At 60.5% G+C, this 115,343-nt stretch carries 100 protein-coding genes (1 of these 100 running past the window's edge); 43 read left to right on the forward strand and 57 right to left on the reverse strand.

What is annotated here, in order from left to right:
* Positions 1 to 247: 247 nt before the first annotated feature.
* From F2P67_RS04875 to F2P67_RS04885, 3 genes are all read left to right on the forward strand, one after another.
* A complete protein-coding gene (locus F2P67_RS04875) occupies positions 248 to 3,523 on the forward strand; it encodes a transglutaminase family protein (protein WP_166218045.1) in 3,276 nt (1,091 codons plus the stop codon).
* 88 nt (positions 3,524 to 3,611) lie between these two features.
* Positions 3,612 to 6,098 carry a circularly permuted type 2 ATP-grasp protein gene (locus F2P67_RS04880; protein ID WP_166218048.1) on the forward strand — a complete coding sequence of 829 codons (2,487 nt, stop codon included), beginning with the start codon at positions 3,612 to 3,614 and terminating at the stop codon, positions 6,096 to 6,098.
* On the forward strand, positions 6,098 to 6,988 hold the full coding sequence (locus F2P67_RS04885) for a transglutaminase family protein (RefSeq protein WP_166218051.1): 891 nt from the start codon (positions 6,098 to 6,100) through the stop codon (positions 6,986 to 6,988). The genes F2P67_RS04880 and F2P67_RS04885 overlap by 1 nt, the downstream gene beginning before the upstream one ends.
* Before the next feature lie 116 nt (positions 6,989 to 7,104).
* On the opposite strand, the gene F2P67_RS04890 is transcribed toward F2P67_RS04885, so the two are convergent.
* Positions 7,105 to 7,293, reverse strand: coding sequence for a hypothetical protein (locus F2P67_RS04890; protein ID WP_166218054.1), 189 nt, complete (start codon positions 7,291 to 7,293; stop codon positions 7,105 to 7,107).
* 68 nt (positions 7,294 to 7,361) lie between these two features.
* Entirely contained in the window at positions 7,362 to 7,949 is a 588-nt protein-coding gene (locus F2P67_RS04895; protein ID WP_166218057.1) for a cytokinin riboside 5'-monophosphate phosphoribohydrolase, read from the reverse strand.
* A 340-nt stretch (positions 7,950 to 8,289) separates the two neighbouring features.
* On the opposite strand from F2P67_RS04895, the gene azu reads away from it, so the two are divergent.
* Positions 8,290 to 8,736 (forward strand): azurin, encoded by a 447-nt coding sequence (azu, locus tag F2P67_RS04900; protein ID WP_166218060.1) that lies wholly within the window; start codon positions 8,290 to 8,292, stop codon positions 8,734 to 8,736.
* Positions 8,737 to 8,802: 66 nt separating this feature from the next.
* Here the strand turns inward: azu and nadE are convergent, their stop codons facing one another.
* The 3 genes from nadE to F2P67_RS04915 all read right to left on the reverse strand — a co-directional run bounded on the left by nadE (position 8,803) and on the right by F2P67_RS04915 (position 11,990).
* Complete coding sequence (gene nadE / locus F2P67_RS04905; protein WP_166218063.1) at positions 8,803 to 9,630, reverse strand: ammonia-dependent NAD(+) synthetase; 828 nt, start codon at positions 9,628 to 9,630, stop codon at positions 8,803 to 8,805.
* A gap of 4 nt (positions 9,631 to 9,634) precedes the next feature.
* Positions 9,635 to 10,858, reverse strand: a complete 1,224-nt coding sequence (gene pncB, locus F2P67_RS04910; RefSeq protein WP_166218066.1) for a nicotinate phosphoribosyltransferase — start codon at positions 10,856 to 10,858, stop codon at positions 9,635 to 9,637.
* 232 nt (positions 10,859 to 11,090) lie between these two features.
* Positions 11,091 to 11,990, reverse strand: a complete 900-nt coding sequence (locus F2P67_RS04915; RefSeq protein ID WP_166218069.1) for a LysR family transcriptional regulator — start codon at positions 11,988 to 11,990, stop codon at positions 11,091 to 11,093.
* 163 nt (positions 11,991 to 12,153) lie between these two features.
* Here F2P67_RS04915 and amaB point away from each other — a divergent pair, with 163 nt between their 5' ends.
* From amaB to F2P67_RS04960, 9 genes are all read left to right on the forward strand, one after another.
* Complete coding sequence (gene amaB, locus F2P67_RS04920; RefSeq protein ID WP_166218072.1) at positions 12,154 to 13,644, forward strand: L-piperidine-6-carboxylate dehydrogenase; 1,491 nt, start codon at positions 12,154 to 12,156, stop codon at positions 13,642 to 13,644.
* A 158-nt stretch (positions 13,645 to 13,802) separates the two neighbouring features.
* Positions 13,803 to 15,086 carry an L-pipecolate oxidase gene (gene amaA, locus F2P67_RS04925; protein WP_166218074.1) on the forward strand — a complete coding sequence of 428 codons (1,284 nt, stop codon included), beginning with the start codon at positions 13,803 to 13,805 and terminating at the stop codon, positions 15,084 to 15,086.
* A 368-nt stretch (positions 15,087 to 15,454) separates the two neighbouring features.
* Positions 15,455 to 16,588, forward strand: a complete 1,134-nt coding sequence (locus tag F2P67_RS04930) for an ABC transporter substrate-binding protein (protein WP_166218077.1) — start codon at positions 15,455 to 15,457, stop codon at positions 16,586 to 16,588.
* A 242-nt stretch (positions 16,589 to 16,830) separates the two neighbouring features.
* Positions 16,831 to 17,745: an ABC transporter permease subunit gene (locus tag F2P67_RS04935; protein WP_166218079.1), complete on the forward strand. Its 915-nt coding sequence runs from the start codon at positions 16,831 to 16,833 to the stop codon at positions 17,743 to 17,745.
* Positions 17,746 to 17,748: 3 nt separating this feature from the next.
* Positions 17,749 to 19,050 (forward strand): high-affinity branched-chain amino acid ABC transporter permease LivM, encoded by a 1,302-nt coding sequence (gene livM, locus F2P67_RS04940; RefSeq protein ID WP_166218082.1) that lies wholly within the window; start codon positions 17,749 to 17,751, stop codon positions 19,048 to 19,050.
* Complete coding sequence (locus F2P67_RS04945; protein WP_166218085.1) at positions 19,047 to 19,919, forward strand: ABC transporter ATP-binding protein; 873 nt, start codon at positions 19,047 to 19,049, stop codon at positions 19,917 to 19,919. Before livM ends, F2P67_RS04945 begins: the two co-directional genes overlap by 4 nt.
* Entirely contained in the window at positions 19,916 to 20,632 is a 717-nt protein-coding gene (locus F2P67_RS04950; protein WP_095138140.1) for an ABC transporter ATP-binding protein, read from the forward strand. Before F2P67_RS04945 ends, F2P67_RS04950 begins: the two co-directional genes overlap by 4 nt.
* Positions 20,633 to 21,472: 840 nt before the next feature.
* Entirely contained in the window at positions 21,473 to 22,237 is a 765-nt protein-coding gene (locus F2P67_RS04955; RefSeq protein WP_166218088.1) for an SDR family oxidoreductase, read from the forward strand.
* A gap of 130 nt (positions 22,238 to 22,367) precedes the next feature.
* Positions 22,368 to 23,273: a cation diffusion facilitator family transporter gene (locus F2P67_RS04960; RefSeq protein WP_166218091.1), complete on the forward strand. Its 906-nt coding sequence runs from the start codon at positions 22,368 to 22,370 to the stop codon at positions 23,271 to 23,273.
* Between the two features lie 183 nt (positions 23,274 to 23,456).
* On the opposite strand, the gene F2P67_RS04965 is transcribed toward F2P67_RS04960, so the two are convergent.
* From F2P67_RS04965 to F2P67_RS04995, 7 genes are all read right to left on the reverse strand, one after another.
* Positions 23,457 to 24,590, reverse strand: coding sequence for an AGE family epimerase/isomerase (locus F2P67_RS04965; RefSeq protein ID WP_166218094.1), 1,134 nt, complete (start codon positions 24,588 to 24,590; stop codon positions 23,457 to 23,459).
* Positions 24,591 to 24,782: 192 nt separating this feature from the next.
* Positions 24,783 to 25,355 carry a HupE/UreJ family protein gene (locus tag F2P67_RS04970; RefSeq protein WP_166218097.1) on the reverse strand — a complete coding sequence of 191 codons (573 nt, stop codon included), beginning with the start codon at positions 25,353 to 25,355 and terminating at the stop codon, positions 24,783 to 24,785.
* Between the two features lie 27 nt (positions 25,356 to 25,382).
* Positions 25,383 to 25,997: an urease accessory protein UreG gene (gene ureG, locus F2P67_RS04975; RefSeq protein WP_166218100.1), complete on the reverse strand. Its 615-nt coding sequence runs from the start codon at positions 25,995 to 25,997 to the stop codon at positions 25,383 to 25,385.
* 11 nt (positions 25,998 to 26,008) lie between these two features.
* Positions 26,009 to 26,683, reverse strand: a complete 675-nt coding sequence (locus tag F2P67_RS04980) for an urease accessory UreF family protein (protein WP_166218103.1) — start codon at positions 26,681 to 26,683, stop codon at positions 26,009 to 26,011.
* A complete protein-coding gene (gene ureE, locus F2P67_RS04985; protein ID WP_166218106.1) occupies positions 26,680 to 27,180 on the reverse strand; it encodes an urease accessory protein UreE in 501 nt (166 codons plus the stop codon). The genes F2P67_RS04980 and ureE overlap by 4 nt, the downstream gene beginning before the upstream one ends.
* Positions 27,181 to 27,477: 297 nt before the next feature.
* On the reverse strand, positions 27,478 to 28,110 hold the full coding sequence (locus F2P67_RS04990) for a TetR family transcriptional regulator (RefSeq protein ID WP_025111817.1): 633 nt from the start codon (positions 28,108 to 28,110) through the stop codon (positions 27,478 to 27,480).
* Positions 28,111 to 28,279: 169 nt separating this feature from the next.
* Entirely contained in the window at positions 28,280 to 28,786 is a 507-nt protein-coding gene (locus tag F2P67_RS04995; RefSeq protein ID WP_166218109.1) for a hypothetical protein, read from the reverse strand.
* A 385-nt stretch (positions 28,787 to 29,171) separates the two neighbouring features.
* On the opposite strand from F2P67_RS04995, the gene F2P67_RS05000 reads away from it, so the two are divergent.
* Complete coding sequence (locus F2P67_RS05000) at positions 29,172 to 31,247, forward strand: AsmA family protein (RefSeq protein ID WP_166218112.1); 2,076 nt, start codon at positions 29,172 to 29,174, stop codon at positions 31,245 to 31,247.
* Positions 31,248 to 31,340: 93 nt separating this feature from the next.
* Here F2P67_RS05000 and F2P67_RS05005 read toward each other — a convergent pair whose 3' ends face one another.
* Together F2P67_RS05005 and F2P67_RS05010 are read right to left on the reverse strand one after the other, a co-directional pair.
* Positions 31,341 to 31,871, reverse strand: coding sequence for a ferritin-like domain-containing protein (locus tag F2P67_RS05005; protein WP_047600645.1), 531 nt, complete (start codon positions 31,869 to 31,871; stop codon positions 31,341 to 31,343).
* 91 nt (positions 31,872 to 31,962) lie between these two features.
* Positions 31,963 to 32,892: a LysR substrate-binding domain-containing protein gene (locus tag F2P67_RS05010; RefSeq protein ID WP_166218115.1), complete on the reverse strand. Its 930-nt coding sequence runs from the start codon at positions 32,890 to 32,892 to the stop codon at positions 31,963 to 31,965.
* A gap of 108 nt (positions 32,893 to 33,000) precedes the next feature.
* Between F2P67_RS05010 and F2P67_RS05015 the strand changes: the two genes are divergently transcribed.
* The 3 genes from F2P67_RS05015 (at position 33,001) to F2P67_RS05025 (ending at position 34,915) form a co-directional block, all read left to right on the forward strand.
* Positions 33,001 to 33,639, forward strand: a complete 639-nt coding sequence (locus F2P67_RS05015; protein WP_166218117.1) for an FMN-dependent NADH-azoreductase — start codon at positions 33,001 to 33,003, stop codon at positions 33,637 to 33,639.
* Positions 33,640 to 33,945, forward strand: a complete 306-nt coding sequence (locus F2P67_RS05020) for an SMR family transporter (protein WP_166218120.1) — start codon at positions 33,640 to 33,642, stop codon at positions 33,943 to 33,945. It begins immediately after the preceding gene.
* Between the two features lie 91 nt (positions 33,946 to 34,036).
* Positions 34,037 to 34,915, forward strand: coding sequence for an esterase/lipase family protein (locus F2P67_RS05025; protein WP_166218123.1), 879 nt, complete (start codon positions 34,037 to 34,039; stop codon positions 34,913 to 34,915).
* Positions 34,916 to 35,036: 121 nt separating this feature from the next.
* Here the strand turns inward: F2P67_RS05025 and F2P67_RS05030 are convergent, their stop codons facing one another.
* On the reverse strand, positions 35,037 to 35,924 hold the full coding sequence (locus F2P67_RS05030; RefSeq protein WP_166218126.1) for a DMT family transporter: 888 nt from the start codon (positions 35,922 to 35,924) through the stop codon (positions 35,037 to 35,039).
* Positions 35,925 to 36,020: 96 nt separating this feature from the next.
* Between F2P67_RS05030 and F2P67_RS05035 the strand changes: the two genes are divergently transcribed.
* The 4 genes from F2P67_RS05035 (at position 36,021) to F2P67_RS05050 (ending at position 43,124) form a co-directional block, all read left to right on the forward strand.
* Entirely contained in the window at positions 36,021 to 36,803 is a 783-nt protein-coding gene (locus tag F2P67_RS05035; protein ID WP_166218327.1) for an AraC family transcriptional regulator, read from the forward strand.
* Between the two features lie 238 nt (positions 36,804 to 37,041).
* Positions 37,042 to 41,430 carry a dermonecrotic toxin domain-containing protein gene (locus F2P67_RS05040; protein ID WP_246226465.1) on the forward strand — a complete coding sequence of 1,463 codons (4,389 nt, stop codon included), beginning with the start codon at positions 37,042 to 37,044 and terminating at the stop codon, positions 41,428 to 41,430.
* Positions 41,431 to 41,590: 160 nt separating this feature from the next.
* Entirely contained in the window at positions 41,591 to 41,896 is a 306-nt protein-coding gene (locus tag F2P67_RS05045; RefSeq protein WP_166218129.1) for a PsiF family protein, read from the forward strand.
* Between the two features lie 214 nt (positions 41,897 to 42,110).
* Positions 42,111 to 43,124, forward strand: coding sequence for an AI-2E family transporter (locus F2P67_RS05050; protein ID WP_166218132.1), 1,014 nt, complete (start codon positions 42,111 to 42,113; stop codon positions 43,122 to 43,124).
* A gap of 95 nt (positions 43,125 to 43,219) precedes the next feature.
* Here the strand turns inward: F2P67_RS05050 and F2P67_RS05055 are convergent, their stop codons facing one another.
* A complete protein-coding gene (locus tag F2P67_RS05055; RefSeq protein WP_166218135.1) occupies positions 43,220 to 44,494 on the reverse strand; it encodes an Hsp70 family protein in 1,275 nt (424 codons plus the stop codon).
* Positions 44,495 to 44,786: 292 nt separating this feature from the next.
* Here F2P67_RS05055 and F2P67_RS05060 point away from each other — a divergent pair, with 292 nt between their 5' ends.
* Positions 44,787 to 45,737, forward strand: coding sequence for a DnaJ C-terminal domain-containing protein (locus F2P67_RS05060; protein WP_166218138.1), 951 nt, complete (start codon positions 44,787 to 44,789; stop codon positions 45,735 to 45,737).
* Positions 45,738 to 45,760: 23 nt separating this feature from the next.
* Positions 45,761 to 46,066: a chaperone modulator CbpM gene (locus tag F2P67_RS05065; protein WP_166218141.1), complete on the forward strand. Its 306-nt coding sequence runs from the start codon at positions 45,761 to 45,763 to the stop codon at positions 46,064 to 46,066.
* A gap of 125 nt (positions 46,067 to 46,191) precedes the next feature.
* Here the strand turns inward: F2P67_RS05065 and F2P67_RS05070 are convergent, their stop codons facing one another.
* The 12 genes from F2P67_RS05070 to urtA form a co-directional block, all read right to left on the reverse strand.
* Positions 46,192 to 47,319, reverse strand: coding sequence for a sensor histidine kinase (locus F2P67_RS05070; RefSeq protein ID WP_166218143.1), 1,128 nt, complete (start codon positions 47,317 to 47,319; stop codon positions 46,192 to 46,194).
* Between the two features lie 157 nt (positions 47,320 to 47,476).
* Entirely contained in the window at positions 47,477 to 49,177 is a 1,701-nt protein-coding gene (gene ureC, locus F2P67_RS05075; protein ID WP_166218146.1) for an urease subunit alpha, read from the reverse strand.
* Between the two features lie 155 nt (positions 49,178 to 49,332).
* Complete coding sequence (locus F2P67_RS05080; protein ID WP_007915947.1) at positions 49,333 to 49,638, reverse strand: urease subunit beta; 306 nt, start codon at positions 49,636 to 49,638, stop codon at positions 49,333 to 49,335.
* Complete coding sequence (locus F2P67_RS05085) at positions 49,638 to 50,171, reverse strand: GNAT family N-acetyltransferase (protein WP_166218149.1); 534 nt, start codon at positions 50,169 to 50,171, stop codon at positions 49,638 to 49,640. Before F2P67_RS05085 ends, F2P67_RS05080 begins: the two co-directional genes overlap by 1 nt.
* A 5-nt stretch (positions 50,172 to 50,176) precedes the next feature.
* On the reverse strand, positions 50,177 to 50,710 hold the full coding sequence (locus F2P67_RS05090; RefSeq protein WP_166218152.1) for a GNAT family N-acetyltransferase: 534 nt from the start codon (positions 50,708 to 50,710) through the stop codon (positions 50,177 to 50,179).
* 9 nt (positions 50,711 to 50,719) lie between these two features.
* Positions 50,720 to 51,022 (reverse strand): urease subunit gamma, encoded by a 303-nt coding sequence (gene ureA / locus F2P67_RS05095; protein ID WP_042608931.1) that lies wholly within the window; start codon positions 51,020 to 51,022, stop codon positions 50,720 to 50,722.
* Positions 51,023 to 51,247: 225 nt separating this feature from the next.
* On the reverse strand, positions 51,248 to 52,087 hold the full coding sequence (locus F2P67_RS05100) for an urease accessory protein UreD (RefSeq protein WP_166218155.1): 840 nt from the start codon (positions 52,085 to 52,087) through the stop codon (positions 51,248 to 51,250).
* A 43-nt stretch (positions 52,088 to 52,130) separates the two neighbouring features.
* Entirely contained in the window at positions 52,131 to 52,829 is a 699-nt protein-coding gene (gene urtE / locus F2P67_RS05105) for an urea ABC transporter ATP-binding subunit UrtE (protein WP_166218158.1), read from the reverse strand.
* Between the two features lie 71 nt (positions 52,830 to 52,900).
* Entirely contained in the window at positions 52,901 to 53,770 is an 870-nt protein-coding gene (urtD, locus tag F2P67_RS05110) for an urea ABC transporter ATP-binding protein UrtD (RefSeq protein WP_166218161.1), read from the reverse strand.
* Entirely contained in the window at positions 53,767 to 54,846 is a 1,080-nt protein-coding gene (gene urtC, locus F2P67_RS05115) for an urea ABC transporter permease subunit UrtC (RefSeq protein WP_166218164.1), read from the reverse strand. The genes urtD and urtC overlap by 4 nt, the downstream gene beginning before the upstream one ends.
* The gene (urtB, locus tag F2P67_RS05120) at positions 54,846 to 56,348 is read right to left on the reverse strand and encodes an urea ABC transporter permease subunit UrtB (protein WP_166218167.1); all 1,503 of its coding nucleotides are present in this window, start codon (positions 56,346 to 56,348) and stop codon (positions 54,846 to 54,848) included. Before urtB ends, urtC begins: the two co-directional genes overlap by 1 nt.
* 143 nt (positions 56,349 to 56,491) lie before the next feature.
* Entirely contained in the window at positions 56,492 to 57,757 is a 1,266-nt protein-coding gene (gene urtA, locus F2P67_RS05125) for an urea ABC transporter substrate-binding protein (RefSeq protein WP_095047339.1), read from the reverse strand.
* Positions 57,758 to 58,080: 323 nt separating this feature from the next.
* Between urtA and F2P67_RS05130 the strand changes: the two genes are divergently transcribed.
* On the forward strand, positions 58,081 to 62,778 hold the full coding sequence (locus tag F2P67_RS05130; protein WP_166218170.1) for a DUF4329 domain-containing protein: 4,698 nt from the start codon (positions 58,081 to 58,083) through the stop codon (positions 62,776 to 62,778).
* 88 nt (positions 62,779 to 62,866) lie between these two features.
* Here the strand turns inward: F2P67_RS05130 and F2P67_RS05135 are convergent, their stop codons facing one another.
* From F2P67_RS05135 to cbiE, 11 genes are all read right to left on the reverse strand, one after another.
* Positions 62,867 to 64,990 (reverse strand): TonB-dependent receptor, encoded by a 2,124-nt coding sequence (locus F2P67_RS05135; protein WP_166218173.1) that lies wholly within the window; start codon positions 64,988 to 64,990, stop codon positions 62,867 to 62,869.
* 150 nt (positions 64,991 to 65,140) lie between these two features.
* Complete coding sequence (locus F2P67_RS05140) at positions 65,141 to 66,520, reverse strand: PepSY-associated TM helix domain-containing protein (protein WP_166218176.1); 1,380 nt, start codon at positions 66,518 to 66,520, stop codon at positions 65,141 to 65,143.
* 80 nt (positions 66,521 to 66,600) lie between these two features.
* A complete protein-coding gene (locus F2P67_RS05145) occupies positions 66,601 to 68,721 on the reverse strand; it encodes a TonB-dependent copper receptor (RefSeq protein ID WP_166218179.1) in 2,121 nt (706 codons plus the stop codon).
* Between the two features lie 84 nt (positions 68,722 to 68,805).
* Positions 68,806 to 69,252, reverse strand: a complete 447-nt coding sequence (locus F2P67_RS05150; RefSeq protein WP_166218182.1) for a DUF2946 domain-containing protein — start codon at positions 69,250 to 69,252, stop codon at positions 68,806 to 68,808.
* Between the two features lie 21 nt (positions 69,253 to 69,273).
* A complete protein-coding gene (locus F2P67_RS05155) occupies positions 69,274 to 69,753 on the reverse strand; it encodes a copper chaperone PCu(A)C (RefSeq protein WP_166218184.1) in 480 nt (159 codons plus the stop codon).
* A gap of 48 nt (positions 69,754 to 69,801) precedes the next feature.
* On the reverse strand, positions 69,802 to 70,200 hold the full coding sequence (locus F2P67_RS05160) for a DUF2946 domain-containing protein (RefSeq protein ID WP_166218187.1): 399 nt from the start codon (positions 70,198 to 70,200) through the stop codon (positions 69,802 to 69,804).
* A gap of 97 nt (positions 70,201 to 70,297) precedes the next feature.
* Entirely contained in the window at positions 70,298 to 70,588 is a 291-nt protein-coding gene (locus tag F2P67_RS05165) for an addiction module antidote protein (RefSeq protein WP_007914567.1), read from the reverse strand.
* Positions 70,589 to 70,591: 3 nt separating this feature from the next.
* Entirely contained in the window at positions 70,592 to 70,894 is a 303-nt protein-coding gene (locus F2P67_RS05170; protein ID WP_166218190.1) for a type II toxin-antitoxin system RelE/ParE family toxin, read from the reverse strand.
* A gap of 159 nt (positions 70,895 to 71,053) precedes the next feature.
* Complete coding sequence (locus tag F2P67_RS05175) at positions 71,054 to 71,782, reverse strand: cobalt-precorrin-6A reductase (RefSeq protein WP_166218193.1); 729 nt, start codon at positions 71,780 to 71,782, stop codon at positions 71,054 to 71,056.
* Positions 71,779 to 72,876, reverse strand: a complete 1,098-nt coding sequence (locus F2P67_RS05180) for a cobalt-precorrin-5B (C(1))-methyltransferase (protein WP_166218195.1) — start codon at positions 72,874 to 72,876, stop codon at positions 71,779 to 71,781. Before F2P67_RS05180 ends, F2P67_RS05175 begins: the two co-directional genes overlap by 4 nt.
* Positions 72,869 to 74,080 carry a precorrin-6y C5,15-methyltransferase (decarboxylating) subunit CbiE gene (gene cbiE / locus F2P67_RS05185; RefSeq protein ID WP_166218198.1) on the reverse strand — a complete coding sequence of 404 codons (1,212 nt, stop codon included), beginning with the start codon at positions 74,078 to 74,080 and terminating at the stop codon, positions 72,869 to 72,871. The genes F2P67_RS05180 and cbiE overlap by 8 nt, the downstream gene beginning before the upstream one ends.
* Before the next feature lie 131 nt (positions 74,081 to 74,211).
* On the opposite strand from cbiE, the gene cobG reads away from it, so the two are divergent.
* From cobG to F2P67_RS05220, 7 genes are all read left to right on the forward strand, one after another.
* On the forward strand, positions 74,212 to 75,510 hold the full coding sequence (gene cobG / locus F2P67_RS05190) for a precorrin-3B synthase (protein WP_166218201.1): 1,299 nt from the start codon (positions 74,212 to 74,214) through the stop codon (positions 75,508 to 75,510).
* Complete coding sequence (locus F2P67_RS05195) at positions 75,503 to 76,129, forward strand: precorrin-8X methylmutase (RefSeq protein WP_166218204.1); 627 nt, start codon at positions 75,503 to 75,505, stop codon at positions 76,127 to 76,129. The genes cobG and F2P67_RS05195 overlap by 8 nt, the downstream gene beginning before the upstream one ends.
* Positions 76,126 to 76,860 (forward strand): precorrin-2 C(20)-methyltransferase, encoded by a 735-nt coding sequence (locus F2P67_RS05200; RefSeq protein ID WP_425511014.1) that lies wholly within the window; start codon positions 76,126 to 76,128, stop codon positions 76,858 to 76,860. Before F2P67_RS05195 ends, F2P67_RS05200 begins: the two co-directional genes overlap by 4 nt.
* Positions 76,860 to 78,560 (forward strand): precorrin-3B C(17)-methyltransferase, encoded by a 1,701-nt coding sequence (gene cobJ / locus F2P67_RS05205; RefSeq protein ID WP_166218207.1) that lies wholly within the window; start codon positions 76,860 to 76,862, stop codon positions 78,558 to 78,560. The genes F2P67_RS05200 and cobJ overlap by 1 nt, the downstream gene beginning before the upstream one ends.
* Before the next feature lie 397 nt (positions 78,561 to 78,957).
* Positions 78,958 to 79,737: a hypothetical protein gene (locus F2P67_RS05210; RefSeq protein WP_166218210.1), complete on the forward strand. Its 780-nt coding sequence runs from the start codon at positions 78,958 to 78,960 to the stop codon at positions 79,735 to 79,737.
* Between the two features lie 121 nt (positions 79,738 to 79,858).
* Positions 79,859 to 80,668 carry a hypothetical protein gene (locus tag F2P67_RS05215; protein WP_166218213.1) on the forward strand — a complete coding sequence of 270 codons (810 nt, stop codon included), beginning with the start codon at positions 79,859 to 79,861 and terminating at the stop codon, positions 80,666 to 80,668.
* Between the two features lie 51 nt (positions 80,669 to 80,719).
* Complete coding sequence (locus F2P67_RS05220; RefSeq protein WP_166218216.1) at positions 80,720 to 81,403, forward strand: hypothetical protein; 684 nt, start codon at positions 80,720 to 80,722, stop codon at positions 81,401 to 81,403.
* 65 nt (positions 81,404 to 81,468) lie between these two features.
* Here F2P67_RS05220 and F2P67_RS05225 read toward each other — a convergent pair whose 3' ends face one another.
* The 15 genes from F2P67_RS05225 to F2P67_RS05295 all read right to left on the reverse strand — a co-directional run bounded on the left by F2P67_RS05225 (position 81,469) and on the right by F2P67_RS05295 (position 100,305).
* Positions 81,469 to 82,065, reverse strand: a complete 597-nt coding sequence (locus F2P67_RS05225) for a MarC family protein (RefSeq protein ID WP_025111770.1) — start codon at positions 82,063 to 82,065, stop codon at positions 81,469 to 81,471.
* A gap of 63 nt (positions 82,066 to 82,128) precedes the next feature.
* Positions 82,129 to 84,906, reverse strand: coding sequence for a response regulator (locus tag F2P67_RS05230; protein ID WP_166218219.1), 2,778 nt, complete (start codon positions 84,904 to 84,906; stop codon positions 82,129 to 82,131).
* Positions 84,907 to 85,005: 99 nt separating this feature from the next.
* Positions 85,006 to 86,301 carry a phosphoribosylamine--glycine ligase gene (gene purD, locus F2P67_RS05235; protein ID WP_166218222.1) on the reverse strand — a complete coding sequence of 432 codons (1,296 nt, stop codon included), beginning with the start codon at positions 86,299 to 86,301 and terminating at the stop codon, positions 85,006 to 85,008.
* Between the two features lie 149 nt (positions 86,302 to 86,450).
* Positions 86,451 to 88,058, reverse strand: a complete 1,608-nt coding sequence (purH, locus tag F2P67_RS05240; protein WP_166218225.1) for a bifunctional phosphoribosylaminoimidazolecarboxamide formyltransferase/IMP cyclohydrolase — start codon at positions 88,056 to 88,058, stop codon at positions 86,451 to 86,453.
* 83 nt (positions 88,059 to 88,141) lie between these two features.
* Positions 88,142 to 88,462 carry a DNA-binding transcriptional regulator Fis gene (gene fis / locus F2P67_RS05245; RefSeq protein ID WP_002555375.1) on the reverse strand — a complete coding sequence of 107 codons (321 nt, stop codon included), beginning with the start codon at positions 88,460 to 88,462 and terminating at the stop codon, positions 88,142 to 88,144.
* Complete coding sequence (gene dusB, locus F2P67_RS05250; protein WP_166218228.1) at positions 88,459 to 89,469, reverse strand: tRNA dihydrouridine synthase DusB; 1,011 nt, start codon at positions 89,467 to 89,469, stop codon at positions 88,459 to 88,461. The genes fis and dusB overlap by 4 nt, the downstream gene beginning before the upstream one ends.
* Positions 89,470 to 89,654: 185 nt before the next feature.
* A complete protein-coding gene (locus tag F2P67_RS05255; RefSeq protein WP_166218231.1) occupies positions 89,655 to 90,932 on the reverse strand; it encodes a DUF3426 domain-containing protein in 1,278 nt (425 codons plus the stop codon).
* A 30-nt stretch (positions 90,933 to 90,962) separates the two neighbouring features.
* The gene (prmA, locus tag F2P67_RS05260) at positions 90,963 to 91,841 is read right to left on the reverse strand and encodes a 50S ribosomal protein L11 methyltransferase (protein WP_085684952.1); all 879 of its coding nucleotides are present in this window, start codon (positions 91,839 to 91,841) and stop codon (positions 90,963 to 90,965) included.
* A 172-nt stretch (positions 91,842 to 92,013) separates the two neighbouring features.
* A complete protein-coding gene (gene accC / locus F2P67_RS05265) occupies positions 92,014 to 93,372 on the reverse strand; it encodes an acetyl-CoA carboxylase biotin carboxylase subunit (protein ID WP_166218233.1) in 1,359 nt (452 codons plus the stop codon).
* A gap of 17 nt (positions 93,373 to 93,389) precedes the next feature.
* Entirely contained in the window at positions 93,390 to 93,851 is a 462-nt protein-coding gene (accB, locus tag F2P67_RS05270) for an acetyl-CoA carboxylase biotin carboxyl carrier protein (RefSeq protein WP_064585782.1), read from the reverse strand.
* Between the two features lie 48 nt (positions 93,852 to 93,899).
* A complete protein-coding gene (aroQ, locus tag F2P67_RS05275; protein ID WP_093430249.1) occupies positions 93,900 to 94,352 on the reverse strand; it encodes a type II 3-dehydroquinate dehydratase in 453 nt (150 codons plus the stop codon).
* A 132-nt stretch (positions 94,353 to 94,484) separates the two neighbouring features.
* Positions 94,485 to 96,239 carry a protein-disulfide reductase DsbD gene (locus F2P67_RS05280; RefSeq protein WP_166218236.1) on the reverse strand — a complete coding sequence of 585 codons (1,755 nt, stop codon included), beginning with the start codon at positions 96,237 to 96,239 and terminating at the stop codon, positions 94,485 to 94,487.
* A gap of 71 nt (positions 96,240 to 96,310) precedes the next feature.
* Complete coding sequence (locus F2P67_RS05285; protein WP_166218239.1) at positions 96,311 to 98,257, reverse strand: methyl-accepting chemotaxis protein; 1,947 nt, start codon at positions 98,255 to 98,257, stop codon at positions 96,311 to 96,313.
* A 51-nt stretch (positions 98,258 to 98,308) separates the two neighbouring features.
* Entirely contained in the window at positions 98,309 to 99,979 is a 1,671-nt protein-coding gene (gene gcbA, locus F2P67_RS05290) for a diguanylate cyclase GcbA (RefSeq protein WP_166218242.1), read from the reverse strand.
* Between the two features lie 110 nt (positions 99,980 to 100,089).
* Positions 100,090 to 100,305: a hypothetical protein gene (locus F2P67_RS05295; protein WP_166218244.1), complete on the reverse strand. Its 216-nt coding sequence runs from the start codon at positions 100,303 to 100,305 to the stop codon at positions 100,090 to 100,092.
* 109 nt (positions 100,306 to 100,414) lie between these two features.
* Between F2P67_RS05295 and F2P67_RS05300 the strand changes: the two genes are divergently transcribed.
* The 7 genes from F2P67_RS05300 (at position 100,415) to F2P67_RS05330 (ending at position 107,995) form a co-directional block, all read left to right on the forward strand.
* Entirely contained in the window at positions 100,415 to 101,482 is a 1,068-nt protein-coding gene (locus F2P67_RS05300) for a DUF2333 family protein (protein WP_166218247.1), read from the forward strand.
* 3 nt (positions 101,483 to 101,485) lie between these two features.
* Entirely contained in the window at positions 101,486 to 102,043 is a 558-nt protein-coding gene (locus tag F2P67_RS05305; protein WP_166218250.1) for an NUDIX hydrolase, read from the forward strand.
* A gap of 188 nt (positions 102,044 to 102,231) precedes the next feature.
* On the forward strand, positions 102,232 to 102,603 hold the full coding sequence (locus F2P67_RS05310) for a translation initiation factor Sui1 (protein ID WP_166218253.1): 372 nt from the start codon (positions 102,232 to 102,234) through the stop codon (positions 102,601 to 102,603).
* Positions 102,604 to 102,822: 219 nt separating this feature from the next.
* Complete coding sequence (gene speA / locus F2P67_RS05315) at positions 102,823 to 104,736, forward strand: arginine decarboxylase (RefSeq protein ID WP_166218256.1); 1,914 nt, start codon at positions 102,823 to 102,825, stop codon at positions 104,734 to 104,736.
* A gap of 233 nt (positions 104,737 to 104,969) precedes the next feature.
* Positions 104,970 to 106,310 (forward strand): type VI secretion system Vgr family protein, encoded by a 1,341-nt coding sequence (locus F2P67_RS05320; protein WP_166218259.1) that lies wholly within the window; start codon positions 104,970 to 104,972, stop codon positions 106,308 to 106,310.
* Positions 106,307 to 107,101 carry a DUF4123 domain-containing protein gene (locus F2P67_RS05325; protein ID WP_166218262.1) on the forward strand — a complete coding sequence of 265 codons (795 nt, stop codon included), beginning with the start codon at positions 106,307 to 106,309 and terminating at the stop codon, positions 107,099 to 107,101. The genes F2P67_RS05320 and F2P67_RS05325 overlap by 4 nt, the downstream gene beginning before the upstream one ends.
* 18 nt (positions 107,102 to 107,119) lie before the next feature.
* Positions 107,120 to 107,995, forward strand: a complete 876-nt coding sequence (locus F2P67_RS05330; protein WP_166218265.1) for an alpha/beta hydrolase — start codon at positions 107,120 to 107,122, stop codon at positions 107,993 to 107,995.
* Here F2P67_RS05330 and F2P67_RS05335 read toward each other — a convergent pair.
* Positions 107,989 to 109,338, reverse strand: coding sequence for an MATE family efflux transporter (locus tag F2P67_RS05335; RefSeq protein ID WP_166218268.1), 1,350 nt, complete (start codon positions 109,336 to 109,338; stop codon positions 107,989 to 107,991). The two genes, F2P67_RS05330 and F2P67_RS05335, sit on opposite strands and share 7 nt — an antisense overlap.
* Positions 109,339 to 109,537: 199 nt before the next feature.
* Complete coding sequence (locus F2P67_RS05340) at positions 109,538 to 109,831, reverse strand: hypothetical protein (protein WP_166218271.1); 294 nt, start codon at positions 109,829 to 109,831, stop codon at positions 109,538 to 109,540.
* 178 nt (positions 109,832 to 110,009) lie between these two features.
* Here F2P67_RS05340 and F2P67_RS05345 point away from each other — a divergent pair, with 178 nt between their 5' ends.
* The 5 genes from F2P67_RS05345 (at position 110,010) to F2P67_RS05365 (ending at position 114,448) form a co-directional block, all read left to right on the forward strand.
* Positions 110,010 to 110,312: a MazG-like family protein gene (locus tag F2P67_RS05345; protein ID WP_053116915.1), complete on the forward strand. Its 303-nt coding sequence runs from the start codon at positions 110,010 to 110,012 to the stop codon at positions 110,310 to 110,312.
* Complete coding sequence (locus F2P67_RS05350; protein WP_166218274.1) at positions 110,312 to 111,061, forward strand: methyltransferase; 750 nt, start codon at positions 110,312 to 110,314, stop codon at positions 111,059 to 111,061. Before F2P67_RS05345 ends, F2P67_RS05350 begins: the two co-directional genes overlap by 1 nt.
* A 12-nt stretch (positions 111,062 to 111,073) precedes the next feature.
* Positions 111,074 to 111,685 carry a DUF4136 domain-containing protein gene (locus F2P67_RS05355; RefSeq protein ID WP_166218277.1) on the forward strand — a complete coding sequence of 204 codons (612 nt, stop codon included), beginning with the start codon at positions 111,074 to 111,076 and terminating at the stop codon, positions 111,683 to 111,685.
* 54 nt (positions 111,686 to 111,739) lie between these two features.
* On the forward strand, positions 111,740 to 112,297 hold the full coding sequence (locus F2P67_RS05360; RefSeq protein ID WP_166218280.1) for a DUF4136 domain-containing protein: 558 nt from the start codon (positions 111,740 to 111,742) through the stop codon (positions 112,295 to 112,297).
* Between the two features lie 150 nt (positions 112,298 to 112,447).
* Positions 112,448 to 114,448 (forward strand): pilus assembly protein TadG-related protein, encoded by a 2,001-nt coding sequence (locus F2P67_RS05365; protein WP_166218283.1) that lies wholly within the window; start codon positions 112,448 to 112,450, stop codon positions 114,446 to 114,448.
* Here F2P67_RS05365 and F2P67_RS05370 read toward each other — a convergent pair.
* Positions 114,445 to 115,343: the end of a PAS domain-containing sensor histidine kinase gene (locus F2P67_RS05370; RefSeq protein WP_166218286.1), read on the reverse strand. The gene runs 1,852 nt beyond the window's last position; 899 of the gene's 2,751 nt are visible here — the last part of the coding sequence; the start codon falls outside the window, past its right edge; its stop codon occupies positions 114,445 to 114,447. The genes F2P67_RS05365 and F2P67_RS05370 overlap by 4 nt on opposite strands.

A 115,343-nucleotide genomic window follows, 5' to 3' on the forward strand; every position in this document is an offset into this window, starting at 1 on the left:
AAACATAGAATCTCCCACAGGTGGCCGCATTCCAAGTGTGGGAGCTAGCTTGCTCGCGAAAGCGTCCGATCAAACACTGCATTCACCATTGCCCGCCACATTTAGGCGCAACTTCGCTCAACCATTTCCCCGCATCGCCCGATTTTGGTGCTGTACTGCCCTAAGCATTCCGGGAAAGCGCCCAAGCCTCTGCATGGCATAAGTCTTGCGCGCTTTCGCATACGCTTAGGCTCGCAGGAGGCACGCCGTGTCGATTCATGTCGCATTGCATCACGTCACGCATTACCGCTACGACCGCGCTGTCGAACTCGGCCCGCAGATCGTACGCCTGCGCCCGGCCGCCCACAGCCGTACGCGGATTCTGTCGTATGCGCTGAAGGTCTCGCCCGAGCAGCATTTCATCAACTGGCAGCAAGACCCGCAGGGCAACTACCTCGCGCGTCTGGTGTTTCCCGAGAAAACCGATGAGCTGCGGATCGAGGTCGACCTGCTGGCTGAGATGGCGGTGTTCAACCCGTTCGATTTCTTTCTCGAACCCTACGCCGAGAAAATTCCTTTCGCCTACGCGGCCGATGAGCGCAAGGAGCTGGCGCCGTACCTCGAAACCTTGCCGCTGACCCCGGCATTCAAGGCCTATCTCGACGCCATTGATCGTACGCCGCTGCCCGCCGTGGACTTTCTGGTGGCGCTTAACCAGCGTTTGAGCGAAGACATTCGCTATCTGATCCGCATGGAACCAGGCGTGCAAACCCCGGAACACACCCTCGAACACGCCTCCGGTTCGTGCCGCGATTCGGCGTGGCTGCTGGTGCAACTGCTGCGCAACCTCGGGCTGGCGGCGCGATTTGTCTCCGGTTACCTGATCCAGCTGACGGCGGACGTGAAAAGCCTCGACGGCCCGTCCGGCACCGAGGTGGACTTCACCGACCTGCATGCCTGGTGCGAGGTGTATCTGCCGGGCGCAGGCTGGATCGGCCTCGATGCCACTTCCGGACTGTTTGCCGGTGAAGGGCATATCCCGTTGGCCTGCAGCCCGGATCCGTCCTCGGCGGCGCCGATCAGCGGAATGGTCGAGCCCTGCGGCACGCAATTCAGTCACGAAATGTCGGTTGAAAGGATCTGGGAGGCGCCGCGCGTCACCAAGCCTTACACCGATGAGCAGTGGCAGGCGATTCAGGCGCTGGGGCGGCAGATCGATGCTGACCTGCTCGAAGGAGACGTGCGTCTGACCATGGGCGGCGAACCCACGTTCGTTTCCATCGATGACCCCGACGGCGCCGAATGGAACACGGCCGCCTTGGGGGCCGACAAGCGCCGGCTCTCCGCCGAACTGTTTCAGCGCATGCGCAAACATTACGCGGCAAAAGGTCTGGTGCATTTTGGCCAAGGCAAGTGGTATCCCGGCGAGCAACTGCCGCGCTGGTCGCTCAATTGCTATTGGCGTCGCGATGGCGTGCCGATCTGGCACAACGACGCGTTGATCGCCGATGAACAGCAGGATTACCGCGCCGATGGCGAACTGGCCGGACGCTTTCTGGCCAGCGTTGCCGAACGTCTGAAACTGCCGGCGCGGTTTGTTTTCCCGGCCTACGAGGACAACTTCTATTACCTCTGGCGCGAAGGCACCTTGCCGGGCAACGTCAGCGCCGAAGACTCGCGCCTGGAGGATGCACTGGAGCGATCGCGATTGCGCAAAGTCTTCAGTCAGGGACTCGAAAAAGTCATCGGTCAGATCTTGCCGCTGGCGCGCACCGCCAAGGGTGATCAGTGGCAGAGCGGGCGCTGGTACCTGCGCGACGAGCATTGCCGTCTGGTGCCCGGGGATTCGCCGCTGGGCTATCGCCTGCCGCTGGCTTCACAGCCTTGGGTCAAGGCTGCCGAGTATCCGTTTATTCATCCCACGGATCCGAATCAGGACTTCCCGGCGTTGCCGGATACCGCTCGGCTCAACAACCATGGCGAATCGGCTGCGGCGGATGAGCGTGCACCGAAGATCGACGAATCCGCCGACTGGCTGACCCGTACCGCCCTCTGCGCCGAGGCGCGCGAAGGGCGCCTTTATCTGTTTATGCCGCCACTGGAGCGGGTCGAGGATTATCTGGAGCTGGTCGCGGCCATCGAGGCCACTGCCGAGGAACTGCGCTGCCCGGTATTGCTGGAGGGCTACGAGCCGCCGAGCGATCCGCGTCTGAGCAATTTCCGTATTACCCCGGATCCGGGGGTGATCGAGGTCAACGTGCAGCCCTCGGCGACGTGGGACGAGTTGGTCGAGCGCACCGAATTCCTTTATGAAGAAGCGCGCCAGACCCGCCTGACCACCGAGAAATTCATGATCGATGGCCGCCACACGGGTACCGGCGGCGGTAACCACTTTGTCCTCGGTGGCGCGACGCCGGCGGACTCGCCGTTTCTGCGCCGCCCCGATCTGCTGCGCAGCCTGATCAGTTATTGGCATAACCATCCATCGCTGTCGTATCTGTTTTCCGGGCTGTTCATCGGTCCGACGTCCCAGGCGCCGAGGGTCGACGAGGCGCGCAATGACGCCTTGTATGAGCTGGAAATCGCTTTCGCGCAGATGCCGGAACCGGGCGAGGAGTGTGCGCCGTGGCTGGTGGATCGCTTGTTGCGCAACTTGCTGATTGATGTCACCGGCAACACTCACCGCGCCGAATTCTGCATCGACAAACTCTACTCGCCGGACGGCGCTACCGGGCGCCTCGGTCTGCTGGAACTGCGTGCGTTTGAGATGCCGCCCCATGCGCGGATGAGCCTGGCCCAGCAATTGTTGCTGCGTGCGCTGGTGGCACGCTTCTGGCGCGAACCGTACGCGCCGCCGAAACTGGCGCGCTGGGGCACTGAATTGCACGACCGTTTCATGCTGCCGCATTTTATCGAGCAGGACTTCGCCGACGTCATCGTTGAACTCAACAACGCGGGTTATCCACTGCGCGCCGAGTGGTTTGCCGCGCACCTGGAGTTTCGCTTTCCCAAGGTCGGCGATTACGCGGTCAACGGCATCGAGCTGGAGTTGCGTCAGGCGCTTGAGCCTTGGCACGTTCTGGGTGAGGAGGGCGCGCCGGGCGGTACCGTTCGATACGTCGATTCATCGCTGGAGCGTTTGCAGGTCAAACTCAAAGGCCTGCCACCGCAGCGCTATTTACTGACCTGCAACGGCATTGCCGTGCCATTGCACCCGACCGGGCGCGTTGGCGAGTTCGTCGCCGGCGTGCGCTATCGCGCGTGGCAACCGGCCAACTGTTTGCAGCCGACCATTCCGGTGCATGCGCCGCTGGTGTTCGACGTGCTCGACACCTGGATGGGTCGTTCGCTGGGCGGTTGTCAGTACCATGTCGCGCATCCGGGCGGGCGCAATTACGAGACGTTGCCGGTTAATGCCAACGAGGCCGAGAGCCGGCGCATGGCGCGATTCTTCCGCGTCGGACACACGCCGGGGAAACTTCCTATACCGAACGTAGAAATCAGTGACGAGCTACCGATGACAATCGATTTGCGACGCTTCTGATTCGCACACGACACGCGGATTTTTCGTATATCCGCGCGTCATGTGCCTGCGTTAGTCTGACCGTTCCCTGCTGTCTGCCGAGCTTTCCATGCCTGACCTGCTAGACCGCTACCCGCTGACGGCGGGCACTTATCACGAACTGCTCGACGATGGTGGTGCGGTGCGCCCGCACTGGCGGCGGCTGTTCGATCAGTTGCAGCGCAGCACCCCAACGCAACTGGTGCAGCGGCAGGCGTTGCTGGCGCGGCAGATTCAGGAAAACGGCGTCACCTACAACGTTTACGCTGACCCCAAGGGCGCCGATCGGCCGTGGGAACTCGATCTGTTGCCGCATGTGATTGCCGCTGATGAGTGGCAGCAATTGTCAGCCGGCATCGCCCAGCGGGCACGTCTGCTCAATGCGGTGCTGGCGGATCTTTACGGCCCGCAAAAGCTGATCAGCGAAGGTCTGCTGCCGGCGGAACTGGTGTTCGGACACAACAATTTTCTCTGGCCTTGTCAGGGCATTTCGCCCCCCGAGGATGCTTTCCTGCATTTGTACGCCGTGGATCTGGCGCGCACTCCAGATGGGCGCTGGTGGGTGACGGCAGATCGCACGCAAGCGCCGTCGGGCGCCGGGTATGCCCTGGAAAACCGCACCATCGTGTCCCGTGCTTTTCCTGAGTTGTACCGGGATTTGAAGGTGCAGCACCTGGCCGGTTTTTTCCGTGCGTTGCAGGAAACCCTCGTTCGGCAGGCCCCCGGCGACGATGAAGCACCGTTGGTGGTGCTGCTGACCCCGGGGCGCTTCAACGAAAGTTACTTCGAACATCTCTACCTGGCGCGTCAGTTGGGTTATCCGCTGGTGGAAGGTGGTGACCTCACGGTGCGCGATGCCACGGTGTACCTGAAAACCCTCAGCGGCCTGCGTCGGGTGCACGCGATCATGCGCCGGCTCGACGATGATTTTTGCGATCCACTGGAGTTGCGCACAGACTCGGCGCTGGGCGTGCCGGGGTTGCTTGAAGCCGTGCGACAAGGAAGGGTGCTGGTGGCCAACGCATTGGGCAGCGGTGTGCTGGAGTCGCCGGGATTGCTGGGCTTTTTGCCGAAGATCAATCAATACCTGTTCGGTGAAGATCTGCTTCTGCCGTCGATTGCGACGTGGTGGTGCGGGGAACCGCCGGTATTGGCACAGGCGCTGGAAAAACTGCCTGAACTGCTAATCAAACCGGCCTTTCCCTCACAAAGCTTTGCACCTGTTTTCGGACGTGATCTGAGTGAAAAACAGCGCCATTCGCTGGCTCAGCGCATGCAGGCCCGGCCTTATGCCTACGTGGCGCAAGAATTGGCTCAACTGTCCCAGGCGCCGATCTGGCAGGCCGAGGACGGTCAACTGCAGCCCCGCGCCATCGGCATGCGCATGTACGCAGTGGCCAGTCGCGAGGGCTATCGAGTGCTTCCCGGTGGCCTGACCCGAGTCGCCGCCGAGGCCGACGCCGAAGTGGTGTCGATGCAACGGGGTGGCGCGAGCAAGGACACCTGGGTGCTGGGTGATCGACCGCCGAGTGGCGAGCAATGGAAAACCCGGCGCAACATCGGCGTACATGATCTGGTGCGTCGCGACCCGTACTTGCCTTCGCGGGTGGTGGAAAACCTGTTCTGGTTTGGCCGTTACTGCGAACGCTGCGATGACAGTGCACGGTTGCTGCGGATCATGCTCGCGCGTTACGTCGACGGTGATGACCCGCAAGCCTTGCAGTCCGCGGTCGATCTGAGCGAGCGGCTGATGTTGCTGCCAGAAGAGGGCGAGTTACCGGAGCGCTTGCTGGCGGCGTTGCTTGGCGACGACTGGTCATTCAGCCTGCGCTCCAATCTGCAGCGCCTGCAGTGGGCTGCCTCGCAAGTGCGGGGCAAGCTGTCGCGGGAGAACTGGCAGGCGCTGGTGGAGTTGCAGCGCGAAGCGGCGGAACTGGACACTGACGAGCCGGATTTCGGCGAGCTGCTGGATTTCCTCAACCGCCTGGTGATGTCGCTGGCGGCGCTGTCGGGGTTTGCCCTCGATGACATGACCCGCGATGAAGGCTGGCGCTTCCTGATGATCGGTCGGCGGATCGAGCGTCTGCAGTTTCTCAGCAGCAGTCTGGCGGCGTTTCTGCGCGGTGCCGGGGCGTTCGATCAGGCCGGTCTGGAGTGGCTGTTGGAACTGGGTAACAGCAGCATCACCTACCGCTCACGTTATCTGGAGGTGGCGCAGCTGATTCCCGTACTGGACCTGTTGCTGCTCGATGAGCAGAACCCCCATGCGGTGCTGTTCCAGTTGAAACTGGTGACGCGTACCTTGAAACGTTTGAATGACGACTTCGGCGTGCCCCGGGAGACGGGATTGCCGCAGCTGGTCGAGCGACTGGCGCGATTTGATCTGGGCTGTCTGGAAAATCCACTGTTCGGCGAGACCAGTGTGCGGGCCGCACTCAATGGCTTGGCAGACCTGCTGCAGGAAATCGCCGATGCCAGCGGTCAGGTGTCGGATCGCCTGGCCCTGCGCCATTTCGCCCATGTCGACGATGTCAGCCAACGCACGGTGTCTGTCTGATGAGCGCTCGCTACCAGATCCTTCACGACACCTGTTATCACTACGACAGCCCGGTGTCGCTCGCACAACAACTGGCGCATCTCTGGCCGCGTGAATGCAGTTGGCAGCGCTGCACCGAACAGCAATTGCTGATCAGCCCGGAGCCGACGGCCCGGCGCGACGAACTGGATGTCTTCGGCAACCCGCTGACCCGGCTGGCGTTCGAGCGACCCCACGACGAATTGCAGGTTAATGCCCGCCTTACCGTTGAAGTGCTGGCACGACCGGTACCGGATTTCAGCCAGTCCCCGGCGTGGGAAATGACCCGCAATGCCCTGACCTACAGCAGCCAGCCGTTATCCGCCGAGATACTGGAGGCCTGCCGTTACCGCTTCCAGTCACCGTACGTGCATTTGAAGCAGAGCTTCGTCGATTTTTCGCAGAGCTGTTTCCCGCCGGGCACGCCTTTGTTGTCGGGCGTGCAGGCATTGATGCAGAAGATCTTCAGTGAGTTCACTTTTGATGCCGAGGCAACCCAGGTCGCGACGCCACTGGTTGAGGTACTTGAGCGGCGACGCGGGGTCTGTCAGGACTTCGCCCACCTGATGCTCGCCTGTGTGCGTTCGCGAGGGCTGGCGGTGCGATATGTCAGCGGTTATCTGCTGACTCAGCCACCACCCGGTCAGCCACGGCTGATAGGCGCCGATGCATCGCATGCCTGGGTGTCGGTGTTTTGCCCGGTGTCGGGTTGGGTAGATTTCGATCCAACCAACAACGTGCAACCGGCGCTGGAGCACATCACGCTGGCGTGGGGGCGGGATTTTTCCGATGTGTCGCCGTTGCGGGGGGTGATACTTGGCGGCGGTAGCCATGATCCGGAAGTGCGCGTTACGGTCATGCCACTGGATTAATGCGGATCAAACTGGGAATTGGGATGTCTGGGGAAGGGCTGTGAGGGCCGGCAGTGCAACCGCCAACCCCTTCACAAATCCGCTGGGTCTGATTCGATCATCAAACCCGGTGGGGCTCAGGCGTCAGGCGCCTGATCTTTCGGTGCTTCAGTTGCATCAACATCATCTTCCGTCGCCACTTCACCGTCGGGGTTCAGTGCCGCTTCATCAGCCATCTGTTTCTTGCGCTGAAGCTTTTCCTCTTTCTTCTGTTCCTTTGCCAGGTCTCGTTGACGTTTGGCGAAGGAGTAATTGGGTTTGGCCATGGGCGATCCTCTTGGGTCGAAGGTGAGGTTGAGCGGCGCGTATTCTGCCCTGTATCGGTGCCCGGCGGTTAACCGGGTTTTTGGTCGACCCACTTCGGGGTGACGGTCGGCTTCCATTGATCGAGGGCATCGAGCAGCGTTTGTGGCGATTCGCTCATTTGCAGCATGTCACGGTGTGGCGCGCGAACGAAGCCTTCGCCGACGATATGGTCGAGAAAAGCAGTAAGTTTGCTGTAGAAACCGTTCACTTCCAGCAGGCCCAATGGCTTGCCGTGGTAGCCGAGCTGGCCCCAGGTCCAGACTTCAAACAGTTCTTCCAGGGTGCCGAGCCCTCCGGGCAGGGCGATGAACGCGTCGCTGAGCTCGGCCATCCGCGCCTTGCGGGCGTGCATGCCGTCGACCACCTCCAGACGCGTCAGGCTTTTGTGGCCAATTTCCTTGTCCATCAGGCTCTGCGGAATGATGCCGATCACTTCACCGCCAGCAGCCAGCGCGGCGTCGGCGACAATCCCCATCAAACCGACAGCGCCACCGCCATAGACCAGGGTCAGCTTGCGCTCGGCGAGGGCCCGGCCAAGGGCGACGGCGGCTTCGGTATAAGCCGGAACAGTGCCAGCGTTGGCACCACAAAAAACACACACGGATTTCAGAGACATGCCTTTCTCCTGGGTCAATCCGTCACAGGGTAATGGCTGGCACGCCTCGATCCAAGGTCTAAACTTCGCGTTCCGGTGATTCAAAGGTACCGCTGGCGCCACAGGCGTAAGCGGCAAGCAAGCTGCACAACAGACCGTTAAAGAACATGACAGGCACTCCGTCTCAGTAGATGGGCCGATCATAGGGCTGGCCGGGGAATCTGGCCGTTAGATTGTTTCGATGAGTGTCATAGCCTGAAAGTTGTATACAATTTTTGACTCAAGTCATAGGAACTTGCGAAGATTTCAGGCAGTCTTTCCACCATTCGTGTTTTTGTTAACCCTGCCTTGGAGATTCACCATGTTTTCCAAAGTTGTTGCAGTATCCCTGCTGGCGCTGGCCAGCAGCCAATTGATGGCTGCCGAGTGCAAAACCACCGTTGACTCCACCGATCAGATGTCCTTCAACACCAAGGAAATCGTGATCGACAAGAGCTGCAAAACCTTCACCGTCGAGCTGACCCACTCCGGCAGCCTGCCGAAGAATGTGATGGGTCATAACCTGGTGGTCAGCAAAACCGCTGACATGCAGCCGATCGCCACTGACGGCCTGGCCGCCGGCATCGACAAGAACTACCTGAAAGACGGCGATGAGCGCGTTCTGGCTCACACCAAAATCATTGGCGCCGGCGAAAAAGACTCGCTGACCATCGATGTATCGAAACTGGCGGCGGGCACCGATTACGGCTTCTTCTGCTCGTTCCCGGGCCACATCTCGATGATGAAAGGCACCATTACGGTCAAGTAAGCGGTCGCCACAAAGAAAAGCCCGCTGAGGATCACTCCTCAGCGGGCTTTTTCATTCACGCATTGATCACGGCGCGAACGGCATCACACGTTTGTGATGGGTCTTGTTGTAGGTCGCGACGATGATGTCGAACGCTTCCTGACGCACCGCCTCGCCGTGCAGGAAGGCGTCGATTTCGGCATACGTCACGCCATGCGACGCCTCGTCCGGTTTACCCGGCGACAAGTCTTCAAGATCGGCAGTGGGGATCTTCTCGACCAGCGACTCCGGCGCACCAAAGCTGCGGGCAATCGCGCGAACCTGGTTTTTCACCAAACCGCTGAGCGGCGCCAGGTCGCAGGCGCCGTCGCCGAACTTGGTGAAGAAGCCCATCACCGCTTCCGCTGCGTGGTCGGTGCCGATCACCAGCCCGTGCGCCGCGCCGGCGATGGTGTACTGGGCGACCATGCGCATCCGTGCCTTGGTGTTGCCGAGAACGAAATCCACCGACACGGCGTGCTTGCCTTCGAACGCTGCCACTTCACTGGCCAGCGACTTCACGGCCGGGCCGATGTTGACGGTGTGGCGCTCGTCCGGGGCGATGAAATCCACCGAAGCCTGAGCGTCGTGTTCGTCGAACTGGGTCTCGTACGGCAGGCGCACGGCGATGAATTTGTAGCTGTTGTCGCCGGTCTGGTCGCGCAACTCGCGCATGGCGCGTTGGGCCAGCAGGCCAGCGGTCAGCGAATCTACGCCGCCGCTGATGCCCAGCACCAGCGTCTTCAGCCCGGAATTGACCAGGCAATCCTGAATGAAGGTAATGCGCCGGGCGACTTCGGCCTGCAGAGCCTCGTAGTCGGCGAACGGCGGTTGCACCTTGAGCTGCTGCGCAATCTCACGCTGTACGGCTTGCATGAATTCACTCCTTGCTAGATAGACTGGAATCGGCAGGAACCTGGAAAACGTGTCGCAAATAGGCGACGAAATTCGGGTCTTTGCAGTGGGTCTTGCCTGGCTCGTCGGAGATCTTCGCCACCGGTTGGCCGTTGCAGGCGGTCATTTTAAGCACGATGCTCATCGGTTCAACACCGGGAATGTCGCAAGTGAGGTTGGTGCCGATGCCGAAGCTGACGTTGATCCGCCCGTGCAGCGCGCGGAAGATTTCCAGCGACCTGGGCAAGGTCAGACTGTCGGAGAACACCAGCGTCTTGCTCATCGGGTCGATGCCGAGCTTGTGGTAATGGGCGATGCATTTTTCGCCCCACGCCACAGGATCACCGGAGTCGTGGCGCAAGCCGTCGAAAAGCTTGGCGAAAAACAGGTCGAAATCGCCGAGGAAGGCATCGGTGGTGATGCAGTCAGTGAGGGCGATGCCGAGCAAACCACGGTACTCGCGCACCCAGCAATCGAGCGCGGCGATCTGGCTGTCGATCAGGCGCGGGCCGAGTTGCTGGTGGGCCATGATCCATTCGTGGGCCATGGTGCCCAATGGTTTCATGTCCAGCTCGCGGGACAGGTGCACGTTACTGGTGCCGACAAAGCGGCCCGGGAAGTCGTGCTTGAGCACGTTGACCACTTCTTCCTGCACACGGTACGAGAAGCGACGGCGGGTACCAAAATCGGCGACCTGCAATTGCGACAGCTCATCGGCCGAAGCGTTGGCGGTCAACCAGTCGAACTTGCGATAGAGCTGTTCGCGCGCCTGTTCCAGCACGGTTTCGCGGTAGCGATAACGGTTGCGCACTTCGCTGACAATCGCCAGCAGTGGCACTTCGTAGAGAATCACGTGCAGCCACGGCCCACGCAGGCGGATGAACAATTCGCCGTTTTCGATGCCGGTGTGCAGGTAGCGCAGGTTGAAGCGGAACAGACCGAGGAAGCGCAGGAAATCCGGTTTGAGGAAGCTGATGCGCTCCAGAAAACTCAGTTGATCAGCGCTCAGGCTGACCTCGGCAAGACGCTCGATCTGAAAGCGGATCTCGGCCAGATAGGGGCGCAGATCCTCGCTGTTACGGCAACGGAACTCCCATTCGACTTCGACGTTGGGGTAGTTGTGCAGCACCGCCTGCATCATTGTCAGTTTGTAGAAGTCGGTGTCGAGCAGGTTCTGCACGATGCGATCGGCAAACACACTCTCGCTCATAACGGGGTCTCCAGGTACGCCGCGCCGTTGCGCGGTCTCAATCAATGGCGCTAGTGGCGCATATCAACGGTGCGGATTGCCAGCAAAATTTGGCAAGTGAAAGACATTGTGGCGAGGGGATTCATCCCCGTTGGGTCGCGGAGCGGCCCCAAATCTCAAGAACGTCGACTGCTGCGCAGCCGAACGGGGCGGTGCGACGTTCGCTGAATCCCCTCGCCACAGCGGTCAGGTGTCAGCCTGGATTGTCGATCTGTTCGAGCATCCACTTCACAAAATCCCGCACCTTGGGCACTTCCGCCGCGTGTTCCGGGTACGCCAGGTAATAGGCGTCACTGCTCGGCATTGCATGCTGCCAGGGAATGACCAGTTTGCCGTCGGCCAATTCCTCTTCCACCAGGAACCGTGGCAACAGCGCCACACCGCAGCCGACCTGCGCGGCGCGTATGCACATATAAAAGGTTTCGAACCGCGGCCCGTGGTAGCTGTGTTCAGTCTGGTAACCCTGACTGTCGAACCAGTCGTGCCAGGCTTGCGGGCGCGAGGCATTTTGCAGCAGAACCAGATCGGTCAGTTGCGTCGGATCAGTGAAGGGTTTGTCCGGCAGGCTGCCCGGCGCGCAGACCGGCACCAGCTCTTCGCCGAACAGCTTCAGGCATTCGGTGCCGGGCCGTGAGCCTTGGCCAAAATAGAATGCCAGATCGCTGCGCCCCTGCAGCAAGTCATCCGCCTCTTGCTCGTTGCACAAGTCCAGATGAATCGAAGGATGGCGCAAGCGCCAGCCTTTCAGACGCGGCACTAACCAGCGGGCGCCGAAGGTCGAGGGCGTGGAGACGCGCAGGACTTCGGTTTCACCGCCGTAGGAACGCAGGTAATGCGTCGACATTTCCACCTGCGTGAGGATTTTTCGTACCTCGACCAGATACAAATCCCCGGCCGGGGTCATCTGCAAACGCCGACGCACGCGGCGGAACAACAAGTGCTGCAACAATTCCTCAAGCTGCGCGACCTGTTTGCTCACGGCACTCTGGGTCAGGTTCAGTTCCTCGGCGGCCCGGGTGAAGCTCAGGTGCCGGGTCACGGCCTCGAAGCATTGCAGGGCGGTGATCGAGGGCAAGTGGCGTTTGTTCAGCATGGCCGATCCTTTTCTTGTCTTTCTATGCTCAGCATGAATAAACGGAATGATATCTCGCGTAAAGGTCGTTTGTTGACTCGCCGTACTGACGCTACAACTAAAGGCCTGCCCGGTCGTGCAACAGCGGCCGCACACATTCAGTTTTTTGCTTGAGGAGTGACCCATGGTTGCCGCATTGCTTGATCGTCTTGGTGTGAACCCGGCCCTGTACCAGAACGGCAAAGTGCCGGTGCATTCGCCCATCGACGGCAGCCGTATCGCCGCCGTGAACTGGGAAGGCCCGGCCGAAGTCGAGCAGCACATCAGTCGCGCAGATCATGCGTTCGAACAATGGCGCAAGGTGCCGGCACCGCGTCGCGGCGAACTGGTGCGTCAGTTCGGTGAGGTGTTGCGCGAATACAAGAACGATCTCGGTGAGCTGGTTTCCTGGGAAGCGGGCAAGATCACTCAGGAAGGCCTGGGCGAAGTGCAGGAGATGATCGACATCTGCGATTTCGCCGTCGGCCTGTCCCGTCAGTTGTACGGTTTGACCATCGCCTCCGAGCGCCCGGGCCACCACATGCGTGAAACCTGGCACCCGCTGGGCGTGGTCGGCGTGATCAGTGCGTTCAACTTCCCGGTCGCAGTGTGGGCGTGGAACACCACGCTGGCCCTGGTCTGTGGCAACCCGGTGGTGTGGAAACCGTCGGAGAAAACGCCGCTGACCGCCTTGGCCTGTCAGGCGCTGTTTGATCGCGTGGTGAAGAACTTCAGCGATGCGCCAGCCAACCTGTGCCAAGTGATCATAGGTGGCCGCGATGCCGGTGAAGCGCTGGTCGATGACCCGCGTGTTGCACTGATCAGCGCCACCGGCAGCACCCGCATGGGCCGCGAAGTGGCGCCAAAAGTCGCTGCACGTTTCGCCCGCAGCATTCTCGAACTGGGCGGCAACAACGCGATGATCCTCGGCCCGAGCGCCGATCTGGACATGGCCGTGCGCGCCATTCTGTTCAGCGCCGTCGGCACCGCCGGTCAGCGTTGCACCACGCTGCGTCGCCTGATTGCCCATGAATCGGTGAAAGAAGAAATCGTCACCCGCCTTAAAGCCGCGTACTCCAAAGTCCGTATCGGTCACCCGCTGGAAGGCAACCTGATCGGCCCGCTGATCGACAAGCACAGCTTCGAAAACATGCAGGACGCGCTGGAACAAGCGCTGAGCGAGGGCGGCCGAGTGTTCGGCGGCAAGCGCCAACTGGAAGATCAATTCCCCAACGCCTACTACGTGGCGCCGGCCATTGTTGAAATGCCGGAGCAGAGCGATGTGGTCTGCAGCGAGACCTTCGCGCCGATTCTCTACGTGGTCGGTTACAGCGACTTCCAGGAAGCGCTGCGTTTGAACAATGCGGTGCCACAAGGTTTGTCGTCGTGCATTTTCACCACCGATGTGCGTGAAGCCGAGCAGTTCATGTCGGCAGTCGGCAGCGACTGCGGTATCGCCAACGTCAACATCGGCCCGAGCGGCGCGGAGATTGGCGGCGCATTTGGCGGTGAGAAGGAAACGGGCGGTGGACGTGAGTCGGGCTCCGATGCCTGGCGCGCGTACATGCGCCGTCAGACCAACACTGTGAACTACTCGCTGGAGCTGCCGCTGGCCCAGGGCATCACGTTCGACTGATACCTTCGGTCAAGTGGAGATCCCCTTGTGGGAGCGGGCTTGCTCGCGAATGCGTCAGGTCAGCTGATATAGATGTTGGCTGAAACACCGCTTTCGCGATCAAGCCCACTCCCACAGGATCAGCAGTGTGTTTGGCAGGTTTCTGTTGGAGTCTGGCAATGCCGTTACGCGAAGAATGTCTGTGGGAAAAGCTCACGCCACAAAGGCCGGATAACACCGCGCTCAGGGGCGAAGTCAAAGTCGATGTCTGCGTGATCGGCGCCGGGTTTACCGGGTTGTCGGCGGCGCTGCATCTGTTGGAAAAGGGCAAGAGCGTCTGCGTGCTCGAAGCCCATCGCGCCGGGCATGGCGGCTCAGGGCGCAATGTCGGGCTGGTCAACGCCGGGATGTGGATTCCACCGGACGAGATCGAGGCCGGGTTCGGCGAGGCGGTCGGCAGTCAGCTTAACCGCATGCTTGGCGCGGCACCGGCGCTGGTGTTCAGTCTTGTGGATAAGTACAACATCGATTGCCAGTTGCGCCGCGAAGGCACCCTGCACATGGCGCACAATGCCAAGGGCGAGGCGGATCTGCGCAGTCGCGAGCAGCAATGGAAACGCCGTGGCGCGCCGGTCGAACTGTTGACCGGCAAAGCCTGTGAGCAGGCGACCGGCACGCAGAAAATTGCCGCCGCGTTGCTCGACCGCCGCGCCGGCACGCTGAACCCGATGGCTTATGTCACGGGGCTGGCCAATGCGGTGAAGCATCTCGGCGGGCAGATGTTTGATCATTCGCCAGTCACTCGTCTTGAGCGCGTCGGCAAAGCTTGGTCGGTGCAGACCGAGCAGGGTTCGGTATTGGCCGAACAAGTGGTGATCGCTTCCAATGCCTACACCGAAGGCGACTGGACCGAACTCAAACGCAATTTCTTCCCCGGTTACTACTACCAGGTCGCTTCGGTGCCGCTCACCGAAGACGCTGCCCATGAAATCCTGCCGGGCGGGCAGGGCTCGTGGGATACCCGCCAGGTGCTGAGCAGCATCCGCCGCGACAAGGACGGGCGACTGTTGCTGGGCAGCCTCGGCAACGGCAATCAGAAACCCACGTGGTTTCTCAAGGCCTGGGCCGACCGTGTGCAGCAGCATTACTTCCCCAATCTGAAACCCGTGGAGTGGGAATGCACCTGGACCGGGCGCATCGCGTTCACCCCCGATCACTTGATGCGTCTGTTCGAGCCGGCGCCCGGACTGGTGGCAGTCACCGGTTACAACGGCCGCGGCGTGACCACCGGCACCGTGGTTGGCAAGGCCTTCGCCGATTACCTGTGTAACGGAAATCCTCAGGCGTTGCCGATTCCCTTCGCACCGATGCAGCCCCTCGCGGGCGTCGGTTTGCGCAGTTGTCTGTACGAGGCCGGGTTCTCGCTGTATCACGCGGGCCAGTGCCTGCGCATCGTGATTTGAGTGTGGAAATTTGTTGCATAACACGGCGCTTTCCGGCGCAGCGACTAGCCTGTAATGGTGCGGGTTGTAGCAGTCCCGCACCAGCAGTGTGCAGTTCGGTGACGCGGGCTGTTACAGGCTGGTTGCACGTCGTTTGGTGCCGCGGTTGCAATGATGGCGCAAGCGGGTTGCGCCTGAAAAAATATCTGGTTTTACCTTCCGCGGTTTAGACGGTTGCACGCCCAATGAAAATGGGAACGAAACAGTCGAAATAACAAGAAAGCAGCGACTTTTTGAAGAATAAAAAACCGATGGCACGGCCCTTGCTCTGAGCATTCAGTGAAGTGAAGTCGCAGTGCCAACTAAAAAAAACCTTGGAGCACCACCTCATGTCCCAGACGTTTTACAAGAAAGGCTTTCTGGCCCTCGCAGTGGCTACTGCGTTGGGTGTTTCTGCGTTTGCTCAGGCTGATATCAAAATCGGCGTAGCGGGTCCAATGACTGGCGCCAACGCGGCATTTGGCGAGCAGTACATGAAGGGTGCACAGGCAGCGGCGGACGCGGTCAACGCGGCGGGCGGCGTCAACGGGGAGAAAATCGTTCTGGTCAAAGGCGATGACGCCTGCGAGCCGAAACAGGCTGTAACGGTCGCCAAGGACCTTACCAACCAGAAAGTCGCCGGCGTGGTCGGTCACTTCTGCTCTTCCTCGACCATTCCTGCGTCGGAAATCTACGACGAAGCCGGGATCATCGCGATCACCCCGGGTTCCACCAACCCGCAAGTGACCGAGCGCGGTTTGAGCGCCATGTTCCGGATGTGCGGGCGTGACGACCAGCAAGGCATCGTGGCCGGCGACTACATCGTCGACGTGCTCAAGGGCAAGAAAGTGGCCGTGCTGCACGACAAGGACACCTACGGTCAGGGCCTGGCCGATGCGACCAAGGCTCAGCTGGAAAAACGCGGCGTGAAGCCGGTGCTGTACGAAGGCCTGACCCGTGGCGAGAAAGACTTCAGCGCCGTGGTCACCAAGATCCGTGCGGCCGGTGCCGACGTGGTCTACTTCGGCGGCCTGCACCCGGAAGCCGGTCCACTGGTCAAGCAACTGCGTACCGAAGGCCTGAAAGACGTGAAGTTCATGTCTGACGACGGCATCGTCACCGACGAACTGGTGACCACCGCTGGCGGCCCGCAATACGTCGACGGCGTGCTGATGACCTTCGGCGCCGACCCGCGCCTGCTGCCTGAAAGCAAGACTGTAGTGGATGCCTTCCGCAAGGCCGGCACCGAGCCTGAAGGCTACACCCTGTACGCCTACGCTTCGGTTCAGGCACTGGCCGCCGGCTTCAACGGCGCCAAGTCCAACAAGGGCGAAGACGCTGCCAAATGGCTGAAAGCCAACCCGGTCAAGACCGTGATGGGCGAGAAGACCTGGGATTCCAAGGGCGACCTGAAAGTGTCCGACTACGTGGTCTACCAGTGGGACGCGACCGGCAAATATCACCAGCTGGAAAAACAGAAGTAAGGGCTGACGCGATCGGCTGATCCCTGCAGTTCCTTTGTAGGAGTGAGCCTGCTCGCGATAGCGGTGCAACATTCAACGAATAGGTTGTCTGTGATTCCGTCATCGCGAGCAGGCTCACTCCTACAGGGGGCGGTGTTGATCAGGCTGATCGTGGCTGACATTGCTCCGACGTAAATCTGTATTTTTCCTAGAAGAACCGCGCGCCTCAGGGTGTGCAGGTTCTCACTGCGTGAGATTGCGTTATGGATGGTATTTTCCTGCAGCAACTGGTCAACGGCCTGACCCTCGGGTCGGTCTATGGCCTGATCGCCATCGGCTACACAATGGTCTACGGCATCATCGGCATGATCAACTTCGCCCACGGCGAGGTTTACATGATTTCTGCTTACCTGGCGGCAATCAGTCTGGCTCTGCTGGCTTACTTCGGTATTGAATCCTTCCCTCTGCTGATGCTTGGCACACTGATCTTCACCATCGTGGTCACGGCGGTGTATGGCTGGGTCATCGAGCGAGTCGCTTACAAACCCTTGCGCAACTCCACTCGATTGGCACCGCTGATCAGTGCGATCGGTATTTCCCTGATCCTGCAAAACTACGCACAGATCGCCCAGGGCGCCAAGCAACAGGGCGTTCCCACCCTGCTGACCGGTGCCTGGCGTGTCGACGTCGGCACAGGTTTCGTGCAACTGACCTACACCAAAATCTTCATTCTGGTAGCGGCTTTTGTCGGCATGGGCCTGCTGACCTATGTCATCAAGTACACCAAGCTCGGCCGCATGTGCCGCGCCACTCAACAAGACCGCAAAATGGCTTCGATTCTGGGGATCAACACCGACCGGGTGATTTCCTACGTGTTCATCATCGGTGCAGCAATGGCGGCGCTGGCCGGCGTACTGATCACCATGAACTACGGCACGTTCGACTTCTATGCAGGCTTCGTCATCGGCATCAAGGCATTCACTGCCGCCGTGCTGGGCGGGATCGGTTCGCTGCCGGGCGCGATGCTGGGCGGGATCATTCTCGGCATCTCCGAGTCGCTGTTCTCCGGTCTGGTCAACTCCGACTACAAAGACGTGTTCAGCTTCTCGCTGCTCGTACTTGTTCTGGTCTTCCGGCCGCAGGGCCTGTTGGGCCGTCCTCTTGTGTCGAAGGTGTAAGCAATGTCTTCAACCACTCAAAAAAGCATCGATATCAAAAAAAGCCTGGTTGAGGCGATTCTCGCGGGTCTGATTGCCCTGATCGTGTTCGGCCCGATTGTCGGCGTCGTGCTCGACGGTTATGGCTTCAACCTGGAGCCGACTCGCGTGGCGTGGCTGATCGGCATCGTCATGCTCGGTCGTTTTGCCCTCAGCCTGTTCCTGCAAACACCCAAAGGCCTGAAGATTCTCGACGGATTCGAGAGCACCGGTTCCGGTGTGCATGTGTTGCCCGCCGACCACAAGTCCTCGCTGCGCTGGATCATTCCGCTGCTGATCGTGCTGGCCGTGGCCGTGCCGTTCTTCTCCAACTCTTACTTGCTGGGCGTGGTCATTCTCGGTTTGATCTACGTGCTGCTGGGGTTGGGATTGAACATCGTGGTCGGTCTGGCCGGCCTGCTCGACCTCGGTTACGTAGCGTTTTATGCCATCGGCGCTTACGGTCTGGCGCTCGGTTACCAGTACCTCGGCCTGGGTTTCTGGACTGTGCTGCCACTGGCGGCAATCACTGCGGGCCTGGCCGGTTGCATCCTCGGTTTCCCGGTGTTGCGTCTGCACGGCGACTATCTGGCCATCGTGACCCTGGGCTTCGGTGAAATCATTCGCCTGATCCTCAACAACTGGCTGTCGCTGACCGGCGGCCCGAACGGTATGCCGGCACCGCTGCCGACGTTCTTCGGTCTGGAGTTCGGCAAGCGGGCGAAGGATGGCGGGGTACCGTTTCACGAGTTCTTCGGCATCGCCTATAACCCGGACGTGAAGTACTACTTCATCTACGCGGTGTTGTTCCTCGTGGTGCTGGCCGTGCTGTACATCAAGCATCGGCTGGTGAAGATGCCGGTCGGCCGCGCCTGGGAAGCTTTGCGTGAAGATGAAATCGCCTGCCGCTCGATGGGCCTCAACCACGTGCTGGTCAAGCTCTCGGCGTTCACCATCGGTGCGTCGACGGCCGGTCTGGCAGGGGTGTTCTTCGCCACCTACCAAGGCTTCGTCAACCCGACCTCATTCACCTTCTTCGAATCGGCGCTGATCCTCGCCATCGTCGTGCTCGGTGGCATGGGCTCGACCATCGGCGTGGTGATCGCCGCGTTCGTGCTGACCGTCGCCCCGGAACTGCTGCGCGGCTTCGCTGAATACCGCGTGCTGCTGTTCGGCATTCTGATGGTGTTGATGATGATCTGGCGACCTCGCGGGCTGATCCGCATCAGCCGTACCGGGGTCACTCCACGCAAAGGTGCCATTCACTATGAGAGGACTGCGCCATGAGTGAAGTCGTACTCTCTGTTGAAAAACTGATGATGCACTTCGGTGGCATCAAGGCGCTGAGCGATGTCAGTCTGAAGGTCAAACGCAATTCGATCTTCGCGCTGATCGGCCCCAACGGCGCCGGCAAGACCACGGTGTTCAACTGCCTGACCGGGTTCTACAAGGCCTCCGGGGGCAAGATCGAACTCAACGTGCGCGGTAAACAGACCAACGTCATCCAGTTGCTGGGTGAGTCGTTCAAACCGACCGACTTCGTCTCGCCGAAAAGCTTCCTCAGCCGTCTGTATTACAAGATGTTCGGCGGTACTCACTTGGTGAATCGTGCAGGCCTGGCGCGCACGTTCCAGAACATTCGCCTGTTCAAGGAAATGTCGGTGCTGGAAAACCTGCTGGTGGCCCAGCACATGTGGGTCAACCGCAACATGCTGGCCGGCATCCTCAACACCAAAGGCTATCGCAAGGCCGAAAGCGATGCGCTGGACTGCGCGTTCTACTGGCTGGAAGTGGTGGATCTGGTGGACTGCGCCAACCGTCTCGCCGGTGAACTCTCGTACGGCCAGCAACGCCGGCTGGAGATCGCCCGGGCCATGTGCACGCGGCCGCAGATCATCTGCCTCGACGAACCGGCCGCCGGCCTCAACCCTCAGGAAACCGAAGCGCTGAGCGCGATGATCCGGCTGCTGCGCGACGAGCACGATCTGACCGTGGTGCTGATCGAACACGACATGGGCATGGTAATGAGCATTTCCGATCACATCGTGGTGCTTGACCACGGCATCGTCATTGCCGAAGGGGGACCTGAAGCGATCCGTAATGACCCGAAAGTGATTGCCGCCTACCTGGGCGCCGACGAAGAGGAGCTGGTATGAGCCAACCGATCCTCGAACTCAAAGACCTGGACGTGTTCTACGGGCCGATCCAGGCGCTCAAAGGTGTGTCACTGCAGATCAATGAAGGGGAAACCGTCAGCCTGATCGGCTCCAACGGCGCAGGCAAGTCGACACTGTTGATGTCGATCTTCGGCCAGCCACGGGCGGCGGGCGGGCAGATTCTCTATCAAGGGGTCGACATTACCCACAAGTCCTCGCACTACATCGCCTCGAACGGCATCGCGCAGTCACCGGAAGGGCGGCGGGTATTCCCTGACATGACCGTCGAGGAAAACCTGCTGATGGGCACGATTCCGATTGGCGACAAGTACGCCAAGGAAGACATGCAGCGCATGTTCGAGCTTTTCCCAAGGCTCGAAGAGCGGCGTACCCAGCGGGCGATGACCATGTCTGGCGGCGAGCAGCAAATGCTCGCCATCGCCCGCGCGCTGATGAGTCGGCCCAAGCTGTTGCTGCTGGATGAGCCGAGCTTGGGCTTGGCGCCGATCGTGGTGAAACAGATCTTCGCCACCCTGCGGGAGCTGGCGAAAACCGGCATGACCATCTTCCTCGTCGAGCAGAACGCCAACCATGCGTTGAAGCTGTCCGACCGGGCGTATGTGATGGTCAACGGCGAGATCCGCCTGACCGGCACCGGCAAGGAGTTGCTGGTGAACGAAGAGGTGCGCAACGCGTATCTGGGCGGGCACTGAGAGTTCCACAGATACACACAGCCCCGGCGACACAAGTCCCGGGGCTTTTTTATATCTCCAGACCCTACAAATTCCCTGTAAGAGCGAGCTTGCTCGAGAAAGCGGTCTATCAGTCGCCGTAGATGTTACGTGACACTCCGCTTTCGGAAGCAAGCCCCCTCCCACCCTTTTTTCTGCGCAGATCCTGCAATTGTGGAAAACAAATTCCGCTACCTGCCAAAGCGCGACATATAGACGCTGCAAATGGCTGTTTTTCCACAGTTTTGACTTGTCCCCGTTTGCTGTGGAGCTGGCTGTGAATAACGTGGGAGTAGCTGGCTGCAGCCCTTTTGTGCCGTGGCTTACAGGGCTTTGATCGTTTTTTGAACAGGCGTTTTTGCCGGGGCTGAAGGCGTTGTTGTCAACCTTTTTATATGGGCTGCGCTGCGGGCAATTCCATGTGAGCAGGCCTGTGGATAAGTCTGTGATTAAACTCTGGAAAGACGCGGCCAGGTACCGTCGTTACTGGCCTCGCGCAATCATCGCGGTGACCGACCGATCGTGCAAAATGCCATGTCCCGCACATCTGCTACTTCAGGGTCAAGCAAAAAACTTTCTATTTACCCCGCAAAGCCTTGTGTGGCGCGGCTTTGCGCTTTTCGACTTGCCCCCGGAAACTGTGGAAGGTCCTGTGGATAACGTGCGCGCATGTGGCTACAGGCCACGCACCTCATAGCGTCGAGAGAATTGGTTGTTTTTTATACGGTTCACGGGTGTTGCCCGTGATTGCGAGGGCGGGCATGCTGGCGGCTGATTTTCTATTCCAAGGGCTGCCCCGGTGGCCGAAGCAAGGAGAACACGATGTCCAACACCCTGTTTATCACCGGCGCAACGTCCGGTTTTGGTGAAGCTTGCGCCCGTCGGTTTGCCGAGGCCGGCTGGAAACTGGTGCTGACCGGTCGTCGTGAAGAACGCCTCAATGCCCTGTGCGCCGAGCTGTCGAAGCAGACCGAAGTGCATGCCCTGGTGCTTGATGTGCGTGATCGCAAAGCCATGGAAGAGGCCATTGCCAACCTGCCGCCGTCGTTTGCCAAACTGCGTGGCCTGATCAACAACGCCGGTCTGGCATTGGGTGTTGATCCTGCGCCGAAGTGCGATCTGGATGACTGGGACACCATGGTCGACACCAACGTCAAAGGCCTGATGTACGCCACCCGCCTGCTGCTGCCGCGCCTGATCGCCCATGGCCGAGGCGCGGGCATCGTCAACCTTGGCTCTATCGCCGGCAACTACCCGTATCCGGGCAGCCACGTGTATGGCGCGACCAAGGCGTTCGTTAAACAGTTCTCGCTGAACCTGCGCTGCGACTTGCAGGGTACCGGCGTGCGCGTCAGCAACATCGAGCCGGGTTTGTGTGAAAGCGAGTTCTCGCTGGTGCGTTTTGCCGGTGATCAGGCGCGTTACGACGCCACCTACGCCGGTGCCGATCCGATTCAGCCGCAGGACATCGCCGAGACGATTTTCTGGGTCATGAATACCCCCGCGCACATCAACATCAACAGCCTGGAGCTGATGCCGGTGAGCCAGACCTGGGCCGGTTTTGCCATCGAGCGCAACAAGGCTTGATACGATTTTGCCCTCTTCGCCAGCCTGCTGGCGATGAGGGCAAAACGGCCAAAATCTGGCAGTAAGGTAGACTCACTCCTCAACAACCCCACCGCACCCCGCGGTTTTCAAGGTTTTTCGAGGAGTTCAAGTGAGTAACCGAGGTGAGCAGGCACTGCTCAAACAATCGACCCTCCTGATGTTCGCGGTGTCGATCGCCGGGATCGTCACCGGTTTTATTTCTGGTTCGCAATCCATCCTGTTCGATGGTTTTTTCTCGTTGATAGCAACGTTCATCAAAGTCCTGATGCTGATCACCGCCAGGCTGATTGCCAAGGAAAGCAATCACCGCTTCCAGTTCGGTTTCTGGCATCTGGAGCCCATGGTGTTGTTGATCGAAGGCAGTTTCCTGCTGTTGATCGCCATCTATGCGTTTCTCAACGGTGTGTTCGGCATCATTAACGGTGGCCGCGAGATCGAGTTGGGGCTGGTGATCGTCTATGCGGCGGTGTTTACCGTCGTCGAGTTCGCCTATTTCTTCTACGTGCGCCGACGCAATCGCAAGCTCAAGTCCAGCCTGATCCAATTCGACAACATCAGTTGGCTGGTGGACGCGATGTTGTCGGTCGGTCTGTTGATCAGTTTTCTCGCGGCGTTGCTGCTCAAGTCCCAGGGTTATGGAGAATGGGCGAAGTTTGTCGACCCGTTGATCCTGATCGTGCTGGCCCTGACCATGCTGCCGCCGGCCTTCAAAATCCTCGGCCCGGCGCTACGCGACGTGCTCGGTATTGCGCCGGACACGCTGGATGACCAGGTGCGACAAGTGATGGAGGCGGCGAAGGTCGAGCATGGTTTCGACGACTACGTGTCCTACGTGCAGAAGCATGGGCGGGCACGGTTTATCGAGATTCACGTGGTGTTGCCGGCGGATTACGCGCTGAGCAGCGTCGGGCAACTGGATACGCTGCGTGAGGAGATTTCGGCGAAGCTGGGCAAGCCGGATGCGGCGCGCTGGTTGACCATCAGCTTCACGGGCGACAAGAAGTGGATCGCTTGATGTAACCCGGATTTCTGCTCAGAACATGGCTTTGAGATGGGGATTTATTGTGGCGAGGGGATTTATCCCCGCAGGGGCGCGAAGCGACCCTGAAAAGAGTGGGGCCGCTGCGCAGCCCGACGGGGATAAATCCCCTCGCCACATGAGATCTCTTCACCAGAGAAGATCTCCTTTGCCATTAGATCAGCGCAGGTATTCGGTAAGACCGCTGTAGCACGTCGCCAAGTGATACGGCGTCGTCGATGGCATGTCCTTGCGGCTGACTTCACCCTGTTCATCACGGCATTCATGCCAGCCACCGGCATGCAGGAAGCGCTGCTGCAACGCCTGTAATTGGCGCAACACCACGGCTTCGCTGTCCGGGCGCAACGTCAGGGCGCGCAGGTATTCAGCCTGTGCCCAGATCCGTTGAGTCGAATCTTTAGGCCGACCCTGCGTCTCCAGATCGAGCATCGCCCGCACGGCGCCGCAGGTCTGCACCACGCCGTATTGCTCGGTGAAGGCAAACGCCCGATCCAGCGCTGCGTGCAGCTTCGAGCCGCGCAGCAGTGGCGACGCTTCGAGAAGGAAATACCATTCGAACTGGTGCCCCGGCTCGTACCAGTTATCCACAGCTCCCAGCGGCTTCTCCATCAACACGCCATGTTGCGGGTCGACGAAGTGCTTGTGCATGGCTGTGCATAACTCGATCAGCATCTTCTTGGTCGCGGCATCTTCGCGCACGGAAAGCGTGGCGAGAAACGCTTCGGCCAAGTGCATCAGCGGGTTTTGCAGCGGGCCGGTTTGCAGGGTGATCCAGTCGCGTTCAAGGCAGGCTTCGTACAAGCCATCGCCGGTGGCAAAACGGCGGCCGATGATTTCCAAAGCGGCGTTGAGCGTCGACTCCACCAGCGGCTCACGGGACTTGGCCCAGTAATGCGCGCAGGCGAACAGGATGAAGGCGTGGGTGTAGAGATCTTTACGTTGATCCAGCGGTTTGCCCTGTGCATCGATGCTGTAGAACCAGCCGCCGTGCTCGGCATCATGGAAGTGGCGTTGCAGGGAGCGGAACAGCGCCGCTGCGCGTTCCTCGGCGTTATCCACAACCCCGATCAGGCTGGAAAAAAGATACAGCTGCCGTGCGCAGGCCATCGCCCGATAGCGTTGCGGTGGCAGCGGCTGGTGTGCGGCGTCCAGCGCCTCGTAAGGCAGTGCCATCTCGGCATTCCAGCCCGGGCCTTGCCAGAGCGGCACGATCACGTTCAGAAAGTGCTGATGCACAGCGCTGAACAGGGTGGTCAATTCAGGCAGGGAGGTGGAGCGGGAAGCGTGGGGCATGGGCGGACGTCGTCACGGCTGGGGCGATAGCGCGACATGGTAGCAGAGAGCACTGCTCGAGAGAGACGGTGTCTGTCAGGCCGCCTTCGCGAGCAAGTCAGCTCCCACCATTCGAACCGTTTCTTACAGGAGAAACACGGTCAAAAGTGGGAGCGGGCTTGCTCGCGAAGAGGCCGGTTCAGGCAATAAAGATCAGCCTGCCAGTAACCATGCGCCAGTCACCGCCGAAGCGGCGCCGGCCAGTCGCACCAGTGGCGCAGCAGCCTGAGGCAGAACGCGAACCACCGCGTAACCCGCGGCATGCAGGGCCGCAGTCGCGCCGACGAAACCGGCGGCATACGCCCACGGGCTGGTCATGTCCGGCAATTCAAGTCCATGCGCCACTCCATGGAACAGCGCAAACACCGCCGTCGCCGCCACCGCCATCACCAGCGGCGGACGTACTGCCAACGCAACCGCCAGACCCAGCGCCAGTACCGACGCGGCAATCCCGCTTTCCAGCGCCGGCAGTTCCAGCCCTTCAAAACCGAGCATGCCGCCAATCAGCATGGTGCCGACAAACGTGCACGGCAGCGCCCAACGTGCCGCGCCTTGTTGCTGCGCCGCCCACAAGCCAACAGCCACCATCGCCAGCAAATGGTCGAGACCGCCGATCGGGTGGCTGATGCCGGCGATCAGGCCCGAGTCGCCATGCCCCGGGTGAGCAAAGGCCAATGCTGGGGTGAGCAGCAGCGCGACGGCGCCGAGAATACGTTTGAGTGTCATGAATAAGCTTCCTTGTTGAAAAATGAATCAGGCTGCAGTCAGCAAGCCCTGGCGTTCGATGAAGGCGATGATGTCTTCCAGGCCCTGAGCGGTTTTCTGGTTGCTGAAGACGAACGGCTTGCCGTTGCGCATGCGTTTTGTGTCGCTGTCCATCATCTCCAGCGAGGCGCCCACCAGCGGCGCGAGGTCGATCTTGTTGATCACCAGCAGGTCGGATTTGCAGATTCCGGGCCCGCCCTTGCGCGGCAGCTTGTCGCCGGCCGAAACATCGATCACATAGATAGTCAGGTCGGACAGCTCCGGGCTGAACGTCGCCGAGAGGTTGTCGCCGCCGGACTCCACCAGAATCAGATCAAGCCCCGGAAAGCGTCGGTTCAATTGATCGACCGCTTCAAGGTTGATCGAGGCGTCTTCGCGGATGGCCGTGTGCGGGCAGCCGCCGGTTTCCACGCCGATGATGCGTTCAGGTGCCAGGGCTTCGTTGCGCACGAGGAAATCGGCGTCTTCACGGGTGTAGATATCGTTGGTGACCACGGCAAGGTTGTAGCGCTCGCGCAGCGCCAGGCACAGGGCCAGGGTCAACGCGGTTTTGCCGGAACCGACCGGGCCGCCGATGCCGACGCGCAGAGGTTGTGTGTTCATGCTGGTTTCTCCTAAGAGCGGAAGAGGCGGCTGTACTGGCGCTCATGGGCCATGCACGCCAGGGACAGGCCGAACGCGGCGCTGCCGATGTGTTGGGGATTGATTCGGGTCGCGTCCTGCTGCGCCTGTTGCAGCAGTGGCAGCAGTTCGCTGGTCAGGCGCTGCGCGGCTTGCTGGCCCAGCGGCAAGGTTTTCATCAAGACCGCGAGCTGGTTTTCCAGCCAGCTCCACAGCCACGCGGCAAGGGCATCCTGCGGGCTGATCCCCCAGGCGCGTGCGGCCAGTGCCCAGCCCAACGCGAGGTGCGGTTCGCCGCACTGCACGAGAAAGTCCCGGGCCGGGGGATCGAGTTCAGGCAAGCCGTTGAGCAACTGCTGCAACGAATAGCCCATCTGCCGGCTCTCAAGATGCAACTCGCGGGTTTCGCGGCTGGCACGGTGGGTTTCGCAGATCTGCAGCAGCTCGCTCCAGTGTTCATCCGCAGCCGCTTGGCAATGGGCGAGCAGCAACGGTGCTTCGAAGCGCGCGAGGTTGAGCAGCAACTGATCGCTGATCCAGCGGCGGGCACTGTCCGGGTTGTTTACCCGGCCGTTCTCCACGGCCATTTCCAGACCTTGCGAATAGCTGTAGCCGCCAATCGGCAATTGCGGACTGGCCAGGCGCAGCAGCGCCCAGGCCGGGTTCACAGGCGGACGCCGAACTGATGCAGTTTCGGCGCGTAGTTGAAGTCTTCGTCGCCGTGTCGCGAATGGTGATGGCCGCCGCCGTAGGCGCCGTGCTCGGGCTGGAACGGTGCTTCGATGGCTTCGACCTGCGCACCCAGTTGCTCGAGCATGGCCTTGAGCACGTAATCGTCCAGCAAACGCAGCCAGCCATCGCCGACTTGCAGGGCGACGTGACGGTTACCGAGGTGGTAGGCGGCACGGGTCAGTTCAAAGGCATTGGCACAGGTGACGTGCAGCAATTGCTCGGGACGGGCGCAGATGCGGACGACGCGGCCGTCTTCGGCTTGCAGGCATTCACCGTCAGACAGTGGCGGCTGACCGCGCTCCAAAAACAACCCGACGTCTTCGCCCTCGGCACTGAAACAGCGCAAACGGCTTTTACTGCGGGCTTCGAAAGTCAGGTGCAACTCGGCGGCCCAGACGGGTTGAGGGTCGATTCTTCGATGAATCACCAGCATGGGGAAAGCTTCCAGCAGTGGACAATACTCAGGCTAGAGCAAGGGGCTTGCCAATCGGACGAGATGTAGGAAATCCCTGTCGGAGCGTAGTGGATGTTTCAAGATGTTGCAGGATTCTGAGAGGTTTTGGTGCGTGAAACTTTTTACATGCACCAATTTGTTGCGGCGAGGGTGAGTCAATTGTGGGAGGGGCTTGCTCCCGAATGCTGTGTGTCAGTCAGGCATGTTTTGAATGACGCACAGCATTCGGGAGCAAGCCCCCTCCCACAGGTTTTTCGGTGACTTGAAGAGAAGGTATCACTCGGTACTGCCCAGCCCTTGCCAGTGCTTGAGGCCGATAAAGATAAAGCGCAGTTGTTGAGTGATCTTCGCTTGTGGCGTCAGATGTTCCGGCAGTGCTTCAGCCGGAGGGTCGATGATGTCGGGCAGGGTGGCAAACACCGATTTGACGATCAGGTCGGCCATCACGCTCAGGCCTGCCGCGTCCAGATGCTGCAGCTTGGGCATTAGCGTCAGGTCTGCGGCGAGGTCGGCGCTGATGTTCTCGCGCAGACGCCCGATTGCCTGACGTACTGGGAGCGAGCCGCCATATTGTTCGCGCGCGAGAAACAGGAATTGCGAACGGTTGGCGCTGACCACATCGAGAAAGATCCGCACTGACGCATCGATAATACCGCCCATGACGAATTCGTTGTGGCGCACCAAGCGGATGGTTTCGCGGAAGGTTTGACCGACTTCGCTGACCAGCACCAGCCCCAGTTCGTCCATGTCGGCGAAATGCCGGTAGAAACCGGTGGGCACGATGCCGGCGGTTTTCGTCACTTCACGCAGGCTCAGGCTGCCGAATCCTCGGCCGCTTTCCATCAAGTGGCGGGCAGCGTCCATGAGGGCGTTGCGGGTCTGTTGTTTCTGTTCGGCGCGGGGCAGCATCGCAAGGGTGTGTTCTTAGGCAAGACAAGCGCCGCACTCTAGCAAATCGGCTTTGTCGGCGTCGAACGGCAGCGGGGATTAGGGGGAAATTGACTTGCAGGGTTTGCGTGGCTGGAAAAGTCAAAAGCCCAATCCGGTGATTGGGCTTTTTTTCCAGGCCGCCATGGGCTTAGCTCAATTTGCTGTTGCGTTCGATCACACGGTCACCACCACCTTCGGCGACAGCTTGACCCAATGGGGTTTTGTCGAAGCCATCTTCAGCCAAGGTTTGACCTTGTGGAGTGCGATCGGAACCGTCGGACGCCAGAGTCTGGCCTTGTGGAGTGCGATCAGAACCATCGGATGCAAGGGTTTGACCTTGTGGGGTGCGATCAGAACCGTCTTGCACCAGACCTTTCTCTTCCAGACGATCACGGCCACCTTCAGCTACGGTTTGACCTTGTGGCGTTTTGTCATAGCCATCTTGCACCAGACCTTTTTCTTCCAGGCGGTTGCGGCCGTTTTCAGCCAGGGTCTGGCCTTGTGGCGTGCGGTCGGAACCATCGGCGGCAACTGTCTGGCTGAACACCGAGTGGCTGGATTTCACTTGCGGGGTCGCTTGATCGGCAGCGGGCAGGGCAAAAGCAGTGCTGGCTAGCATCGATAGGGTAAGGCTGAGAAGTAATTGTCGTTTCATGATGGGTTGCTCCTTGGGAGGGCGATAAAGTGGGTACGAGGGCAATGCTACTCTCGATAAGTCGATATAAAAGTTCATAAACGCAATGGTAATAATCAACAGAATTGATTGTTCTGCCGGGAGGCTCTAGCTCGGGCGTTTCCGGGCGGCGGTTTTGCACCGTGGTGGGTATTTTCGACTCACTTGCGCCTCGCAAAAGTGCGGGTCGCGGTAACGCTGCTCGACCGATCGGTCAGATTTCGTTCGTCTATTTACGCTGGAATCAGTCTTTCAGTTAAACCTGCGAGGCGTTTGCCAGTCACAGACTTCATAGGGGCCGCTTTGGTCCGCCGTTTCAGCTGTGCGCCACGATGTCGGCGTGCGGTCGTGATCAGGAGCTTTGTGCATGACGCGCACTGGAAAAATCTTCAGCTGGACCTTCGCCACCCTCGTATTGCTGCTGGCGGTACTGGTGCTGATCATCGTGTTCTTCGACTGGAACCGGATCAAACCGCCGCTCAACGCCAAAGTCTCGGAAGAGCTGCACCGACCGTTCGCCATCAACGGCAACCTTGCGGTGATCTGGCAGCGCGAGCCGGACGAGGGCGGCTGGCGTGCCTGGGTGCCATGGCCGCACGTGGTCGCCGAGGATTTGAGCCTGGGCAATCCGGACTGGTCGAAGCAGCCGCAAATGGTCAGCCTCAAGCGCGTCGAACTGCGTATCTCGCCGCTGGCTCTGTTGGCGCAGCGCGTCGTCATTCCGCGTATCGACCTCACTGAACCCAACGCCGAGTTGCAGCGTCTGGCCGATGGCCGGGCCAACTGGACGTTCAAGTTCGATCCGAAAGACCCGAATGCCGAACCGTCGAACTGGGTCGTCGATATTGGCGCGATCAAGTTCGACAAGGGTCATGTCACCCTCGATGACCAGACTCTCAAAACCAGCCTGGATGTGTTGATCGATCCGCTGGGCAAACCGATTCCGTTCAGCGAAATCGTTGGCGATAAAGCGGCGAAAGCCGCGCAGGACAAGGGCGCTGCACCGCAGGATTATGCCTTTGCGGTGAAAGTAAAAGGTCAGTATCACGGTCAGAATCTTACCGGCCAGGGCAAACTCGGGGGGCTGCTGGCATTACAGGATTCGAGCAAGCCATTCCCGCTGCAGGCGCAGGCGAAGATTGGCGACACCAGCATCGAACTGGCGGGCACCCTGACTGATCCGCTCAACCTCGGCGCCCTCGATCTGCGCCTGAAACTGGCCGGCGCCAGCCTCGGCAATCTCTATCCGCTGACCGGCGTGACGCTGCCGGACACGCCACCGTATGCCACCGACGGCCATTTGATCGCCAAGCTGCATGACGCGGCGGGAGCAACGTTCACTTATGAGAAATTCAACGGCAAGATCGGCAACAGCGACATCCACGGTGATCTGACCTACGTCGCCAGTCAGCCACGGCCAAAGCTCAGCGGTGCGCTGCTGTCCAATCAACTGCTGTTCGCCGACCTCGCGCCGCTGATCGGCGCCGACTCCAACGACAAACAGAAGGCCCGTGGCGGCGAGAGCAAACAGCCAGCGGACAAGGTGTTGCCGGTCGAGGAATTCAAAACCGACCGCTGGCGCGCGATGGACGCCGATGTCGAGTTCACTGGCAAGCGCATCGTCCACAGCGAGAAGCTGCCGTTCACCGACCTCTATACCCACCTGAAACTCAATGACGGCGAGCTCAGCCTGGAGCCGCTGCGTTTTGGTGTCGCCGGGGGCAACCTCGATGCACAAATCCGCCTCAATGGCCGCACCGAACCGCTGGAGGGCCGCGCGAAACTGACTGCACGCAAATTCAAGCTCAAGGAACTGTTCCCGACCTTCGAACCGATGAAAACCAGTTTCGGCGAACTCAACGGCGACGCCGATATCACAGGTCGCGGCAACTCGGTGGCGAAGCTGCTGGGGGGCGCCAACGGCAATCTGAAGATGCTGATCAACGACGGGGCGATCAGCCGTGAACTGATGGAGCTGGCCGGGCTTAACGTCGGCAACTATGTGGTCGGCAAGATCTTTGGCGACAAGGAAGTGAAGATCAACTGTGCGGCCGCCGACTTCGATATCAAAACCGGGCTTGCGACGACGCGGCTGTTCGTCTTCGACACCGAGAACGCGATCATCTACATCGACGGCACGGCGAACATGGCGACCGAGCAACTGGACCTGACGGTGACGCCGGAATCCAAGGGCTGGCGCTTGATCTCCCTGCGTTCGCCGCTGTACGTGCGTGGCAAGTTCATCAAGCCCGATGCTGGCGTGAAAGCCGTGCCGTTACTGCTGCGTGGGGCGGGGATGGTGGCGTTGGGGGTGATCGCTGCGCCGGCGGCCGGGTTGCTGGCGCTGGTCGCGCCGAGTGGTGGCGAGCCCAATCAATGTGCGCCGTTGCTTGAGCAAATGAAGGCGGGCAAGGCGCCGGTTACCGTCAAGCCAACCAAGTAATTCTTCAGCGCTTATTAAAATGCCGTCGCGAGCAGGCTCACTCCTACAGGGGAACGTATTCCAAATGTAGGAGTGAGCCTGCTCGCGAAAGGATTACAGGTCTTTCAGAATATCGGCCATGTCATCGGCGTGCTCTTCTTCCTGCGCGAGGATATCTTCGAAGATGCGCCGCGTGGTCGGGTCTTTTTCACCAATGTACTGAATGATCTCGCGATAGCTGTCAATGGCGATCCGCTCGGCCACCAGATCTTCGTAAACCATTTCCTTCAAGGTGTTTCCGGCGACGTATTGCGCGTGGGACATTTTCGACAACAGATCCGGGTTGAATTCCGGCTCGCCACCCAATTGCACGATGCGCTCGGCCAGACGGTCAGCGTGCTGTGCTTCCTGGGTCGCGTGTTCGAGGAATTCGTCGGCGGCCACGTTGGCTTTCAGGCCGTTGGCCATGAAGTAGTGGCGTTTGTAGCGCAAGACGCAGACCAGTTCGGTGGCCAGCGATTCGTTGAGCAAGCGCAGCACCTCTTCACGGTTGGCGCTGTAGCTTTCGGTGACTGCGCCGTTTTCCACGTGTTGCCGTGCGCGCTCGCGCAGGGTTTGAACATCAGACAAATGCAGGTCGCTCATTTCATTCTCCTGGAGGCTAATCCGATTGGCGTCACGTTCTACGGACGTAATCGCCTACCCAGGTTGTGAGTCATGTGCCTTGCAAAAAGTTTTATGCGATTTGTGGCGGCCTTTGCGCCAGCCCTGACACGCGTGCCTCTTCGCGCAACCAGGCAAAAAACGCCCGCACCGGCGGATGCCGTTCCCGCCCCGGCACGCACAACGCGCTGTAACCGGCGCCATCGACTTGCACCTCACCCTTGTACGGCACCAGCAAACCGCTGGCGACGCTCTCCGACACCAGAATGTTGCTCGCCAGCACCAGACCCTGGCCGGCGATGGCGGCTTGCAAGGCGTAATGCTCTTCGTCGTATTCGCGCACGGCCGGTTGCTGCTTCAGCCAGTGTTCGCCGGACTTCGCGCACCAGGCTTCCCAGCCGTGGGCATACAACTTCGAGTTGTGCCAACGCACGCTGATCAACGCCGGCGTGCTTCGCGCAGCCAGCGCCACTTGCTCGGGCGAGCCGTAAACGCCGAACGATTCATCGAACAGGCACAGACCATACAGGTTCGGGTAATCGTCGAGGCTGTAACGCAGCACCAGATCAACGCTGGCGTCCTGATGCAGGTCGATCACTTCGCAATGGGTATCCAGACGCACATTGATGTTCGGATGCTGCGCGTAAAACCGCCCAAGGCGCGGCACCAGCCACAGTGCAGCGAAGGCCGCAGTGGTCGACAGTGTCAGAGTGCTGGCGTTGCGTTGCGGGCGCAGGGTGTCGACGCTTTGCGCCACTTCCAGCAGTGCGCCGTGCAGGCTGCGAAACAGCCGCTCGCCGCCTTCAGTCAGGCGCACCTGACGCGGCAAACGTTCGAACAGCGCCACGCCGAGCCAGTCTTCCAGCGAGCGGATCTGATGGGAAATCGCTGTTGGCGTCACCGACAGCTCTTCGGCCGCGGCCTTGAAACTCAGCAGGCGCGAGGCGGATTCGAAGGCGCGCAGGGCGGTCAGTGGCAACGACGCAAACATGGAGAGCTCCACAGATGAAATGGATTCATCCCGAATGATTTTTACTCAGTTGAGACAATAGAGAACGGGCAGCAATCTGGCGCCACTTTCCCAATCAAGTCTAGTCTCAAGGAGTTTCAGATGAACAAGATTCTTGCGATCCATGCCAGCCCACGGGGCGACCGCTCCCATTCACGGCGTCTGGCGGAAAGTTTTCTCAGCGCCTGGCAAGTGCGCCATCCGCAGGCGCAGGTCACTCGGCGTGAAGTGGGGCGGGCGCTGATTCCAGCGGTCAACGAGGCTTTTGTCGCGGCGGCGTTTTATCCAGAACCCGAAGCGCGGCCCCTGTCGATGCAAGCCGATCTGGCGCTCAGCGATCAATTGGTCGGCGAGTTGTTCGAGCATGACCTGCTGCTGATTTCCACGCCGATGTACAACTTCAGCGTGCCCAGCGGCCTCAAGGCCTGGGTCGATCAGATCGTGCGGCTGGGCCTGACGTTCGATCACACGCTGGACAACGGCGTTGCGCAGTACACGCCTCTGCTGCGGGGCAAGAAAGCCCTGATCGTCACCAGTCGCGGTGGCTTCGGCTTCGGCCCGGGTGGTGAGCTGGAGGCGTTGAATCACGCCGACCCATGGCTGCGTACGGCGCTGGGTTTCGTCGGCATCAACGACGTCACCGTGGTGGCCGCCGAAGGCGAGGAATCCGCCGAGCGCACCTTCGCAGTGTCGGTGGCCGAGGCCGAGCAGCGCTTGCTCGACCTGGCCCGGGAGTTCTAGGTGGCCTGGCTGTTCCTGCTGATCGCCGCCGTATTCGAGGTGACCTTCGCCATGGGCATGAAGTACGCCGAAGGCTTCACGCGGCTGTGGCCGTCGCTGATTACCGGGGTGGCAGCGGTGGGCGGAATCTGGTTCCTGACGCTGGCGATGCGTGAGTTGCCTGTGAGCATTGCTTACCCGATCTGGACGGCCATCGGTTCGCTGGGCACGGTGTTCCTCGGGTTTGCCTTGCTCGGCGAGAGTCTGACGCTGGTCAAACTGCTGTCAGTGGGGCTGATTGTGGCGGGGGTGGTCGGGCTGAAGTAGGCTGCTCTTCGAGTTGTCATCTTCAGCAAGGATGCTTGGCGGGCGTTTTGCACGTCTTGCAGCCACTCACTGACCACAAGGATGTCTCCCCATGTCGACGCGTTATCCACTGGTGCTGGTGCCGGGCATGCTCGGGTTTATCCGGCTGATCGTTTATCCGTACTGGTACGGGATCATCAAGGCGCTGCGCCGTGGCGGGGCGACGGTGATTGCCGTGCAGGTCTCGCCGCTCAACTCGACCGAAGTGCGGGGCGAGCAACTGCTTGAGCGAATCAACGAGATTGTGCGTGAAACCGGGGCGAGCAAGGTCAACCTGTTCGGCCACAGCCAAGGCTCATTGACCGCGCGCTATGCGGCGGCCAAACGTCCGGATCTGGTGGCGTCGGTGACCTCGGTGGCCGGCCCCAACCACGGCTCGGAACTGGCCGACTATCTGCAGAAACACTACCCGGCAGACAGCGCCCGAGGTCGTCTTCTCGAAGCGCTGCTGCGCTGTGTCGGCTGGTTGATGGCTTTGATGGAGACGGGTTATCACGGGCCGAAACTGCCGGTCGATATCCACGCCTCGCACCAGTCGCTGACCACTGAGGGCGTGGCGCTGTTCAATCAGCGTCATCCACAGGGCTTGCCGCCAACCTGGGGTGGGCACGGGCCGGAGGAGGTCAACGGCGTGCGTTATTACTCATGGTCGGGGACATTGCAGCCGGGCAAGACCGACCGTGGTGGCAACCTGTTTGACGGGACTAATCGCAGTTGTCGCCTGTTCGCGAAAACGTTCGTGCGCGAGCCGGGGCAGTGCGACGGCATGGTCGGGCGTTATAGCTCGCATCTGGGCACGGTGATTGGCGATGACTATCCGCTGGACCATTTCGACATTGTTAACCAGTCATTGGGGCTGGTCGGCAAGGGCGCAGATCCGGTGCGGCTGTTTGTCGAGCATGCGGCCCGACTAGAGGCAGCCGGGCTGTAAATGGCTTTTGTGGCGAGGGGATTTATCCCCGTTGGACTGCGCAGCAGCCCCACTCTTAACTTCAACAGCGGGGGACGCTTCGCGCGCCATCGGGGATAAATCCCCTCACCACAGGGCCAGATCAGGCGATGCTGATCCGACGGCCCAGCACCGTGGTCCAACGTTCGGAAAGAATCACCCCGCCCAAGGTCAGCAAGCCACCGACCAGGTGATACATCGCCAGTTGCTCTTTCAGCACGACCGCTGCAATCAGCGCGGTAATCAACGGTAGCAGATTGAAGAACAAGGTCGTGCGGCTTGGCCCCAGGCGCTGTACTGCCTGCATCCATGCCAGTGGCGCGAGCATCGAGGCCAGCAGGCACGCATACAGCACCAGCGGAATGTTCTGCAGGGTCAGACCGGTTTTCGGCGAGGCCGCGTACAGCGGAAACAACACGACAATCGCCACCAGCACCTGCAAGTACAGCAACACCAGCGGCGGCAGACGCAACTGCCATTTTTTCAGCAGCGTGCTGTAGATCGCGTAGGCCAGCGTGGCGATCAGCATCATCGCGTCACCCAGATTCACCCCGTGCTGCAGCAAGGCGCCGAGACTGCCGGACGACACCACCACCAGTACGCCGGCGAAGGACAGCACCGCGCCGAACAAGGCGCCAGCGGTCAGGCGCTGGCCGAGGCTGATGATCGCCATGGTCAGCGACATCAACGGCATCAACGACAGAATGATGCCCATGTTGGTGGCAGTGGTCATGGTTGCGGCGAAGTAGGCGAGGCTTTGATAGACCGCCATGCCGAGTACGCCGAGGACGAAGATCTTGCCCAGATTCGGGCGAATCTGCGGCCAGTGCGCAATCACCGCTTTGAACATGAACGGGGTGAACAGCAGGCCCGCGAACAGCCAGCGGTAGAAGCCGATTTCGGCGGGGAAGATCGCCCCGACCGCGAGTTTGTTGATGACGGTGTTGCCGGCCCAGATAAAGATCGCCAGCAGGGGAAACGCGTATTGCATGGGTTAAACCAGGAACGTTGATGAGGTGTGATTATCCCCTGTCCGGATGCAGGCCTATACTGCGAACCGGACAACCTGCCGCTGAAACCGGACAGCATGAACAGCAAACACATCGATCTGCTCGATTTCAGTGAACTGCCTTCGGCGGTGTACTTCCGCTATGCCGACTTCAACGCCCACGAATTCGCCGCGCCGCACCGTCATCCGTGGGGCACGCTGGAATACGCCGCCCATGGTGTGCTGCACATGAACGTCGATGGCAGCCGCTTCATGTCGCCGCCGCAGTACGCGGTGTGGGTGCCGCCCCAGATCGAGCACAGTTTCTACAGCCATCAGCCGGTCAACTACCGGGCGGTGTGCCTTAATCCCACGGTCTGCGCCGATCTGCCGGCCCGGGCGTGCACGCTGGCAATCAGCGACATCCTCAAGGCGATTCTCAGGGACTTCGCTGCCCGCGACGTGAAGATTCCCGAACTCGACGCCGATCAGCGTCTGGCGCAGGTGCTGGTCGATCAACTGCAACAGGCGCCGGTGCATGAGTGTTACTTGCCGTACGCGAGCAGCCCCGGTTTGCTGACGGTCCTGGAAACCTTGCAGGCCGAACCTGGCAACAACCAGCCGCTGGCACATTGGGCGCTGCAGGTGCATGTCAGCGAGCGCACGCTGGCCCGGCAGTTTGTCCGCGAGCTGGGGATGAGTTTCGGTGAGTGGCGCCAGCGCTTGCGTTACCTCGCGGCGATCGAGGCACTGGAAACATCGCGCAGTGTGCAGGAGATTGCCTTCGACCTCGGTTACAGCAGTGGATCGGCGTTTATTGCCATGTTTCAACGCCATGCCGGGAGCTCGCCCGAGCAATATCGGCGGGATAATCTGCGCTGATAAGTGCAAGTTTTAAACTGTTGCTATTATTTCTTTATGTATTGGCGAAAGTTCTTACGAATATTTGAGATATGTACTTCGTCGGTGAAAAGTCTGTCGCTGTAAGCTCGGGGTTCCACCTTTCTGTTGATCTGTATTTATGCAGATGTTTACGGGTTTGATTGTCCGTGCGCGTTATTGATAAATTCATTTATTGAAACAGGAGGGGTTACTCTAAATATTGTTCAGGAAGTTTCCGTTGAATCAGTTTTTAATGCTGGATAAATTCTCCGCAGCAGACTTGTTGCCCGGTAGGCATACTCAATTGATTGCCGGCAATCTGCCGTCATGGCTCGTCACCGCGACACCGCAGCGACTGCGCGAATTGAACCAACATCAACGCACGATTCCCGAGTGGGTGCGCAGACTGACGCCCGTCCAGCGGCACAGCCTGCGCAATTGCGTGGCTGAGAACTGGTCGGCGCAAAATGAAGTCGACGGCATGTTCAAGGGGCTGCAGGATGTCTATGCCTTCGCCGAACCCCTGCTGCTCGACGCGCTGGAAAAAAAATTCGGGATTGCAGTCGATGTCAGGGAAACGTTCATAAAACTGTATGCGCCGGCGAAAGTACCACTGTGGGGCACGCGTATCGATGATTCATTTGCAAGTACAACGTATTGTCTGCTGGATGTTGCACTGCATAATTTTTCCGAACATCAGGAAATATTGCCCGGTTCCGAATACATCACTCGTCCCGATGCGAATGGTCGATTTGAGATAAATGGCGAGCTGCGCAATAGAATGTCTGTTGGTCAGTTCAAACATCTTAGCCGTGAGTTGGACCTTGGGGCGAAGTACAGGGTATATCTGGAAAGTTATCTGAAAACAGACAATGCGCTTGCCAATGGCTTGTTGAAAAGCCGGGTCGTCGCCAGTCAAAAAAACGCGTGGAAAGTTGCTGCCATGATGGCGGTGCTGAAACAAGACATCAGTGCCGACGCCTATCTATTGGTACTGGCCATTCTCAAGGGATCGACCGGCCTGCATTTCGATGGCGGCCCGGTTCGTTATTACCATTTGAGTCTGCTGGACATCAAACTGACCGGGATTGTGCTGATCGCCCCCGATATTGACGCTGCGCAGGCGGTCAAACGCGTGATCGTCTATTCCCCGCAGGATCCGGAACATCCGATGAAGGAGTATCCGTCTGCGGCAGACTTTCTCGACGAACTGACCCGGCAACTGCGCGGTGCCCCCGATGAGCAAGCGAGGGTCAGTCGTTACCAGCAGTATTTTTCCCGTTTCGTGCCGCATCGCCAACGCGGCCATTTCTTTGCCGGACTGCAACGCCAGTTGTGGAAAATTGTCGGCAGCGATTCGCTGCGCCAGCCGCAATACGGCCCTCAAGACAAGCCGCGCCTGCGTTATTCAGCTGTTTCATTCGTCAGTGAACTGGAGCAGCGCTTCAACGGTGATGTGTGGGAGTACCTGTACATCGAGCAATTGAACAAGATCCTCAATGACGGTCGCGACATCGCGATTTCCACCGCCGATGCAGATCGTGAGGAACGCGAGAAATGGCTGGATAACCTGCAGCAGATGTTTCTCGACATTCTGAATGTTGCGTTGCTTGTGGCGACGCCTTTTGTGCCGTTGCTGGGCGAAGTCATGCTGATGTACACGGTTTATCAAATGACTTCGGAAGTCGTTGAGGGCGTGCTTGATCTCTCCGAAGGGCTGTATCTGGAGGCGACCGATCATTTGCTCGGTTTTGTGGAAAGTGTCGGGCAACTGCTGGCGTTCGGCGCTGGCGCGGCAATTGGCAGCGCGGCGCTCGGCCGGTTGTCCCCGCTTATTGAGCGGGCCACGCCAGTCACCCTGAGCAATGGCGAAAAACGTTTGTGGGCAGGGAATCTGCAGCCCTATCTGCAAAGCAATCTGAGGTTTGATCCGGCTGCAAAGGCCGATGCCAGCGGGTTGTACGCGCATGGCGACAAACGCGTACTGCGCCTGCCGCAGGGGGCGTTCGAGGTCAAAGACGACCCCCTTTCGGGAGATCGGCGCATCCTCCATCCTGAGCGCGAGGACGCTTATCGTCCGCAGTTGAAAGAGCATGGCGCCGGTCGATTCATGATCGAAGGCGAGCAACCGCACACCTGGGATGAGCAGACACTGATGCGGCGCATCGGATCTTCGTTCGAGGAACTGCACGGCTCCTTCGCGGATTTGCGTCAGCTGAGCCGAATCGAACTCGATACCGTGCGCAATATGCATGTCGAGGGTGAGCCGACGTTATCTCTGCTCAACGACTTCGCGACGCGGTTCGGGATCGACAGGGACATTGAAACATTTATCCGGCAAATCGGCAGCGACAACCCCCTGGACTATCGGCAGGCCGATCCGCTGATTCAGTTCGCGCTGCTGGATGGATTGTGGTCGGGGCCAAAGCTGGAACTGGTGGACGCACAGGGGCAAGTGATCGAACGGATCGGTAGCGGTGAGCGCGCACCCGTGCGGATCGATGCGAGTCGTCTTGGCGAGGATGACCTGGCGAGCCTCCTGTTGAGGCAACTCAATGATGCTCAGACCCGCGAGCTGTTGCAGGTGCCATTCGGCACGCCGCTGTCACGCCTTGACGTCAACGCCGGGGAGTTGCGCCGTCAGTTGGCACTGCGGGCGCAGCAAAGGAAAGCCACCCTGTTTGAAAATCGCTATCGCCAATTGAATAACGCACTGCACAACCAGCGTCCGCAGATCCGGATTGTCCAGGCAAAATTGCCCGAGCTGCCCGCCCAGGTTGCCGAGGAGCTGCTGACCGCCGCCACTCCTTCGGAGTTGCAGGAAGTTGCCCTTGGCAAGCTGCCAGCCCGGCTCGAAAATCTTGCGCGTCAGGCGCTGCTGGAAATCAGGGTTGCCCGTGCGTATGAGCCGTTTTATCTCAAGTCTGTGGACAACCCCGACAGCCGCCGGCTGGCCCTGCACTCGCTGGAAAACCTGCCAGGCTGGAATCCTGATGTGCGGATTGAAGTTTCTCTGTACGAGTTCAAGGGAACTACGGCGGACAGCATCGGCCAGGAAAATGCGGCGATCCGTCGAACGATTGTCGAGCTTGAGAACCTGGCGTTTCAGGCCTTCGACGACGTGGGCAACTCGCTGAACGCACCTGCGGATTTCTACTCGACGATTCTGCAGGCCTTGCCCGATGCTGAACGCAATGCGCTGGGCCTGCGGATCGGCGAAGGCGACAAGCTGCAGAACGCCTTGCGTGACAGGACATTGTCACATCATCGTCTGAAAAAGATTCTCTCCAGCCTCCCGCCGCTTGAGCGACGCGCCTACGACCCTTTGCTGGCGCGGCTGCGCGGAGGGGCGCGTACCGACCCGGGAGAAGCGCTGGCGCTTCAGGAAATTTATGAGTTCTACCCGGGATTGGTCGATGCGGCTTACCACCCTGATGATCCCATCGAACTCAAATACAACTTCCTCCGGGGATTGAGCCGGATCGAGATGTCTGATGGCGAGTATCTGCTTGCGCTCCGAGATGGCTTTCTCGCAGCCACCAGCGATACCGATGTCGAGGTGGCGCGAACGCATATCGTACGAAGCATCGAAGCGCTGCCGGAGCTGGAGGTGTTGATGTCGCCCGAGCAGTTTCAGGGCTTGTTCGAACGGATGTTCACTGAACAGGGGTTCGTGCCTTTGACGTCTTTGGAGCAAAATCTGGGGGCTTATGCGCGCAGTCTTGAGCAAACCGGGCGTGTCGACAGCTACCAGAAACTGCAACGCGACGTTCTGGCTGGCAAACCATTGCCTGACTACGCTCTGACGGATTTTTCCACGCGCTATCAGTTGGTCGATGGCGCAGTGGATCTCTCGCAAGCGCCGGTTCAGGTGAGCCCCGAAATCATGAATAACCTGAAGATGGCGCAGCGGGCGATTTATCGCGCAAAAGAACTGCTGCCGCTGTCTGGCAATCAACTGCCGAGCATCTGGGAGAAAGGTGGCTCGGCGATCGCCAAGATCAAGGGATTACGTGGCTTCGAACTGATCGAGGGCAGTTCCGCCGCCAGTTTCAAGGCCAACATGAGCATTGCCGAGCATGCCCGCAAGGCGATAGCGATTCGTGGCGGCAACTGCTCGGAAAACTCTAAGGTGACCTTTTCCCTGCTGGCCAGCCAGCCCCGAACGACCCGCATCCATATCGTCAAGGCTACGGAGTTCGATCACCAATACGTGCTGATCGGTGACGATCTGACCAAGCCTGAACAACTGGTCGTCGCAGACTCCTGGCCAGAGTTTCCGGCTGCGCATCTGGCTGATGCCGGTTACTTCTCGTTTGAAGTGCCTCCGGTGATAACGCTGGAGGCGGGGCCGGCCGTGGCCGATTACAGTTTTATCAATGACCTCGGGTCGGATCTCGCGCCACTACCCATCCCTGAACAGAGCAACACGTTCCGCCAGATCAAGTTGAATAAACTCTATGTTCAGGGCGCGTACGCACAGTGGTCGTCTCTAAAACTGGCGGGCCGGACTTACGCACTGGCCGGGGAGACGCCGGTGTCTTTCGAGCAGTTCCTGTTATCGACACTGGAAGCTCGTCATGGCGCATGGGAAGCGTATCTGGCGGCGTTTGCTGATGTCACATAACTGACCCAGGTGGTCGAGCAGTGTTGAACGGGAGCCTCGGCTTCCGTTTTTTTGTGGGCGATGAAAGGAAGGCTGCCGTGTCGGCAGGAAGCTGTAACAGCTTTTGTCTACACTTCTGCAGAGGCCGCCCCCATCGGTGCGGCGACAAGGAGAAAACTCCATGAAGATGTTGCGTGTGCCTTTGTTTATGATCGGTCTGCTCCTCTGTTCCCAGGGTTTCGCCGCCACGGCCCAACAAAACAAAATGACCACTTGCAATGCCGATGCGACCGCCAAGAGCCTCAAGGGCGATGAACGCAAGACTTTCATGAGCACCTGCCTCAAGGCAGCGCCGGCGGCCAACGATGGCAAGACCCTGACTCCGCAACAACAGAAAATGACCACCTGCAACGCCGATGCGAAAACCAAAGCACTGACCGGCGATGCGCGCAAGGCGTTCATGAGTGATTGCCTGAAGAAAAAATAATCAGCTGACTGTGTGTTGAGCTTGCCGGCCTCATCGCGGGCAAGCCCGCTCCCACAGGGATTTCGGCTGTTCGCTGAATTTGTGTTCGACACTTGACCTGTGGGAGCTGGCTTGCCCGCGATGAGGCCCGAAAGGTCGGCCCGCATATTCCTAGTGCTCACCCCGGATCGCTGGCAGACTGCCAATCCTTTTACGCCGTTCGTTTTGAGGCTGTATGCCAACGTTTTCTGAGCGTCATGTTGTGTTTTGGGTCAGTTGCATCATCATTTTCGGCGGTTTGCTGCTGGTGTTGCCGCTGCGCTTGTTGCCGAGCCTGCTGGCCGGTTTGCTGGTGTTCGAGCTGGTCAACATGCTCACCCCGCAACTGCAACGGCTGATCGAAGGCCGCCGTGCCCGTTGGCTGGCCGTGGCGTTGCTCGGTACGCTGGTGGTCAGCGTGCTGGCGCTGATCTTTGCCGGCGCCATCAGTTTTCTCCTGCACGAAGCGGAAAACCCCGGGGCTTCCCTCGACAAATTCATGGGCGTGGTCGATCGAGCGCGCGGTCAGTTGCCGCCGTTCATCGACGCCTATCTGCCGGCCAGCGCCGCCGAATTTCGCGTAGCGATTGGTGAGTGGGCGAGCAAGCACCTGGCCGACCTGCAGCTGGTCGGCAAGGACGCGGCGCACATGTTCGTGACGTTGCTGATCGGCATGGTGCTCGGCGCGATCATCGCCCTGCAGCGAGTGCCGGACGTGACCAAGCGCAAACCGCTGGCGGCCGCACTGTTCGACCGTCTGCATCTGCTGGTTCAAGCGTTTCGCAACATCGTGTTCGCGCAGATCAAAATCTCGCTGCTCAATACTTTCTTCACCGGGATCTTCCTTGCGGTGATCCTGCCGATGTTTGGCATCAAGCTGCCGCTGACCAAAACCCTGATCGTGCTGACCTTCCTGCTCGGCCTGCTGCCCGTGATCGGTAACCTGATGTCGAACACGCTGATCACCATCGTCGGTCTGTCGCTGTCGATCTGGGTGGCGCTGGCGGCGTTGGGCTACCTGATTTTTATCCACAAGCTCGAATACTTCCTCAACGCGCGCATTGTCGGCGGACAGATCAGTGCCAAGTCGTGGGAGTTGCTGCTGGCGATGCTGGTGTTCGAGGCCGCGTTCGGCCTGCCGGGGGTGGTGGCGGGGCCGATTTATTACGCGTATCTGAAGAGTGAGTTGAAGCTGGGCGGGATGGTTTGATCCAGGCTTTGTAGCGTCTGAGCCGGCGCTTTCGCGAGCAAGCCCGCTCCCACAGGATCACACCGAACCTGTGGGAGCGCACCGCCCATTCTGGATCAGTTCACCGAGCCATAACGCTTCATGGCTTCAATCGCCAGACCGCTGCCGATGCTGCCAAAGATGTTCCCTTCAACATGCCGTGCATTCGGCAGCATCGCCGACACGCTGTTGCGCAGCGCCGGAATGCCGCTGGAACCGCCGGTGAAGAACACCGTATCGACCTGACCGACCGACACGCTGGCATCGTTCAACAGTTGCGTGACGCTGCCGCGCACCCGCTCCAGCAAGGCATCGATGGCCGACTCGAACAGAGCCCGCGTCAGTTCCACGCTCAATCCGCTTTCGATCCGGTCCAGCGGCACATGGCGGCTGTCGGCGTGGGTCAGCTGGATCTTGGTTTCTTCCACTTCCATCGCCAGCCAGTGGCCGGCGCGCTGTTCGATCAGCTTGAACAGGCGATCGATGCCGCCTGTGTCTTCGATGTCGTAGCGCATGCTGCCCAGAGCCAGCGTGGATTTTTGCGAGTACACCGAGTTGATGGTGTGCCAGGTCGCTAGGTTCATGTGGTGGCTGGTCGGCATGTAGGCACCGCTCTTCATGCGGCTGCCGTAGCCGAACAGCGGCATCAGGCCTTGCAGGCTCAGTTGTTTGTCGAAGTCGGTTCCGCCGATGTGCACGCCGCCGGTGGCGAGGATATCGTCGTGGCGGTTATCCACACCGCGTCGCTCGGGCGACAGGCGCACCAGCGAGAAGTCCGACGTACCACCGCCGATGTCGACGATCAGTACCAGCTCTTCCTTTTCGATGGTCGACTCGTAGTCGAAGGCCGCTGCAATCGGCTCGTACTGGAACGATACGTCCTTGAAACCGATCTTTTTCGCCACGTCCACCAGGGTGTCTTCGGCTTCCTGGTCGGCCAGCGGATCGTCATCGACGAAGAACACCGGGCGGCCCAGTACCACTTGTTCGAACTCCCGACCGGCGGCAGTTTCGGCGCGGCTCTTCAGCTGGCCGATGAACAGGCCGAGCAAGTCCTTGAACGGCATCGCTGTACCGAGCACGCTGGTGTCGTGCTTGATCAGCTTGGAACCGAGCAGGCTCTTCAGCGAGCGCATCAGGCGGCCTTCGTAGCCTTCCAGGTACTCGTGCAGCGCCAGGCGACCGTACACCGGGCGGCGTTCCTCGATGTTGAAGAAGACCACCGACGGCAGGGTGATCTTGTCGTCTTCCAGCGCGATCATCGTTTCCATGCCGGGGCGCAGCCAGCCGACGGTGGAGTTGGACGTGCCGAAGTCGATGCCGCAGGCACGGGCTGGAGAGGCGTCTTTCATGTCTTTCGGTTCCGGTCAAAAAAACGGCCGCGCAGTGTATGTCAGTGCGCGACAGATTCGAAGGCCGGCTATCTGCTAATTGATGACTAAACTGCCTTGAAAGCCAATGTTTCGCCCCAAACTTGCTGGCATGGGCCGGCAGACATACCGGCGGTCGCAAGAACCGTCGTCCACTGCCGATAAACTTCTGCTGCGCCACCCGGTCACAACCTTGAGATCGGTCAACCTGGCAAGCGCACAATGGCGCATGCTGGCATCGGCGCGAAATCGATAACGGATGGTGATTCCTTCGATGGACTTCAAAGACTATTACAAGATACTCGGCGTGGAGCCGACGGCTGACGACAAGGCAATCAAGGCTGCCTATCGCAAGCTGGCGCGCAAATACCACCCCGATGTCAGCAAGGAAAAAGACGCCGAGGCCAAGTTCAAGGACGCCTCGGAAGCCTATGAAGCGCTGAAAAGCGCTGACAAACGCGCTGAATATGACGACCTGCGCCGCTACGGCCAGCATGGTCAGCCATTTCAGGGGCCACCGGGCTGGCAGAGCCGTGGCGGTTTTGGCGGCGGCGGTGGCGACACGGGTGATTTCTCGGACTTCTTCAGTTCGATCTTCGGCAATCGCGGCCCCGGTTTCGGTGGCGGCGAAGGCCGGCAGCAACGCAGTGCAGGGCGCCGAGGGCAAGACGTGGAAATGGAACTGCCGATCTTCCTCGAAGAGACCCTGTCGAGCGAGTCGAAGAAGGTCACCTTCCAGGTGCCTCAGTACAATGCTAACGGTCAGCACGTCAGCAACACCAGCAAGAGCCTGAACGTGAAGATCCCGGCGGGTGTCACCGACGGCGAGCGCATCCGTCTCAAGGGCCAGGGCGCACCGGGCGTCGGTGGCGGGGCGAATGGCGATCTGTACCTGACCATCCGTTTCGCGCCGCACCCGAAATTCGATGTCGAAGGTGAAAACCTGATCATCACCTTGCCGCTGGCCCCGTGGGAGCTGGCGCTGGGCGCCGAGGTGGCCGTGCCGACCCTGACCGGCAAGATCAACCTCAAGGTTCCGGCCGGCAGCCAGAACGGCCAGCGCATGCGCGCCAAGGGCCATGGTTTGAAAAACAAGGCAGGCGAGCGCGGTTATCTGTTCGTGCAGCTCAAGGCCGTGATGCCGAAAGCGGCGGACGATGAGGTCAAGGCGCTGTGGCAGGAACTGGCGAAGAAAGCCGCCTTCAATCCGCGAGAGAACTTCTGAACCCGACGACGGAGTAGCCCATCATGAGCAGCCCCCTGATCGTTCAACTGGACATGGCAGAATTCTGTGAGGCAGCCGATTTATCGGATGTCTACGTGATCGAAATTGTCGAACACGGCATCCTCGAACCTCAGGGCAAGCAGCCCCGGGAATGGCGTTTCACTGACTACGAACTGGCCTTGGCCAAACGCGCCGCCAAGCTGCGGCGCGACCTGGAGCTGGAATGGGAAGGGGTGGCGCTGGCGCTGGACTTGCTTGAAGAGGTTCGCGAGTTGCGGGCCGAAAACCGCATGTTGCGCCAGCGTCTTGCGCGGCTGGTGGTCGACTAGTCCGTCTGATGTTTATCGATTGCTGGTGCGGGCCTCTTCGCGAGCAAGCTCGCTCTCACAATTGGAATGCATAATCCTGTGGGAGCGGGCTTGCTCGCGAAGAACGATAACGCAGGTTCCCCAGCTCAAGATTTTCTGGGTAATACCACGCTGAACAACGTGCCGTCAGCCTCGTTCGAGCTGACTTCAATGGAGCCGCCATGGGCGGTGACGACCTCCTTGACGATAAACAATCCCAACCCAAGGCTGGTCGACGGTTGCCCGAGCTCTTCGTCGGCGCTGCGCACCAGCGGGTCGAAAATCGTCCCGATCGCTTCTTCCGGAATCGGCGTGCCGTAATTGTGCACCGACAGGCAAACGCGCTCGCCTTCGCCGCTGACGGTGAGGGTGACGGCGCGTTTGTTCGAACCGTGCTGCAAGGCGTTGCCGATGAGGTTCTGCAACAGTTGATCCATGCGTCCGGCATCCCAGACACCTTGTGTGTCGCCCTGTACGTTTATCTCCGGATCGCATTCCGGGTTGCCGGCACAGGCCTCGGCGACGGCTTCGCGCGCCGCTTCGGCCAGATCCATCGGCGCCGGTTCGATCGGCAGGCTTTTGCCGAGACGGCTGCGCACCAGTTCCAGCAAATCACTGACCATTGCCGCCATGTGATGCGCGCCGCGTTTGATGTGCAACGCGCAGGTCAGGGCCTCGCCTTGCAAACTGGATTTGCGCAGCAGTAGTTCGGTGGACATGCTCACCGCCTGCAAGGGCGCGCGCAGGTCGTGGCCGAGGATGGCGAGGAAGATATCGCGGGAACGATTGACCTGTTCGGCATACGCCGCCGTCGATTCGGCGAGTGCTTCGTCGATGGCTTCGTTGAAGCGGATCATGTCCTGAAAATAGGTCATGTCCGGTGATTCCAGGCTGTCGACCCAGCGTCGAATCACGCAGGCGCGCAGATGACGGAATTCAGAGGTCATCTGCACCAGGTCGAAACCGACGGTGTGGCGCAGTTCGCCGTGGCTGGCGCCGGCCTGGTCGAGACTGGGCGTCCTGTCCGGGCCTTCGCCGCGTGCCTTGGCCGCTTGTTCGCCGCGGCTTTGCGGTTTGCTCATGTCACGGGCTGCGGCCAGCAGAATCGCTTTGGCGTGGTCGCGCAGCCCGGCAGTGTCGAGAAAGTCGGCCGCCGGAGTAATGGTGGCGGCGAACTGTTGCCATTCATCGACGATGGGTTCGACGTTGGCCACGATGAATTCGGAAAGACGCATGGGCAGTACCTGAAAATAGCCGGCAGCGATTCGAATAGTAGTCCCTTTGACGGGAATTTCACGACCGCTCAGAGGGCGACATTGTGCGTCCATGAAAAAGGCCCCGGCCCCGTGTGTCAGTCACGGGGCCGGGGCCTTTCAGTGCGTGGCGGCGGGCTCAGAACAGGAAGTAACGCTGCGCCATCGGCAGTGTTTCAGCCGGTTCACACCAGAGCAGCACGCCGTCGGCCTTGACCTGATAAGTCTGCGGATCGACGTCGATGTTCGGCAGATAGTCGTTGTGGATCAGGTCGGTTTTCTGTACCTCGCGGCAACCTTTGACCACGGCGATTTTCTTCTTCAGCCCCAGTGCCTCGGGCAAGCCGTCCGCCAGCGCCGCCTGGCTGATGAAGGTCAGGCTGGTGGCGTGCAGCGAGCCGCCGTAACTGGCGAACATCGGGCGGTAGTGCACCGGTTGCGGCGTCGGAATCGAGGCGTTGGCGTCGCCCATCAGACTCGCGGCAATCGCCCCGCCCTTGAGGATCAGGGTCGGTTTGACGCCGAAGAAGGCTGGGCGCCAGAGCACCAGATCGGCCCACTTGCCGACTTCGATCGAACCGACTTCATGGCTGATGCCGTGGGTGATTGCCGGGTTGATCGTGTATTTGGCGATGTAGCGTTTGGCGCGGAAGTTGTCGTTGCCTTCGCCGTCCTGCGGCAGCGGGCCGCGCTGTTTTTTCATCTTGTCGGCGGTCTGCCAGGTGCGCGTGATGACTTCGCCGACGCGCCCCATGGCCTGACTGTCGGAGCTGATCATCGAGAACGCGCCGAGGTCGTGGAGGATGTCTTCGGCGGCAATCGTTTCGCGACGGATGCGGCTTTCGGCGAAGGCGACGTCTTCGGCGATGCTCGGATCGAGGTGGTGGCAAACCATCAGCATGTCGAGGTGTTCGTCGATGGTGTTGCGGGTGAACGGCCGGGTCGGGTTGGTCGAGCTCGGCAGCACGTTAGGGAAACCGCAGGCCTTGATGATGTCCGGCGCATGACCGCCGCCAGCACCCTCGGTGTGATAGGTGTGGATGGTGCGGCCCTTGAACGCGCCGAGGGTGGTTTCGACGAATCCGGACTCGTTGAGGGTGTCGGTATGGATCGCCACCTGCACGTCGTACTGGTCGGCGACGCTCAGGCAGTTGTCGATGCTTGCCGGGGTGGTGCCCCAGTCTTCGTGGAGCTTGAGGCCGATGGCGCCGGCCTTGACCTGTTCGATCAACGGTTCCGGCAGGCTGGCGTTGCCCTTGCCGGTGAGGCCGATGTTCATCGGGAACGCGTCGGCGGCCTGGAGCATGCGTGCCAGGTGCCACGGGCCAGAAGTGCACGTCGTTGCGTTGGTGCCGGTGGCCGGCCCGGTGCCGCCGCCGATCATGGTGGTGACGCCGCTCATCAGCGCTTCTTCGATCTGCTGCGGGCAGATGAAGTGGATGTGCGTGTCGATGCCGCCGGCGGTGAGGATCATGCCTTCGCCGGCGATCACTTCGGTGCTGGCGCCGATGGCGATGGTCACGCCGGGCTGCACGTCCGGGTTGCCGGCCTTGCCGATGGCGGCGATACGACCGTCCTTGAGGCCGACGTCAGCCTTGACGATGCCCCAGTGGTCGATGATCAGCGCGTTGGTGATCAGCGTGTCGACCACTTCGGCGGCGAGCAACTGGCTCTGGCCCTGGCCGTCGCGGATCACTTTGCCGCCGCCGAATTTCACTTCTTCGCCGTAGGTGGTGAAGTCCTTTTCGACCTCGATCCACAACTCGGTGTCGGCCAGGCGCACCTTGTCGCCGACGGTGGGGCCGAACATGTCGGCGTAGGCTTGACGGGAAATCTTCATCTAGCGTCCTTCAGGAAAATAGCGGTGAGCCATCGACCCTCACCCTAACCCTCTCCCAGAGGGAGAGGGGACTGATCGCGGTGAGGCGGCTATCGGTGATCGGCTCCCTCTCCCTCTGGGAGAGGGTTGGGGTGAGGGCTGCGGTACACGCGGACTCAGAGGTCACCCATGACCCGCCCGGCAAACCCGAACACCCGCCGATGCCCGGCGTAATCCACCAGTTCCACCTCGCGGCTCTGCCCCGGTTCAAAGCGCACCGCCGTGCCCGCCGGGATATTCAGCCGCATGCCACGGCTGGCCGCGCGATCAAAGGTCAGCGCATCGTTGGTTTCGAAAAAGTGATAGTGCGAGCCGACCTGGATCGGTCGGTCGCCGCTGTTGGCGACTTTCAGGCTGACGGTGCGGCGGCCGACGTTGAGTTCGATGTCGCCGGGCTGGATCTGGTACTCGCCAGGAATCATCACTGGGCTCCTTGCAGAATCTTGTAATAGAGGGCAGTCGGTCGATACGTGCCATTCGGATCGCAGGCGTAGTCGGGGATTTCCCCGGCGCGGGTGTAACCCTGAGCCTTGTAGAAATCTTCGGCGGGCGAGCCGGCTTCGGTGTCGAGGTAGAGCATGCCGCGCTTGTGTTTGGGAGCTTCCTGCTCCAGCGCCTGCATCAGTTGCTGGCCGAGACCGCGACGCCGGGCGTGTTCGCGCACCAGCAGTTTTTGCACCTCGGCGCGATTGAGGCCGTTGGCCTTCTGGCACAGGCCCAGTTGCACACTGGCCAGCACCTGTTCGTCCTTGACCACCACCCAGAGCAACACGCTGCCTTTGTTCACTTGCTGTTGCAGGTCATCGAAATAGGCGCGGGCCTGAGCGGCATCGAGGTCGGCCATGAAGCCGACGCTGGCGCCATATCCCACCGCGTCAAGCAGCAGGTCGATCAGGCCCTGACGATAGTGGGCAAAACTTTCAGCGTTGACGCGACGCAGTTGGGCGGCGTTCATCGGTGTCACTCCTTGTTGGCGTCAGGCGGCTCCGCGCCAGGGTTGAGGGTCAGTTGCATGAAGGTCAGGTCGAGCCAGCGACCAAACTTGGTGCCGACTTGCGGCATCTGCCCGGTGATGACGAATCCGGCGCGTTCATGCAGGCGAATCGAGGCAGCATTGCCGCTTTCGATGGCGGCGACCATGACGTGCTTGCCGCCAGTCTTCGCCCGTTCGATCAGTGCGGTCATCAGTTGCGGGCCGAGGCCATTGCCGCGTTGGTCGCTGCGCACGTAAACCGAGTGTTCGACGGTGTGGCGAAACCCGTCGAACGGCCGCCAGTCACCGTACGAAGCGTAGCCGAGCACGCTGTTGTCGCCGTCGACGATCACCAGAATCGGGTAGGCCTGCGCCTGACGTGCGCTGAACCACGCCTGGCGATTGCCGAGGTCGACGGCGGATTCGTTCCAGATCGCCGTGGTATTGAGCACGGCGTCGTTGTAGATATCGCGGATCGCCGGCAGGTCAGCATGGAGGGCATCGCGAATGGAGTAAGTCATGGCGCGGCCTCAGACGATCGGTTGGTGAACGGTGACCAGTTTGGTGCCGTCGGGAAACGTCGCTTCAACCTGGATTTCCGGGATCATTTCCGCGATGCCTTCCATCACTTGCTCGCGACTCAGCAGCGTGGTGCCGTAGTGCATCAGTTCGGCTACGGTCTGGCCGTCACGGGCGCCTTCGAGCAGCGCGGCGGAGATGTAGGCCATGGCTTCCGGGTAGTTGAGCTTCACGCCACGGGCCAGGCGCCGTTCGGCGACGAGGCCGGCGGTGAAGATCAACAGCTTGTCTTTTTCGCGTGGGGTCAGGTCCATCGTTTTAAATCCATTTGGGCAGATTTGTGTGGTTCTTGTAGTGAGTGGGGTGTCAGTTGGAACCACCCCTCACCCTAGCCCTCTCCCGGAGGGAGAGGGGACCGATTCAGGTTGTTTGTTATGGCCAGTTCAGTCAGCAACATTTTTGAGTTAACAAATTCTTTTCAGGCACTTCGGTCAGGCGCCCTCTCCCTCCGGGAGAGGGCGGGGGGTGAGGGCTGGTTTTCAGGTGTTCCATATTCTTGGCGGTACTGCCTCGCGTCCCATCAATTTCGGCCGCAACAAGCGCCACAATTCAATAAGCCACGCTCGCGCCAGCAACGCTTCACTGGCCAGACAACGCGCAACCAGCAACCCCGGCAGTTGCGTCAAATCCCCGCGCACGTCATGCCCTAGCGAACGACAACGCTCCAGCAATTCAGCGTCGATTTCACCGGTCACCAGCAGCGTCGCAAACACCGGATGACCATCCAGACCAATCGGCGAGTCAAGCAAACCGTCATTCCCGACAATGCGCTGGCGTTCATGCCAGAGCAATCGACCGTCGCGGCGAATATCCAGATGCGCCTGAAAATGCCCGAGGTCGAACCGTTCGCCACTGGCCGGACGCCCCAGCGCCACCACGTCCCAGTAGAACAGCCGGGCGTCACCTTCCAGGTTAATCGAAGTGGTCAATTCGGCCTGGGCGGCGCTGTAGACGATGGTCTCCTGCGGCAACCATTCCAGTGTCGCGCCGGCGGCGACGCGCAAGTCGAGCGTCTGATAAGCGGGGCCTGCGGCGCGATACCACTTGGCGGCGCCGGGGCTGGTGATCTGCGCCCAGGCGTTTTGTTCAACGCTGGCGCTGATATCGAGTCGGTCACCGCCGGCAATCCCGCCCGGCGGGTGGACGATGATGTGCTGGCAGACTTGCGGGCCTTCGGCGTACAGATGCTTTTGCACCCGCAGCGGGCCGAGGTGCCGACGCATGACCGGGCGCGTGCAGTCGCCGAAACGGGCGTAGGCCAGTTCGAGCTCGGCGTGCCAGCTTGGGGTAAACAGGGCAGGTGAAACAGTCGAATTCATGGTTTGTAATTATCGTTAGGAAGCTACAGATTAGTTCGTTGTACTAGATCGTTACCAGCCCGCGCACACCTTCGGCCTCCATATTTTCACCGCGACCCTGCTGGACGATCTCGCCACGGGACATCACCAGGTATTGATCGGCCAGTTCGGCGGCGAAGTCGTAAAACTGCTCCACCAGCAAAATCGCCATGTCGCCGCGTTCCGCGAGTTTCCTGATCACCGCGCCGATCTCCTTGATTACTGACGGCTGAATGCCTTCGGTGGGTTCGTCGAGGATCAGCAAACGTGGCCGGCTGGCCAGTGCGCGGCCAATCGCCAATTGCTGTTGCTGACCGCCGGACAGATCGCCGCCGCGACGCTGCTTCATTTGTAGCAGCACCGGGAACAGTTCGTAGATGAAACCTGGGACTTCTTTGGCTTCTGAGCCGGGAAAGCGTGACAGGCCCATCAGCAGATTCTCTTCCACCGTCAGCCGTCCGAAAATTTCCCGGCCTTGCGGCACGTAAGCGATTCCCGCGTGAACCCGCTGGTGCGGCTTGAACGTGGTGATCGGTTTGCCTTCCCAATTCACCGCGCCCTCCTTGGCCGGCAGCAGGCCCATCAGGCATTTGAGCAGAGTGGTCTTGCCGACGCCGTTACGGCCGAGCAGGCAGGTCACTTCTCCGACTTTCACGTCAAAGCTCAGGCCGCGCAGGATGTGGCTTCCGCCGTAGTACTGATGCAGCTTCTCGACTTGCAGCATTTCCAGATCTCCTCAAATCCCCCTGTGGGAGCGAGCAAGCCCACTCCCACATTGGAAAGGTGTTTGCAGTTTCAGCGGCCGAGATAGACCTCGATCACGCGCTCGTTTTCCTGCACCTGTTCCAGCGACCCCTCAGCCAGCACGCTGCCCTGATGCAGCACGGTGACGTGGTCGGCAATCGAGCCGACAAAGCCCATGTCATGTTCCACCACCATCAGCGAATGTTTGCCGGCGAGGCTCTTGAACAACTCGGCAGTGAACTCGGTTTCGGCGTCGGTCATGCCGGCCACCGGTTCGTCGAGCAGCAACAGTTGCGGATCCTGCATCAGCAACATGCCAATCTCGAGAAACTGCTTCTGCCCATGAGACAACAAGCCTGCCGGGCGATTGACCGACGAGGTCAGGCGAATCGTCTCCAGCACTTCGCTGATGCGATCGCGCTGCTCGCCGCTCAACCGCGCACGCAAACTGGCCCACACCGACTTGTCGGTCTTCTGCGCCAGTTCGAGGTTTTCGAACACGCTCAGGGCTTCGAATACCGTCGGTTTCTGAAACTTGCGGCCGATGCCGGCCTGGGCAATCTGCACTTCGCTCATCAGCGTCAGGTCGAGGGTTTCACCGAACCAGGCCTTGCCATGACTGGGGCGAGTCTTGCCGGTGATGACGTCCATCAGCGTGGTTTTGCCCGCGCCGTTGGGGCCGATAATGCAGCGCAACTCGCCGACGCCGATGTACAGATTGAGATTGTTCAACGCACGGAAGCCGTCGAAGCTGACGCTGATGTCTTCCAGAGTCAGGATCGTGCCGTGGCGGGTGTCGAGCCCAGGGCCGGCGCTTTGGCCGAGACCAATAGAGTCGCGGCTGGTGCCGGCATCCTTGTTCGGTTCGACAGGGAAGAAGGCTGGCTCCAGCATGAATTCAGCGCTCGCCGTGACTCTCATTGTTCACCTCGTTTCTTCAGCAGACCGATCACGCCTTTGGGCAGGTACAGCGTCACGACAATGAACAGCGCGCCGAGGAAGAACAGCCAGTATTCCGGGAACGCCACGGTGAACCAGCTCTTCATGCCGTTGACCACGCCGGCACCGAGCAGCGGGCCGATCAGCGTGCCGCGACCGCCAAGCGCGACCCATACGGCCGCTTCAATCGAATTGGTCGGCGACATTTCACTCGGGTTGATGATCCCGACCTGCGGCACGTACAGCGCCCCGGCCAGACCACACAACACCGCGCTCAAGACCCAGACAAACAGCTTGAAACCGCGCGGATCGTAGCCGCAGAACATCAGGCGGTTTTCCGCATCTCGCAGGGCGGTCAGCACTCGCCCGAACTTGCTCTGCGCCAGACGCCAGCCGATGAACAGGCTGGCAACCAGCAACAACACCGTGGCCAGAAACAGCACCGCGCGAGTGCCCGGTTCGGTGATGCCGAAACCTAGGATGGTGCGGAAATTGGTGAAGCCGTTGTTGCCGCCAAATCCGGTCTCGTTGCGAAAGAACAGGAGCATGCCGGCGAAGGTCAGGGCCTGGGTCATGATCGAGAAGTAAACGCCTTTGATCCGCGAACGGAAGGCAAAAAAGCCGAATACCAACGCGAGCAATCCCGGTGCCAACACTACCAGACACATCGCCCAGACAAAGCTGCTGGTGCCGGCCCAGTACCAAGGCATTTCGCTCCACGACAGGAAGGTCATGAATGCCGGCAGCCCATCACCGGCGGCCTGCCGCATCAGGTACATGCCCATCGCATACCCGCCGAGCGCGAAGAACAAACCGTGGCCCAGCGACAGCAGACCGGCGTAACCCCAGACCAGATCCAGCGCCAGGGCGACGATGGCGTAGCAGAGGATTTTGCCAACCAGCGTCAAGGTGTAGGCCGAAACGTGCAGTGCGCTGTCTGCCGGCAACAACGACAGCAGCGGCAGGGCGATCAGCAGTGCGAGGATCACCGCGCCAACAGCAATCGTGATTTTCGGCCCGGCTTTTTGTGTGGCCGTGACTAACAGAGGCTGGTTCATCAGTCGATCACCCGTCCTTTCAGTGCGAAGAGGCCTTGCGGACGTTTCTGGATAAACAGAATGATCAGCGCGAGGATCAGGATTTTGCCGAGCACCGCACCGATCTGCGGTTCGAGAATCTTGTTGGCGATACCCAGGCCGAACGCGGCGAGCACGCTGCCGGCCAGTTGACCGACGCCGCCAAGCACCACCACCAGGAACGAGTCGATGATGTAGCTTTGACCGAGGTCAGGGCCGACGTTACCGATCTGGCTCAGCGCCACGCCACCGAGCCCGGCGATGCCCGAGCCGAGGCCGAACGCGAGCATGTCGACGCGCCCGGTCGGCACGCCACAGCAAGCGGCCATGTTGCGGTTCTGGGTGACGGCGCGAACGTTGAGGCCCAAGCGGGTCTTGTTCAGCAGCAGCCAGGTCAGCACGACGACGAACAGCGCGAAAGCAATGATGACGATGCGGTTGTACGGCAGCACCAGATTGGGTAGGACTTGAATCCCGCCGGACAACCATGCCGGGTTGGCGACTTCAACGTTCTGCGCACCGAACACCAGACGCACGAGCTGAATCAGCATCAGGCTGATACCCCAAGTGGCGAGCAGGGTTTCCAGTGGGCGGCCGTAGAGGTGACGAATCACCGTACGCTCCAGCGCCATGCCGATGGCGGCGGTGACGAAAAATGCTACCGGCAATGCGATCAGCGGATAGAACTCGATCGCTTGCGGCGCGTAACGCTGGAACATCAACTGCACGACGTAGGTCGAGTAGGCGCCAAGCATCAGCATCTCGCCGTGGGCCATGTTGATCACCCCGAGCAAACCGAAGGTGATCGCCAGACCGAGCGCCGCCAGCAGCAGAATCGAACCGAGCGACATGCCGCTGAAGGCTTGGCCGAGGATCTCGCCGATCAGCAGTTTGCGTTTGACTTGGGCGAGGCTGGTTTCGGCGGCGGTGCGCACATTGGCATCGGTTTCGACGCCGGGCTCGAGCAAACCTTCGAGGCGCGTGCGGGCGAGTGGATCACCGGTTTCGCCAAGCAGACGCACTGCGGCGAGGCGCACCGCCGGATCGCTGTCGACCAGTTGCAGGTTGGCCAGCGCCAGGCTCAGGGCGGCATGAACGCTTTCGTCTTTTTCGCCAGCCAGTTGCTGGTCGAGGAATTTCAGCTGCGCGGGTTTCGCGCTTTTCTGCAATTGCTGCGCGGCAGTCAGACGGATTTTGGCGTCGGCGGCGAGCAATTGGTGGCTGGCCATGGCGGTGTCGATCAGACCCCGCAGGCGATTGTTCAGGCGCAGGGTTTTGGGTTGGCCGTCGACGGTCAATTCGCCTTGCTGCAGGGCGTTGATCAGTTCGATACGTGCCGGATCGGGCTGCGCGGCCCAGGCTTCGAGCAGTTTTGCCTGTTGCACGGGGTTGGCCGCGACGAAGTCTTCGGCATCACCGGCGTGGGCGAGTATCGGCAACAACAGTGCGATGGCGAGAAGCAAACGGTAGATGGCAGTGCGCATATGCGTGGCCTTGCGTAGTGATCGTTCCCACGCTCCGCGTGGGAATGCAGCCCGGGACGCTCCGCGCCCCCAAAGCGGACGCAGAGCGTCCGTTGAGGCATTCCCACGCAGAGCGTGGGAACGATCAGGTTGAGCGGGATAACTCAGTTGCTCTTCACCGCATAATCCGGCTTCTTGTCGTTGCCCTGAATGAACGGGCTCCACGGCTGCGCACGGATCGGGCCTTCGGTTTGCCATACCACGTTGAACTGACCGTCGCTCTGAATCTCGCCGATCATCACCGGTTTGTGCAGGTGGTGATTGGTCTTGTCCATGGTCAGGGTGTAACCGGACGGCGCGGCGAACGTCTGGCCAGCGAGGGCTTCGCGGACCTTGTCGACGTCGGTCGATTTGGCTTTCTCAACCGCCTGCGCCCACATGTGGATGCCGACGTAAGTGGCTTCCATCGGGTCGTTGGTCACAGCCTTGTCAGCGCCCGGCAGGTTGTGTTTCTTCGCGTAGGCTTTCCAGTCATCGACGAACTTCTTGTTCACCGGATTCTCCACCGACTCGAAGTAGTTCCACGCCGCGAGGTTGCCCACCAGCGGCTTGGTGTCGATGCCGCGCAGTTCTTCTTCGCCCACCGAAAACGCCACCACCGGTACGTCGGTGGCCTTCAGGCCCTGGTTGGCCAGTTCTTTGTAGAACGGCACGTTGGAATCGCCGTTGACGGTCGAGATCACAGCGGTCTTGCCGCCGGCCGAGAACTTTTTGATGTTGGCGACGATGGTTTGATAGTCGCTATGACCGAACGGGGTGTAGACCTCTTCGATGTCTTTATCCGCTACGCCTTTGGAATGCAGGAACGAGCGCAGGATCTTGTTGGTGGTGCGCGGATACACGTAGTCGGTGCCGAGCAGGAAGTAGCGCTTGGCGCTGCCGCCTTCTTCGCTCATCAGGTATTCAACCGCCGGGATCGCTTGCTGGTTCGGCGCGGCGCCGGTGTAGAAGACGTTCGGCGACATCTCTTCGCCTTCGTATTGCACCGGGTAGAACAGCAGACCGTTGAGCTCTTCGAACACCGGCAGCACCGATTTGCGCGACACCGAGGTCCAGCAGCCGAACACCACCGCGACCTTGTCCTGGGTCAGCAACTGCCGGCCCTTTTCGGCGAACAGCGGCCAGTTCGACGCCGGGTCGACCACCACCGGTTCGAGCATCTTGCCGTTGACGCCGCCCTTGGCGTTGATCTCGTCGATGGTCATCAACGCCATGTCTTTGAGCGACGTTTCGGAGATCGCCATGGTGCCGGACAACGAATGCAGGATACCGACCTTGATGGTCTCGGCGGCCTGGACAGTCCAGGTCATGCCCATCGCGGCAATGGATGCCGTGAGTGTGAAAGCCTTGATCAAACTGCGACGCTTCATTGTGCGATCTCCATGAACGTTAAAGTTTTTTATGGTTGGCAGATGCGGACGACTGAAGGGTGTTTTGCAAGGGCTGTGCCCAACCGCGCAAACGGCTTTGCCAGAGGGCAGCAGCGTCGGCTTGCCGCCACGGCGTGCACTATTAACAGGCAGCCAGGTCGCTGGCGTGCACAGGATTGCGCGCAAATGGTGCTGCGTCGGGGCGCACGATGCGCCACAGGATTGGATACAGAAACGATAGATATGTACCGCTGATCAACCGGCCTGCGACCACACACTCGTTGGACTGATAGCCCATTCTCTCCAACAGCAGGTTTTCAATCATGAGTGATCAAACAGGCCGCGATACCCGCGCCGCTGAAGCGTCCAGACCCAGACTGCCGAGGCTGAGCCCGGGATTCCTGACCGAAGAGGACGCCGCGCATTGGGTGCAAACCTATCTTCCGGCAAACGCCGATCGTGAATACGCCAGTGTGATCGTGCGTCTTGCGGACGGTGAGTTCGCCGCCACCCGGCCGGTGCCCGGCGACGGCGATGGATTTGATTTCAGGACAATTCTCGAAGTCGATTCGGCGGGTAATTTTCTGCAGCCCAAGGGCGCGACGTGCGTGGCCAGCGTCCGCTCACATCCTCCCGTTCAGGACACGTCTCGTGAGGTCCAGGCTGGCGTCGACAAACCGGCCCTCGGCCTGTTCATCAACTTTTTCTCCGACACGGATTTCATCGCCAACGTCGCGCAACGGGATTTTTTCCGACGTAGCTATTTGTGCGTAGCCGACGGCAGCCTGCTCAGCTACACGCCGAGCGGATCGCAGGATGAACTCGACTACTACCTCTGGCTCAAGGCCGGCGCACCGCGTGAGCATCCACTCGCCGTGTACGGAGTGGAGAACGTGATCAAGAAGGTCGCGACGGTGGGCGAACTGCGCGTCATCGTCTCCAGTGCCGACTGGCGCGGTGCGCTGGGAACGGTGCCGCCGGACTGGCGTCCGGGCCTGATGTTCGGCAAAGGCGTGGTCACTGGGCTGCCGCTGATGACGCGCATTTGCGCCAGCGCCGGGCAAGCGGTGCAAGCGGCGTTGACGAGACGCAGTGCGCGCACTTCAGGGTTGGTACTGAAGAAGGTCGGAACCAACGAATACGTGGCGACACAACCGCGCCCGGCGGGCACCTCGCCATGGGAGCCGGGCACCTACTTTGCGCGCCGTGACGACGGTCATTTCATACTGCCGGACGGTTATGCGCTGGATGGTTTTTACTACGGCTCGCGACCGGATCCGTATAAGTTTCCACGGCACCAGCCATGGCTCTACGAGAACTTCTTCACCCCCGCTGAAGTCGCGTTCGCGATTGCCTGTTCTCATCAACACAGATTGCTGGCCGCTCCGTTCGCTTCGTTGTCTCTGTACATGCTCGCCACGGATGCGGCGATCCTGAAGTACACCTTCAGTGATTCCAGACTGGAGCGGGCGCTGAGCATCAAGAATCCTGACGGCACGATTGGCGACGGTGGCTTGCAGGCGAAACTCCACAGCGGCGTACTCAGACCACGGGAGTTCGTTTCAGTCGTGGCGGCGGCCGGTCAGCTGGAAGTTCTGCGGGCAAGCCGTCTGTGGGATCGGCTCGGCGCGGTGACCATCGAATGGCAGCCCTACGCCGGCTATCCCTGGCCGGCCATGGGTCCGACCTTTCTGTCTGCCGATGACGCTGCGCGTTATGCCCACGAGAAAATCGCTCAGCGCCGTGATCGCGAATACGCGGGATACATCTTCCAGCGCGAAGACCTGCGCTTTACCGTCACCGAACCGCTTCAGGGTGGCGTCGAAGAGAATCGTCGCCGACACCTTTTTCCGCAGGATAACCATGGCAATCCGGTGTTCCCCGACGGGCATGATTTGCGCGGGCGTTACGTCTCGCACAAAGCCCTGTCGACCCTTGATTCAGCGGACGTAGAACGGCGCAAATGGTCGCGCGAGGACGCTGCGCTGAGTCTGCAAATGTTCAGCGTCGAAGAGATCCGGCGCGCTCTGCTGGATGACACGCCGTTGTACCTGTCAGGCGCGCCACACAGCCTGGTACGGTTTCAGGCAGCCAATGTCGAGGCGCTGGAGCAGCGCTTGGGTACGGCGCAAGAACCCGGCCCGTTGGCGCTCGCGCTGGAGTCGGGAGCCAGCCTGCCCAGTGACTTCATCCGCGAAGTGGCGGCAGCCGGCCAGTTGTTCAATCTGCTCAACAACGCACTGTGGGGTGCGCGAGGATTGATCTCCCCGACATGGTCTGTCGCCACCGGGCCGTGGCAATGGCAGCGACCTGAACACGTCGCGTTCGGCGCGATTTTCTCTACGGCCGACGACGCGGCGCAGGATCGCTATTTCCACGACGAACGTCTGCATGACGAAGAGAAGGCCTGGTTCGGCTTCATCCTCAAACACCGTGATCGCGAGGAGTACGTGGCCAGTGAACTGGTGCCGGTCAGCAAGGACAAGAACAATGTGTTCCAGCCTCAGGCGCTGTTCGGTGTGGCCCGTCAGGCGCCGTGGCTGCAGTACCCGGAAGGCTTCAGTCGACAGGCGTTCTTCTATTCGCGGCAACGGGTCAAACATCTGCTTGCTGGCACATCGGCTTCCTGGCTGTCGCAAAATTTCATCGAGCCGGACGACCTGTACATCGCCATCTATTACTCACAACGGCGCCCGGTCATCGAACCCTGGTCGGATCAGCAGATCCCGCTGTTCATCTCCACGCAGGACGGTGCACTCCTGCGTTACCAACGACGCGTCGCCAGCAAGCTGTTCGATAACGACACGCCCAACATGGGCCTGGAAGACATCAAGAACCATTTGGGAAGCGGCAATCTGCGGCCGGAGGACTTCGTCAAACTGGTCGCTAATAGCGGTGAGCTGACGGTGCTGCGCACGAGCCTGTGCTGGGACCGTTCTGCCCCGGTCGATCCGACATGGCGGCCGTCGATGAACATCGAGCGTCGCTGGCTCGGGCCGGCCTTTCATGAGCAGGACGACGCGGTGATCGAGGCCCGTTCGCGATTGCCCGATCATCCGCAGAAAATCTTTGGCGGCGTGGTGTTGAAGCGCGCCGATGGTCTTTTTGTGGCCAGCGATCCGGTCGAAGTACCGCAGGAAGACTTCGATGTAAAACTGATTTTTCCTGACGAGAGCCTGCAAGCCGGGCTGTTTCCGCAGGATTGCACAGTGGTCGCGCGTTACCGTTCGCGGGTGGCGGCAGAGTTGCCGGTGGTGTTCTCCCACACCGAGAAGCAGGTGTACCTGAACATGTTGTCGGTCGACACCCTGTACTCGTCATTTTCGTTGCCGGACAACTTGCGCAAGATCGAGTACCTGTTCGCACCGGACGGTTCGCTGATCCGTTATGAAGCCGGGCTCTGGAGTCGTTTGCGCGCTGACCTGGCCAATGCCCTGAATGATTTCAAAAGCCTGCCAGCCGATCTCGACGGCAAGAAGGTCAAGCAGCAGATTTACAGCGGCGCTTTGCAGCCCAGCGTCTGGGTCAACCTTTTGGCCAGGGCCGGTTATTTGCAGGTCGTGAGCGGTAGCCGGTTGTGGGGCGCGCGTGGCGCGGTCAGTGTCTGGCAACCCTTTGCGCCGGCTGCTTCCGCCGAGCAGACGCAGGTGGCGCCGGTGTGCAGTCCGGTTTTTGTTCAGGATGACGCGGCTGCCTGCCATGTGCACAGACTGTCCCAGGAACGAGATAGCCTGACTGTCGGCCTTATTCTTTCGAATGAACGCGAGGGTCTTTTCATCGCCACGCTGCCCGTGGAGGCGCAGGACTCGCCCATGGTTTCCGAACGCGTATTCCTTGCCGGAAAATTGCCGACCGGGTTTGCCCTGCATGCGCTGTATGCGCGCGTTGCGAACGTTTTGCCGAGCGCGCCAAGTGACGATTTTCGACGGTTTTTTCCAGCGCCGATGGTGGTTCACCGGTTGTGCGAGGCGGCGTATACCCCGCAAGGATACAAACCGGTGTTTTTCTCCTGCGCCGATGGCGCGTTGTTGCGCTTCGATATGTCTCCCTTTGAACCGGGCGAGTTTACTGACCCCCACGGCCAGGTGGAGATACGGCCAAATCAGTTCGCCTCATTGCAGCAGGCAAGCAAGGATGAAAGTGACCTGACGCGGGGGCGCTTCGATCCGGTGGAATACGTTCGGCGCATGGCCCGGGCCGGCAAACTGGAAGTCATATTGGGCAGCGCTTATTGGTCACGTCACGGCGTGCTCGGCAAGGACTGGCAGCCGCACATGGCGGACGTGACTGCCGATGAACGCTGGGCGGCCAGACCGGTGCCGGCGCTGGGACCGGTCTTCCATCATGCTGACGACGCCGCTCGTTATGCCCAGCAGCGAGCAGGCCGTGACTTTGCGGTCGGCAGCGGTTTCGAGAGCGCGATACTCGCGCGCGCACCCAGGTTGCTTGATCGAACGCCGCGATTCGTTGCGCTCGAACCCTTGGCCAGCAGCGCCTCCGGTGCCAGCCCGGTCAGCCGGATTTTCCGTCCGGCACAGGATCCTTCGATCAACTTTCGTAATCCGGCGCCACGCTATCCGGACGGCTACACGCTGGTGGCAAGCCATCAGCTGTACCTGTCCGGCAACACCACGCTTGCCGCAGATGATGAACAGGTGCATGCGAATTTCGCCGCGCCGTTCATGGTGCGTGCGCATACCCACGATCTCAAAGACAAAGGCTTCGATATCAAGGATTACTACTACTCGACCCCTTACGGCGTGCTGATCCGGTACAGCCCCGGGTACACGCAAGCCGAACGGGAATTGTTGCGGAGCAAACAGGTGGAGTTCAGCGGCGGCAAATGGGTGACTCGCCTGTCACCGGCACAGTTCATTTCCCGGCTCGTTGAGCTGGAAGAATTTCGTGTGCTGATCGCCGGGCCGTACTGGAAGCAGTCGGGTCGCATCGGTTCCACGTGGCGATCTCGACGCAAACTGCCGGCACAACTTGGTGTGATCAAACGACGAGAAGAGCTGTAGGGTTCTGCCGTTTACGCGAGCAAGTTTGCTGACACAGGTTTTGCGTCGTCCCTGTGTTGGCGGGCTTGCTCGCGAAGAGGCCTATCAATCAAAAGGTGTAGTCAGCGGTGACGAAGAATGACCTTGGTTCGCCGAGAATCCATTGCTGCCCCTCGTTGTATTGACTCTGCGCGTACTGGCGGTCGAACAGGTTGTTCACCTGCAGACCCAGCGTGGTGTTGCGCAGTGCCCGCCACGACAGGGTCGCGTCGACAACGGTGTAACTCGGTAGCTCGTTGCGGTTGGCCAGGTCGGCATAACGGGCATCGACATAACGCACCCCGGCGCCAGCCTTGAGGTCATCGTTGATGGCTTTGCTCAGCCACAGGTTGGCGGTGCGTCGAGGCACGTCCACCGGGCGGTTGCCGTTGTACGAGAGGGTCTGGCCGTTGACCACCTCGGAGAAGTCGTCGTATTTGGCTTTGACGATTGCCGCGTTGGCTTGCAGTTGCCAGGCGTGCGGCAGTTGCAGATTGAGGCTGGCTTCCAGGCCATTGGATGATTGCTGGCCGACCTGCTGCTTGAGCGTCGGGTTGCCCGGATCGTCCGTCAGCAGCTTCTTCTTGACGATGCGATAGGCCGCCAGTGTGAACTCACCGCGCTGATCCCAGAACAGTTGCTTGAGGCCGACTTCGGTCTGGCGCGCCGTCGACAAGTCGTATTGCTGCTGGCTCGGGCTCAGAGAGATCAGGCCGCCGATGCCGTCGGTACTGGTCGCGATCTGACCGTAGAGCGATGTCTGTGGCGTCAGCGCAAATACCAGGCCGGCCTTCCAGTTGTTGCCGGTCAGGGTCTTGTCGCTCTGGCTGTCGTCGACCAGATTGGTGCGGTCGACATGCACGTAATCGCGACGTACGCCGGTCACCAGCGACCAGCGCTCGCTCAGTTGTGTGCGGTTTTCGGCAAACACCGACATCTGTCTGGTGGTGCTGTCGAACTGGTCGCGGTACGGATTGCTGCTCTCGAAATAGCCGTTTTGCGGGTGATGCAGATCCAGCGGTTGGCCATTCGGCAAGACGTCGTTGAACGGCGAGTTGCTGTCGAGCTGGAAACGGATGCGGTTGTAATCGACACCGCTGACGGTCTGGCTGTCGAGGCCGAACAGCGAGTGTTTGAAGGTGAAGGTCTGCCGGTCCCCGACCTGTTCCTGTGTGTGACCGATGCCGAAATAACCACTGCGGCTCAGCTGTTGTGTGGTGGCATTGAAGTTGTAGTTCTCGGCGTTCTGCCAGCGGCGTTGGGCCTTGAGGTAGTACAGCTCATTGCTGGCGCTGACCGCATCGTTGATCTGCCAGTCGCTGGTCAGGCGCGTCCATTGATCGTTGTAGTGTTGTTTGTCGTCGCGCACGTTGTAGTTCTTGTTGCGCAGGCTGTCCTTCAACTGGCCGTTGATCAGCGGTGTGCCGAAGTAGTTTTGCGGGCGCTGGTCGCCGTAGTCGTGGGCGAGGGTGAAGGCCAGGTCGTCAGTGGCCTGCCAGCGCAGGGCGGCACTGATGAAGTCGCTGGACAAATCGCCGCGATCAATCCAGCCGTGGCTGCGCAGGCGATTGAGGTTGAGGCGATAGCTGAGGGTATCGGTCAGCGAGCCGCCGCTGTCGAAGGCCTGTTGCTGACGATCGTACGAGCCGTAACCGAGGCGCATGTGGTTTTCGATCTCGCCTTCGAACGGTTTCTTCGGAATTACGTTGACCACCGCACCGGTCGCGCCTTCGCCATACAACACCGAGGCCGGGCCGCGCAGCACATCGACGCGATCCACCGACCAGGTGTCGACCGGGAAAGTGACGGTGCCCATGCCGGTGTACATGCGGTTGCCGTCATACAGCTGCATCACCGAACTCTGCCCGGTAAAACCTCGTGCCTGCAACGACGTACCGCCATCGCCCGGCGTGCCGGTGCGGCTGATGCCGGTGCTGCGCGATATCGCGTCCTGCACGTTTTGATCGCCACGGGCACGGACTTGCTCGCCACTGAGGCTTTCGACGCTGGCCGGGGTTTCCATCGCGCTGAGACTCAGGCGCGAACCGGCGGTGGTCGGTGTAGTCAGGCTGACGTTTTTATCGTCAACGGCCTGGGCTGTAATGGTGCCGGTGGGCAGCGTCAGCGGCGTGTTGTCGGCGTGGGCATTGTTCAAGGCGAGCAGGCAGAGGCTGGACAAGAGGTACTTGTTCATCAGACGGTGGATCACTTCTTCAAAATAAAATGCCCGCAGCTTTTGGCCGCGGGCAGAAGGGCAAATTTGCGTCAGGCAGCAACACTAAAAATGACCGGCGTATGAGTCCGGCAGTTTAGCGAGCTGTCTAAAACGCGCATCTCGCCTGATTCATGATGAAGTTGAGGCAGATTCAGGTTGGCGACCCAACCGCGACAGCAACAGCCGGTCGAGCCCCCATACCACCACCAGCGAAGCCCCCACCAGCGGGAACACCACCGCCAGTGCGAGCATGATCACCACGCCGGTTTTCCATTTCGGCAAGTCATGCCGCAGCGGAGGTACGCCGAACTTGCCCTGCGGCCGACGCTTCCACCAGATCACCACGCCGCTGACGGCGCTGAGCAGAATCATCAGACAGATCAGCAGCACGACGATTTGATTGAAGGTGCCGAACATCTTGCCTTCGTGGAGCATCACACCGATTTCCGTGGCCCGGGCGACGGCGCCGTACTGTTCGAAGCGCACGTCGGCGAGGACTTTGCCGGTGTACTGATCGACATGCAGGGTGGCGTCGTTGCGTGGATCGTCGGCGAACACGGCGATGGTGAAAACACCGGTGGCGGTGGTGGGCAGGGTGATGCTGTAGCCCTGTTCGACCTTGCGCTGCAGGGCGATATTTTGCACGTCCTGCAGGCTGATGGCTGGCGCCGCAGGGCCGGCATTGGCGCCCATGTGGGCCATGTGTTCGGCGTGATCGCCAGACATCGGCATTGGCGTGTTTTCCATCGCCCACGGCACGGTCTGGCGCGTGGCGCTGTTGAGGCTGCGGGCCTCGACGTCGGAGGTCGGTACGTTGTCCCACATCGCAGCCGGGAACACGTTCCACACCTGGGCGTACTGCTTGCCCCAGAACCCGGTCCAGGTCATGCCGCTGAGCAGCATCACCAGCAGTAATGCCGCGCCCCAGAACCCGGTGACTGCGTGCAGATCCCGCCACAGCACTCGACCGTGACTGTTCAGGCGTGGCCACAGAATCCCCGCAGCCTGGCCGCGTGGCCACCACAGGAAAACCCCGGACACCACCAGCACCACACCCCAACCGGCGGCCATTTCGATGAGGCGGTCGCCGACCGTGCCGATCATCAATTCGCCGTGGATGGCGCGAGCGATGGCTTGCAGGTTCTGCTTGGCATCCTGCTCGCCGAGGATGTCGCCGTGGTACGGATCGACGAACACATTGAGTTCGTGCTCCGCATTTTTCACAACGAATTGCGCGCTGCGTTCGGCGCTCACCGGCGGCAGGTATTGGGTAATCTGACCCTGTGGATAAGCGCTTTTCACCCGCTGCAACAAGTCGTCCGCCGACACCGTGTGATGCCCGGCCGGAACGTTGAGCAGGCTGCTGTACATCAGCGAATCGAGTTGCGGTTTGAACAGATAAATGATGCCGGTCAGGGCCAGCATCACCATGAATGGCGCGACGAACAATCCGGCATAGAAATGCCAACGCCAGGCCAGGTTGTAGAAATTCGGTTTGGGCTGTTTCATCACGAGTGCTCCGCTTGGCTTGGATCTTCTAGTTGTCTGTTGCCACTCGCTCCCTCAAGGGGAGCGAGTGCCCTTGAGGGTTAGAAACTCATGTCCACCTTGGTCCAGAGCGTGCGCCCCGGCTCATTGATGGCTTGCGGGTCGTTGGCCGGGTAACCGAACCCGGCGTTGCCCGCCAGGTTGAGGTGTTCGGCGTAAGCCTTGCCGAACAGGTTGTCGACGCCGGTACTGACCTTCCAGTTCTTGTTGATCCGGTAGGCACCGTTGAGCGAGAACACGCCGAAGCCCGAGCTCTTGTCGTAATCCTTGCCGACCACGTTGCCTTTGTTCTGGTCGATACGGTTTTGCGCGGCAACCACCCTCCACAGTGCGCCCGCGCTCCAGTTGTCTTCGCTGTAGGTCAGGCCGAAACGTGCATCCAGTGGCGGCATCTGCGGCAGTGCCTTGCCGTCGCTGCTGTTCTTGCCCCAGGCATAGGCCAGGGTCGCATCGGCTTTCCAGTGGTCGGTGAGTTTGTAGGCTGCACCGAGTTCACCGCCCATGATTCGCGCGTCGATGTTTTCGGCGCGGGAGGTGCTCATGCCCATCATCGTCGGGGTGTAGTCGAACAGGATGTAGTCGCGCACCACGCCGATGTAGCCCGAGGCCCAGGCTTCGAGGTCGGCGTCCTTGTAGTTCACGCCGAAGTCGAACTGGGTGGTTTTTTCCGGCTTGATCGAATCGAACGCATTGACCGAACCGGCCGGGCCGGACTTGGGCGAAAACAGCTCCCAGTAATCCGGAAAACGCTGCGCGTGGCCGAGGCCGGCGTAGAGGGTGGTCGGGCTGTCGGCCAGGTCGTGCTCGTAACGGACGAAGCCGCTCGGCAGAGTGTCGGCACGGGTATCGTCGGCAGTCGGGTTCGGCCGGGACATCATTCCCGAACCAGTGGTCTGCCGGAAATCCCTGGCCGAGGCGCGGTCGACACGGGCGCCGGTGATCAGCCGGTCGCGATCGGCGGCGTACCAGGTCAGTTCACTAAACACGCCGTAGTTATGGAAGTCGGCGTCCTTGGTGTACGGCTGATCCTTGTAGGTATCGATGCCCATGCCGCTGCGCTGACGGTGCTCGTTGGTCTGCGCATCCAGACCGGTAATCAGCTGAATGTCGGCCCAGCGCCAGGTGGCCTTGATCCGCGCGCCGAGGGTGCGGCGGTCGACGTTGGACGCCATGGGACCGGCCATCATCCCGGTGCCGGACGGCGTGCGCAGGGTGTAGTTGTCCATCACGTGGTCGGCGTAGTTGTAGTAGACCTGCGCTTCGAGCTTCTCCAGCACGTCGGTGATGTTGGATTTCTCGAAACGCAGACCGAGGCTTTCACGCAGGAACTGGGAGCCGTCCATGCCGCGCCCGGCATAACGCGCTTCGCCGTCGCCCTTGCCGGCGGTGAGTTCGATCAGGGTGTCGGCGTCCGGGGTCCAGCCGACCGCGACGTCGCCGTTCCACTTGTCATAGCGCGAGGCGACGATGTCGTTGTTGCCGTCGCGGTAGTCATCGGAATGCGCGGTGTTGCCAATCACCCGCACATAGCCCAATGGCCCGCCGGCAGCGGCGTCGACGACTTTGTCAAAGCGCCCGTGTGAGCCGGCCAGGATGCTTGCGTTGACGCGGGTGCCGAGTTCGCCGAAGTTCTCCGGTTCACGGTCGAACAGCACGGTGCCCGCCGAGGCGCCCGGTCCGTAGAGCACGGTTTGCGGACCTTTGATCACGGTGAGTTTGTCGTAGGTCTCGGGCGAAATGTACGAGGTCGGCGCGTCCATCCGGCCGGGGCAGGCGCCGAGCATCATGCTGCCGTTGGTGAGGATGTTCAGGCGCGAACCGAACATCCCGCGCAGCACCGGATCACCGTTGGTGCCGCCGTTGCGCACCAGGGCGAAGCCGGGAATGGTCTTCAGGTAGTCGCCGCCGTCGCTGGCCGGCACCGGTTGGCGCGGGTCTTTCGGGTTGGTGACGATGGTCAGCGGCGAGCTCGGGGCGATGGCGGTGATCACCGTCGGGCTCACCTCTTCAGCGTGGCCGGCATGCTCATCGGCCAGCACCAGCGGGGACAGCAATACGCCGCAAAGGACGGCGGTGGCGTGCGAGAAACGAATCCGCGATTCGTTCATGGCAAAGGACGCCCGGGCAGCGCCCGAGCGTGGAACAGCAGAAAACCTGGACATGACAATTTCCATCAAACAGTCGTAAACGACACGGCCGGCAGCCTGAAGCTGTCTTCTCTACCGTGTGCAATCAGAGGTGGGTGATTACGCTGCGACAGGCGGGGCGCGGGTACGGGCGCCGGGGAAGAAGGTCTGCCGGGCATGGCCCAGGCGCGGGGAGGGCGGGGTGAACGTGTTGACGTGGGCGATGCTGAACGTGGCGAAAGTGCCGCCGCCGGTCAGTGCCGGGCAGTTGAACAGCAGGCTGCAGTAGCCGCATTTTTCCCACAGCACATGGTGCGAGGATTGCGGCGGGCAGTGTTCGGCGACGGGTTTTGCTGCGTGCCCGGAGTGATCCATTCCGGGCATGTCCATCGACATGTCCATGCTCATTGGCATTGACGTCGAGGCGTGCTGATCCATCGGCATCGACTGAGAAATCAGTGGGCCGATGAAGATCATCAACATGGCGAACAGGGCAATCCAGCTGCCGCGGGTCAGGTGTTCAGTCTGACGGCGTTGCCGGGTTGGCCTGGCGCTCAGCGGGCGCATGGGCGGAGTTTGCCGGTAGGCTTACTGAGCGTGCACGTGAGCCTGTGTGGTTTCCGGTGGCTTCTTCTGCACGGCGACTTCGACGGTGACGTCTCCGGCCTTCTCGAAATGCATCGTCAGCGGAAAGCGTTTTCCATCGGTCAGCAGGCTGCGGTCGGTCGGATTCAGCAGCATCACGTGATAGGCCATCGGTGCAAAGGTCACGTTGCCGCCGGCCGGAATCTCGACGCTGGGCACCTGCTGCATTTTCATCAGGTCGCCCTGCATCACGTGTTCGTGCAGCTCGGCTGTCGGGGCGACGGGCGAATCGACACTGAGCAGGCGATCAGCCGTCTTGCCAGCATTGTGAATGATGAAATACGCGGCGACCGTCGGCGCGTTCGGCGGCAGCTCCTGCGACCACGGGTGGGCGATTTCCAGCTCACCGGCCTTGTATTCGTGAGCATTGGCGAAGCACGCCGGCATCAGCAGCGCGGCGATGACGATAAGTTTGTTCAACATGGCAGTTCTCCAGAACGATTTGAAACGCAGGTCAATTGCGCGAACAAATCAAACCAGAGGAGAAGCACGGGGATTGAGACTCGGCCATTGCTGGCGCGGCGTGGGTGTTTGCAGCAAGGCAGGCGCGACGCTGCGATTGCTTTCATAGCGGGCGAAATACAGCTGTGGCGAATGCCCCGGCAGCGCCACCAATGGCGCCGACCCTGAGCAGCACCAGCAATGCTGCATGTTTGAGTGGCTGTCGCTGGGCGGGATTTTCTGATCGGTGGTGCCGATGTTGATCGCCACCATCTTCGTCCCGCTGCCGGTGCAGAAACTGCTCCAAAGCAATTGTTCGGCCGGTGAATTGGCCGTCTGCGCCATCGCTCCCGTCATCGGCATGGCGAGCATGTTGAACAGCACTGCGAAGCAGGCGATCCAGGCAAATGCGAGCCGGTGTCGGTTCATGGGACAGATCCGTTGGGTGGGCGATCAGGCGCGGCTATTTAGCCTGATCAGGGCCGATAAGTAAAAAAGCGTCGTGCGGTTTGGTGTCGCAGCGCTTTTATAGCGTTACGGCATGCAATCTCAAACCCAATGCCTTCATGACTTTCATGATAGTTGCGAATTCGGGATTGCCAGTGCTGCTCAACGCCTTGTAAAGACTTTCGCGGCCCAAACCTGCGTCCCGTGCTACTTGAGTCATGCCCTGGGCCCGGGCGATGTCATTGAGCGCAGCACGGATCAGAACGCCATCGCCTTCGTCGTCGTCAAAACAGGCGTCCAGATATGCCGCCATGTCCTCGGGAGTTTTGAGGTACTCGGCGGCGTCAAAACGAGCGAATTCTTCGGTCATGATTTACTCCTCATTTCCGATGTTATGTGCCATCTGCACGGCGCGTTTGATGTCTCTCTTTTGTGTCGATTTGTCGCCTCCAATCAGCAGCAGATAAATCACTTCACCTCGACGTGTGAAATACATCCTGTAACCGGGGCCGTAATGAACACGCATTTCATAAACGGTATCACCGACGAACCCGCAGTCGCCGAAGTTGCCATGTTCGGCTGTTTTAATCCTGGAGATGATTCGGCCTTTCCCTTTGATGTCTTTCAAGGAGTCGAGCCATTCGGAAAATAGGCGGGATCGTTCAAAAGCGATCATGTTGGGATCGTATTCCTTGGGATACAAGCTGGCAAGCCGCTTTTCTTGGCTGTCTGCTTGTCTGGATTAAAGGAACCGAAGTATTGAGTGGAGTGTGTGGTTAAAAACAGTCGGCTGCGTCCTCAAAATTCGCAGGCAAATTCGCAGACAAATTTGAAGTCAGGAAAAGTCTGACGCCGTCAGGGCTTTAAGGACGTCAGACGTTGATCCAAACTCCCGATCAACCCCCGCCAACTCCGGCCGCTTCAACACAAGCACCGGCACCCCACGCTCGCGCGCTACTTCCAGCTTCGGCTCGGTGGCGGTGCTGCCGCTGTTCTTGCTGATCAGCACATCAATCTGCCGCCGCTCGAACAGCTCCCGCTCATCCTCAAGCAGAAACGGCCCACGGGCGCCGATCACTTCGCAGCGTTCGTTGCCGGGGTAGACATCCAGGGCGCGCAAGGTCCAGAACTGCTCCACAGGGATTTCGTCGAGGTGTTGCAACGGCTCGCGACCGAGGGTGAACAGCGGGCGGCGAAACGGTTTGAGCGCGACGATCAACTCGGCCCAATCGCTGACTTCGCGCCAGTCATCCCCCGCTTGTGGTTGCCACGCCGGGCGGCGCAGAGCCCAGCAGGGAGTGCCGGTGAGTTGCGCAGCGGAGGCGGCGTTCTGACTGATTTGTGCGGCGTACGGATGGGTGGCGTCGAGCAACAGATCGATGCCTTGGTCACGAATGAATTGCGCCAGACCTTCAGCGCCGCCATAGCCACCGACACGCACCTGACAGGTCAAGTCGCTCGGCACCCGGCCAACTCCGGCCAGGCTGTAAATGTGTTCGTGGCCCAACGTGCGGGCGATGGCCAGCGCTTCAGTCACGCCGCCCAGCAGCAGAATCCGCTTCATTGAAAACCTCCGGCATGACCAACAATTCCACCCTGTCGATCAATCGCAAACACTTCGACCTGAACCTGCGCCGGCACCACGCTGCGAGCGAAATTCAACGCGTGGCGACAGACCTCATCGCCCAGCGCGATCCCCGCAGCACTGGCCATCGCCAATGCCTGCTGGCTGGTGTTGCCCTCACGAATGCCTTGCTGCAAAAGCTCATCAGCGCCAATCGCCGCCGCCCACTGCGCCAGTTGCGGCAAGTCGATGCTCGAATGTCTTGAGTGCAGATCCATGTGCCCGGCCGCGAGTTTGCTGATCTTGCCGAAACCGCCGCACAGGCTCAGCTTGTCCACAGGCACTTTGCGCAAATGCTTGAGTACCGCACCGACGAAATCGCCCATTTCGATCAGGGCAATTTCCGGCAGGTTGTAGACCCGGCGCATGGTGTCTTCACTGGCGTTGCCGGTGCACGCGGCAATGTGCAGATAGCCGTTGGTCTTGGCGACATCAATGCCCTGATGGATCGAGGCGATGTACGCGGCGCAGGAAAACGGCCGGACGATGCCGCTGGTGCCGAGGATCGACAGGCCGCCGAGAATGCCCAGGCGCGGGTTCATGGTTTTCAGCGCCAGCGCTTCGCCGCCCTCGACATTTACCGTGACCTCGAAGCCACCGGCGTAACCCGTCTCGGCCGCCAGCAAGGAGAGGTGATCCGAGATCATCTTGCGCGGCACCGGATTGATCGCCGGCTCACCGACGCCCAGCACAAGCCCGGGGCGGGTTACGGTGCCAACGCCCAGGCCGGCATTGAAACGTATTCCCGGCTCGGGCAGCAGGCGCACCCGCGAATAGAGCAGGGCGCCGTGAGTCACGTCGGGGTCGTCGCCGGCGTCCTTGATGGTTCCGGCCTCGGCGCCATCCTCGGTCAAACGACAGAACTCCAGACGCATCTGCACCTGCTTGCCCTTGGGCAACACAATCTGCACGGCATCGGCGCCAACGCCGCCGAGCAACAGGCGGGCGGCGGCGAGGCTGGTGGCGGTGGCGCAACTGCCAGTGGTCAGACCGCTGCGCAGGGGCGCGGGTTGTTCGGCGGTTTCGTCACGCATCGAGGGGCTTGACCAGATCGAGCAGGGTGATCGGCAACGCCTGGCGCCAAGTGTCAAATTCGCCGAGGGGTTGTGCCTGCGCCACGTGAAGGCGTGTCAGCTCGCCGCCGAAGCGTTCGCGCCAGTTCATCAGGGCCACTTCACTTTGCAGGGTCACGGCGTTGGCCACCAGTCGACCGCCGGGCTTGAGCTGATCCCAGCAACGTTCGAAAACCCCTTCACGGGTCACGCCACCGCCGATGAAAATCGCGTCCGGGCGCTCCAGCCCATCGAGTGCCTGCGGTGCACGGCCGCGAATCAATTGCAGGCCAGGTACGCCCAGGGCATCGCGGTTGTGTTCGATCAGTTGCTGACGACCGTCGTCGGCTTCGATGGCCAGTGCCCGGCAACTCGGGTGCGCGCGCATCCATTCGATACCGATCGAGCCGCTGCCGGCGCCGACATCCCAGAGCAGTTCGCCGGGAGTGGGGGCGAGACGGGCGAGGGTGATCGCGCGTACGTCGCGTTTGGTCAGTTGACCGTCGTGCCGGAATGCCGAGTCGGGCAGCCCGGCGAGGCGCGACAGGCGCGGGATATTCGCGTCGGCGAGGCATTCGATGGCGATGACGTTGAGGTCGGCTATCGGAGCGTCGTCCCAAGCGTTGGCGGTGCGGTCGATCCGCCGCTCGGCACTGCCGCCCAGATGTTCCAGCACGCTCAGGCGACTCGAACCGAAGCCGCGTTCGCGAAGCAATTGCGCGACCGCCGCCGGGCTCTGCCCATCATTGCTTAGCAGCAACAGCCGTACGCCACTGAACAATTGCGCATTGAGTGCCGCCAGCGGTCGGGCGACCAGCGACAGCGTCACCACGTCCTGCAAGGGCCAGCCGAGTCGCGCCGCCGCCAACGAGCAAGAGGACGGAGCAGGGAGGATCAGCATCTCGTCGCTCGGTACCTGGCGTGCAAGGCTGGCACCAACGCCGTAGAACATCGGGTCGCCGCTGGCCAGCACGCAGACAGATTCGCCACGCAGCGCCAGTACGGGCGTGAGGGAAAAAGGACTCGGCCACAATTGCCGTTCACCACGAATACAAACCGGCAACAAGTCCAGTTGACGCTGGCCGCCGACGATCCGCGAGGCGCTCATCAGGGCACGCCGGGCGTTTTTGCCCAGGCCCTTGAAGCCGTCTTCACCGATTCCCACTACCGTCAGCCAGGGTGACATCTATATTCCTCTAAACACGCCGTTCCGACGGGCAGACTTTTCATGCCGCCGGACAAAGCAGGCATAATACCGCGCTTCGCCCGCGAAGCGCCTTTCTCACGCAGCCGGTCAGCCCCTTGAACGAACGCCCGATGTCCACCGCCATACGCCCCTCGGCTTGCCCGGGGTTGCTGCGTATCGTCCAGGCATTGGACGGTGGCATCTGCCGGATCAAGCTCAATGGCGGTTCGATCACGGCGGATCAGGCTGATGCCGTGGCCAATGCCGCCGAACAGTTTGCCGGTGGGGCCATCGAGGCGACCAACCGCGCCAATCTGCAAATCCGCGGCATCGGCGAGCAAAGCGCTGCGCTGATCGACCGTTTGCTCGCAGCGGGGCTCGGGCCACGCAGCGCTGCAGGTGACGATGTGCGCAACCTGATGCTCAGCCCGACAGCCGGGATCGACCCGCAGCTGCGTTTCGACACTCGCGCACTGGCCGGGCAGATTCTCGACACCTTGCAAAGCCATCCGTGCTTTCACCAATTGAGCGCCAAGTTCGCCGTGCAACTGGATGGCGGTGAAGCCCTGGCGATGCTCGAGCATCCGCATGATCTGTGGTTGTCCGCGTTCGAGCGTGAGGGCGAGACGTTGCTGGCGTTCGGCCTGGCCGGTTGCCCGACGGATCGTGCGGTTGGTGCCGTGTCACTGGAAAACGGCCATGCCTTGGTCGTTGCAGTGCTGGAGCTGTTCCTCGAGCTGGCCCGGCCGGAGCAGACGCGCATGCGCCATCTGCTTGATGAGCTGCCGATGCTGGCCTTTCTCGAACAACTGAGAGCGCGCGTGCCGATCAAGGCGATCAGCTATTGGCAGCGGGCGCGAACGGCAGACGATTTGCACATTGGCGCTCATCCGCAAGATACCGGCGATCTGGTGTATGTCGGCGCAGTGCCGCCGCTGGGGCGTCTTGATCCGCTGATGTTGCGCGGCGCAGCGCAGCTGGCCCGACAGTTTGGCGATGGCAGTCTGCGTTTCACGCCGTGGCAAAGTTTGCTGGTGCCGAATGTGAACCCTTCGGATGCTGCGCAAGTGCTGCAAAGTCTTGAGCAGCTCGGCTTGCTGGTTCGAGCAGACGAACCGCTGACGCGCCTCATTGCCTGCACCGGCTTCAGCGGTTGTGGCAAGAGCCTCGCCGATACCAAACACGATGCCCGGCGTCTGGCGGCCTTGTTGCCCTCGGGATGCAGCGTGCACCTTTCCGGTTGCCCGCGCTCTTGCGCCGCCGCGCACTGTGCCCCGGCGACCTTGCTGGCCGTCAGTGCCGGGCATTACGACCTCTATTTTCGCGATGCAGCACTGCCGGGTTTCGGCGCGCTGCACGCACGCAACCTTACTATTGAAGCGGCCGCGACCTTGCTCGACGCCCGCTCCCGGAGCCCCCTTGATGCTTGATTACATCCGCGACGGTCAGGAGATCTATCGCAACTCCTTCGCGATCATTCGCAGCGAGGCCAATCTGGCGCGCATTCCGGCCGATCTGGAAAAACTCGCCGTGCGGGTTATCCACGCCTGCGGCATGGTCGAAGCCGTCGACGGCCTGCAATTCTCCGAGGGCGCGGGCAAGGCCGGGCGCGATGCGCTGGCCGCCGGAGCGCCGATCCTTTGCGATGCGCGCATGGTCTCCGAAGGCGTAACCCGTGCGCGTCTGCCGGCCAACAATGAAGTAATTTGCACGTTGCGCGACGAGAGCGTGCCGGACTTGGCTCGCGAGTTAGGCAATACACGCTCGGCTGCCGCGCTGGAGCTGTGGCGCCCGTATCTGGAAGGCAGCGTGGTGGTGATCGGCAATGCGCCGACCGCACTGTTTTATCTGCTGGAAATGCTTGATGCCGGCGCACCGAAACCGGCGTTGATTCTTGGCTTTCCGGTGGGCTTTGTCGGCGCTGCCGAGTCGAAAGCAGCGCTCGCGGCCGACAGTCGTGGCGTGCCGTTTGTGATCATGCAAGGTCGTCTCGGCGGCAGCGCCATGGCCGCCGCCGCCGTTAACGCACTCGCCACGGAGATCGAATGATGCAGGCCAAGGGACGTTTGATTGGCCTGGGCGTCGGCCCCGGTGATCCGGAACTGATCACCGTCAAGGCTTTGCGCCTGCTGCGTGAGTCGCCGGTGGTGGCGTACTTCGTCGCCAAGGGCAAGAAGGGCAACGCATTCGGCATCATCGAGGCGCACCTGCAGGACGCACAAAATCTGTTGCCGCTGGTGTACCCGGTGACCACCGAAGTGCTGCCGGCACCGCTGTCTTACGAGCAAGTCATCAGCGACTTCTACGACGAAGCCGCCGAGACGGTGGCCGAGCACCTGGATGCCGGTCGCGATGTCGCGGTGATTTGCGAGGGGGATCCGTTCTTCTACGGTTCCTACATGTATCTGCATGATCGCCTGGCCACACGTTACGAAGCCCAGGTCGTGCCGGGCGTGTGCTCGATGCTCGGCGGTGCCTCGGTGCTCGGTGCGCCGCTGGTGTATCGCAATCAGAGCCTGTCGGTACTGTCCGGGGTACTGCCGCATGAAGAACTGAAACGACGTCTGGCCGATGCCGACGCGGCAGTGATCATGAAGCTGGGGCGCAATTTCCCCAAAGTGCGTCAGGTGCTCGAAGAGCTCGGTCTGGCCGAGCGGGCGTTGTACGTCGAACGCGCGACCATGGCCAATCAGAAAATTGTGCCGATCGATGAGGTCGAGCCGATGTCTTCGCCATACTTCTCGCTGATCATCGTGCCCGGCGAACGGTGGCAAGGCTGATGACTCACTCCACTCCCGCCATCGTCATTCTCGGTCAGGGCAGCCTGGCCACGGCACGGCGTATCCAACAGGTTTATCCCGGCGCACAGATTCACGGCCTCAGTGGTCGGGTCGAAGGCGCCGACTGCACCTATCAGGAATTCGGCGCGACCCTGCGCACGCTTTACCAGCAGGACACGCCGATCATTGCCTTGTGCGCCGCCGGTATCGTCATCCGCACGCTGGCGCCGTTGCTTCTGGAAAAGGGCGTCGAGCCACCGGTACTGGCCGTTGCCGAAGACGGTAGCGCCGTGGTGCCGTTGCTCGGAGGGTTGGGCGGTGTGAATGTCATGGCCCGGGAAATCGCGGCCGGGCTTGAAGTCGTTGCGGCGATTACCACCAGCGGTGAATTGCGTTTCGGCACCTGCCTGCTCAATCCGCCGAGTGGTTACGCGTTGGCGGATCTGGAACTGGGCAAGCGCTTTGTTTCCGATCTGCTTGCCGGACACAGCGTGCGCGTCGAAGGTGCGGCGCCGTGGCTGGAGCAGGCGCAGTTGCCGGAAGATCCGCAGGCGCAACGTTCGATTCATGTGGGCAGCGCCGAGCGGCAAGTCAGTGCCAACGAATTGCTGATCTATCCGCGCAGTGTCGCGGTGGCGGTCAATGCCGATTTCGCTGATCTGCCGAACGCCGTTCGCGTGGCATTGCAGCAGGCGCACGTTGCACTGCAATCGCTGGCGTGTCTGCTGGCCGCTGACAGTCAAATGGCCTCGACGAGTTTGCGTGAGGCTGCGCTTGAACTGGGTGTGCCGCTGCGCTTCGTCAGCGCGCAAAATGACCTTGAGGCGCTGGCGACCGTTGCCGTCCCGGCGGCGAAGATCGTGAAGGTGAACAACCTGGCCATTGCGATTGCCGAACAACCGCTGGATGTCGCGAACGTCGGCCGTCCACGCGGTCGTCTGGCGGTAATCGGTCTCGGCCCCGGAGCGGCCGAACTGATGGTTCCCGCCGTCAAGGCCGAACTGGCCCGCGCCACGGACGTACTCGGTTATGAAACCTATGTACGCATGGCCGGCCCGTTCCGTGACGATCAAGTGCAACACTGCACCGACAACCGCGAAGAGATGCAACGTGCTCGTCACGCGTTCAGGCTCGCGGCGCAAGGTCGTTCAGTGATTGTGGTGTCCTCGGGTGATCCCGGTGTGTTTGCCATGGCGGCAGCGGTGCTCGAAGCGCTGCACGAGTCGGATGATCCGGCCTGGCACAGCGTCGATCTGGAAATTCTCCCCGGCGTGTCCGCGTCGCTCGCTACCGCTGCGCAGGCCGGTGCCCCGTTGGGGCATGACTTCTGCGTGATGTCGCTGTCGGACAACCTCAAGCCGTGGTCGATCATTGAAAAGCGCCTTGATCTCGCTGCCGAGGCAGATCTGGCACTGGCCTTCTACAACCCGATCTCCCGGGCACGTCCGTGGCAATTGGGACGGGCGCTTGAAATTGTCGCGCAGCATCGTGCGCCTGCAACACCGGTGGTGTTGGGCCGCGATATCGGTCGTCCGGGACAGACGATGCGCGTCACCACATTGGGCCAACTCACACCCGAGCAGGTCGACATGCGCACCATGGTGCTGGTCGGTTCGTCCACTACCTGCGTATTCCCGCGTCCCGAAGGTGGAAACTGGGTTTATACCCCTCGCTGGTACGGCTTTAAGCCGGCAAGTTGAAATCGCGCGGCCCACAGGTGGGGCCGCCTCTGCGACATCGCATATGCTCAAGGGCGGTAGGGGAATCCCTGATTCTGCGTACCTCTGCGCCCGTACGGCAACCGCTACCAACTGTTTCCATTTTCCAATGAACATCACGACACCGGACTTGACCGTCAGATGTCCGTGGACGTTGTGTAATACATAACTTTAGTCAGTGAACGATCAATACTATTTGCTCGAAGGTGTGAGTAGTTCCAAGGCGTGTGCTTTTGGTTTTTAACATGGCGAATGAATTTAAGTTTGTGTCGGGTTGGTAGTTGTTTGTAGTGTCGATGTTGGTGTTTTGTTTGAGATGGATCATTTTTTTAAAAGGCTCTTAAGGGTTTCCGGATTTAATAATTAAAAGGAATTTTACGTGAGTATTGATGCAAGCAATGTTCCGCCGCTGAATGAACGCCTGGATTTCTTGAGCGAAATTGAACTGAATGTAGCGGCTTCTGCGCGAAGGGTCAGAGCTTTTTCCGCTGATGGGGAGAAGGTAGTGAATGATAAGGCGCAAGGCGCCTTCGTAATGGGAGATACATTCCTGAACTTTATGGGCGGTTTGAGTCGGGGTGAGAAAAAAGCAATTAAAAATAGTATCAGGATTGCCCAGATCATGAGTGATCGGTATGTGAATGAGAAACTTGATCTCACAGCCTGGTTGGACTTGTACATCAGAACACTTAATCATGTAGGTTGGTATACAGAGCGTAAGCCTGGAGAAAATAGGTATTCTGATTTTTCCGGAACTGTCTCCCGGAAAATGATTGAGGTGGTTGAGGCGTTGGGCAATGAGCCCATGCTTAATAATAGCCTGGCAGCTTTTTCGGCGCTGGAAAAACACCCGCTCGGATTGCTGTCCTATGCCAAGGCCACTTTATACGGTAAATCATTTCAAACAGTTCCTGCCGGGCTGGACGATGCCGGTCGAGTGAAGCTTGTTCTAAATCATGCGCGCCTTGAATCCCGGCGACAGGAGGAAAATTTTCTTTTTTTCCAATGGCGTGGCGGGGATGTACTGTTTCGCCATAATTATCTGAGTTTCTATCTGGATAGGGCTGCCTACGCGGAGACCCGTGAAAAAGTAGAAAGTATTCTGGAAGATGATGATATGGATGAAATTGATATGCGGCTGGAACTCATGGATGTATGAGTGAGGTGGCGCTGATTTACTTGTTGAATCGTATTAAGGGTTGATGGGTTTTGAATGATTGTTTAGTTTTGTTCTTGAGTCGGATTTGACTCTATTTTTAAAAATTATATGGATGTAATAAATGAATGATCTGTCCGCTGTAAATATGAATGAAGAAGAGAGTATCGCGTTCATCGAAAAATGCTGTGAGGAAAGTATTGCAGTGTTGCAGGAGATGAAGTCGCCTCGCGGTATCCGTCGCGCAGTCGATCTGCCTGACAAAGACACACTGAATGCTGCAGTGCTTAATTCCACCATGATTGCTTTTCCTGAAGGCATGTCCCGGCGGAACAAGACCATCATCAAGCGCACCTTCCTGTTTGCCGACCTGTCTGCCGAAATCAAGTATCCGAATCAGAAAGACGCCTCCCTGCGTTTGGCCTACATGCTAAGAGGACTGAACGCCATGGGTTGGGCACACTTTGGCAAGCCGGACACCTATGAGGAAACGTCCTCGACAGGCGTAACCATGTCCAATGTAGTGCTGGATATTATCAAGGCTGCAATCGGTGGAGTAGGTGGAACTGTGGGCGCCGCGATGAAGTTGGGCGCGGAGGCCGCTATCAAAGGTCTGGAAGGTAACAAGGAAGCCCTCAAGCTTTACGAAAAGAATGGCAAAAAAGCCGGTGGCTCTAACTTTGGGGTTGCCAGTGCATCTGAAAACAAAGATGAAGATGTTTATTTGGTGGTTGGCGCAATCAGCTATACGATCCAGTCTGGCAATACTCAGATTGCGTTTTTCGACAAGACAACTTCCTCGTCGAGCGTTGCGAAGGGGCATGGGGTTTTTACCATGTATCCGCCTGAAGACTTCACTGCAAAAAAAGAAGCGGCTGCCAACAAGTTCTACGAAGCGGTGGACGCTGCTTTGGAAATGGAATTTGGTTTCTGATTTACTGGGTCGGGCGCGCATCGCGCCCGATCGTTTTTCTGAGTGAATGTTATGAACTACCAAAATTATATAAGTGCCGGGAGCCTGCTGGCGTGCTCTAGTCTATTGTCGAGTGAACGTCTGAACGACATCCTGTCCACGTCGGCCTTTATGCAGATGTCTTCCAGCAATAAATATCCGACGCTTCACGAATTTAAAGAATGGAATGATCGATACGCTCAAGTACTACGTTATTGCCGCTACGTATCCTCTGGACGCCTCACCTTTGAATATTCCTCGACGTCGCAAGATAGAATCTTCACGCCCAAGGGTGTGATTGTAGCCGCGATGGCATCGGAGCTGTCGCCAGAAGAAAAAGACTCGCTCAACTTTATGCTGGAAAGATTCTCTGAGTTGAAAGGCGAGAGTAAGGCTTCGAAAGTCTTCACGCAACGAGCAATTGAGTCAGCAAAGGCCGATGTCAGTGAAGAAAAAACTATTCACCGCATCCGCATTCTGGCAGGTGTTGTTGATGCTGACTCAACTTTGAAGTGTGTGATTTTTAATTTGGCTACTCACCAGCCAATTGAATTTGATTTTTTCAACCAAAACTTTGCACTGGGCGATTTGCTGGGGCACGTCGACACGGAATACTTTGCTGCACGGCTGGATGAAGATTACGCAGAGGAAAAAAGGGTGGCAGTGCTAAAGACACTTGCCGGGCGCGGAGACGAGGAAACTGAAAGGTTGTTCTGAAAGTCGGGTGACTCAATAACAGTTTTAGTTAGGGCGCCTTGATGTTTTTAATCAATGGCATTTACTCAAGGCACCAGATAACCTTTCACCCCGGTAAAGATAATCTGCGCCGCCAATGCGCAAACGAACAATCCCATCAGCCGGCTGACAATCTGCAAGCCCTGATCCCCAAGAATTCGCTCGATACGATTGGAAAGGTAAAGCACCACGCCGACCGTGAAACTGGCCAGCGCAATGCTCATGATGGCGGTGAGTTTATCGTCCCAGTGCGGCTGGCTTACACCCATCACCAGCAGCGCACCGATGGTGCCGGGGCCGACGGTCAGTGGAATCGTCAGCGGGACGATGGTCACGTCCTGCTGCACGTTATCGGCCTGCACCGCCGGTTTTCCCTGGGCCATTCCCAACGCGGAAATGAACAGGACACTGCCGGCGCCAATCCGGAAGGCGTCCACGGTTATCCCGAATACATCGAAAATCACCCGTCCGAACAGGTACAGCAGGACGCTGGAGACCAAGGTCGCGACGGCGACTTTCCAGGCCAGGCGACGTTGTTCCTTGCGCGAGTAACCGCGGGTCAGGCTGATGAAGCAGGACAGCACGAAGAACGGGCTGTAGAGCACCAGCATCTTCAGGTAAACGCTGAACAACACATGGAGCATGGTGCTGGCTCACTGGCAGGGAAGTCGTGGAGGAGTCTATCAGGCACTCGGGCGCCTGTCGGCTCAGGACGGTTGCGTCGTAGTGCGATTCTGTTGATCGCGCTGCGCGACCCAGTGCTCGATCAATTCGCGCAACTGCGACAGCTCCACCGGTTTCGACATGTGGCCGTCCATGCCGGCCTGACGTGCGCGTTCCTTGTGTTCGGCGAGGATGTGCGCGGTCAGGGCGACAATCGGCGTACGTGTGCGCTGGTGGCTGACTTCCCAGGCGCGCAATTGCTGCGTGGCGGAAAAACCGTCAAGAATCGGCATCTCGCAGTCCATCAGCACCAGGTCATAGCGCTGGGCTTTCATTGCCTGCAGTGCTTCTTCGCCGTTACTGGCGGTGTCCGGTTGCAGGTTGAGTTTGCCCAGCATGCCGCGAATCACTTTTGTCGAAATCGTATTGTCTTCGGCAACCAGAATGCGGAAATCGCTCGGCACTTTGGCGGCTGTAGCGGCCGTCACCACTTGCGGCTGGAACACCACCTGGCCTTTGTTGCGCTGGTTCAGTTCGTCCGCGAGGGTGGTTTTCAGTGTGTACCCGGCGACCGGTTTGGCGAGGATGCGTTTGATTCCGGAGTTGCGCGCGATGATCTTGCTCGGCGCATTGCTGATGCCCGTGAGCATGATCAGCAGAATGTCGTGGTTCAGGCTCGGGTCTTCCTTGATCTTCGCGGCCAGTTGCATGCCGGTCATGCCGGGCATGTTCTGATCGAGCAGCACCACATCGAAATAGTCGCGCAGGTGCGCCTTGGTGCGCAGCAACGCCAGCGCTTCCTTGCCCGATGGCACCGCACTTACGTTCAGACCCCATGCGCTGCATTGCTGCACCAGCACTTTGCGGCAGGTGTCGTTGTCGTCGACCACCAGCACCCGCGCGCCCTGTAGCGGACTGTCGAGGTCAGAAGTCGGATGCTCGAGACGATCCGGATCCAGCGGCAGGGTCAGCCATAGCGTACTGCCTTGGGTTGCGCCACTCTTGATGCCGAACTCGCCGTGCATCAAACGGATCAATTGCCGCGCGATCACCAGCCCAAGGTTGCCACCCAAACGGTTGGCCGAGAGGAAGTGCTTGCTGTGCAGTTCCGCGTGCATCAGCGCATCGCGCTCTTCCGCATCCATCGGTTGCCCGCTGTCTTGCACGGCAATGCGCAGGCGCGGTTTGGCGCTGCGCTCGTCGAGGGCGACGACAATCAGCACTTCGCCTTCGTCGGTTTTCTTCAGGGCGTTTTCCAGCAGGCTAAGCAGGGTCTGACGCAGGCGTGTCGGGTCGCCACTGATGACGCGTGGCACCTGTGGCTGGATGAAACTGATGAGTTCGACGTTCTGCTGTTCGGCCTTGGCGCGGTAGATGCTCAGGCAATCGTCGATCAAGGCGTTCAGGTCGAACTGCACATCGTCCAGTTCGATCTGCCCGGACTCGAGCTTGGAGATGTCGAGAATCTCGTTGATCAGGGTCAGCAGTTCGTTGCCGGCGCTGTGGATGGTCTGCACGTAATCACGTTGTTTGACCGACAACGGCGTGCCCAGCAGCAGTTCGGTCATGCCCAGCACACCGTTCATCGGCGTGCGGATTTCGTGGCTGATCTTGGCGAGGAATTCGGCTTTTGCATTGATCTCGGCGTTGCTCGCGGCAAGGTCACGGCTGATGCTGAAACGGCTTTCGGTGATGCTGCGCTGGCGCTCGCCGAGGGCGATGCTCATCAGCAGCCCGCTGACGCAGATGAACGCCATCAGGGTCATGATCAGGCCTTGCGGCGCGACCAGTGTCAGGCCCAACAACGCCGGCAGGATGATCAGCGTGCCGATATTGAATACGACCATTGCCGCGACGAACAACCGCGCCGGACGATAACCTTTTTGCCAGTGGTAGAAGCCGACCAGCAACATGCTCAAACCCGCCAGCGCCACCAATGCATAGGTGATGATGTTCAGCGGCAGGGTGTTGACGAACAGCAGCAACAGGCTGCAGATCACGATGAACAGGATGTCGGCCAGCAGCAGTTTGTTCAGCGGGTGCGGGCCAAGCGGGGCAAAGAAGCGGTAAGCGAACATCAGCCCGGCCGGGGCAGTCAGCAGCAGCGCCAGGTAGGCGCCCGGTGTCTGGATCGCGTGCCAGTTCGGCAACCACGGGCCGGCAAGGTTGAGCAGCAGCAACAGGCTCAGGCCCAGCAAACCTTCACAGACGGCCAGCCACAGACTGCTGCGCGAGCGGGTGTAAGCGTAGCGGATGAGGTTGTGCAGGATCAGCATGGCGAGGCAGCCGAACAGCAAGCCATAGATCAGCGTCTGATTTTGACTGGCCGCGCCCATGACCGCTGATTGCAGGGTGACGTATGGCCGCAACTGGTGATCGGAGACCAGGCGCACGTAGACGTCGAGGGGTTTGTCGCTTTGCGGCAGTGCCAGCATGAAGTCGCTGCTCGGCAGCGGTCGATCGGCTTGTGGCTGGCGGGTGCCGGTATCGCGTTGCTCGATCAGCGTGTCGCCGTCCAGCACGTAAAGATTGAGGCTCGACAAGTCAGGCGCGAAAACACGCAGCACTTGTTCGTGCTTGCCGGGAGCCAGTTTGAAACGAAGCCACAATGCGCCCTCGGGTTCGGCGGCCGTCAGGCGATTGAGGTCGATCGGGCTGAATTGATTGGTGTAGCGGGCAGAGCGGATGTCGCTCAGCTGCAGATTGCCCTGATCGTCAAGCAATACCGACCAGCCACTGCCTTGCGCGGCCTGGGCCGGGAGCATGCAGAGCAAGGTCAACAGCGTGACGGTAAAACTTATGGCGATCCTGAGCCAGCGCACGGCGAAATCCCTTCGTAGGTTGATGCCAGAATATAACGATGCGCAGCGTCGGAACAGTCCGGCAAAGGCACGCGGCCCCCGCCGGAAACAAAGGGTAGCTTATTCCTGGGTTTCGCCACGTTCACGGGCAATGGCGCGGTAGCCAATGTCCTTGCGGTAGAAGCAGCCTTCCCAGTCGATCGCCGCCGCCAGCTTGTACGCCTGCTGCTGAGCTTCACCCACGGTGGCGCCCATGGCAGTGGCGCACAGAACGCGACCACCGGCGGTAACGACCTGACCATCCTTCAGCGCAGTACCGGCGTGGAAGACTTTGCCTTCCAGGCTGGCGGCTGCGTCCAGACCGTTGATCGCCGCGCCCTTGGCGTAATCGCCCGGGTAGCCACCGGCGGCCAGCACGATGCCGACACTTGGCCGTGAATCCCACTGCGCTTCAACCTTGTCCAGCGCTTGCGCCAGTGCGGCTTCGACCAGCAACACCAGGCTCGACTGCAGACGCAGCATCACCGGTTGGGTCTCTGGATCGCCGAAGCGGCAGTTGAACTCGATGACCTTCGGGTTACCGGCCTTGTCGATCATCAGACCGGCGTAGAGGAAACCGGTGTAGACGTTACCTTCCTCGGCCATGCCGCGCACGGTCGGCCAGATCACCAGATCCATCACGCGCTTGTGCACGTCGGCGGTGACTACCGGGGCAGGGGAGTAAGCGCCCATGCCGCCAGTGTTCGGGCCGCTGTCGCCGTCGCCGACACGTTTGTGGTCCTGGCTGGTGGCCATCGGCAGAACGTTTTTGCCGTCGACCATGACGATGAACGAGGCTTCTTCGCCGTCGAGGAATTCTTCGATCACCACGCGTGAACCGGCGTCGCCGAAGGCGTTACCGGCGAGCATATCGCGCACGGCGTCTTCGGCTTCGGCCAGGGTCATGGCGACGATCACGCCTTTACCGGCGGCCAGGCCATCGGCCTTGATCACGATCGGTGCGCCTTTTTCACGCAGATAAGCCAGGGCCGGCTCGATCTCGGTGAAGTTCTGGTAGTCGGCAGTCGGAATCTTGTGACGCGCGAGGAAATCCTTGGTGAAGGCTTTCGAGCCTTCCAGCTGCGCGGCGCCGGCGGTCGGGCCGAAGCAATCCAGACCACGGGAACGGAACAGATCGACGACGCCAGCCACCAGCGGCACTTCCGGGCCGACGATGGTCAGGGAAACGTTTTTCTCGGCGAAGTCGGCCAGTTGCTCAAGGGCCAGCACGTCGATGGCGACGTTCTCGCACTTGGCTTCAATCGCCGTACCGGCGTTGCCCGGCGCGACAAAAACCTTCTGCACACGCTGATCCTGAGCCACTTTCCAGGCCAGAGCGTGTTCACGGCCACCGCTGCCAATGATCAAAACATTCATTTCAAAAACCTCAAAAATCTGTCAGTCGCTGCTGGAGCGCTTTATGTGGGAGCGGGCTTGCTCGCGAAAGCGGTGTGTCAGGCAAAACAGCTGTGACTGACAGATTGCATTCGCGAGCAAGCCCGCTCCCACATTTGGATCGAGTTGAATCAGTGCCGGAAATGACGCATTCCAGTGAACACCATCGCAATCCCTGCCTCATCGGCAGCGGCAATCACTTCAGCATCACGCATCGAGCCGCCTGGCTGGATCACCGCAGTGATACCGACCTTGGCCGCGTTGTCGAGGCCGTCGCGGAACGGGAAGAACGCATCCGATGCCATCACCGAACCAGCGACTTGCAGACCGGCGTGCTCAGCCTTGATCGCGGCAATACGCGCCGAGTTTACGCGGCTCATCTGGCCGGCGCCGACACCGATGGTCTGACGGTTCTTGGCGTAGACGATGGCGTTGGATTTAACGTATTTGGCGACTTTCCAGGCGAAGATCAGGTCATGGATTTCCTGTTCGGTCGGTGCGCGTTTGGTCACCACTTTCAGGTCATCGGCGCTGATCATGCCGATGTCGCGGCTTTGTACCAGCAGGCCGCCGTTGACACGCTTGTAGTCCCAGGCGGCAGCGCGGTCAGCCGACCACTCGCCGCACGCCAGCAGGCGCACGTTGGCTTTGGCCGCCACGATGGCGCGGGCTTCTTCGCTCACGCTTGGGGCGATGATCACTTCAACGAACTGACGATCAACGATGGCTTTTGCAGTCTCGGCGTCCAGTTCACGGTTGAACGCGATGATGCCGCCGAAGGCCGATTCGGTGTCGGTGGCGTAGGCCAGTTCGTAGGCTTGACGGATGCCGCCTTCGGCGTCCGGGCTCACGGCCACGCCGCACGGGTTGGCGTGCTTGACGATCACGCAGGCCGGTTTGACGAAGCTCTTCACGCATTCCAGCGCAGCGTCGGTGTCGGCCACGTTGTTGTACGACAGTTCCTTGCCTTGCAGCTGGGTGGCGGTGGCGATGCCGACTTCGGCAGGCTTGGCTTCAACGTAGAACGCCGCGCTCTGGTGCGGGTTCTCGCCGTAGCGCATTTCCTGCGCCTTGATGAACTGGCTGTTGAAGGTGCGCGGGAACTCGCTGCGACCTTCAGTGCTGAGGGTTTCAGCAGCCTGATTCACGGTGCCCATGTAGTTGGCGATCATGCCGTCGTAGGCAGCGGTGTGTTCGAAGGCCTTGAGCATCAGATCGAAACGCTGTGCGTAGGTCAGGCCGCCGGCCTTGAGGTTTTCCAGAACGTTGGCGTAATCGCTGGCATTCACCACGATGGCCACGTCTTTATGGTTTTTCGCAGCCGAACGGACCATGGTCGGGCCGCCGATGTCGATGTTCTCGATGGCGGTCGGCAGGTCGCAGCCTGGCTTGTTGATGGTGGCTTCGAACGGGTACAGGTTAACGGCAACCAGATCGATCGGCTTGATGCCGTGCTCGTTCATGATCGCGTCGTCGGTACCGCGACGACCGAGGATACCGCCGTGGATTTTCGGGTGCAGGGTTTTCACCCGACCGTCCATCATCTCGGCGAAACCGGTGTAATCCGCGACTTCCACTGCGGCAACACCGTTGTCGCGCAGCAGCTTGAACGTTCCACCGGTGGAGAGGATCTCGACGCCCAGGGCTTCAAGCTCCTTGGCGAATTCGAGGATCCCGGTCTTGTCGGAAACGCTGATCAAGGCGCGGCGGATCGGCAGGCGGGTAGTCTGGTCGGTCATCTCAATTTCCATCAAAAGCAAAGGAAGTCAGCAAAAAAGGCGACCGTTTTTTACGCGGGCGCCTTTCTGGTTTGATTGAATGCTTACAGCAGATCGTACTGCTTGAGTTTCTTGCGCAGCGTGCCGCGGTTGAGTCCCAGCAGCTCACTGGCCTTGGTCTGGTTGCCCTTGACGTAGTTCATCACGCTCTCGAGCAGGGGAGCCTCGACTTCGGACAGCACCAGGTTGTACACATCCGTGACGGACGCGCCCTCAAGGTGGGCGAAATAATTGTGCAGCGCCTTCTCGACACTCCCGCGAAGGGTCTGACCTTCTTCGCTCGGGGTATTGAGGTGCTGTTTCAAATTCACGTTGTCGCTCACGGGTGTTGTTCCACTCACTAAAGTCTCGGTCATCATCGTCATGCGGCCACCCCTTCTTCGTCCCCTGTCAGGCTCTTGTAACGCTCGGCGAAGAACTCCCGAACGTTGGCGCATTGTGTTTCCGTACCATCCAAACGATTGAAGTGGGCGCGAAACTCCTTGGCGCCCGGCAAGGTTGCGAGATACCAGCCCACATGCTTTCGAGCAATGCGTACGCCCATCACGTCCCCATAGAACGCGTGAAGTGCGGCCAGATGCTCTAGCAGAATGTGTTCCACCTCGATCAGCTCCGGTGCCGGCAATTTCTCGCCAGTGCGCAGGAAGTGTTCGATCTCGCGAAAAATCCATGGCCGCCCTTGAGCGGCACGGCCTACCAACAGGCCATCGGCACCGGTCGCGTCAAGCACGTAACGGGCCTTTTCCGGCGAATCGATATCGCCATTGGCAAACACCGGAATCGACACGGCCTGCTTGATCGCGGCAATCGTGTCGTACTCGGCTTCCCCTTTGTACAGATCGGCGCGCGTGCGGCCATGCACTGCCAGCGCGGTGATCCCGGCCTGCTCGGCAATCTTCGCCACGGTCAGACCGTTCTTGTTGTCGCGATCCCATCCGGTGCGGATCTTCAAGGTCACCGGCACATCAACTGCAGACACCACGGCGTGCAGGATCTCGGTGACCAGTGCTTCATCCTTCAACAACGCGGAGCCGGCAGCCTTGTTGCAGACCTTCTTCGCCGGACAACCCATGTTGATATCAATAATCTGTGCGCCCAGTTCGACGTTGGCCCGGGCCGCGTCTGCCAGCATCTGCGCATCGCCACCGGCAATCTGCACCGAGCGTGGCTCGGGATCGCCTTCGTGGATCATGCGCATGCGCGACTTGCGGGTGTTCCACAGGCTCATGTCGCTGGTGACCATTTCCGAGACTACAAGCCCTGCGCCCAATCGCTTGCACAACTGACGAAAGGGCTGATCGGTGACGCCCGCCATCGGGGCGAGGATCAAGCCGTTCTGCAATGTATATGGGCCGATGCGTACCGCCGACATAGGACTTCCCTGAAGTGGGGCCGGATCATGAGAGTTCGAAAAAGGGTTGGCATGATACCCGCTCTCGATGACTGGATAAAGGCTGAATTGAACAAAATCTGAACAGTTATTCCGTTATTGCCAGCGGTTTGGTTGCGCGCAGCAAAGTCAGAAAACCGCCGTCAAATCAGAAACGTTGAAGCGATTCACTCGGGCGAGTGGAAACTCAGGCTGTAATTCACCGCTTTCGGGCCGGGATCGAGAATATCCAGGGCGATGTGGATCGGCGTCTGCGGCGGCATTTCCGCCATGCCCTCAAGGTCGCCATTGAGGTATTCGCCGGGCTTGAAGCGACGACTGGCGATCAGGTGGCCGTTGAGGTCGGCGAAACGCAGTTCCAGCAGAGGGAACGGCTGCGAGAAAGTCGCACGGTTATAGATGATGGCATCCACCACCAGTGCGCCGCTGAACTCCGGATGGCTGCGCACCACCAGGTTGCTGCTCTTGATTTTGGCGATGTCGACCTTGGATGGCACCGTGCAGCCGATCTGCGGGCAAACCTGCTGGAACCACGGGCGATATTGGTCTTGCCGCGCCAGCTCTTCGAAATGGTAGGCGATGTATTGGCCGGCCAATCCACCTGCGGCAATCAGCACCAATAACAGCCAGAGAAGGCGTCGGCCCCACGGCGAACGGCGTTTCTGCCAGTCCAGTTGCAGTGGGTCGTCCGTCAGATCCTGCAAAACTTCGGCGCGCACGCCGGGTTCTGCGCGTTCGCGTTTTTTGCGCACCGGCTCGATCAGTGGCAAATCGTCCTCATCGGCTTCGTCGCTGGCGCAAAAGCGTTCGCGACGGGCATTCGGATCGATCGGATCGTGCAGGCGCAATTGCGGGATGGCGGGCTCGTCATCGAGGTCCACCGGCTCCAGCGACAGCGAAGGTTCAGTGCGAGCGGGTTTTGCCGGCTCGGACTCGACGATGGGCTGTTCGGCTTCATCTTCTTCGGGCTCGGACAGGCGCTCATCGTCGCGGGCGCTGAACAAACTGTCGCGCCAGACCGTTTCATCGGCTTCAGGGCTGTCACGCCGGGCGCTCAGGGATTCTTCGCGCTGACGACCGAGTTCGCTGACCGGTTGAATTTCCCGTTGCTCGAGGCGGGCGAGTTCTTCGTCCAGATCAAGGCTGTCGAGATCCAGTTCGCTGGCGCTCCATTGATTTTGGCTGATGGCGCGCGGCGCGGGCGCCTCGTCGACGGCTGGCGGTTCGGCAGCCGGCAGCGTTTCGACCGGCAGCTCGGCGATCAGCGGCGCGACCGGTGTCACCGCGTCCTTGCCGGCGTGTTGCTCAAGCAGCTGTTTGGCGGCGTTGAACACTTGCAGGCAGGAGCCGCACCGAACCACCCCGCGGGCCACACTCAATTGAGCGTGGCTGACACGGAAACTGGTTTGGCAATGCGGGCACTGGGTGACGAAGCTGTCGGTCATGCGGCGATCCGGTTTATGCAGACGGTCATTTTAGCGCCGACGACCGGTGATGCGCACCCAGCCATCGCGATTGGCGATCGGGTCGAGATCGAAGTCTTGCGCGTAAGCGGCAGCGACTTCCTCACCTTGCTCGGCAAGGATGCCCGACAACGCCAGGCGGCCTCCGGATTTGACCAGGCCGGACAGTTGCGGGGCCAGTGACACCAGCGGGCCGGCGAGAATATTGGCGACCAGTACGTCGGCTTTGACCTGCGGCAGGTCTTCCGGCAGGTACAGCGGGAACAGTTCATCGGCAATGTTGTTGCGCCCGGCGTTGTCGCGCGAGGCTTCCAGCGCCTGCACGTCAATGTCGGTGCCGACGGCTTCTTTCGCGCCGAGCAGCAGGGCAGCAATCGCCAGAATCCCCGAACCGCAACCGAAGTCCAGCACGTTGCAGTCTTTCAGGTCCTGGCCGTCGAGCCACTCCAGGCACAGTGCAGTCGTCGGGTGCGTGCCGGTGCCGAACGCTAGGCCCGGGTCCAGCAGCAGGTTGACCGCGTCCGGCTCCGGCGCGGCGTGCCAGCTCGGCACGATCCACAGGCGCTGGCCGAAACGCATCGGCTGGAAACCGTCCATCCAGCTGCGTTCCCAGTCCTGATCTTCGATGACTTCGCTGTGATGCTCGGGCAGCGGGCTGCCGGTCAGCAGCTCCAGGTGCGCCAGCACCGGGGCGGCTTCGGTACCGCCCTCGAACAAGGCCAGCAAGTGGGTGTGCGCCCACAGCGGGGTGGTGTTGAGTTCCGGTTCGAAGATCGGCTGGTCTTCAGCGTCCATGAAGGTCACCGACACGGCGCCCACTTCAAGGAAAGCGTCTTCGTAGGTTTCGGCTTGTTCCGGGCTGATGGCGAGTCTTACTTGCAGCCAAGGCATGGCGGGCACCTTTGAAAAAATATGATTGCAGCCTAGCGGCCAGCGAGAAGCGCGCAAGTTTACGCGACCGCGCGCAAGAACACGACCGGGTTGGCAGGGCCACAGGTTTTTCGGTGAATTTCAGAAACAACAAAGCCGCCCGAAGGCGGCTTTGTCAGGTGCGGGCTGAAGCTTAGTGCTTCTCGCCAGCCAGCTTGTGCTCGAGGTAGTGAATGTTCACACCGCCCTTGCAGAAGCCTTCGTCGCGAACCAGATCACGGTGCAGCGGGATGTTGGTCTTGATCCCGTCAACCACGATTTCGTCCAGGGCATTGCGCATGCGTGCCATGGCTTCGTCGCGGGTGGCGCCGTAAGTGATCAGCTTGCCGATCAGCGAGTCGTAGTTCGGCGGAACCGCATAACCGCTGTACAGGTGCGAATCGACGCGAACGCCGTTGCCGCCTGGGGCGTGGAAATGCTTGACCGTGCCCGGGCTCGGCATGAAGGTTTTCGGGTCTTCAGCGTTGATCCGGCATTCCAGCGAGTGACCGCGGATAACCACGTCATCCTGCGTGTACGACAGCTTGTTGCCAGCGGCGATGCTGAGCATCTCCTTGACGATGTCGATACCGGTGACCATTTCCGAAACCGGGTGCTCCACCTGAACACGGGTGTTCATTTCGATGAAGTAGAAACGACCGTTCTCGTAAAGGAACTCGAACGTGCCGGCGCCACGGTAGCCGATGTCGATGCACGCCTTGACGCAGCGAGCCAGAACTTCCTGGCGCGCCTGCTCGTCGATGCCCGGTGCCGGCGCTTCTTCGAGAACCTTCTGGTGACGACGTTGCAGCGAGCAATCGCGGTCGCCCAGATGGATGGCGTGACCCTGGCCGTCGGACAGCACCTGCACTTCGACGTGACGCGGGTTGGTCAGGAATTTTTCCAGATAGACCATCGGGTTGCCGAACGCTGCACCCGCTTCGGAGCGGGTCAGTTTCGCCGAGGCGATCAGGTCTTCTTCCTTGTGCACCACGCGCATGCCACGACCACCACCGCCGCCGGCGGCCTTGATGATCACTGGATAGCCGACTTCACGACCGATGCGCAGTGCCGTTTCTTCGTCTTCCGGCAGTGGGCCGTCAGAGCCTGGAACGGTTGGCACGCCTGCTTCGATCATCGCGTGCTTGGCCGATACCTTGTCGCCCATCAGGCGAATGGTGTCGGCTTTCGGGCCGATGAAAGCGAAGCCGGAGTTCTCGACCTGCTCGGCAAAGTCGGCGTTTTCCGCGAGGAAACCGTAACCTGGGTGAATGGCGGTGGCGCCAGTCACTTCAGCGGCAGCGATGATGGCCGGAATGTGCAGGTAAGACTGAGCGGCAGAAGCCGGGCCGATGCAGACGGATTCGTCTGCCAGACCCAGGTGCATCAGCTCTTTGTCGGCCTTGGAGTAAACGGCGACGGTCTTGATGCCCATCTCTTTGCAGGCACGCAGAATCCGCAGGGCGATCTCACCGCGGTTAGCGATCAGAACTTTTTCCAACTTCGCAGTCATCAAAGGCTCTCCGCAGTTCAAACGATGGTGAACAGCGGTTGGTCGTACTCAACCGGCTGGCCGTCTTCGACGAGGATGGATTCGATCACACCGCTGGTTTCAGCTTCGATGTGGTTCATCATCTTCATGGCTTCGACGATGCACAGGGTGTCGCCTTTCTTCACGGTCTGGCCGACTTCAACGAAGGCTGGCGAGGTTGGCGAAGACTTGCGGTAGAAGGTACCTACCATTGGCGAACGGGCCACGGTGCCGTTCAGGGCTGGAGCAGCGGCAGCAGCCGGCGCAGCAGCAACTGGAGCAGCAGCGGCGGCAGGTGCAGCGGCCGGAGCCTGCATCGGCGCCGGCGCGTAGTACTGCTGAGCCGGGGTCTTGCTGTGACGGCTGATACGTACGGACTCTTCGCCTTCCTTGATCTCGAGCTCGTCGATGCCGGACTCTTCCAGCAATTCGATCAGTTTCTTAACTTTACGGATATCCATGAATCATCAACTCCCAAGGGTCGGTCAGGGGCGTTTAACGCTTGTAGTTCAAGCCGTTGCCTGTGTTTCAAGCTGTTCTAGCGCAGCCTCCAGGGCCAGTCGGTAACCGCTGGCGCCAAGGCCGCAGATCACTCCCACCGCTACGTCGGAGAAGTAAGAGTGATGGCGGAAAGGTTCGCGTTTGTGCACGTTGGACAAATGCACTTCGATGAATGGGATGCTCACTCCCAGCAGCGCGTCACGTAATGCGACACTTGTATGCGTAAAAGCTGCTGGATTGATCAGAATGAAATCCACACCTTCGCCGCGTGCAGCGTGGATGCGATCGATCAATTCGTACTCGGCATTGCTTTGCAGATACAGCAGATGGTGGCCGGCTTCACGGGCGCGGCGTTCCAGATCCTGATTGATCTGCGCCAGGGTCGTCGACCCATAGGTGCCCGGTTCGCGGGTGCCGAGCAGGTTCAGGTTGGGGCCGTGCAGCACCAGTAGCGTTGCCATCTGCGTTGTCCTTGTCATGAGTGAGCAAAGTTCAGAACCCGGCGACTATGCCGCAAAGACTTTGTGACTGTCCAGTTCTATGCAATAGCCAGCACGATGGCCGATGTTTGCGCAAAATATGTGACCGAGTGATTAAATCGAGTCACTCGCTTTGGCGACACGTTCCGCGAAGTCCCGCGCATTGATCTCGCCGATCACCCTTGCTTCGCGGCGTTCGTTGCCGTCGCGACCGAAGAACATCAGCGCTGGCGGGCCGAACAGGTTGTAGCGATCAAGCAGCGTGCGCTGTTCGGCATTGCTTGCGGTAATGTCGAAGCGGATCAGTCGATAGCCTTTGAGCTGATAGACGACGTTGGCGTCATTCAGCACTTCGTGTTCGATGACTTTGCAGCTGATGCACCAGTCGGCGTACCAGTCGAGCAGCAGCGGCGTGCCGGTGCTTTTCGCTTCCAGCAGCACGCGATCCAGTTCCGCCGGGGTGCTGACGGTTTGCCATAGGCCACTGTCTTGCGCGGCGCTGTTGTCCTGAACGGTGCGCGGGGCGAGGGGGTTGAGCGGGTCGGTCTGGCCGCTGAATGCGCCGTACCAGCAGGCCAGTGCGTAGAACAGCAGAAACATTCCGAGCAACTGGCCGAGGCGCTTGCGCGGTGGTTTGTAGACGAACTCCAGTGCACCGAGAAACAGTCCGACACCGCCGGCCAGCAGGCCAATCAGCAGCAACGTGATCTGCCCCGGGAGCACCCGGCTGAGCAAGCCGATCGCCAGTCCCAGCAGCAATACGCCAATGCCGTTTTTCACGTACATCATCCACGGCCCGCTCTTTGGCAACCACGCCGCGCCTCCGGTCGCGACGAGCAATAGCGGCGCGCCCATGCCGAGGCCGAGCATGAACAACTTCAAGCCGCCGCCCAGTGCATCACCGCTGGCACTTATATAAAGCAGCGCGCCGGCCAGTGGCGCGGAAACGCACGGCGACACCAGCAGGCTCGAAACCACGCCCAGCACGGCTGCGCCCCACAACGATCCGCCTTCGGTGCGCCCGGCGATGCGGTCGAGACGGCTGCTGATGAAGTGCGGCAGTTTCAATTCGAACACACCGAACATGGCCAGGGCGAACACCGCGAAGAATGTCGCAAACGGTACCAGCACCCACGCCGATTGCAGGCGCGCCTGCAGATTCAGTTGCGCGCCAAACAAACCCATCAGCGCGCCAAGCAGGGCAAAACACGCGGCCATCGGCAGCACGTAGGCAAGCGACAGATTGAAGCCGCGCAAACCACCGACCTGACCGCGCAGTACCACGCCGGAGAGGATCGGCAGCATCGGCAACACGCACGGGGTGAACGTCAGGCCAAGACCTGCGAGGAAAAACAACGCCAGATCACGCCAGTCCCACGCCGTCGTGGCAGGGGCTGAAACACTGGCGGATGCGCTGCCGGCAATGCTCAGGCGTTCGGTTTCCGGCGGGTAACACAGACCCTTGTCGGCACAGCCCTGATAGGTGACCGCGAGGGTAAATGCACGGGCCTCTTCGCGGGGAATTTCGACGTCGAGGATGCCGTGGTAAACCTCGACATCGCCGAAATACTCGTCATGTTTCTGCTCGCCCTTGGGCAGTTGCGCGGCACCGAGTTTCACCTCGAGCGGGTCGGCGCGGAACTGGAAACGGTGGCGATACAGGTAGTAGCCATCGGTGGCGACGAAGCGCAGTTTTATCGATTGCGGCGTGCTCTCGACCAGGCTCAACTGAAACGCTTCGCGTACCGGCAGGAAGTCGGCGCTGTTGTTGACCGAACCCAGCGTGGCGCTGGGTTTGTTGTCGAACAGCCCGGTGGCGTTGGCCGGCAGGGCGAAGACGAAGAACAGCAGGCAGAGCAGGCGGCGCATGACAATCTCGCGTATCGGAAGTGCGGGCATGATAGCCGAGACTCGCCACCGGGTCTTTTGGTGCTGAGGGCTCAGACGCGGAAGGCTTGCACGGCGGTGTGCAATTGTCCGCCGAGTACCAGTAGGTTTTCGCCTTGCTCGCGTCCTGCACCGATGCGCAGCAGGTTATCCCCGCCCAGTTGATGAATCCGTTCGCTGTGATCGCGAATCTCGCTGACTGCGCCGCTCTGTTGGGCAGTGATGTCAGCGATGCGGATCGCGGTATCCGAAATGGTCTGAATCGCGCCGACGATCTTGTCCAGCGCACCGTCCGCCGCTTGCGCCTGATTGGCCGTGGCTTCGGCGTGTTCGACCTGTGCGCGCATGCCTTCCACCGATTGCCGGGCGGCAGTCTGCAGGCCGGCGATCAGCGTCTGGATCTCCGCCGTCGCACCGGCGGTTCGCTGCGCCAGTGAGCGCACTTCCTCGGCCACCACGGCAAAGCCCCGGCCCATTTCCCCGGCGCGTGCCGCTTCGATGGCGGCATTGAGTGCCAGCAGGTTGGTCTGGTCGGCAATCGAGCGAATCACCGTCAGCACGCCGCCGATGGTCGCCGACTCTTCTGCCAGATGCTCAATCATTTGCGCGTTGCCTTGCACCTCGCCGACCAGCGCGTGCAGACCCGTGAGGCTCTGGCCGATGACCGATTGGCCGTGCTCGACAGCCAGACCGGCGTGACGGCTGGCATCGGCGGCCTGACGCGCATCGCCGGCGACCTGTTGAATGGTCGCCTCCAGCTCGCCAAGGGAATCGCGAATCAGCGCGGTATCACCGGCCTGATGCTCGGCGCCGCTGTGCAAGTCGTTGCTCAGCTCGGCGAGGGTGCGGCTGCTGCCGGCGACTTGTTCGGCATTGCCGCGAATTGTCCCGACCAGATCCACCAGATACGCGCGCAGGCGATTGAGCGAGGCTTCGATGTCATGCAGTTCGCGGTTGGTCTTGCCCAGATGAATGTCGCGACTGAAATCCCCTTCGGCCCAGGTCGACAGCGCCGGAGCAAGGTTGGTCAGGGTGCGTGCCAGGCGTCGCTGCAAGGTGTCGATCAGCAATGCGATCAACAGGATCAGGCCGATCATCACGCCTTGCATCAGTCGCACTTCACCCTGAATCTGACCGTGTTGAGCACGCACCACCGGTTCCAGGCCTGCGATGGCCTGCTGCACGGCGGCGATTTTCAGGTGGGTCGCGGTGCTGAGATCGGTGCGTTTCTGGATCTGCTCGCGGGTGCGCGCCAGCTCCGCCGGGTAACGACCGAGCAGGCTGTTGAGTTCGCGTTTGAGGCCGACACCGGCATCTTCGGCGGCGGCTTTTTCTGTGTTTTCAATGCCCATCATGGCGGCGAAATCGTCGCTGCCGGATTCGTTGCTGGCGACCACACCGAGCAGGGGCAGGGCGTCGATCAGTTGCGCCTGGGCGCGAATGTTGTCGACCTCACGCTCAACGTCGACGGCTAGCTCACTGCGCCCGCTACTGACCAGTTTGTCCCGTGCCAGCGACAGTTTGCCCAGATGCTGAGAAGCGTTGAGCAGCGGCGTCGTATACGTCGCATTGCCGTTGGCGTAGGTGCTGAGCTGATCGAGGCTGGCGCTCAATTCGCGTTCGGCCTGCAACAGCAGCGCTTGCGGATCACCGGCTAGTTTGCCGGCGGCGAGCAGGTCGGTTTTGCTGAATTCTTGCAGGCTCGACAGGCTCGGGCGCAGGGTGTCGGCGAGGGCGGGTGGCAGTTCACCGAGTTCCTTCTGCAGGCTGTCGATGGCCTGGCTGGCGCTGCTCAGACGCAGGGCATCGCCGCTGGCGAGGTAGTCCTCGACGTTGCGCGCCACCTCGTTCTGAAATTGCTGCGACAGACCCAGGTAGCGCTCCATCAACAGATACGGGCGCTCCAAGGCCTTTTGCGACCACCACAGCGTGGCGCCGAGGGCCACGCACACGGCGACCAGCAACAGGGTGTTGAGATTGGTGAGCAACTTCAGGCGCATGACGGCTACCAACGGCAGAAATGGTAAGCGCCTGAATTTATTGCGGTTCTGTTACAGGGTTATGACCGAATCGGTCGAATCCGATGAAAAAGTGGCACTTTGCTTTGATTCGCGCGCGGTCTGCACGCGATTGCGTCCGGCACCTTTGGCGCGGTACAGCGCCTCGTCGGCCTGACTGGCCATCATCAGGCTGTCGCAGTCATCGTGCATCTCGACCACGCCGGCACTGAAGGTGCACCACAAATCCTGCGGTTGCGCCGGATAGTGAATTTCGGCAAAGCGCTGGCGGATCTCGTCGAGCACTTTGTGGGCGGCTTCGATATCGGTGTCGGGCATGACGATGGCGAATTCTTCGCCGCCGTAACGGCCGATGAAGTCGGTTTTGCGCAGGCGCTGTTTGAGAAACAGTGCGAGGCTCTTGATCACCCGGTCACCCATCGGGTGGCCGTGGCTGTCGTTGACCCGTTTGAAGTGGTCGATGTCGAGCATCGCGAAACTCAGCGGCTTGTTCTCGCGACGTGCGCGGAACGAGCAGTCTTCGAGCAACTGCAGGATGTGCGTATGGTTGTACAACCCGGTGAGGCTGTCGCGGACCATCCGCGCCTTGAGATTGCGCGCGCGCGCTGCGCGGTTGCGCACGGTGGTGATCAGGTGGCGTGGCTTGATCGGTTTGGTCAGGAAGTCATCGCCGCCCTCGCTCATCGCGTCGAGCTGCTTGTCCAGATCGTCTTCGGCTGACAGATAAATGATCGGCACGCTGACGTAGCGATCATTGTGGCGGATGACTTTGGCCAGTTCGGTGCCAGTGCAGGCCGGCATGTACATGTCGAGGATGATCAAATCCGGCTGGAAATCCGCCAGTTCGGCCATCGCCTGAATCGGTTCGATCAACGTGCGGGTCACGATCCCTGCGCTGTTGAGCAGACGCTCGGTATGCAAGGCCTGGGCGCGCGAATCGTCAATGATCAGCACTTTATAAGGTTCGTACTGGGCGACGCAGGTCAGCACTTCGATCTTTTCCAGCAGACTCGAGGCTTCGAGGGTGCCGGTGAGAAATTCCTGGCCCCCCGCACGCACGGCGGCGAGGCGGGTGGGCGTGTCGGTTTCGTGCAGGCTGAAGAACAGCAGCGGCAGGGGCTCTTCAAGGCCTACCTGAGCCTCGGCGGCGAGTTTCAGGCCGACGCCGGCCCCGCTGAAATCCACGTCCATCACTATCGCCGCTGGCAGGCGTTCGACCATCGATGAGCGAAACGCCGCGACGCTCTCCAGCGCCTGGGCGCTCAAGCCGAAAAATTCCAGTTGTTTGGCCAGACGCTCGGCGCGGTCGTAATCCTGCAGCAATACGTAGATCGGTTTGCGCAGTGGCGGCAGGAACGTCTGGTCGAGTTGATCGCCATGCCGCAGGCCGGTGCGGGACAGGCGCTGCATCAAGCGATTGAGGTCGGTGATCAGACCGCTGCTGAGGCGACCGCGATTGGCATCTACCGCTTCCAGCGACTGGCTGATGTGACGAGCCAGTTGAGTGTGCTCGGGCTGTTCGAAACGCTCGGCGAAACGCAGCAGGCGCAGGTTGGCCTCGCTCAGCTCGGCGAGGTCGGCAGTGGACCACTCACTGCGTTGCAGGCGCTGCCATATCTCAAGAATCTGACGTGCCTGATGAATTACCCGCTGGGCAAAGTGGTGCTTGAGACGCTCACGGCTGGGGTCTTCTGGCTCGGTCATATCCTGACTACTAGTTAGGCTGCATGCTGAGGTCGACTGGTGGCTCTATGCTAGCACCTCTTTTCCCTTAGACGAGTGTCGTACGTCAATAATCTGCAATGCGTCACCATTCAGTTTCTGACCGATTGGTTTTGTTTTTGACCTGTTCGTCGTTCAAGTGCCCGTGGATAAGGGGTTTGCTGAGATGTTGGAGGCGCGCTGAATGAATTTCCTGCCACGCTTGCATCACTGCGCTGAATGGCTTTCGCGATAACTTTCAGTCCCTTGCAGTCATCCTCGGCGGCAAGGCGCATCAGGGATTCCCCTAGTTTTGCCGGATGCGGCATTCGTCTGCACCATTTGCGGCTTATCTATACTGGCGGGTGCCCCGCCTTGGCACGTTGTTGTATGGTTGTGGTCGAACCGTTGAACCCAAGTGATTGAAAGGATATCGCCATGCTGGACTGGAAAAACCGCGCGGGCAGCGCGCCTGAACGTGCCGCCGAGCCCAAGTCGGCCGCTCGCAGCTATGTCGGCGGGCTGTTGTTCAGCCGTGCGCTGGCCACCCTGGTCGGCATTTATTTAGTGGTGACCGGCGCTCTCGGCTGGTACTGGAGCCAGGAACCCGCGCTGTTTCCGGTGGCGCAGAATGCTCAAGTGGCTGCCGAAAAAGAAGGCAAGCAGATGGTGATCGGCTACACCACTGTCGAAACCCTGAAGACCGTCGCCGGCACCTTGCTCGACAAGCCGGGCGGTTACATTTCCAACGACCGCTTCCCGCCGGGCCTGTGGATGGACAACATGCCGAGCTGGGAATATGGCGTGCTGGTGCAGGTGCGTGACCTGACCCGTGCCTTGCGCAAGGACTTCGCCCGTTCGCAATCGCAGTCGGCTGAAGACGCCGATCTGGCCAAGGCCGAACCACGTTTCAACTTCGACAACAAGAGCTGGATCCTGCCCTCCAGTGAGTCCGAATATCAGGAAGGCATCAATTCTCTGAGCCGTTATCAGGCGCGTCTGTCTGACCCGACCCAGAAGAACGCCCTGTTCTACGCCCGCGCCGACAACCTCAACAACTGGTTGGGCGACGTCGGTACGCGTCTGGGTTCGCTGTCGCAACGGCTGTCGGCGAGCGTCGGTCGCGTGAAACTCAATACCGCGCTGAAAACCGAAGTGCCGGCCGTTGGCGAAGTGCCGCAGGTTGACGAAGAAGTCGTCGAAACCCCATGGATGCAGATCGACAACGTGTTCTACGAAGCACGTGGTCAGGCCTGGGCGCTGTCGCACCTGCTGCGCGCCATCGAAGTCGATTTCGCCGATGTACTGGCGAAGAAAAACGCCACGGTCAGCGTGCGCCAGATCATTCGTGAACTGGAGGCTTCGCAGGAACCGGTGTGGAGCCCGATGATTCTCAATGGCAGCGGCTTCGGCGTGCTGGCCAACCACTCGCTGGTCATGGCCAACTATATTTCCCGGGCCAACGCCGCCGTCATCGATTTGCGTCAACTGCTCAATCAGGGCTGAGTCATGAGCCAAAGCAACAAGGAAGTGGCGCACCGCGCCGCTTCGGATGCCGAACAGATCGCCTGGGTCGACGAGCAGGACAACCTGCTCGGCGCCTTGGTGCGCGCCGACTTGCGTGAGCGCGGGCTGATCGGTCGCGGCACCTACATCATGTTGTTCAATTCCGCCGGTGAGCTCTGCGTCCATCGGCGTACCTTGAGCAAGGCGATTTATCCCGGTTACTGGGACGTGGCAGCGGGCGGCATGGTGCAGGCCGACGAGACCTACGCCGAGTCGGCGGCCCGCGAGCTAGAAGAAGAGCTGGGGGTGAGCGGCGTCGAGCTGACGGCTCATGACCATTTCTTCTTCGAGGACACCGGCAATCGTCTGTGGTGTTCGGCGTTTTCGGCGGTATGGGACGGGCCTTTGATCCTGCAGCCTGAAGAGGTTCTGGAGGCGCGGTTCATTCCGGTCGATCAGGTGATGCGGGAAATCGAACAAAAGCCTTACTGCCCGGACTCTTTAGCGGCGTTGAAGCGCTATTTGAAGGCTCAACAAAGCGACGTCGCAAAGAACACATAAATTGGCGCCGATTGGCACTTAGCATTTGGGTTTTTTGCCGTTACACTGCGCGACCTTTTTCAAGCTGCACCGGCCTGCTTTTATTGAAGAACCGGTGCAGTAGCGCTGCCCCTGCCTGAGTGGGGCTTCGCGGTCGCACACCTTGCCCAAGGTGGCGATCAGTCTTTGTCCTCCCAAGAGGATTGCCGGTGGCCAAAAAAGCCGCATCCTTCGCCGCCCTCGGTGGCCTGGTATTTTCCACCGACGCAGGTCGTCATTGCCCGGAATGCAGTAAACCGGTGTACGCCTGTATCTGCAAACAAACCGTGATCCCGGCCGGAGACGGCATTGCCCGCGTGCGTCGCGAGAGCAAGGGCCGTGGCGGCAAGACGGTGACCACCATCACCGGCGTACCGCTGGCCGAAGACGCGCTCAAAGAGTTGGCGACGACGTTGAAGAAACGTTGCGGCACCGGCGGGGCGTTGAAGGACGGGATCATCGAAATCCAGGGCGATCATGTCGAGCTACTCTTGGCAGAGCTGATCAGGCACGGTTTCAAAGCGAAGAAGTCCGGCGGCTAGCAGCCTCTGTGAAAACCACCAGCGGCTTGATCCGGCTCTGCACAATTGCAGATCCGGCGTCGTCTCCATGGTTTTCACAGAGCCTGTTCATGACCGGTTTCTAAACTCCACGCGGTCAGTGCGGTCTACCGCCGCGCTGACGAACCGTCATTTTCATACTTTAGACTGCGCCGGCCTGAGATCAGGCGACGCACTATGACTTCTTTATAGGGGACTTCGATGTCCGTACGACGCACACGCAAAGACGATGGCAGCCAATGGACAGTTGCGGACAGCCGCAGTGTTTACGGGATTCGCCATTGGGGGGCCGGGTATTTCGCGATCAATGACGCCGGTCGCGTCGAAGTTCGTCCGAACGGCCCGAGCAGCTCGCCTATCGACCTGTTCGAGCAAGTCGACCAACTGCGCAAAAGCGGTTTGTCCTTGCCGTTGCTGGTTCGTTTCCCTGACATCCTGCAAGACCGCGTCCGTCAGCTCACCGGTGCTTTCGACTCGAACATCGAGCGTCTGGAATACCAGAGCAAGTACACCGCGCTGTACCCGATCAAGGTCAACCAGCAAGAAGCAGTGATCGAGAACATCATCGCCACCCAGAACGTCTCTATCGGTCTGGAAGCCGGCTCCAAGCCTGAGCTGCTGGCGGTACTGGCGCTGGCGCCGAAGGGCGGCACCATCGTCTGCAACGGTTACAAGGACCGCGAGTTCATCCGTCTGGCGCTGATGGGCCAGAAGCTCGGCCACAACGTGTTCATCGTGATCGAGAAAGAATCCGAAGTCGGTCTGGTGATCGAAGAAGCCGCTTCGCTGAAGGTCAAGCCACAGGTCGGCCTGCGCGTGCGTCTGTCCTCGCTGGCTTCGTCGAAGTGGGCGGACACCGGTGGCGAGAAATCCAAGTTCGGCCTGTCGGCGGCGCAACTGCTGTCGGTGGTCGAGCGTTTCCGCGCCGCCGGCCTGGATCAGGGCATCCGCCTTCTGCACTTCCATATGGGGTCGCAGATCGCCAACCTCGCTGACTACCAGCACGGCTTCAAGGAAGCGATCCGTTACTACGGCGAGCTGCGCAACCTCGGTCTGCCGGTCGATCACATCGACGTCGGTGGCGGTCTGGGCGTCGACTACGACGGTACCCACTCGCGCAACGCCAGTTCGATCAACTACGACATGGACGATTACGCCGGTGTCGTGGTCGGTATGCTCAAGGAATTCTGCGACGCGCAGAGCTTGCCGCATCCGCACATATTCTCCGAAAGCGGCCGCTCGCTGACCGCTCACCACGCGATGCTGGTGGTGCAGGTGACCGACGTCGAGAAACACAACGACGACGTGCCGCAAATCGAGAACAAGGAAGCGCTACCGGAAACCGTGCAGTGGCTGGTCGATCTGCTTGGCCCGACCGACATCGAAATGGTCACCGAAACCTACTGGCGCGCCACCCACTACATGAGCGACGTGGCCGCCCAGTACGCCGACGGCAAACTGACCCTGGCCGAAAAAGCCCTCGCCGAGCAGTGCTACTTCGCCGTGTGCCGTCGCCTGCACAACTCGCTGAAGGCGCGCCAGCGTTCGCACCGTCAGGTGCTCGACGAGCTCAACGACAAACTGGCCGACAAGTACATCTGCAACTTCTCAGTGTTCCAGAGCCTGCCGGACACTTGGGCGATCGATCAGGTGCTGCCGATCATCCCGCTGCACCGTCTCGACGAAGAGCCGCTGCGCCGCGCGGTGCTGCAGGATCTGACCTGCGACTCCGACGGCAAGATCAACCAGTACGTCGACGAGCAGAGCATCGAGACCAGCCTGCCGGTACACGGTTTGAATGAAGGCGAAGACTACCTGCTGGGCGTGTTCCTGGTCGGCGCCTATCAGGAAATCCTCGGCGACATGCACAACCTGTTCGGTGACACCGACTCGGTGAACATCTACCAGAACGCCGATGGCAGCGTGTACCACGCCGGCATCGAGACCCACGACACTATCGAAGACATGCTGCGTTATGTGCACTTGTCGCCGGAAGAACTGATGACTCACTACCGCGACAAGTGCGCCAGTGCCCGCATCAGTGCCAGCGAGCGCACGCAATTTCTCGATGCCTTGCGTCTGGGCCTGACCCGCTCCTCCTACCTGTCTTCCTGACAGGTTGAAGCGCTCTCGACGGTTTGTCTGAAACTTTGCTTTTGGCTGATGAAAGTTCAGACAAACCGGTGGGACGTTTCCCAAGTTCTGCGCGAAATGATCGGCGGCCGGTTCCAGCAAAGCGAACTGGTCTGCTTTTCACGTAGGTCATTTCCTAAGTTGTATTTCGGCACTCTACTCGGCCATGCCACTCGGCGAGAATCCCCGGCCGCCCCTCCTGTAGAGATCCGCCTATGTTCGATCCAGTCAACGAGCCGTCGTTTCGTCTCGATGTAGCGGGTCTGTCCGACCCCTTCGAGGTGCTGGCCTTTACCGGTAGCGAGTGCATCAGTGAGCCGTTCGCGTTCGAGATCGATGTGTTGATCGACGACCCGCACCTGGACCTGTCGGGCCTGTTGTTCCGTTCAGCTTTCCTGCAATTCGGATCATCGTCCAACGGCATTCACGGGCAACTGCAAAGCCTCGTGCAGCATGAATACGGCCACGGCGCGCGGTTGTGTCGAGCGCGATTGGGGCCGAAGCTGAGTTGTCTGGATCTGCGTTTCAGCCAGCGGATTTTCAGCGACTGTTCGGTACCGCAGATTCTCGTCCAGGTTCTCAAGGCCCACGGCATTGTCGGCGCGCAACGACGTTTCGACGTGCACGGCGACTACCCGGCGCGCACGTTTTGCACGCAATACCACGAATCGGATCTGCAATTTCTCCAGCGTCTCTGCGCGCAGTCCGGCCTGCATTACTATTTCGAACATCGGCGCGACGGCCATTGCCTGGTGTTCGGCGATGACCCGGCAGAATTGCCCGAGGCCGACCTGACTCAGGATGCGAGCGCGGGTGATGCGCCTTCGATCAGCCGTTGGCAGGTGCAGGTGAGTTCCCACTCCGGCAGCAAACACTCCACGCCACTGCGCCGGGGCGAAGGGCAGACGCATCTGCCGGCGCTGCGCAGCGGGCAATGGCTGGCGTTGGCGGGCCAGCCGTCCGCCGAGAGCAATCGACGCTGGCTGGTGAACCGTGTCGAGCACCGCGCCGATCAATCCCTCGAACCGCCCTACAGCAACCGGGTTTGCGCCGTGGAGCAGTTGCCATCGACGCTGGCGGTAGACGTGGCACGGCGGGTGCGTATGCACAGTCTGCAACGCGCCTGGGTGGTGACGGTCGACGATCCGCGACCCGATCCGCGGCGTTCGGTGGCGGTGCAGTTCGACTGGCTCTACCAAGGCGAGGGCGCGGCGCCCAGTCATTGTTGGTTGCCGCTGGCGCCGGTGCTCGACGAATCTTCGCCGGGTGCATTGCAGGACGGCGTCGAAGTGGTGGTGAGTTTCCTTGAAGGTGATCCTGATCAGCCAATGATCACCGGGGTTCTGCAAGAGCCGACGATCCCTGAAGACAGTGACGACCCGCCGCCGCAGCTGCCGGAACATCTTGAAAGCGCGGGCTTCGCCACCTGGTTGAAGTCGGCGGAACCTTTGCTGCTGTTGTGCCTGATGCCGGGGGGCGGCAGTTACCGTCATTGTGCCCAGTCGATCTGCAGTTGCCGATTGCTGGCGACGCTTGAACAGAGCGGCGGAGCATGAGTGGTGTGGCATCAGGGCCGGGCGCGCAATGGCTGTTGCTGGAGAGTGCGGACGCACCGCTGGCGGTGACGACATTGCGTCAGGGCTTCGCCGGCGTGCGTTGCTTCTGGTTGTTCGACGACACCGAATTTCAACCGCTGAGAGCGCAGGGGCCGGTACTCGTCGAGCTATCCGGTTGCCCGGCACTGGCGGCGTTGTGTCTGCGCGATCCACACACCTGGCGTGGCTTGCTGCTCGGTAGCGAGGCGGCGGTCGAGCCGTTGCTCGGGCATCTGCGGCGCATGCTCACGGTGTCCTTCGATCTCAATCATCGTGCGCTGTTCGGTTACTACAATCGCCAGACCGCGAGTTACTTTTTCGATGCCTGCGACGCCGAAGAACTCAGCCGCTGGCTCGGGCCAATCGAGCAGATTCGCTGGTTCGGAGGCACCTGGGCCGACCGCGCCATCGGCCTTCAGGGCTGGCAGCAACTGCGTAATCCCCACCGGCCCGTCGAACCGCTAGGTATCGAGCAAAGCCTGACCCGGCGTCAGCGCGCACGTCTGCAAACCTGTCTGTTGGAACAGCACATCTGGCGTTGGGGACAATCGATGGGAACCGATTACCTGACGATGGCCTCCCATGTTCAGCAAGGCCTCGCGCTGGGGTTCGGCGAACAATCGCTGCTCGATGGCTGGTTGTGGCTACGCTTGCTGCATCCGCGTGCGGTGCTGGTGCCGTTGCCGGCGGGATTGACTGGCGAACAGCGGCTCGAGTATCTGCGCCGACACTGGCAGAACGATCAACCTTGAAGGCGAGACCGGGTACCCATGGCAGACTCTTTGGCGCAACGCTTCACAGCCGTGGTGGGCGCACTGGTGCTGGCGCTGTTGAGCGGTTGCTCGCCGGTCAAGGTTCTCAATGCGCTGACGCCGGCCGACACGTTTGAGCGAACGGTCGGCATCGCTTACGGCGACGACCCGCGGCAGAAGCTCGACGTTTATGTGCCGCGCCAGCCCCATGAAAATGCGCCGGTGGTGGTGTTTTTTTATGGCGGCAGCTGGAACAGCGGCGCCCGTGAGGATTACGCCTTTGTCGGCGAGGCACTGGCGTCGCGGGGAATCGTTGCGGTGCTGGCCGATTACCGACTTTATCCACAGGTGCGCTATCCACTGTTTCTGCAGGACGGCGCACGGGCCGTAGCGTGGACGAAGGCGCACATCCGCGAGTATTCCGGCAACCCGCAGCGTCTGTATCTGATGGGGCACAGTTCCGGCGCCTACAACGCGGCGATGCTGGCGCTGGATCCGCAGCTGCTGGGTGCGGTCGGTATGTCGCCCAAAGAACTCAGCGGCTGGATCGGTCTGGCCGGGCCTTACGATTTTCTGCCAATCAAGAATCCTGACGTGCGGCCGGTATTTTTCTGGCCGGATTCACCGCCGCAATCGCAACCGATCAATCACGTCAGTCACGGTGCGCCGCCAGCGTTGCTGATCGCCGCCAGCGAAGACACGCTGGTCGATCCGACGCGCAATACCAGCGGCCTCGCCCGCAAGTTGCGTGGCGTCGGGGTACCGGTGCAGGACTTGTACTATTCACGCCCCAGCCACGTGACGCTGGTGGCGACACTCTCCCGACCGCTGCGGCGACTGGCACCGGTGCTCGATCAAGTGGTCGGGTTCATCCGGCACACTCCGCCTCAGTGAGCGCGGCCGTTGAACCAGCGATCATGGCGCCGCAGCCAGACTGCGAAGCCGCCAAGGGTCAGGCTGCGCAACACCATGAACAGCAGAAACGAAATCCACAAACCATGGTTGCCCAGCCCTTGCAGCGCCCAGGCGAAGGGCAGCAACAGCAGCACTGTCAGCAGCATGCCGTTGCGCATTTCCCGGGCGCGGGTGGCGCCGATGAACAGCCCGTCGAGCAAGTAACTCCAGACCGCAATCAGTGGCAGCACAGCGAGGTACGGCAGGTAAATGAACGCGGTGTCGCGCACGCTCTGAATGTCGGTCTGCATTTCGATGAACAAATGCCCACCCAGCAGAAACAGCGCGGCAAAACCCAGGCTGGCGATCAGTGACCAGCCCCCGGCGACCACCAGCGAGCGACGCAACGCCAGGCGATCACGCGCGCCGATGGCATGCCCGCACAGTGCTTCGACGGCATGGGCGAGGCCATCCAGTGCATGGGCCGTCAGCAGCAAACCGTTGAGCAGCAGCGCGTTGGCCGCCACGGTGGCATCCCCCAGTCGCGCGCCTTGCACGGTGATCAGGAAAAACACCGACTGCAGCGCCAGGCTGCGAATGAAGATGTCGCGATTGACCGCCAGCAGCGGGCGCCAGCTCTGCCACACCCTCAGCGCGGCCCAGACGATGTGCCCCGGGTAGGCGCGCAATGCCTTGCGGGTCAACAGCAGACCGAGGAGGGCGCCGCTCCATTCGGCGATCACCGAGGCACGGGCCGAACCGACCACGCCCCAGTCCAGGCCGAGGACGAACCACAGGTTGAGGACGATATTGATCAGGTTGGTGGTCAGCAGAATCGCCAGCGGCGCCCGGGCGTTCTGCGTGCCGAGGAACCAGCCGACCAGCGCATAACTGGCCAGCGCTGCGGGCAGGCCTAACAACCGAGTGTGGAAAAAGTCGCGGGTCAGTTGATCGAGCTCCGCCGACGGCTGCATGAAGTGCAGGGCAACGCCGCTCAATGGCACGCCGAGGGTGCCGAGTACCAGCGCCAGCCCCATCGCCAGCAGCAAACCCTGCAACAGAATCTGCCGCAACGCCGCGCCATCGCTGCGCCCGGCGGCCTGCGCGGCGAAACCGGTGGTGCCCATGCGCAGAAACCCCATGGCCCAGGCCAGAAAGGTGTACAGGCTGGCGCCGACCGCCACCGCGCCCAGCTGATGGGCGTGGGGCAAGTGGCCGATCACGGTGCTGTCGACCAGCGCCACCAGCGGCACGGAAATATTGGAAAGAATCATCGGCGCGGCCAGCGCCCAGACCTTGCGGTGGGTCGGGCGGTCGCGCCAGTCGGCGATCAGATTGGACATGCGGGCTCCTTGGGGGAGCGGGATTGTAGCGCTAGAAGCACCCTCACCCCAGCCCTCTCCCAGAGGGAGAGGGGGCAGATCTCTGTTGTTTTCAATCCTGAGTTCGACTCAGGCTCGCAGGTCGGTGTATTTCCTGAAAACACCTCGATCAGTTCCCTCTCCCTCCGGGAGAGGGCTAGGGTGAGGGGCTTCTAAAGGCCTAGTGAATAATCCAGCTCAGCAACCACAACCCCAGCAGCAACCAGATAATCCCGGCAATGATCGAGGCATTCATGAACGCGCGAATCGCCGACCACATCAGCATCAGCCCGACCACCAGCGCGATGATGCTGATGATCGACGTGTCCATGCCCAGGGTTTTGGCCAGGCCATCGACGAAATTGCCACCGGCATTGCTCAGAATGTTGAACAGGCCGCTGAGGCCATCGACGATAAAGCGGATGATCGAGCCGAGTGCCTGGCCGAGCCATTCGAAAAAGCTTTCTACCTGCATGTGTGCATCCTGATGAAAGAGCTGAGCCTTGGGCCACAACGCAGGTGGCCGAGTTCCCTGCATGATAGTGGGTTTACTCAATCCCTGTGGGAGCAAGCCCGCCCCCACCAAAAGCATAGCGCTGCCTATTGCCTTCAATGGGCATCCCCCCGAAGCTATACGCCTTCAGGAGAACCCGATGAACCTTGTTGAACTGACCGAACGCCTGCACGCCATTCGCGACCGCAATGACTGGCGGCAATTTCACAGCCCGAAAAACCTCGCCATGGCCGCCAGCGTCGAGATGTCTGAACTGGTGGAGATCTTCCAGTGGCTGAGCGAAGACCAGTCGCGCCAGTTGCCAGCGGACAAACTCGCGCACGCCGGGCAGGAAGTCGGCGACATCGTTCTGTATCTGTTGCTGCTGTGCAGCGAGTTGGGGCTGGACATGAATGAAGTGGTGCGTGCCAAGCTCGCCGACAGCGAACGGCGGTTCAGCTGATGAGCGACCGTCATTTCGATCAGTTGGCGACGCGATTCGCCGAGAAAATCTACGGCGGCGCCAAAGGTGCGATTCGCCTCGCGGTGCTGCAAGCTGACCTCGCCGAAGCGCTGCCGGATCGCCCGTTGCGCGTTCTCGACATCGGCGGCGGCCTTGGCCACATGTCGCTGTGGCTGGCCGAACGCGGCCACGACGTAACCTTCACCGAACCGGCCGAGCCGATGCTCGAAGGCGCCCGTCAGCGCTTCGCCGACGCGGGGCAGACTGCAACGTTCATTCAGGCACCGTGGCAGGAACTGCTCGGGCAACTGACCGAACCGTACGACCTGGTGATCTGCCACGCCGTGCTGGAATGGCTGGCCGAGCCCCACGCGATTCTGCCGGTGCTGCATCAACTGACCAAACCCGGTGGCTGGTTGTCGCTGGCGTTCTACAACCGCGATGCGCTGATTTACCGAAATCTGCTCAAGGGCCATTTCAAGAAGATGCGCAAAAACGACATGGCCGGTGAAAAGCAGAGCCTGACCCCGCAGCAGCCCCTCGATCCGCGCGAACTGGCAACGCAACTCGAAGGCCTGTGGCAGGTCGAAAGCCAGAGCGGGATACGGGTTTTTCACGACTACATGCCGGTGGAATTCCAGGCTCGCGCCGAACTGGTGGATTTGCTCGAGATGGAACTGGCCCACCGTCGTCACCCAAGCTTCGCCGGGCTTGGGCGTTACTTGCACTGGATCTGCCGGCCGATCTGATCGGAGCGCAACATGAAAGCTCATTGCGGGTTATTGCTGTTCTGCCTGGGGTTGGCCGCCTGTCAGGGCAGCAACCCCTACGTGGCGCAGTCGCGGCCCTTGCCACCGGCACCGCCGCAAGCCGCCAATACCTTCGATCGCAGCGCTTACCCGGCGCCCCCACGCGATTACGGGCGTTACCGCAGTTGGGCCTGGCTCAACGGGCAGTTGCCGCCGGGCACGGCGTGGGCGGATTCGGCACAAGTCGCCGAGGCGGTGAGCAATGCGCTCGACCAACGCGGCTTGCGTCCGCTGCACGACAATCGTCCGGCCGACCTGCTCGTCAGCGCCAACCTGCGCCTGGAAACCCGTTTGCGTCAGGTACAGGACGACTACGGCTATTACGGCGGATACAGCGGCTATGATCGATATGGTCGCGGTTACGGCATGTACAACAGCGTGCCGATCGTGCGCACGTATCAGGAGCAGGTTGTCGTGGTGCAAGTCGATCTGTTCGATGCCGGCAGCGGTCAGCCGGTCTGGAGCGCCAGTGCCGAAACCGCCGACAAGGGCAGCCCGATCGATCGCACCGATGCGATTCGCGAGGCTGTCGAAAAGGCCATGTCGGCGTATCCTCCCAGTTAGCTTCCGACCACCGGGAAGCTCCCGCAGGTTCATGTCTTCAACCGGAGAAAAACCATGTTCCGCCGTCTCGCTTTACTGGCCATGGCCGCGCTGCTCAGTGCCTGCGCCGCTAACCAGGTCAACCACGACTTCGATGCCAGCCGCGACTTTGCCGCCTATCGCAGCTGGAGCTGGAAAGAACCCGCCCTGCAATATCGCCCCGACGATCCACGGATCAAGAGTGATCTGACGGAGCAGCGCATCCGCCAGGCGGTTACCGACCAACTCGATCAGCGTGGCTTGCGTCCGGCCGCAGCGGGCGCCAAAGGCGACTTGAGCGTGCAGACCTACCTGATTATCGAAGATCGTCAGCAGCAAGTGACAACCAACTACGGCGGCGGTTGGGGCGGCCCGTGGAACGGCTATTGGGGGGCGCCGATGTACAACGAGACGCGCAACATCACGTATAAGGTTGCGACCATTCAGATCGACCTGCTCGATGGCAAGGACGGCAAATTGGTGTGGCGCGGCAGCGATGAGCAGATGCTCGCCAGCAAGCCGAATCCGGAGGATCGCAGCAACGCCATTCGCGAGACGGTCAGCCGGATCCTGGCCAACTACCCACCGCGCTGAGTCTGGATGAAAAAAAGGAACTGATCAGTTCCTTTTTTTTGCCCGGGACAAATGCGCTGGCTTGTTGCCAGCAGTCTCGTCCGGCCAGGTCTACACTCATTTCACCCATGGAGGTTGCGCCCGGCTGTGCGCCGGCAAAGGAGTGCGCCAATGTTGCCGCGTTCGCAGTTCAACGGCCCGTCCCGGCAACGCGGGGCGATCGGGTTGATGGCGGCCGCCACCCTCAGCCTGGCGTTGGTGCTGATGCTGCTGGTGGTTGATACCGGTCGTCTGTATATGGAGCAGCGCAAATTGCAGCGTGTGGTGGATAACGCCGCACTTGAAGCGGTGAGCCGTGGCGGCAATTGCCTGCCCGGCCTGACCGCCGCCAGTTATGCCGGGCAAAGCGCAGTGCGTAACGGCTACACCGTCGACGCCAGCAACACCCTGACGACCACCTGCGGCACCTTGCTCACCGGCGCCACCGGACTGCGCACCTTCACGCTGGATGCGACGCAGTCGGCAGCGGTCAAAGTCGCTGCCAGCCGCACGGTGACCACCAGTTTTGCCGGCGGTGTACAGGCGTTGTTCTCAGGTAATGCGGTCAGTCTCAACACCACACTCTATGCCTCCGCCGTGGCCGCCAAACCGCAGCCGACCATCGCCCAACTGAACATTCGCAGCACACTTGGGACCATCGATACCGCGCAATCGAACATCCTCAATCCACTGTTCTCCGGCTTGCTCGGCGGTAACGTCAACCTGACGGCACTGGGCTGGAACGGCTTGCTCAACACCGACATCAACCTGCTCAAATACCTCGATCAACTGGCGATCAACCTCAACGTTGCCGCCGGTAACTACACCCAACTGCTCAACACCCAGGCCACGGTGACTCAACTGATTCAGGCGGCGGCAACGGTGGTGCAGCTCAATGGCGCGACGGCCACGGTGATCACCGCGCTTGGCCAGTTGCAAGTGGCGGCGATCAACGCGGCGCCGGTCAAACTGGGCGACATTCTGCAATTGCAGACCGGCACCACGGCGGCGGGGCTGGACGCCAACCTGCAACTGCTGCAACTGATTCAGGGCGTGGTGCAACTGGCCAACAGTAAAAGCGCGGTGGCGGCGACGTTGCCGATCAGCGTGCTGGGGCTGGCGAATGTCACGGTGCGGGTCAAAGTGATCGAGCCGCCGCAGTTCTCGGCCATCGGCGATCCGGCGCGGGCCAAAATCAACCCGACCGGGCCGGACCGGATTTACGTGCGCACCGCGCAGGTTCGCACGATGTTGTCGTTGAATTTGCCGGTGTTGTCGGCGGTCACCGGGTTGACCAATGCGGTGCTGGGCCTGGTGGCGGCGTTGACGCCCACGCTCAATGCGCTGTTGCACCTGGATCTGGCGGCGACACTCAACTCTGTCCTCTGTCTGCTCGGCGCAGGGTGCGAGCAGTTGGCCCCGAGATTGTTGCCGTCACCGCAAATCGATATCAGCCTGGATGCCGGCGGCGCCAAAAGCTACGTCACCGATTACAGCTGCCCGACGGGCACCAGCGGGAGCAAAAGCCTGACCGCCCACACCATCACCTCCATTGCCGATCTCAAGCTTGGCAAGATCGACCCGACCAACGCCTTTTCCTCGGCCGCTGAACCCACGGTCACGCCTTTGCCGCTGATTGATCTGGGCATCGAGACTTGCTACGGACTGTTCGGCTGCGACGCAGGCTCTCACGTCCAGTACGGTGCTGGCGGCATCGCCATCATGCTCGACACCAGCGTTGCGCAGAACTCGCAGGATCTGGTGTTTTCCAGTGTGAACGCCAGCGTTCCGCCGTTCAATACGCCAGCCAACCTCAAATTGCCGCCCAGCATCAAACCGGCGGTGCCGACCAACAACATCGTCGCCAGCCTGGCGAACACCTTGGCCGGTATCAACCTGATCGTCTACAAACCGGTGGGCAGCAATCCGCTGGGCGCCATCGTCACGGGCGTCGCTTCGTTGATCAGCGATGTCACCAGTAAATTGCTGCCGGTGATTACCAATCTGCTGGCGCCGCTGCTTGATCCGCTGCTGAACAATCTGCTCAAGGGGCTGGGCATCAACCTGATGGACGTCGACGTCGGCGCCAACATGACCTGCGGCCAGACCGGCAAGGCGTATCTGGTGATCTAGTCGTCGGCGGCGATGGGCAGTTCGATGCAGAACCGTGCGCCTTCCGGCGAGTTGCGCACGCTCAACTGGCCGCCCATATTGTCGATGATGCCGTAACTCACCGACAGGCCCAGACCGGTGCCGACGCCAATCGGTTTGGTGGTGAAGAACGGTTCGAAGATCCGTTCCAGCAAGCGCGGATCGATGCCGCCGCCATTGTCCTCGACCCACAGCCGCACCTTCTGTTCGTCGCGCTCGGCGTACATCGAAATCCACGGTTTGAACGCCGAGTCCTTCTCGCGTTTGCTCAGCAAGGCGTCGCGGGCGTTGACCATCAGGTTGATCAGCACTTGCTCCAGTTGATCGACGTAACCCCGCACCTGCACCGTGAACGGCGTTTCACTGATGCGCAGATCCACGCCTTTGCCGCGCATGCCTTCGGCCAGTAACGACAACGTGCCCTCGATGGCCGAGGCCGGGTTGAACAGCTGTTGCTCAATCTCCGAGCGCCGACCGAACACGCGCATGTGATCGACGACTTTGGCGGCGCGCTGCACCTGCGCGTCGATGCGATTCAGTTTGTCGGTCAGATAATCGATCTGCACATCGCCATTGCTCAGGCGCTTCTGCACGTTGACGATGGCCATGCGCATCACGTTCAGCGGCTGATTGATTTCGTGGGCCAGCCCCGTGGCCATTTCGCCGAGGGTGGCCATTTTTGCGCTTTGCGTGAGCTGCTGCTGCGAGCGGCGCACTTCGGTGTTGTCGCGGCCCACCGCTTGTACCTCGATCAACGTGCCGTGCGCATCGAACACGCCACGATCCGACCAGACCCACCAGGCGTGTTCGCGGCCGGGCAACTGCAGGCTGATTTCGGCGGTGCTGACCGGCTGCTCCGGGGTCAACAGTGTCAGGC

Origin of the sequence: Pseudomonas atagonensis (assembly GCF_011369485.1) — a bacterium.
Lineage (GTDB): Bacteria > Pseudomonadota > Gammaproteobacteria > Pseudomonadales > Pseudomonadaceae > Aquipseudomonas > Aquipseudomonas atagonensis.

What these genes read in the sequence shown, in the direction of transcription:
- F2P67_RS05300 (WP_166218247.1), top strand. Translation starts at nt 100,415, where the DNA reads ATGCTGGACTGGAAAAACCGCGCGGGCAGCGCGCCTGAACGTGCCGCC.
- aroQ (WP_093430249.1), bottom strand. Translation starts at nt 94,352, where the DNA reads ATGGCAACGCTACTGGTGCTGCACGGCCCCAACCTGAACCTGCTCGGC.
- F2P67_RS05295 (WP_166218244.1), bottom strand. Translation starts at nt 100,305, where the DNA reads ATGCCGCATCCGGCAAAACTAGGGGAATCCCTGATGCGCCTTGCCGCC.
- F2P67_RS05200 (WP_425511014.1), top strand. Translation starts at nt 76,126, where the DNA reads ATGATGCAGGCCAAGGGACGTTTGATTGGCCTGGGCGTCGGCCCCGGT.
- nadE (WP_166218063.1), bottom strand. Translation starts at nt 9,630, where the DNA reads ATGCAAGCCGTACAGCGTGAGATTGCGCAGCAGCTCAAGGTGCAACCG.
- F2P67_RS05045 (WP_166218129.1), top strand. Translation starts at nt 41,591, where the DNA reads ATGAAGATGTTGCGTGTGCCTTTGTTTATGATCGGTCTGCTCCTCTGT.
- F2P67_RS04995 (WP_166218109.1), bottom strand. Translation starts at nt 28,786, where the DNA reads ATGAAACGACAATTACTTCTCAGCCTTACCCTATCGATGCTAGCCAGC.
- F2P67_RS05025 (WP_166218123.1), top strand. Translation starts at nt 34,037, where the DNA reads ATGTCGACGCGTTATCCACTGGTGCTGGTGCCGGGCATGCTCGGGTTT.
- cobG (WP_166218201.1), top strand. Translation starts at nt 74,212, where the DNA reads ATGTCCACCGCCATACGCCCCTCGGCTTGCCCGGGGTTGCTGCGTATC.
- F2P67_RS05350 (WP_166218274.1), top strand. Translation starts at nt 110,312, where the DNA reads ATGAGCGACCGTCATTTCGATCAGTTGGCGACGCGATTCGCCGAGAAA.
- F2P67_RS05070 (WP_166218143.1), bottom strand. Translation starts at nt 47,319, where the DNA reads ATGCGTCTTTCCGAATTCATCGTGGCCAACGTCGAACCCATCGTCGAT.
- purD (WP_166218222.1), bottom strand. Translation starts at nt 86,301, where the DNA reads ATGAATGTTTTGATCATTGGCAGCGGTGGCCGTGAACACGCTCTGGCC.
- urtD (WP_166218161.1), bottom strand. Translation starts at nt 53,770, where the DNA reads ATGAGAGTCACGGCGAGCGCTGAATTCATGCTGGAGCCAGCCTTCTTC.
- ureA (WP_042608931.1), bottom strand. Translation starts at nt 51,022, where the DNA reads ATGGACCTGACCCCACGCGAAAAAGACAAGCTGTTGATCTTCACCGCC.
- F2P67_RS05000 (WP_166218112.1), top strand. Translation starts at nt 29,172, where the DNA reads ATGACGCGCACTGGAAAAATCTTCAGCTGGACCTTCGCCACCCTCGTA.
- F2P67_RS04945 (WP_166218085.1), top strand. Translation starts at nt 19,047, where the DNA reads ATGAGTGAAGTCGTACTCTCTGTTGAAAAACTGATGATGCACTTCGGT.
- F2P67_RS04950 (WP_095138140.1), top strand. Translation starts at nt 19,916, where the DNA reads ATGAGCCAACCGATCCTCGAACTCAAAGACCTGGACGTGTTCTACGGG.
- F2P67_RS05065 (WP_166218141.1), top strand. Translation starts at nt 45,761, where the DNA reads ATGAGCAGCCCCCTGATCGTTCAACTGGACATGGCAGAATTCTGTGAG.
- amaA (WP_166218074.1), top strand. Translation starts at nt 13,803, where the DNA reads ATGCCGTTACGCGAAGAATGTCTGTGGGAAAAGCTCACGCCACAAAGG.
- F2P67_RS05035 (WP_166218327.1), top strand. Translation starts at nt 36,021, where the DNA reads ATGAACAGCAAACACATCGATCTGCTCGATTTCAGTGAACTGCCTTCG.
- amaB (WP_166218072.1), top strand. Translation starts at nt 12,154, where the DNA reads ATGGTTGCCGCATTGCTTGATCGTCTTGGTGTGAACCCGGCCCTGTAC.
- F2P67_RS05215 (WP_166218213.1), top strand. Translation starts at nt 79,859, where the DNA reads ATGAATGATCTGTCCGCTGTAAATATGAATGAAGAAGAGAGTATCGCG.
- F2P67_RS05325 (WP_166218262.1), top strand. Translation starts at nt 106,307, where the DNA reads ATGAGTGGTGTGGCATCAGGGCCGGGCGCGCAATGGCTGTTGCTGGAG.
- F2P67_RS04885 (WP_166218051.1), top strand. Translation starts at nt 6,098, where the DNA reads ATGAGCGCTCGCTACCAGATCCTTCACGACACCTGTTATCACTACGAC.
- F2P67_RS05180 (WP_166218195.1), bottom strand. Translation starts at nt 72,876, where the DNA reads ATGCGTGACGAAACCGCCGAACAACCCGCGCCCCTGCGCAGCGGTCTG.
- F2P67_RS05175 (WP_166218193.1), bottom strand. Translation starts at nt 71,782, where the DNA reads ATGAAGCGGATTCTGCTGCTGGGCGGCGTGACTGAAGCGCTGGCCATC.
- F2P67_RS05155 (WP_166218184.1), bottom strand. Translation starts at nt 69,753, where the DNA reads ATGTTGAACAAACTTATCGTCATCGCCGCGCTGCTGATGCCGGCGTGC.
- F2P67_RS04935 (WP_166218079.1), top strand. Translation starts at nt 16,831, where the DNA reads ATGGATGGTATTTTCCTGCAGCAACTGGTCAACGGCCTGACCCTCGGG.
- F2P67_RS05335 (WP_166218268.1), bottom strand. Translation starts at nt 109,338, where the DNA reads ATGTCCAATCTGATCGCCGACTGGCGCGACCGCCCGACCCACCGCAAG.
- dusB (WP_166218228.1), bottom strand. Translation starts at nt 89,469, where the DNA reads ATGTCGGCGGTACGCATCGGCCCATATACATTGCAGAACGGCTTGATC.
- cbiE (WP_166218198.1), bottom strand. Translation starts at nt 74,080, where the DNA reads ATGTCACCCTGGCTGACGGTAGTGGGAATCGGTGAAGACGGCTTCAAG.
- accC (WP_166218233.1), bottom strand. Translation starts at nt 93,372, where the DNA reads ATGACTGCGAAGTTGGAAAAAGTTCTGATCGCTAACCGCGGTGAGATC.
- F2P67_RS05150 (WP_166218182.1), bottom strand. Translation starts at nt 69,252, where the DNA reads ATGCGCCCGCTGAGCGCCAGGCCAACCCGGCAACGCCGTCAGACTGAA.
- F2P67_RS05360 (WP_166218280.1), top strand. Translation starts at nt 111,740, where the DNA reads ATGTTCCGCCGTCTCGCTTTACTGGCCATGGCCGCGCTGCTCAGTGCC.
- F2P67_RS05055 (WP_166218135.1), bottom strand. Translation starts at nt 44,494, where the DNA reads ATGAAAGACGCCTCTCCAGCCCGTGCCTGCGGCATCGACTTCGGCACG.
- F2P67_RS04890 (WP_166218054.1), bottom strand. Translation starts at nt 7,293, where the DNA reads ATGGCCAAACCCAATTACTCCTTCGCCAAACGTCAACGAGACCTGGCA.
- F2P67_RS05160 (WP_166218187.1), bottom strand. Translation starts at nt 70,200, where the DNA reads ATGAACCGACACCGGCTCGCATTTGCCTGGATCGCCTGCTTCGCAGTG.
- F2P67_RS05015 (WP_166218117.1), top strand. Translation starts at nt 33,001, where the DNA reads ATGAACAAGATTCTTGCGATCCATGCCAGCCCACGGGGCGACCGCTCC.
- urtC (WP_166218164.1), bottom strand. Translation starts at nt 54,846, where the DNA reads ATGAACCAGCCTCTGTTAGTCACGGCCACACAAAAAGCCGGGCCGAAA.
- F2P67_RS05280 (WP_166218236.1), bottom strand. Translation starts at nt 96,239, where the DNA reads ATGCGCCGCCTGCTCTGCCTGCTGTTCTTCGTCTTCGCCCTGCCGGCC.
- urtA (WP_095047339.1), bottom strand. Translation starts at nt 57,757, where the DNA reads ATGAAGCGTCGCAGTTTGATCAAGGCTTTCACACTCACGGCATCCATT.
- F2P67_RS04970 (WP_166218097.1), bottom strand. Translation starts at nt 25,355, where the DNA reads ATGACACTCAAACGTATTCTCGGCGCCGTCGCGCTGCTGCTCACCCCA.
- livM (WP_166218082.1), top strand. Translation starts at nt 17,749, where the DNA reads ATGTCTTCAACCACTCAAAAAAGCATCGATATCAAAAAAAGCCTGGTT.
- F2P67_RS04965 (WP_166218094.1), bottom strand. Translation starts at nt 24,590, where the DNA reads ATGCCCCACGCTTCCCGCTCCACCTCCCTGCCTGAATTGACCACCCTG.
- F2P67_RS05100 (WP_166218155.1), bottom strand. Translation starts at nt 52,087, where the DNA reads ATGAATTCGACTGTTTCACCTGCCCTGTTTACCCCAAGCTGGCACGCC.
- ureE (WP_166218106.1), bottom strand. Translation starts at nt 27,180, where the DNA reads ATGCTGGTGATTCATCGAAGAATCGACCCTCAACCCGTCTGGGCCGCC.
- speA (WP_166218256.1), top strand. Translation starts at nt 102,823, where the DNA reads ATGTCCGTACGACGCACACGCAAAGACGATGGCAGCCAATGGACAGTT.
- F2P67_RS05225 (WP_025111770.1), bottom strand. Translation starts at nt 82,065, where the DNA reads ATGCTCCATGTGTTGTTCAGCGTTTACCTGAAGATGCTGGTGCTCTAC.
- fis (WP_002555375.1), bottom strand. Translation starts at nt 88,462, where the DNA reads ATGACGATGATGACCGAGACTTTAGTGAGTGGAACAACACCCGTGAGC.
- F2P67_RS05005 (WP_047600645.1), bottom strand. Translation starts at nt 31,871, where the DNA reads ATGAGCGACCTGCATTTGTCTGATGTTCAAACCCTGCGCGAGCGCGCA.
- F2P67_RS05050 (WP_166218132.1), top strand. Translation starts at nt 42,111, where the DNA reads ATGCCAACGTTTTCTGAGCGTCATGTTGTGTTTTGGGTCAGTTGCATC.
- F2P67_RS05340 (WP_166218271.1), bottom strand. Translation starts at nt 109,831, where the DNA reads ATGCAGGTAGAAAGCTTTTTCGAATGGCTCGGCCAGGCACTCGGCTCG.
- F2P67_RS05140 (WP_166218176.1), bottom strand. Translation starts at nt 66,520, where the DNA reads ATGAAACAGCCCAAACCGAATTTCTACAACCTGGCCTGGCGTTGGCAT.
- F2P67_RS05330 (WP_166218265.1), top strand. Translation starts at nt 107,120, where the DNA reads ATGGCAGACTCTTTGGCGCAACGCTTCACAGCCGTGGTGGGCGCACTG.
- F2P67_RS05165 (WP_007914567.1), bottom strand. Translation starts at nt 70,588, where the DNA reads ATGACCGAAGAATTCGCTCGTTTTGACGCCGCCGAGTACCTCAAAACT.
- F2P67_RS05145 (WP_166218179.1), bottom strand. Translation starts at nt 68,721, where the DNA reads ATGTCCAGGTTTTCTGCTGTTCCACGCTCGGGCGCTGCCCGGGCGTCC.
- F2P67_RS04930 (WP_166218077.1), top strand. Translation starts at nt 15,455, where the DNA reads ATGTCCCAGACGTTTTACAAGAAAGGCTTTCTGGCCCTCGCAGTGGCT.
- F2P67_RS05135 (WP_166218173.1), bottom strand. Translation starts at nt 64,990, where the DNA reads ATGAACAAGTACCTCTTGTCCAGCCTCTGCCTGCTCGCCTTGAACAAT.
- F2P67_RS05030 (WP_166218126.1), bottom strand. Translation starts at nt 35,924, where the DNA reads ATGCAATACGCGTTTCCCCTGCTGGCGATCTTTATCTGGGCCGGCAAC.
- F2P67_RS05080 (WP_007915947.1), bottom strand. Translation starts at nt 49,638, where the DNA reads ATGATTCCTGGCGAGTACCAGATCCAGCCCGGCGACATCGAACTCAAC.
- F2P67_RS05090 (WP_166218152.1), bottom strand. Translation starts at nt 50,710, where the DNA reads ATGACTTACTCCATTCGCGATGCCCTCCATGCTGACCTGCCGGCGATC.
- F2P67_RS05365 (WP_166218283.1), top strand. Translation starts at nt 112,448, where the DNA reads ATGTTGCCGCGTTCGCAGTTCAACGGCCCGTCCCGGCAACGCGGGGCG.
- F2P67_RS04990 (WP_025111817.1), bottom strand. Translation starts at nt 28,110, where the DNA reads ATGCTGCCCCGCGCCGAACAGAAACAACAGACCCGCAACGCCCTCATG.
- azu (WP_166218060.1), top strand. Translation starts at nt 8,290, where the DNA reads ATGTTTTCCAAAGTTGTTGCAGTATCCCTGCTGGCGCTGGCCAGCAGC.
- F2P67_RS05170 (WP_166218190.1), bottom strand. Translation starts at nt 70,894, where the DNA reads ATGATCGCTTTTGAACGATCCCGCCTATTTTCCGAATGGCTCGACTCC.
- F2P67_RS05130 (WP_166218170.1), top strand. Translation starts at nt 58,081, where the DNA reads ATGAGTGATCAAACAGGCCGCGATACCCGCGCCGCTGAAGCGTCCAGA.
- cobJ (WP_166218207.1), top strand. Translation starts at nt 76,860, where the DNA reads ATGACTCACTCCACTCCCGCCATCGTCATTCTCGGTCAGGGCAGCCTG.
- F2P67_RS04915 (WP_166218069.1), bottom strand. Translation starts at nt 11,990, where the DNA reads ATGCTGAACAAACGCCACTTGCCCTCGATCACCGCCCTGCAATGCTTC.
- F2P67_RS05345 (WP_053116915.1), top strand. Translation starts at nt 110,010, where the DNA reads ATGAACCTTGTTGAACTGACCGAACGCCTGCACGCCATTCGCGACCGC.
- F2P67_RS05060 (WP_166218138.1), top strand. Translation starts at nt 44,787, where the DNA reads ATGGACTTCAAAGACTATTACAAGATACTCGGCGTGGAGCCGACGGCT.
- F2P67_RS04895 (WP_166218057.1), bottom strand. Translation starts at nt 7,949, where the DNA reads ATGTCTCTGAAATCCGTGTGTGTTTTTTGTGGTGCCAACGCTGGCACT.
- ureG (WP_166218100.1), bottom strand. Translation starts at nt 25,997, where the DNA reads ATGAACACACAACCTCTGCGCGTCGGCATCGGCGGCCCGGTCGGTTCC.
- F2P67_RS05355 (WP_166218277.1), top strand. Translation starts at nt 111,074, where the DNA reads ATGAAAGCTCATTGCGGGTTATTGCTGTTCTGCCTGGGGTTGGCCGCC.
- F2P67_RS04880 (WP_166218048.1), top strand. Translation starts at nt 3,612, where the DNA reads ATGCCTGACCTGCTAGACCGCTACCCGCTGACGGCGGGCACTTATCAC.
- F2P67_RS05220 (WP_166218216.1), top strand. Translation starts at nt 80,720, where the DNA reads ATGAACTACCAAAATTATATAAGTGCCGGGAGCCTGCTGGCGTGCTCT.
- F2P67_RS05320 (WP_166218259.1), top strand. Translation starts at nt 104,970, where the DNA reads ATGTTCGATCCAGTCAACGAGCCGTCGTTTCGTCTCGATGTAGCGGGT.
- F2P67_RS05085 (WP_166218149.1), bottom strand. Translation starts at nt 50,171, where the DNA reads ATGAACGCCGCCCAACTGCGTCGCGTCAACGCTGAAAGTTTTGCCCAC.
- prmA (WP_085684952.1), bottom strand. Translation starts at nt 91,841, where the DNA reads ATGCCTTGGCTGCAAGTAAGACTCGCCATCAGCCCGGAACAAGCCGAA.
- urtE (WP_166218158.1), bottom strand. Translation starts at nt 52,829, where the DNA reads ATGCTGCAAGTCGAGAAGCTGCATCAGTACTACGGCGGAAGCCACATC.
- pncB (WP_166218066.1), bottom strand. Translation starts at nt 10,858, where the DNA reads ATGAGCGAGAGTGTGTTTGCCGATCGCATCGTGCAGAACCTGCTCGAC.
- accB (WP_064585782.1), bottom strand. Translation starts at nt 93,851, where the DNA reads ATGGATATCCGTAAAGTTAAGAAACTGATCGAATTGCTGGAAGAGTCC.
- F2P67_RS04955 (WP_166218088.1), top strand. Translation starts at nt 21,473, where the DNA reads ATGTCCAACACCCTGTTTATCACCGGCGCAACGTCCGGTTTTGGTGAA.
- F2P67_RS05255 (WP_166218231.1), bottom strand. Translation starts at nt 90,932, where the DNA reads ATGACCGACAGCTTCGTCACCCAGTGCCCGCATTGCCAAACCAGTTTC.
- gcbA (WP_166218242.1), bottom strand. Translation starts at nt 99,979, where the DNA reads ATGACCGAGCCAGAAGACCCCAGCCGTGAGCGTCTCAAGCACCACTTT.
- purH (WP_166218225.1), bottom strand. Translation starts at nt 88,058, where the DNA reads ATGACCGACCAGACTACCCGCCTGCCGATCCGCCGCGCCTTGATCAGC.
- F2P67_RS05195 (WP_166218204.1), top strand. Translation starts at nt 75,503, where the DNA reads ATGCTTGATTACATCCGCGACGGTCAGGAGATCTATCGCAACTCCTTC.
- F2P67_RS05305 (WP_166218250.1), top strand. Translation starts at nt 101,486, where the DNA reads ATGAGCCAAAGCAACAAGGAAGTGGCGCACCGCGCCGCTTCGGATGCC.
- urtB (WP_166218167.1), bottom strand. Translation starts at nt 56,348, where the DNA reads ATGCGCACTGCCATCTACCGTTTGCTTCTCGCCATCGCACTGTTGTTG.
- ureC (WP_166218146.1), bottom strand. Translation starts at nt 49,177, where the DNA reads ATGAAGATTTCCCGTCAAGCCTACGCCGACATGTTCGGCCCCACCGTC.
- F2P67_RS05285 (WP_166218239.1), bottom strand. Translation starts at nt 98,257, where the DNA reads ATGCGCCTGAAGTTGCTCACCAATCTCAACACCCTGTTGCTGGTCGCC.